The following is a 112886-nucleotide window of genomic DNA, read 5'->3' as shown; positions in this document are numbered from 1 at the left end:
ACCCATCTTGTCCAGGGCGGCCGCGGTGTCGGCGTCGTTGCCGATGGTGCAGGTCACGCCAGGGCCGTAGATTTTTGCCGCCAGGGCCGGCGAGATGCAGATCAGCCCCACGGGCTTGCCTGCTTCGGCAAAGGCTTCGGCCAGTGCCAGTACGTCCGGGTTGACGCTGCAACCGGCGCCTTCGATGGCAAAGTTCGACAGGTTCTTCGCCGCGCCAAAACCGCCGGGCACGACCAGCGCATCGAACTCTTCCACGCGGGCCTCGCGAATGTCTTTCACCTCGCCTCGGGCGATGCGCGCCGACTCCACCAATACATTGCGCGACTCGGGCATTTCTTCGCCCGTGAGGTGATTGATCACATGCAGCTGCGCGATGTCCGGGGCAAAGCACTGAACCTGAGCGCCGCGCTGATCCAGGCGCAGCAGCGTGATAACACTTTCATGGATTTCAGCGCCGTCGTACACGCCACAGCCGGAAAGGATCACTGCAATCTTTTTGCTCATGGGCATTTCTCCTGATTTATGGCGTTAAATGTCTACTTATTTGTCTCGCATTGCCATTGGGATATCCGGTCACTGGCCTAACCTTGATGTAACAATAATTGACCGGACTGGCCCATGGACTTCGTCCCTTACGCGGTACCGTTTTTCATTGCCTTGATTGTGGTCGAACTGTTGGCTGACCGTTGGCGCGGCGAGCGCAACTACCGGGTGGCTGACGCCATCAACAGCTTGAGCACCGGTGTATTGTCCACCACCACTGGGCTGCTGACCAAAGGCGTGGGCCTGCTGACCTACGCCTTCGCCCTCAAGCATTTGGCACTGTTCGAGCTGCCAACCCAGAGCGCCTGGACCTGGGTGTTCGCCTTTGTCCTCTACGACTTCTGCTACTACTGGCTGCATCGCTGCGGCCACGAGCGCAATATTCTGTGGGCGGCGCACTCGGTGCATCACCAGAGCGAGGACTATAACCTCACCACCGCCTTGCGCCAGACCAGCACGGGCTTTTTGCTGAGCTGGATCTTCTATCTGCCACTGGCTGTCGTCGGCGTGCCGCTGCTGGTGTTTATCAGCGTGGCGTCGCTCAACCTGTTGTATCAATTCTGGGTGCATACCCGCCATGTGCCCAAGCTCGGTTGGTTCGAGTGGTTTTTCGTCACCCCGTCCAATCATCGGGCCCACCATGCACAGAACGCTCTCTACATGGATCGCAACTACGGCGGGGTGTTCATTATTTGGGACCGTTTGTTTGGCTCGTTCCAGGAAGAAGACGAAAACGAGCCGGTGATCTTTGGTGTGACCACGCCTCTGGCCAGTTGGAATCCGCTGTGGGCCAACCTGCAGTTCTATGCCCAGCTGTGGAGTGATGCCCGGCGTACCGAAAGTGGGTGGGACAAACTGCGCATCTGGTTCATGCGCACCGGCTGGCGCCCGGCGGACGTCAAGGCCAAGTACCCACTGGCCAAGCCGGACTTGAGCCAGTTCCGTAAATTCGAGGTGCCCCTGGACGCGCGCCAGCAGATTTACATCGCCCTGCAATTTGCCGCGTATGTGGGTTTGGGCAGCTATCTGATGAATGTTGGCGAGGGCATGCCGACGGCTGCGCTTGTGCTGGGTTGGAGTGTGATGGCGCTGGGCCTGTTTACCCTGGGCGTGGCCCTGGAGAATCGCCCGTGGGTCTTGAAGGCCGAGCTGCTGCGGTTGGGGCTGAATGTGCCGCTGGTGTGGCTGGCGCCGCTGGTCGGGTTGTGGCCGGCCAGTGCGTTGGGCTGGCCGGGGCTGGCCAGCTATAGCCTGCTCAGTGTCATCGGCCTCTACTGTTGCAGGGGCCGGCTTACTCGATGGGTGTCGTAGGCTCGGGCTTTTTCGGCTCGGCCAGTTGCTCCTGCTCCAGCCGGGCTTTTTCGGCCGCGCAGTTTTCCCGGGTCAGGCGGGCGTTGCGGATGCGCCGGCGCAGCCACAAGCCCAGGCCGAGTACCAGCAAGGCACCCAGCACCCACAGCTCATATTTCTTGACGCTACCCAGCATACCTTCGAGCACGGCGCCGAAGTGGTAGGCCGCCGCGCCCAGTGCTGCTGCCCAGATCGCCGCGCCGATGCCGTTGAGCAACAGGTAGCGCCCCGGCGGGTAGCCGGACAAGCCAATGGCCACGGGCATGACCGTGCGCAGGCCATAGACGAAGCGGAAACTCAGAACCCAGATATCGGGGTGTCGGCGGATATGCTCCAGTGCCCGATCGCCCAGCAGTTGCCAGCGTGGCCTGCGCGCCAACAATTTGCGCCCATGCTTGCGGCCCATGAAGTACCAGAGCTGGTCGCCGGCGTAGCTGCCGAAGAACGCCACCACCACCACCACGTTGATATCCATGTATCCGCGGAACGCAAGGAAGCCTGCGAGAACCAGGATGGTCTCACCTTCAAAGAACGTCCCCAGGAAGAGGGCAAAGTAGCCAAAGTCATTCAGAAATTGTTGGAGCATTGTCTGGGTGCTGGCGAAATGAACGCGCAGCCTACGCCTTCGTGAACATTCATGAAAGTATCGAGATGTGTCACGAAGTGAACATTTCCTACGGAAAGCATGAATGCGACTACAGGTCACATGCCGGTCGTATGAGTAAGCACAACTGTCATTCCTTCGTCATAATGGCCGCTTATAACTGTCACGCTCGCCCGTCAAGCCGGGCTCAGGAGTCTGCCGTGAGCTTTACCCCCGCCCAACGCCTGTTTCCCGCTACCCGCCTGCGCCGCAACCGTCGTGATGATTTTTCCCGTCGTCTGGTGCGTGAAAACGTCCTGACGGTGAATGATCTGATCCTGCCGGTGTTTGTGCTCGACGGTGAAAATCGTCGGGAAGCGGTGGCGTCGATGCCGGGTGTCGAGCGTTTGACCATTGATCTGCTGCTGCAAGAGGCGGCGCAGTGGGTTGAACTGGGGATCCCGGCGCTGGCGCTGTTCCCGGTCACACCCGCCGGGCTCAAGTCCCTGGACGCCGCCGAGGCCTGGAACCCCGAAGGCATTGCCCAGCGTGCGACCCGCGCCCTGCGCGAGCGTTTCCCGGAGCTTGGGGTGATTACTGACGTGGCGCTGGACCCGTTTACCACCCACGGGCAGGATGGCATCCTGGATGAAGAAGGCTATGTGCAGAACGACATCACCGTCGACGCACTGGTCAAGCAGGCGCTGTCCCATGCCGCTGCAGGCGCCCAGGTGGTGGCCCCGTCAGACATGATGGACGGCCGGATCCAGGCGATCCGCGAGGCGTTGGAACTGGCCGGGCACGTCAATGTGCGGATCATGGCCTATTCAGCCAAGTACGCCAGCGCCTACTACGGCCCGTTCCGCGATGCGGTCGGCTCGGCGTTGAACCTGGGCAAGGCCAACAAGGCCTCGTACCAGATGGACCCGGCCAATAGCCACGAAGCCCTGCACGAAGTGGCGGCGGACCTGGCTGAAGGCGCTGATATGGTGATGGTCAAGCCCGGTATGCCGTACCTGGACATCCTTTATCGGGTCAAGGAGGAATTCAAGGTGCCGACCTTTGTCTATCAGGTCAGTGGTGAATACGCCATGCACATGGCTGCGATTCAAAATGGCTGGTTGAGTGAAGGCGTCATCCTGGAATCCCTTACCGCCTTTAAACGTGCGGGTGCCGATGGCATCCTGACTTACTTTGCCGCCCGTGCCGCCCAATTGCTTAGAGAGCAACAATAGCCCTCACAGGAACACTCGATGAATACCGAAGGACTCACAGAAGTTGCCGTAAAAGATGCGCACCCGGTAGTTGAACAGGTCGCCGAAACCCCGCCGGAGCTTGCGCCTGAGCAGCCTGCCGTGGTCGCGGAGCCGGTGGTGGCGGCACCGCCTATCGTGATTCCGAACCTGGATGACAGCAGCCTGTACATCCATCGCGAGCTGTCGCAACTGCAATTCAATATCCGCGTGTTGGAACAGGCGCTGGATGAGTCCTATCCGTTGCTGGAGCGTTTGAAGTTCCTGCTGATCTTCTCCAGCAACCTGGACGAGTTCTTCGAGATTCGTGTCGCCGGCCTCAAGAAACAGATCACCTTTGCCCGTGAGCAGGCCGGCGCCGACGGCTTGCAGCCGCACCAGGCCCTGGCGCGCATCAGCGAGCTGGTGCATGGCCATGTGGATCGCCAATACGCCATCCTCAACGACATCCTGCTGCCGGAGCTGGAAAAGCACCAAGTGCGCTTCATCCGTCGCCGCAACTGGACCGTCAAGCTCAAGACCTGGGTCCGTCGCTATTTCCGTGACGAGATCGCGCCGATCATCACCCCGATTGGCCTGGACCCGACGCACCCGTTCCCGCTGCTGGTGAACAAGAGCCTGAACTTTATCGTCGAGCTCGAAGGGATCGATGCCTTCGGCCGTGATTCGGGCCTGGCGATCATTCCCGCACCGCGCCTGTTGCCACGCATCATCAAGGTACCGGAAGAGGTCGGGGGGGCTGGCGATAACTATGTATTCCTTTCGTCGATGATCCACGCCCACGCCGATGACCTGTTCCAGGGCATGAAGGTCAAGGGTTGCTACCAGTTCCGCCTGACCCGAAACGCCGACCTGGCGGTAGACACCGAAGACGTCGAAGACCTGGCCCGCGCCCTGCGTGGCGAGCTGTTCTCGCGGCGCTACGGTGACGCGGTGCGCCTGGAAGTGGCGGATACCTGCCCCAAACATTTGTCGGACTACCTGCTCAAGCAATTCAACCTGGCCGAGACCGAGCTGTACCAGGTCAACGGCCCGGTGAACCTGACGCGCCTGTTCAGCATCACCAGCCTGGACAGCCATCCGGAGCTGCAATACACGCCGTTCACCCCGCAGATTCCGAAACTGCTGCAAAACAGCGAAAACATCTTCAGCGTGGTCAGCAAGCAAGACATTCTGCTGCTGCACCCGTTCGAGTCGTTCACCCCGGTGGTCGATCTGTTGCGCCAGGCCGCCAAGGACCCCCATGTCCTGGCCGTGCGCCAGACCCTCTACCGCAGCGGTGCCAACTCGGAAATCGTCGATGCGCTGGTGGACGCCGCGCGTAACGGCAAGGAAGTCACGGTGGTGATCGAGCTGCGTGCGCGGTTCGACGAAGAGTCCAACCTGCAACTGGCCAGCCGCCTGCAAGCGGCCGGTGCGGTAGTGATCTATGGCGTGGTGGGCTTCAAGACCCACGCCAAGATGATGCTGATCCTGCGCCGCGAGGCCGGTGAGATCGTGCGTTACGCGCACCTGGGCACCGGTAACTATCACGCCGGCAACGCCAAGCTCTACACCGACTACAGCTTGCTGACTTCCGACGACGCGCTGTGCGAAGACGTCGGCAAACTGTTCAGCCAGTTGATCGGTATGGGCAAGACCCTGCGCATGAAAAAGCTGCTGCATGCGCCGTTCACCCTGAAGAAGGGCATGCTCGACATGATTGCCCGCGAGACCCAGTTCGCCCTCGACGGCAAGCCGGCGCACATCATCGCCAAGTTCAACTCGCTGACCGATCCGAAGATCATCCGCGCGCTGTACAAGGCCAGCCAGTCCGGCGTGCGTATCGACCTGGTGGTGCGTGGCATGTGCTGCCTGCGCCCGGGCATTGCCGGGGTGTCCCACAATATCCATGTGCGTTCGATCATCGGCCGCTTCCTGGAGCACACGCGGGTGTTCTACTTCCTCAATGGCGGTGAAGAGCAGATGTTCCTCTCCAGCGCCGACTGGATGGAGCGCAACCTCGACAAGCGTGTGGAGACCTGCTTCCCGGTGGAAGGCAAGAAGCTGATCATGCGGGTCAAGAAAGAGTTGGAGAGTTATCTGACCGATAACACCCACAGCTGGAGCCTGCAGTCCGATGGGCGCTACGTGCGCAACACCCCGACGGGCAACCAGAACCCGCGCAGTGCCCAGGCTACGTTGCTGGAGCGGTTGGGCAGCCCGTTGCTGGCGGTTCGCTGATATCGACTAGACCTACATCCCTCACTGGGAAATCGGACAGGACCGTCAGATTTCCCAGGTTGGGGATCCCATGCTCCCGTTCCTAGACTGACCTTGGGCTATCAGACGATAGCCTGTACAGGGCAGTTAAGGAGTTTTCGATGGTGGGATCAGGCATAGGTATCGGGTTCGGAACTGCGGGGCTATTCGAGGCGCTGGCCTTGCCGCCGAAGGGCTACCGCAGTGCACAGGCCATGGCGTCCGATATGGCTGGGGCGGTAGTCACTTCAGAGTCCCTGGTGCGGGACTCATTAAAAAGTATTGCCAACATCGATCAGGGTCTGCAGGGCGGCAATGCCTTTGTGCAGGTTAACCCCGATGCGCGTGAACAGGCTCGGGCGCGTGACCAGGAGCGAGCCAGCGGTACCGTGCGCGGTTTTTTGCACGGCGTGCCGATTGCCCTGAAAGATGTCTTCGAAACCAGTGGGAAAATGCACACCAGTGCCGGTTCCCGTGCGCTGGTCGGCTCACCGACGAGCAAAAACGCCAAGGTTGTGGATAACTTGCTCAAGGCCGGGGCCGTGATCGTGGGCAAGACCAATATGAGCGAACTGTCCAACTTCCGCTCCAGCGTGCCGGTGGATGGCTGGAGCTCCCGTGGTGGGCAAACGCTTAACCCCCATCGGCTGGGAGGGCAGGTGGCAGGGTCCAGTTCGGGATCGGCGGTGGCGGTCGCCCAGGGGCTTGTGCCGCTGGCATTGGGCATCGAGACCAATGGCTCGGTGATTGCCCCGGCGGCCTACAACGGCGTGGTCGGTTTGAAAACCACGGCCGGGCTGGTGAGTACCGAAGGGGTGATGACCAGTTCAAAACTGGACGCGGTGGGCACCTTTACGCGCAACGTGCGCGATGCTGGCGAAGCGCTCAATGCCATGACCGAAACAACGGCCTACACCGCCGGGCTCACACCGGATGCCTTGCAGGGCAAGCGCATTGGCTACACGCCGCTGCCGGTGCTGTCGCCTGAAGACGCCAGGGACCCGGCCCTGCGTGCGGACCGGAAGCACTTCGAAGACGCGATCGCGATGCTCGGGGCCAAGGGGGCAGTCATGGTGCCGATAGGCAGGCTGGACGCGGGTGTCTCACGTGAGGCTTACGATCAATACAGTGACGCGCTGCTGGCCGGGATCAAGCAAAACCTGAACAGCTACCTGGCCGGCCGGGAAGGCCTGCCAGTGAAGTCGCTGGCTGAACTGATTGCCTTCAACGAGCGCGACAAGCAAGCCGGGGAACCGGACCAGGCGTTGCTGGAGCACATCAACAGCCTGGACGTGACGGATGAGCAGCGCGAGCAACTGTGGGCGGCCGTTCTGCCGATTTTCAAAGGCACCCTCGACAAGCCGCTGAGCGAACACCGCCTCGATGCCATCGTGTCGAACTTTCGCGCCGACAGTTACTACTTTGCCGCCGCCGCCGGTTACCCCGGCATCTCGGTGCCCTCGGGCATGGATGATGAGGGTATGCCGACCGCGCTGCACTTTTACGGTACGGGCAACAGTGAAGCCACACTGCTCGCGGTCGCCTATGGTTATGAACAGGCCACGCAGGCTATCCGTGAGCCGGCGTTCCTGCCGGGGGCGCCGGTGTCGTCCGAGAGCGTCTAGGGGTTAGCGCACATTCAGGCTGAAGCCCACTCGCGTCAGCCACTCGGCTTCCTGGGCGAAATCCGCCTGGGTCAGTTGGTTCTCGTCCAGCCAGCCTTTAGGGAACACCACATCCAGGCTGTCGCCGTTGGCGCGCAGGGTGACTTGCGGCATCTGCTGAGTGCCGCGAATGTGGTGGAACAGGATCGCAAAGCGCAGCAGGGCACACAGGCGAATCAGCTTGATGCCCTCGGCGCCGAACTCGGCGAACTTGTCCCTGGGGATGTTACGGCGATGGCCGCGCACCAGCAGCGCCAGCATCTGCTGATCCTCGCGGGAAAACCCTGCCAGGTCGGAGTGTTCGATCAGGTACGCGCCGTGTTTGTGGTAATGGTAGTGGGCGATATCCAGCCCTACTTCATGGACCTTGGCGGCCCAGCCCAGCAGTTCACGCCAGACCCCGTCTTCCAGTTCCCAATCTGCAGCGACCTGGTCGAAGGCATGCAACGCTTTGCGCTCGACCCGCGCCGCCTGTTCCAGGTCGACGTGGTAACGCTCCATTAGCGAGCCCAGGGTGCGTTCACGCACGTCTTCGTGGTGATGGCGACCCAGCAGGTCGTAGAGCACGCCTTCACGCAGGGCGCCATCGCAATGGTCCATGCGTTGCAGTTCGAGGGCGTCGAAGATGGCTTCGAGGATTGCCAGGCCTGCAGGGAAGATGGTCCGGCGGTCGGGCTTGATGCCGTCGAAGTCGATCTTCTCGGCATCCCCAAGTTTGAACAGCTTGCGCTTGAGCCAGGCCAGGCCTTCGGCATTCACCTCACCGGTGCCATGGCCGCCGGCCTTCAGGGCCAGGCCGATGGCGCGGATAGTGCCGGATGAGCCGATGGCTTCATCCCAGGTCAGGCGGTGCAGGGCGTGTTCGATGCTCATGATCTCCAGCCGCGCCGCCGTGTACGCCTGGGCGTAGCGGGCCGGGGTGATCTTGCCGTCCTTGAAATAGCGCTGGGTGTAGCTGACGCAACCCATTTGCAGGCTTTCGCGCAGCAACGGCTCGAAGCGCTGGCCGATGATGAACTCGGTGCTGCCGCCGCCAATGTCGGCCACCAGGCGCTTGCCGGGGGTGTCGGCCAGGGTGTGGGAGACGCCGAGGTAGATCAGGCGTGCTTCTTCACGGCCGGAAATCACTTCTACCGGGTGCCCGAGGATCTCCTCGGCACGGCGGATGAATTCGCCGCGGTTACGCGCTTCGCGCAACGCGTTGGTGCCGACGATGCGCACGGCGCCCTGGGGCATGCCGTTGATCAGTTGGGCAAAACGCTTGAGGCAATCGAGCCCGCGCTGCATGGATTCTTCGTTGAGCTTGCGCTCGTCGTCGATTCCGGCAGCCAGTTGTACCTTTTCGCCGAGCCGCTCAAGGATGCGGATCTCACCGTTCTGGGCCTTGGCCACGACCATGTGAAAGCTGTTGGAGCCCAGGTCGATGGCGGCGATCAGGGACAGATTCTTGGCTTGGGATTGCGGCATGGGTAGGGGATCTCGGTCGATAACCTCGCCATCGTGCCACGATCAAACGCTGACGCCAACGCGTAGTGCGCAGAGGAGTTCTCCTACGGAGGTTCGGGACGCAGGTTTGTAGGGAATGTAGGGGGGCTCCATTGGTTCCTTGTAATTATTCCGTAGGATCTATGGGAAACAGTAGAATTTCAAAATTTGGAAACTTCTCTTGATTTAACCTACATCTTAAGAACAGTTATACCCATTGGTTATTTTTTTGGTACTACTCTTAAGCTTGGTTAAGGCGACGATTGTTTTTTATTGTTCTGACAGTAATTAGGGTATTGTCTTATTCTTTAGTGGGGTGCATGCGGGAGAGACTGTCACTCGGCAATTCTGCCTTGGTGTTATTTATTTACAGCTCATTTGTCACGGATGGCGGGATGTTGGGCAATGCAATTGCCCGGGTAGGAATAAAGGCACCTGATAACTTCTAGTGACAGGTTCAGCATGAAAAAAATATCTGGTTTGGTAATGGGTGTTGTCTGTTTGGCCGCAAGCGTGGTTGCACACGCCGATACAAGTGGTTCGGGGAACTTGAGGGTCATTGGTACTATCAAGCCAGCGCCCTGCACGGTCAGTATCAGCAGCGGCGTCATTGATTATGGTCAGATCAGTGCAGCTTCTATCTCGCCAAATGCTTTCAACCCCTTGCAGGAGAAAACCCTGCCGCTGTCCGTGAACTGCGGCACCGCGGCTACGCAGATGGCGCTGTCGGTATCTGACACGCAGGCGGCCAGCACCGTTGCGGGTATCCTGGGAACCGGCTTCGCCGAATCCCAGAACTTTGGCCTGGGTGCGGTGGATGGCCGGCGTACCGGTGGCTATTCGGTCAGGCTTTCGAACCTGTCCAGCGGCGGTGCCAGCCTGCTACCGCTCAAAAGGACCAGTTCTGTCGCAGCCTGGATGTATAGCGCCGATGGCCGGGTCGACAAGTTCCCGTACCAGCACTCCTGGAGCCGCACCACCAGCCCGGTTCCAGCACTGGTCAACGTTGTCAGCGGCACGATCAACGTCAAGGCCGTCATCAACCGGGGCAGCGCCCTGGACCTGAGCAAGGATGTTCCTTTGAACGGCCTTGCCACCTTAGTCGTTACTCGTATCTAAACAGGTAGTAAATCCGCACTGCAGTCGTAACTAGCTGTTGCGACTGCGTGCGGGCTGCTTACAGTCCTGGATCTATTGACGGTCTCTTAAATTGTGTGTGGGTAGAACTTGATGAGTTTTCTTTTCAATACAGTTACTGCCCTGCTAGGGGGCGTAAGTCTTTCTCTGCTATTACATGGCAACGTACTGGCTGACGGTATGGAGCCTGAAACATCTGTTGTAATTCTTTATGAAGAAAATGGCGAAGCGACTATTAATGTCAAGAATACTGATGCCGGTCCGGCTTTATTACATTCGGTCATTCAAAATCTTGCTGAAGACCCGGAACCATTATTGATTGTTACGCCGCCGATTGCGCGCGTGGAACCTGGCGAAACACAACTAGTGCGCTTTATCGCAACCCTCAAGGAACCACTCAAGACTCAACGCTTGAAGCGGGTCACTTTTGAAGGGATTCCCCAGGCCAGGGCCGAAGGGCGTGCGACCATTGGTATCACCATTCGCCAGGACCTGCCGCTGATCCTGCACCCCCAGGGTTTGCCGCGGCTTGAAGAGCCCTGGAAGTTGCTCAAGTGGACCCTGCAAGGCAATCGCCTGGCCGTGCAGAACGACAGTGCCTACGTTGTCCGCCTGGGTTTACAGGTGCAGCTGCTGCCGGCCAAGCGCCCGGCAATATTGTCGCGCACCTATGTGCTGCCTGGCGAAACGCTGTGGACCACGGTCGAGGGCAATGTCGCAGGGGTCAATGCCGTCGAGATTCAACCGGCGACGGTCTACGGCTATTCGACCTCCGTCTACCAGGCTCCCGTTGCTGTCGAGGCGGGTTGATCGAGCTATGAGAACTGTCGATAAAGCCGGTTGTTTCAATCAGTCCGCATCGTTCTTCCGGGCCCCGGGCTCCCTGGCGTATGGCTCGGGCATTGTCATCGGGCTGGCCTCACTGTGCAGCGGGCCTGCCCATGCCTTGGAGCTGGGAGAGGGGTTTGATCTTGCCGTTCTCTCTGCGAACGGTATTGACCCGAAGGTTGCCCATTATTTTCGCAGTGCGGCGCGCTTTCGCGAGGGCGTCCATGTGGTCGGGTTGAGGGTCAACGGCAACCCACTGGGCTTGGTGGAAGCGCGTTTCGACTATGAAGGGCAGCTGTGTTTTACCCCCGGCCTGCTGGAAAAGGCCGGGCTGCGCGTCCCGGCGACGGTCACTCGGCAGGGCATCGCGCGCGATCAGGCGTGCCATGATTTTGTCGGTGAGTACCCGGCGACCCTTGTGCGGCTGAGCCCTGGCAGCGATGAAGTCTCCCTGGTGGTGCCCACCCAGTCGATGCGCGAGTTTGAATGGGGCGGGGGCAATGCTTCCCAAGGTGGCATGGCGGCCTTGTTCAACTACGACGTGCAGGGTTTTGAGGATCGTTTCAACAGTGGCTCTTCCCGCTCCGTCTCCGCCTATACCGAGGCGGGGTTCAACCTGGGCAACTGGATTGTGCGCAGTCGCCAGTTTTATATCTCCGATAATGGCAAGGCCAGCAGCGAGCATGTGAACGCCTACGCCCAGCGCGACTTCGCGGGCCTGCGCTCGACCTTCCAGGTGGGTCAGATCTCCAGCAACAACCCGGTGTTCGGCGGGCTGCAGCTCTCCGGCCTGCAACTGTTCCCAGATGGGCAGTCGCGCGCGGCCGGCGGCAGCGCGGTGGTGGTCGAAGGGCTGGCTCGCAGCCCGTCCAGGGTGGAGGTGCGCCAGTCAGGGGTGTTGATCCATACCACCCTGGTACCGGAAGGCCCTTTTTCCCTGACTGACCTGCCGTTACTCAATGGCACCAGCGACCTGGAGGTAAACGTGATTGGCACCCGTGGCGGTGGGCACAGCTTCAGGGTACCAGCGGCGTCCTTTGGCGCGAGTGTGCCGGTGGTGCCGGGCTACTTCTTTTCCATGGGCAAGGTGCGGGGCGCAACGCTGGGCGAGCGGGAGCCCCCGGTGGTGGCGATGGCCAGTGGTACCTGGGGCCTTGGGCGCAGTTCTTCACTGGGCTTTGGCCTATTGAGCACTGACGAGTACCAGGCTGCGGGCGGAACATGGAGCAGCGTTTTTTTCCAGCGGCTGGCAGTGGGCGGGCGTCACAACCTGTCTCGCGATGGTTCAGGCAATGTCAGCGGCGCTCGCAGCTCCATTTCATTGAGTAGCCCGCTGTCTGCCAGCCTTGAGGCCAACCTCAGTGCTACACGCCAGACACGGGGGTATCGCGAAGTCACGGAAGCCGGGCTGTCGAGCGCCCGCGACGACCTGGACGCGCGCTTCAAGAACCAATACACCCTGGGCCTGAGCTGGGCTGACCCGCTGTTGGGTGGCTTCTCCATCAGCTACTCGCACAGTGCGCAATTTGACGGGCAATCGGCTGAACATGTCTTTGCCTCCTGGAACCGAGACTTCAGTGGCACCCAGGTGTCGTTGATCGCCGACTCCCGGGTGGGTGGGGCTCGACCGCGCAAGGAGCGGAATATCCGCCGCCACGAGCGCAATGATGCTCTCGAGACAGGGCTGTCGCTGCGGTTGCAAGTCACCATGCCATTTGGCGGCGAACGTCGTGTCACTTCCTATGCCAGCCGGCGCGGGGGCGAGGTGGAGTTCGGCAGTGCGTTCAGTGATCGGGTGAACGACTATGTGAATTATGAGGTGGGTGTTTCCCGGGAGCAGGCGAGTGGTGATCAGTCGGTTCAAGGCCGGGTAAATGCCATACCGCGTTACACCCAGGTTGGCTTGGGCATGCGTCGCGACTCTTTCAGTACCAGCTACACCGGGCAATTGCAGGGTGGCGTGGTGGCCCATGAACGCGGTGTGACGTTCTCGCCCTACGCCGTCCAGGACACCTTTGGCATCGTCTCGGTGGGCGATGTTGGCGCGGTCAAGGTCGCGACCCCCCAGGGCCCGGTCTGGACCGATTATCGCGGGCAGGCGGTGATCGCCGGTTTGCCGGCCTACCTCAACAGTAACGTTGAGGTGCAGACCCACTCCCTGCCCAAGCGTGTCGACCTGAAAAACGGCACCAAGGCACTCACGGCGGGTCGTGGATCCTTCAATACCGTTGATTTCGAGGTGGTGAAAGTGCGCCGCCTGCTGCTGGAAGTGCGTGACGAGCAAGGGCGCCCCTTGCCTCAAGGGGCCTCGGTATTCGGCCCGGACAATGCCTTCCTGACCAGCGTGGTGGGTGAGGGCATGGTGTTCCTGAACAATCTGGACGAGTCGCCAACCCTGAGCGTCTCCCTGCCGGATTCAACCTCCTGTGTATTGCAATTCAACCCTGAGCCAGAAACCGATGACGACAAACTCTACGAAACAGGTTCGGCAGTCTGCCGTGCGCAGTGAGTCCCTGAACCGCCTTGGGCCTGGCCTCGCTCTGTGCAGCGTGCTCCTGTGGGCGGGGCTGATGCCGGGGGAAGCGCTGGCGGGTGAATGCCGTATGTCCTTGAGCCAGCCCCGGGTCGACTACGGTTTGATCCGCAGCGCGGAGCGGGCGGGAGACCAGTTGGCCCTGGGGAAACGCACGCTGCAACTGAACATTGCCTGTGCCGAGTCGGCACCCATGGCCCTGCGTTTCACGGGGGTGTCTGCCGGGTCGAAAGGCTTTCGGTTCGGCCGCCAAGGCTATTTCACCCTGAGCCTGCAGCATCCTCAGGTGGATGGGCAGGCGGTGGAGTTGCGGGTGTCGGGAGAGCCGCCAAGCGGACAGTTGTTGCCCGGCCAGACGCTGGTCGCACGGGCAGGCGGCGCCCCGATACACGGGCGCCGATTTACAGCGCTGGTGAACATCGAGACCTTTGTGCCAGCGGTCGGGCTGGCAGTGCGTGACGAAACGGCCTTCGAGGGGCAGGGCAGTTTCGAATGGGTACCCGGCGCCTGAAGCCTCAGCCTGGTTGTTCCACCGAGCCTATAAAGTTAGCCAATTCGGGCGTGCGCGGTTGGGCAAACAGGACGTTCGGGTCGCCGACTTCATGCACCTTGCCCTGATGCATGAACACCAGCTTGTCGCCGACCTCCCGGGCAAAGCGCATTTCATGGGTGACCATGATCAGGGTCATGCCGTCCTTGGCCAGTTGGCGCACCACGCTGAGCACTTCATTGACCAGTTCAGGGTCCAGCGCCGAGGTGATTTCATCGCACAGCAACACCTTGGGCGACATCGCCAGCGCGCGGGCGATCGCCACCCGTTGCTGCTGGCCGCCGGACAGGCGATCGGGGAATGCATCGAACTTTTCCCCCAGGCCGACCCGCTCCAGCATCTGCCGGGCCAGCTCCGCAGCCTTGGCCTTGGCGACTTTTTGCACGACCTGGGGCGCGAGCATGACGTTTTCACCCACGGTCAAATGGGGGAACAGGTTGAATTGCTGGAACACCATGCCGACTTTTTGCCGCAGGCTGCGCAGGTCGGCGCGGGCCGCGTCGAGGTATTCGCCGTCGACCTCAATCACCCCGTCGTTGATCGACTCCAGGCCGTTGAGGGTGCGCAGCAGCGTGGATTTTCCCGAGCCGCTGCGGCCGATGATTGCTACCACCTGGCCTTCCTCGATACTCAAGTCGATGCCCTTGAGCACATGGTGATCGCCGTAATACTTATGCAGCGCGGATATTCTAAGCAGAGGCATGCAGTCTCCTTTCCAGGTAGCGGGCACTGAGGGACAAGGGGTAGCAGAGCAGGAAGTAACCGAGCGCCACCAGGCCGTAGACCATGAAGGGCTCGAAGGTGGCATTGGCGAGCATGCCGCCGGTCTTGGTCAGTTCGGTGAAGCCGATGATCGAGGTCACCGCTGTGCCCTTGACCACCTGCACCGAGAACCCCACCGTCGGCGCCACGGCAATTCGCAGGGCCTGGGGCAATATCACGTAGCGCAGTTGCTCATAAGGGTTGAGGGCCAGGCTGGCGGAGGCTTCCCACTGCCCGTGGGCGATGGAGTCGACACAGCCGCGCCAGATCTCGGCCAGGTAGGCACTGGTAAACAGGGTCAGGGCAATCGCGGCGGCCAGCCACGGCGAGATATCAATCCCCAGCAAGGCGATGCCGAAAAACACCAGGAACAGTTGCATCAGCAGCGGTGTGCCCTGGAACAGTTCGATATAGGTCCGGGCAATATTGCGCGGTAGCGCCTTTTTGCTGATGCGCAGGGTCATCACCAGCAGGCCAATCAGCCCGCCGCCGACAAACGCCACCAGCGACAGCAGCAGGGTCCATTGCAGGCCGGTCAGCAGGTTGCGCACGATGTCCCAGAACGAAAAATCACTCATCGGCTGTTCCTCATCACATAGCGGCGACCGATCCAATTGAGCAACTGGCGGATCATCAACGCCATGCACAGGTACACCAGCGTGGTCAGGGCATAGGTTTCAAAGGCGCGGAAATTGCGCGATTGAATAAAGTTGGCGGCAAAACTCAACTCTTCAGTGGCGATCTGCGAGCACACCGCCGAGCCAAGCATCACGATGATGATCTGGCTGCTCAGGGCCGGCCAGACCTTGCCCAGCGCCGGCAGCAGCACCACATGGCGGAACGCTTCGAAGCGGGTCATCGCCAGCGCTGCCGCGGCCTCCAGTTGGCCACGAGGGATCGCCTGGATCCCGGCGCGGATGATCTCCGTGGAATAGGCCCCCAGGTTGATCACCATCGCCAGTACTGCGGCCTGCCATTCGGAAATCTGTACCCCCAGTGAAGGCAGGCCGAAGAAGATAAAGAACAACTGCACCAGAAACGGCGTGTTGCGAATCAACTCGACATACACCCCGAAGAGCCAGCAGAACGGCTGGATTTTCCATGCCCGCACCACGGCGCCGACGATGCCCAGGGCCACGCCGAGGAGGGCGCCGATGGCTGTCAGCTCCAGGGTGAACAGCGCGCCGCGCAACAACAGGTCGGTATTGGCCAGCACCGGCACAAAGTCGAATTGATAGGCCATCAATCAGCTCCGCTTCAGAGATCGGCAGGCAATGGTTCTTTGAGCCACTGCATCGCGTTCTTTTGCAGGCTGCCGTCAGCCTTGGCGGCGACCAGGATCTGGTTGACCTTCTCCAGCAGTGCCGGCTCGTTTTTGTTCACGCCGACATATACCGGCGAATCCTTGAGTTTGACTTTCAACGCCGGTACCCGCTTGGGGTTGCGCTCGCTGATCGCCACCATCACCACGTTGCCACTGGCGATCAGGTCCACCTGGCCGGCGAGGTAGGCGGCGATGGTCGAGTTGTTATCCTCGAAGCGCTTGATCGTGGCTTCCTTGGGTGCGACGGCGCTCAACTCGATATCTTCGATGGCACCGCGGGTCACGCTGATGGTCTTGCCCTTGAGATCGTCCAGGGTCGCAATCGCCGCGTCAGGCGGGCCGAACACGGCGAGATAGAACGGCGCGTAGGCCTTGGAGAAGTCGATGACCTTCTCGCGATCCGGGTTCTTGCCCAGGCTGGAAATCACCAGGTCCACTTTGCCGGTGGTCAGGAACGGGATGCGGTTGGTGCTGTTGACCGGGGTCAGTTCCAGTTTGACCTTGAGCTGCTCGGCCAGCAGTTTGGCGGTGTCGATGTCCAGGCCGCGCGGCTTCATATCGGGGCCGACCGAGCCGAAGGGCGGGAAGTCCTGAGGCACCGCGACCTTGAGGGTGCCACGGGCGACGATATCGTCCAGGCCATTGGCCTGGGCTGGCGTCTGGCTGAGCATCAGGCTGGCAAACAAGGCAGTGAGCAGGGCGCTGCAACGCTTGGTCATGGCAACTCTCCGAAAAGGGCGAAGGGATTTTCTGAGTCTTGCCAGTGCACAGCCCATGCCATGCCGCGCCAAAGCGGCTGCAAGGCAGGGTTTTACAGGTGTATAGCGGTCTTACTGGTCTGAACAGTCAGAAGCGATTGCGCACCCTTTTCGAGCGCCCGCAAAACCCGGCGAGCCCCTTTGGGGCGTGGCTTGCCGGCCAGCGAGAATAGATTTACAACTAGCCTCACTGTTGACCGAAATCTTGAGTTTTTTATGAATTCCATCGCCCAAGCCGTACCGGAAGCGGCTTTGCAAGCCATCCGCAAACTGATCAAGCAACGGGGCTTCGGGCCAGGTGATGCACTGCCTTCCCAGCGCGACCTGGCATTGCAGTTGGGGGTCAGTCGGGCCTCGTTGCGCGAGGCCTTGTCTTCGCTCAGTGCGCTTGGGCTGGTCAGCGTGCAGCCGGGCAAAGGCGTGTTTGTGCAAGCGCCACCGACGGTCGACATGAGCGGGGTGGCCTGGCCCTTTACGGCGCAGGCCAGCCCCCTGGATATCTTCCAATTGCGTTATGCCCTGGAGGGCTTTGCGGCGGGGCTGGCGGCCATGACCCTGACCACCGAGGAACTGGATGGGCTCGAAGACAATGTCCAGGCCATGCGCCGGGAACTCAAGGCCGGGGATTTCGAGGCCGCTGCGCGGCTGGACTTCGCGTTCCACCAGCGCATCCTGTTGGCCAGTGGCAATCAGGCGATGATGAGCATCCTCAGCGCCAGTGCCGAGGTGTTTCTGGAAAGTCAGAAGCTACCGTTCATCCGACCGGAACGGGCGATGGAAACCTGGCAGGAGCATCGCAAGATCCTCCGGGCCCTGGCCCGGCGCAGCAGCGCGGCGGCGCACAAAGCTATGCAGGAGCACGTGCGTAACGCTGCGTTGCGCACGGGAATAGCCTTTGTGACTCCGACGGCCTCTTGAACCCGCCATATCCAAAATGATGACGCTCCATAGCAAGAGTCAATCAGCAGCGGCTTCCTGAACGCAGGAAGGGCGGCTATGATGGGCAACGTTTTTTTTGCTTACAACCCGGAGACATCCATGAGCAACGATCTTATCAAGCACGTCACCGACGCGACCTTTGAGGCCGAAGTACTGCAGGCCCAGGGCCCGGTGCTGGTTGACTACTGGGCTGAGTGGTGCGGTCCTTGCAAAATGATCGCTCCGGTCCTGGACGACATCGCAACCACCTACGAAGGCAAACTGACCATTGCCAAGCTGAACATCGACGAGAACCAGGAAACCCCGGCCAAGCATGGCGTGCGTGGTATCCCGACGCTGATGCTGTTCAAGAACGGCAACGTCGAAGCGACCAAGGTCGGCGCACTGTCCAAGTCGCAATTGGCTGCATTCCTCGACGCCAACATCTAAGCGTCGTCAAAAAGCCCCGCAAATTGCGGGGCTTTTTCGTAAAGCAGGGCTAGACGCTCTGAAATTCAGGTGGTACATTCGGCCCCGCACTGGTTTCTCCACTGCCCCCTGCAAGCCGTCGCCGACGCATTCCTTTCGATTAGTACGCGATCCTGTCGCCTTCTCTGCGGCGCGGCCTCATTAAGCCAAAAGCTTAATTCCCCCCCTCTATAAATGATTACGTCATTCCTATATGAATCTGACTGAACTCAAGCAAAAGCCGATTACCGACCTGCTCCAACTGGCCGAAGAAATGGGCATAGAAAATATGGCCCGTTCGCGCAAGCAGGACGTGATTTTCTCCCTGCTGAAAAAGCACGCGAAAAGCGGCGAGGAAATCTCCGGTGATGGCGTGCTGGAGATTCTCCAGGACGGCTTCGGCTTCCTTCGCTCTGCAGACGCGTCCTATCTCGCCGGCCCAGACGATATCTATGTCTCGCCGAGCCAGATCCGTCGCTTCAACTTGCGCACCGGTGACACCATCGTTGGCAAGATCCGCCCTCCAAAGGAAGGCGAGCGTTACTTCGCCCTGCTCAAGGTCGACACGATCAACTTCGATCGTCCTGAGAACGCGAAGAACAAGATTCTCTTCGAGAACCTGACGCCGCTGTTCCCGACCGTGCGCATGAAGATGGAAGCCGGTAACGGTTCCACCGAAGACCTGACCGGTCGTGTGATCGACCTGTGCGCTCCGATCGGCAAAGGCCAGCGTGGCCTGATCGTCGCACCGCCGAAAGCCGGTAAGACCATCATGCTGCAGAACATTGCAGCGAACATCGCGCGTAACAATCCCGAAGTTCACCTGATCGTGCTGCTGATCGATGAGCGTCCGGAAGAAGTCACCGAAATGCAGCGCACCGTGCGCGGCGAAGTGGTTGCCTCGACGTTCGATGAGCCGCCAACCCGCCACGTGCAGGTTGCCGAAATGGTGATCGAGAAGGCCAAGCGCCTGGTCGAACACAAGAAGGACGTGGTGATCCTGCTCGACTCCATCACCCGTCTGGCCCGTGCCTACAACACCGTGATCCCGAGCTCCGGCAAGGTATTGACCGGTGGTGTCGATGCCCACGCCCTGGAGAAGCCGAAACGTTTCTTCGGCGCCGCGCGTAACATCGAAGAAGGCGGCTCGCTGACCATTATCGCCACCGCGCTGGTTGAAACCGGCTCGAAGATGGACGAAGTGATCTACGAAGAGTTCAAGGGTACCGGCAACATGGAACTGCCTTTGGACCGTCGCATCGCTGAAAAGCGTGTGTTCCCGGCCATCAACATCAACCGCTCCGGCACCCGCCGCGAAGAGTTGCTGACCGCTGACGACGAACTGCAGCGCATGTGGATCCTGCGCAAGCTGCTGCACCCGATGGACGAAGTGGCAGCCATCGAGTTCCTGATCGACAAGCTGAAAACCACCAAGACCAACGACGAGTTCTTCCTGTCGATGAAACGTAAGTAATACGACGTTTCAGGTCCGAAAGAATGGCGCCCCCAGGGGCGCCATTTTTTTGCCTGAAATCTTTAACCACAGCTGGTGGGCAATTGCGCCGTCGATAGGGCTGCCAGCCGCCCTCAGAGCAGGTACGATGTACGCCTATTTTACGGGTGGCATGGTTAATGAAATTCAAGGATCTTCGGGATTTCGTGCAGCAACTTGAGCAGCGCGGAGAGTTGAAACGTATTCAGGTGCCGGTTTCCCCGGTCCTGGAAATGACTGAGATTTGCGACCGCACCCTGCGTAACAAGGGGCCGGCGCTGCTGTTCGAAAACCCCACAGGCTTTGATATCCCCGTGCTGGGCAACCTGTTCGGCACGCCCGACCGGGTGGCGTTCGGCATGGGGGCCGAGTCGGTCAGCGAACTGCGCGAGATCGGCAAGCTGCTGGCCTTCCTCAAGGAGCCCGAGCCGCCCAAAGGCCTGAAGGACGCGTGGTCGAAGCTGCCGATCTTCCGCAAGATCATTGCCATGGCGCCCAAGGTGGTCAAGGACGCGGTCTGCCAGGAAGTGGTCATTGAAGGCGATGATGTCGACCTGGCGATGCTCCCGGTGCAGACCTGCTGGCCCGGCGACGTCGGCCCGCTGATCACCTGGGGCCTGACCGTCACCAAAGGCCCGAACAAGGACCGCCAGAACCTGGGGATCTACCGTCAGCAAGTGATTGGCCGCAACAAGGTGATCATGCGCTGGCTGAGTCACCGTGGCGGCGCCCTCGACTTCCGTGAGTGGTGCGAGAAGCACCCCGGCCAGCCGTTCCCGGTTTCCGTGGCCCTGGGGGCCGACCCGGCCACCATCCTCGGCGCCGTGACGCCGGTGCCCGACAGCCTGTCCGAATACGCCTTCGCCGGCCTGTTGCGCGGCAATCGCACCGAACTGGTGAAATGCCGTGGCAACGACCTGCAAGTGCCGGCCACCGCCGAAATCATCCTCGAAGGCGTGATTCATCCGGGCGAGATGGCCGATGAAGGCCCTTACGGCGATCACACCGGCTACTACAATGAAGTTGACAGCTTCCCGGTGTTCACCGTCGAGCGCATCACCCACCGGGTCAAACCGATCTACCACAGCACCTACACCGGCCGGCCGCCGGATGAGCCGGCGATTCTCGGCGTGGCGCTGAACGAGGTATTCGTACCGATCCTGCAGAAGCAGTTCCCGGAAATCACCGACTTCTACCTGCCGCCCGAGGGCTGCTCGTACCGCATGGCCATCGTGACCATGAAGAAGTCGTATCCGGGCCATGCCAAGCGCGTGATGCTCGGTGTGTGGTCGTTTTTGCGACAGTTCATGTACACCAAGTTCGTTATTGTCACCGACGACGACATCAACGCCCGGGACTGGAACGACGTGATCTGGGCGATTACCACGCGCATGGACCCCAAGCGCGATACGGTGATGATTGATAACACACCCATCGACTATCTCGACTTCGCCTCGCCGGTGTCGGGCCTGGGTTCGAAGATGGGCCTGGATGCCACCCATAAATGGCCGGGTGAAACCACCCGTGAGTGGGGCCGGGTGATCGTCAAGGATGAAGCCGTGACGGCGCGTGTCGATGCGATGTGGAAAGAATTGGGAATAGATTGATGCGTGTAACCCTGCAACCTTCCGGCGCGGTCCTCGACTTGCAGCCGGGCGAGCGGATTCTTGAAGGTGCGCGGCGCCTGGGCTACGACTGCCCGCAGGCGTGCCGTAACGGTGTGTGCCATGTGTGCGCGGCGCTGTTGGTCGAGGGCCGGGTGCAACAGGCCGGCGAGGTGCGTGACCATGGCGAGTTCTACACCTGCATCGCCGAGCCGCTGGAGGATTGCATCGTGCTGTGGGATGGCGTGCTGGCGCCGGGGGAGTTGCCGGTGCGCACGCTGGCCTGCCAGTTGAGCGAGTGCGTGGAGCTGGGTGGCGATGTGTGGCGCGTGCGCCTGCGGGCCCCGGCCGGCAAAGCGGTGCGTTACCACGCTGGCCAGTACCTGATGATTGAGCGCGAAAACGGCGAGAAGTCGGCGTTTTCCCTGGCCTCGGCGCCCCACGCCGGGCGCGAGCTGGAATTGCATGTGCTGGTACGCGAAGACAGCGCCCGCAGCCTGATCGAGCAGTTGCAGCGTAACCAGATGGCGCGGGTCGAGCTGCCGTTTGGCGATACCCACCTGGCCGAGCTACCCGACGGCCCGCTGGTACTGATCGCGGCCGGCACCGGCATGGCGCAGATGCACAGCCTGATCGAACATTGCCGGGCCACGGGGTTCAAGTATCCGGTGCACCTGTACTGGGGCGTGCGTCGTCCTGAGGATTTCTACCAGGTCGAACATTGGGAACAGTGGCAGCAATTGCCCAATCTGTTCCTGCACAAAGTGGTCAGCGACCTGTGTGGTTGGGAAGGGCGCTGTGGCTTGTTGCATGAGGCGGTGTGCGAAGACATAACCGACCTCAAGGCCGTGCATGTCTATGCCAGCGGATCGCCGGCGATGATCTACGGCACGCTGGACGCGCTGGTGAATGCCGGGATGGATGCGCACCAGATGCGCGCTGACGTATTTGCCTACGCCCCTCGCTCCTGACCGCTACGAAAACATTCTCGTAAGCCGATCAAACTGTGGGAGCGGGCTTGCCCGCGATAGCGGAGTGTCAGCCAACAAATCTGGCACTGATACACCGCCATCGCGGGCAAGCCCCGCTCCCACATTGAACTGTGTCTACTCAGGTGTGCGGCGTCAGAACCGCACGCCCGTGGTCACCATCGCCGCATTGAACCCCAGCAACACAAACTCCGCCGCCACCGGCCCGTAGTGCGCACCCACCGACGGAATGATCACCGGTGCCACGCCGTAGCGGTTCAGCGGGATCTTGTCGCGGTACTTGCCGCGATAGCCCTGGATCGCCCCGCCGGTCAGTTTCAGATACACCGGATAGTCGGCCATGTCGAAGCGCTTGCCGGCGTAGGCGTAGTACGAGCGTTGGCGAAACGAGTTGCGAAAGGTCGCACCGCCATACACCCACCCCGCAGCGTCATTGCGCTCCAGGCCGATCAGGTCTTGATGGTTATTGTGCTCGGGGTCCGGCGCAAAGTGCCGGGTGTAGACGCTGGTCTGGGCGTACCAGAAGCCTTTGTCGTCGTTGGCCGGCGCTTCGGCGGCCAGGGCGGTGGTGGCCTGCGCCAGGAGCAGCAGGCCGGAAAGTCGGTTTTTCATGGTGCGACCTCGATAGTCGGTGAATGCGCGGCTAAGTGGGTCGTGACGTGACGCTATTTTGAGGTCCCGTCGGGCATAAAGGCTGAACGGGCGCTGAAAATAGCGCGGTTTTGCGCGGCGAACCTGACGAATGGGGCCTATTGCTTATGCTTTTTCATATTTTTAAAAGGTATTGATTGCAAGGGGAGCGGTATGGGGAGCGGTCGACATATTGAAGTGCTGCGCGAGGGTGCGTCGGCCCGCTACGGGTCTGACGCGATGGCCGGGGTGATCAGCCGCCAGCAGTGGCGGCAACCTGGCCCATAGTACTTTTTCGCCTTACGGTTACAGCGGCGCGTTCTATTACGGTAAAGTCACCTATAACTGGTAGTACACAGGAGACCTAAGCGATCTGCCATGACCGTTCTCGAATCCGAACTTCTGCAATTGGCTTACCCGCCGCGGCTTGATCTGGGGCCGCAACTCACTCACGAACAATTGATGAGCTCGATGCAGGCCACCATGGGTCTGCACAAGGGTGGGCCGGTCTGGCTGTTTGCCTATGGCTCGCTGATCTGGCGCCCTGAGTGTTCGGCAACCCAGCGCCTGCGCGCCCGGGTCCATGGCTATCATCGAGGCCTGTACCTGTGGTCCCACGAGCACCGGGGTACGCCGGAGTTACCGGGGCTGGTGTTTGGCCTGGATCGCGGCGGCTCGTGCAGCGGCTTTGCTTACCGCCTGCCGGAAGATCAACTGGAGGCCTCGCTCTATGCCTTGTGGCAGCGCGAGATGCCTTACCCATCCTATCGGCCACACTGGCTCAGTTGCCGGCTTGAAGACGGCAATCAGGTGCAGGCATTGGGTTTTGTGCTGGAGCGACACCTGCCCAGCTATGCCGGTAACTTGCCCGACAGCGTGCTGAACCAGGTGTTTGCCAGCGCTTGCGGGCGTTACGGCACCACTCGCGATTATGTCGAGCAGACCGTCAACGCCCTGCGTAGCCACGCCATGCCAGACAAGAATCTGGAGGCGCGGCTCAAGCGATGTGCCAAAGGCATCGCGGCGATTAACGTGCCGAGCTGACGCTATTGGTGTGCCACAGGGTTGGGATCAGGAACGCGATGGCCAGCAGGCACGCGCCGATCAGCAGCACAAAGCCGCCGTCCCAGCCGAAGTGGTCCACGGTGTAGCCCATGGCTGCACTGGCTGCCACCGATCCACCCAGGTAACCGAACAGGCCGGTAAAACCTGCGGCTGTACCTGCGGCTTTCTTCGGCGCCAGTTCCAGGGCCTGCAGGCCGATCAGCATCACCGGGCCGTAGATCAAAAAGCCAATGGAGAACAGCGCGATCATGTCGACCATCGGGTTGCCTGGCGGGTTGAGCCAGTACACCAGGGTCGCCACGGTCACCAGAGCCATGAACACAATGCCGGTCAGGCCACGGTTGCCACGGAAGATCTTGTCCGACATCCAGCCGCACAGCAGCGTGCCGGGGATCCCTGCCCACTCGTAGAAGAAGTACGCCCAGGACGACTTGTCGACGGTGAAGTGCTTGGCTTCCTTGAGGTAGGTCGGTGCCCAGTCCAGCACGCCGTAGCGCAGCAGGTAGACGAACACGTTGGCGAAGGCGATGTACCACAGCATCTTGTTGCGCAGCACGTATTTGACGAAGATTTCCTTGGCGCTGAATTCGTCTTCGTGGCTGGCGTCGTAGCCTTCCGGGTAGTCGTTCTTGTACTTCTCGATCGGCGGCAGGCCCACCGATTGCGGGGTGTCGCGCATGGTGATGAAGGCAAACGCCGCCACTGCCAAGGCCACGGTGGCCGGGACGTAGAACGCTGCGTGCCAGTCGTTGAACCAGGCCATGCCCAGCAGGAACAGCGGGCCGATCAGACCGCCGCCGACGTTATGCGCCACGTTCCACACCGACACCACGCCGCCGCGTTCTTTCTGCGACCACCAGTGCACCATGGTCCGCCCACTTGGCGGCCAGCCCATGCCCTGGGCCCAGCCGTTGATGAACAGCAGAATGAACATCATGGTCACGCTGGAGGTTGCCCAAGGCGCGAAACCGAAAATGAACATCACCCCGGCCGATACCAGCAAGCCAAACGGCAGGAAGTAGCGCGGGTTGGAGCGGTCGGACACCAGGCCCATGAGGAACTTGGACAGGCCGTAGGCAATGGCGATTGCCGACATGGCCAGGCCCAGTTGACCACGGGTATAACCCTCGTCGATCAGGTACGGCATGGCCAGGGAGAAGTTTTTGCGCAGCAGGTAGTAACCCGCGTAGCCAAAGAAAATACCGGCGAAGATCTGCCAGCGCAGTCGTCGGTAGGTACTGTCGATCTTTTCTTCAGGCAGGGGTGCCTGGTGGGGGGCAGGACGAAAGAAAGCAAACATTCAAGAGCTCCAAATTTCTTGTTTTGACTGCGGATGCGAATGTTACAGTTTCGTTACCGAAAATAGCATCGCCTCTTATCTGCAAACACAGGAAACGGGAGTAATTGCATGTTCTTTTACGAACATGTCGCGAATAGATAAGTATAGGGCGTGATCAGATTCCTCACGGCACTTGAGATCAAATGTAGGAGCTGGCTTGCCTGCGATGGCGGTGGACCAGTTACCAAAGACGTAGCTGACCCACCGCCATCGCAGGCAAGCCAGCTCCTACACTAATTGCATTTCAAATCACTGGCGGACCTGCACGACCACCTTGCCCACTGCCTTGCGCTGCCCCAGGTCATTGATCGCCTGCGCCGCGTTGTCCAGCGGATACACCTGCGACACCATTGGCTTCAACTTCCCCTCGGCATACCAACCAAACAGCTGCTGGAAATTCGCCGCGTTATCCTGCGGCTGGCGCTGGGCAAACGAGCCCCAGAACACCCCGACCACCGCTGCGCCCTTGAGCAGCGCCAGGTTCACCGGCAGCTCGGGGATACGCCCGCTGGCAAACCCCACCACCAACAGACGGCCGTTCCAGGCAATGGCGCGGATGGCCTGGTCAAACAGATCGCCCCCTACCGGGTCGTAGATCACATCGGCACCGTTGCCATCGGTCAGGCGCTTGATCTCATCCTTGAGGTTGCTTTCGCTGTAGTTGATCAATTCATCGGCGCCCGCCGCCTTGGCCACGGCCAGCTTGTCGGCACTGCTGGCGGCGGCAATCACCCGGGCACCCATGGCCTTGCCGATCTCCACGGCAGCCAGGCCCACGCCACCGGACGCGCCCAGTACTAGCAGGGTCTCGCCAGCGGCCAGGTGGCCACGCTGCTTGAGGGCGTGCATCGAGGTGCCGTAGGTCATGCTGAAGGCGGCAGCGGTGTTGAAATCCATGCTCGGCGGAATCGGCAGCACGTTATAGCCCGGTACCGCGACCTGCTCGGCAAAGCTGCCCCAGCCGGTCAGCGCCATGACCCGGTCGCCGACCTTTAGGTGGCTGACCTTTTCCCCGACTTCGCTGACCACCCCAGCCGCTTCGCCGCCCGGCGAGAACGGGAAGGGCGGTTTGAACTGGTACTTGCCCTCGATGATCAGCGTGTCCGGGAAATTCACCCCAGCGGCATGGACGTCCAGCAGGATCTCGTTCTTCTCGATCGCCGGGCTTTCGACGTCTTCCAACACCAGGGTTTCGGCAGGGCCGAAGGCTTTGCACAGCACGGCTTTCATCGGACTATTCCTTTTGGCGTATTGGCCGATAAGTGTAGGTGGGTAAGGTCACGGGTCAACGAGCATGCCCCGGCCTGATAAGTCGCCATAAGCTTGTGCTCTGCCTTGCTAGCGTTATGCTACTGGCAACCGAATGTGAGGAATGAACTGTGAAAGCGTGGATCCTGTTGATGCTGGCCCTGACGTTGCCGATGGCAGCCCATGCCGAAGAAGCCAAGGAAGGCGAAGCGCCGAAGGTCAGCTATTACAGCCTGACGCCGCCTTTTGTGGGCAACTATGCCCTGGATGGCGGCCCGAAACTTCGGGTGTACAAAGCGGATGTGGCCCTGCGCGTGACCGGCCCCGAAGCGGCGGCGGCGATCAAGGCCAATGAGCCATTGATCCGCAACCAACTGGTGGCGTTGTTTACCCAGCAGACTGTCGAGAGCATGGGCAGTGTCGAGGGTAAGGAAAAGTTGCGTCAGGAAGCGTTGAAGCAGACGCAGCAAGTGATGAATGACGAGACGGGCAAGCCGGTGGTTGAAGATTTGTTGTTTAACAATCTGATTATCCAGTAACGCCCATCCTGTGGGCGTCGGCTTGTTGGCGATGGGGCCTTGAAGCTATCGACGCTCACAAGACCGTCACCGTCAGCAACCCGAACTTTGGCGCCAACCTCAGGAGGGGTAACGCCTCTGCACGATGATGATAAAGATTCAGAGGCTCGGTTGGTTTCTATTGTGGAGGTTTTTCTATCGCAAACGTTATGCTTTTGGAGACGGAAATTGTGGGGCCTCCGCCTGATCCAGGATTATCGAATATAAAAGTAAAACGATAAGTTGTTCCTTTTGAAATATGGGTATCCTCGGAGGATATCCAGCTGTGCCAATTACCGCCCTTTATAGGTACTCTTGCCAGTACCACCCCCACTGGGGCATATAACTTCAAATATCGGATTTCTGCTTTGGTTGAGTCCACTAAATTTATACTGGATCGTGGAGAAAAGTCCGGGTGGGCGGGAGTTCAATGAGTTTGGAAAACCAGCAACTAAGTTGCTGGTTATAATAGGGCTTATATATAGATTTTCACTCTTTTTCTATCCGTTCGCCATACCCCGTCGGGGGGCGCGTCGAAGACAAAGTAGAACTCGAATGTGTCTACTGTGTTAGATGTTGTGTATTTTGTTGACGACCCCCAAACGCGCCATTGGCCATCTTGTGGAGGGTGGACTGCTAGTATCGGGCCGCCGAAGGTAACAGAGTGAATCTCGAAACGCGGGTTTTTTCCCGTCACCGCACCTCGCTCAAACATATAGCGGAGCGCATGTATGATGTAAATGCCATTACTCCAAGTGGCTTCAACCTCGATGGCTCCTTTGTATCCATGTAATGAATATTCCCCTCTCACTGTTGTTACGCTGGTTGGGTTATTTCGGTCGACCTTAATCTCTATTGTTTCTGAGGGGGCTTCGTCGCTGGAGCCCTTCTTGTCCGAGTCTGATATGTCGCTCATTTTTTGCTCTCCCGAGAGTCTCGATGCAATGAATTTGCGGTCGATTGTTATAGTTAATAACGAGAGATAAACGCCGGCTACTGTCAGAATTGACAGTTTTTCATTTTGTTTTTTAATAAGCTCAGTGATTTTTATAAGTGAAAGTTTAAGAGGCCAGACTCTTCCTGAACCGCGCCAACGCCACCGCAAAAAACAACAAGCCAATCCCCGCCAGCGCTAGCAAATCCGGCCACACCACGCTCACCCCCGCATCGCGAAACAGAATCGCCGCACTCAAACTCACAAAATGTGTGGATGGCGAGCCCTGCATCACCCATTGCAACCATTCGGGCATGCTGTCCAGCGGCGTACTGCCGCCTGACAACAGCAGCATCGGAATAATCACCGGGATCGCCAGCAAGCCAAACTGCGGCGTCGAGCGGGCGAGGGTAGCGAGGAAGATGCCCAGGGCAGTGCTGGCAAACAGATACAGCGCGGTTACCAGCAGGAACAGACTCAATGAGCCGGCCAGCGGCACGCCGAGCATGCCCTTGACCACCACTTCCAGTGACAGCCAGGTACACAGCACCACCACCAGCATGTTGCTCCAGATTTTTGCCAGCATGATTTCCAGGGCGGTCAGCGGCAGCACCAGCAAATGGTCGAGGGTGCCATGTTCGCGTTCGCGCAGTAGCGCGGTGCCGGTCAGGACGATGGCGAGGATGGTGATGTTGTTGACGATCTGGATCACCGCCAGGAACCAGCCGCCTTCCAGGTTGGTGTTGAACAATGCCCGGGTGGTGAGGGTCGCCGGTGCGCGCTGGCTGGTGTCCGCCTGGCCGCTGTAGGTCAGCAATTCACGCTGGAAGATCCGCCCGATATAGCCCGCGCCCATAAAGGCCTGGCTCATCGCCGTGGCATCCACATTGACCTGAACGCTCGGCTGGCGGCCGGCCAGGAGGTCGGCCTGGAAATTGGCCGGCACGTTGATCACGAAAGTGTACTGGCCGCTGTCCATGACCTTATCCAACTGGTCGTAGGCCAGTGGCACGGCGGGCTGGAATTCTGGTGGTTGCAGGGCTTCGGCCAGTTGGCGTGACAATTGGCCATGGTCTTCATCGACAAAGGCCACGCTGGCGTTATGCACGCCAATCACTGAACCGGCCGCTGGCATATAAATGGCGACGGTGAAGGCGTAGAACAGAAACAGCAGCAACACGCTGTCGTGGCGCAAGCTGGTGAGCTCTTTGATTCCCAGGCGCAGGATATGGGCGAACTTATGCATCAGGCCTCCTGCTTCTTGAGCATCACCAGGCTCAGCCCGGTGAACCCCAGGAAAAACCCGAACAGCGCCAGGCACTGTGGCCACAGCTGGCGCAGGTCCAGGGCTTTGGTAAAGGTGCCGACGGCGACATCCAGGAAGTAGCCGGCGGGAAACAGCATGCCCATCAGCGCGGCCGCCCCTTCCAGGGACGAGCGCGGCACGATCAGCCCGGAGAACTGGATGGTCGGTAGGCTGGTGATGATCATGGTGCCGAGAATCGCTGCGATCTGGGTGCGGGTGAACGCAGAAATCAGCAGGCCCATGCTGGTGGTGGCCAGCACATACAGCAGGCCGCCAAACGCCAGGGTCACGCCACTGCCCTTGAACGGCACGCCGAACAGCCAGCGGTTCATCGCCACCAGCAGCGCCAGGTTGATCAGGCTGATAACCAGATACGGCGCCTGCTTGCCGAGGAGAAACTCCAGGCGGGTCAGCGGTGTGGCGTAGAAGTTAGTGATCGACCCCAGCTCCTTCTCGCGCACGATGCCCAGGGCGGTGAGCATGGCCGGGATAAACGCCAGGATCAGTGCCATCACGCCGGGGCCGATGGCATTTACGCTGACCACGTCCTGGTTATAGCGAAAGCGCGTCTCCAGTCTGGCGGCGGCGGGCTGGGCTCGCGGGGAGCTGTTGAGTTCCGCCAACTGCTGCAGATTGGCCTGGTGTACCGCTTCGACATAGTTGCGGCTGGTCTCGGCGCGAAACGGCATGCCGCCATCCAGCCAGGCGGCCACTGCCGGTTGGCGCCCGGCGTACAGGTCGCGGCCAAATCCGGGAGGAATCTCCAAGGCGAGTTTGATTTCCGAGCGTTGCAGGCGCCGGTGCAGCTCGGCCGAATCGCTGATCGGCGGCTGTTCGGCGAAGTAGCGCGAACTGCGAAAGGCCTCCAGATAGGAGCGGCTTTGTGGCGTCTGGTCCTGGTCATACACGGCGAAGGCGAGCTTCTCCACGTCCAGGGAAATGCCGTAGCCGAAGATCACCATCATGAAAATCGCCCCGAGCAGGGCAAAGGCCATGCGCACTTTGTCGCGCAACAATTCCTTGCCTTCGCGACTGGCCACTGCCAGCAGGCGGACCAGGCTGAAGCCGCGCTTGCTGACTGGCGGCGTGGTCGGTGTGCTGACGGTTGCGCTGGGCGCGGCGGCTTCTGGGGCTTCCTGGGCTTGTTCCAGACAGGTGACAAATGCGGCTTCCAGGGTCTCGCCGTGGAAGTGTTGCTGCAGGGCGTCCGGGGTGTCGCAGGCCAGCACCTTGCCGGCGTGCATCAACGAGATGCGGTCGCAGCGCTGGGCTTCGTTCATAAAGTGGGTGGAGAGAAAAATCGTCACCCCTTGCTCGCGGGACAACTCCACCAGCAAACGCCAGAAATCGTCGCGCGCGGCGGGGTCCACACCGGACGTGGGTTCGTCGAGGATCAGCACTTCCGGGCAATGCAACACCGCCACGGCCAGGGACAGGCGCTGGCGCAAACCCAGGGGCAGCTCGCCGGAGGGTTGTTCGGCGACACTGCCCAGGTCAAAACGCTGGATCAATTCTTCGATGCGCGGGCCGCTGTCGGCCTTGGGCAGGTCGAACAACTGTGCGTGCAGCACCAGGTTCTGGCGCACGCTGAGCTCACCGTACAGCGAGAAGCTCTGGGACATAAAGCCCACGCGCTTGCGGGTTGCCAGGTCCTTGGCATTTACCGGGTTGCCCAGCAGTGTGGCGCTGCCTTCACTGGCCGGCATCAGCCCGGTGAGGACTTTCATGGTGGTGGTCTTGCCGCAGCCGTTGGAGCCGAGAAAGCCGAAGATCTCGCCACGGCCAATAGCGAAGCTGACCTTGTTGACTGCCGTAAAGTCGCCAAAGCGCAGGGTCAGGTCGTGGGCTTCGATGGCGATGTCGGTGTTGTCGTTTGCCCGAGGAGGGATCACCAGCGGCTGGTTGTTGTGCGCGCTGTCACCCTGGAAATGGGTGAAGGCCTCATCCAGCTTGCCGCTGGGCGTGACCGCCGCCAGTTCGCGGCTCAGGCCATCGGCGATCAGCTTGCCGCGGTCGAGCATCAGGCAGTGCTCGAACTGCTCGGCTTCTTCCATGTAGGCCGTGGCCACCAGCAGCGTCAGTTGCGGGCGTTCGCTGCGTACGGTTTCTACCAGCTCCCAGAAGCGCCGGCGTGACAAAGGGTCGACGCCGGTGGTGGGTTCATCGAGGATCAGCAAGTCCGGGTCGTGGATCAGCGCGCAGCACAGCCCCAGTTTTTGCTTCATCCCGCCCGACAGTTTGCCCGCCGGCCTGTCGGCGAAGCGTGCCAGGTCGGTGGCCAGCAGCAGGTTGTGCATGCGCTGCTCGCAATCGGCTTTGGACAGGCCAAACAGGGTGGCGAAAAAACGGATGTTCTCGCTGATGGACAGTTCGGGGTAGAGGTTGCCGCCCAGGCCCTGGGGCATAAACGCGATCAACGGGTACAGGCTGTTGCGGTGGCGGCGGTCTTCGATGGAGCCGCCCAGCACCTGCAAGTCACCGTCCTGCAGTTTTTTCACCCCGGCGATCAAGCCCAACAGGCTCGACTTGCCCGCGCCATCCGGGCCGATCAACCCGCAGCGGGTACCGGCCGGCAGGCTGAAGGCGATGTCGATCAGCGCCTGTTGCTTGCCGTAGCGGTGGTTGATGCCCGTGGCCTGCAGCGCCAGCCCGGTCATTGCAGGTTGGCCGGCCAGTCCAGGTCAGCGGTGCGCACATAGCCGGCGCCGGGCATGCCGGGCTTGGCCTGGGGCACGGCGCTCGGTTGAGTCAGGCGCAGTTTGACGCGGAACACCAGTTTCTGGCGCTCGTCGCGGGTTTCCACTTCTTTGGGGGTGAACTGCGACTTGGCGGCGACAAAGCTGATTTTCGCCGGCAGGGGTTGATCCGGCAGGGCATCGAGCACGATCCGCGCTTCACTGCCCACGGTCAGGCGACCGGTGACGGAGGCGGGCAGGTAGAGGTTCATATACTGGTCATTCGGATCTATCAGCAGCAACACGCGCCCGCCGGCACCGAGCACTTCGCCAGGTTCGGCCAGGCGCAACTGGATGATGCCGTCGATGGGCGCGCGCAGGCTGCTGTCTTCGATCTCGCTGGTCAGTTGTGCCACCTGGGCCTGGGCCGCACCGATGGCGGCCTTGACCGCATTGACCTGGGCCTGGGCTGCCGTCACCGCCGCATTGCCGGTGTTCTGCCGTGCCTGTTGCTGGTCGATCAGCTGTGCGCTGGCGAAGCCGCGGCGGTACAGCTCCTGGGTGCGCTTGAGTTCCTGGCTGGCCAGCAGGTTTTCGCTCTGGCGCAATTGCACGTTGGCTTCGGCGGCGGCGAAGTTCTCCTTGGCGCGCAGCACTTCGGCCTCGGCCTGGGAACGCTGGGCTTCGAGGGTGCGGGTGTCGATACGCGCCAGCAGTTGGCCCTTGAGCACTTTGTCGCCTTCATCGACCCGCACTTCAGCCAGGCGGCCGGGGATCTTGGTGGCGATCTGCACTTCGGTGGATTCCAGCCGGCCATTGCCCATGTTCAAACCTTCCGGCAGGCGGTCCAGGGTGGACTTCCAGTAGCCGAAGCCACCGGCGGCCACCAGCAATAGAATCAGGAGAAAGGCAAAGAAGTGCGAACTGCGATGTGACGTCGACATGGGTGCATCCTGCGGTGTTAGCGTCCTAGTTTGCCGGGATCGTAACCGATAGCCGTTGATACCGGTCAAATGAATACCGTTAGGCGTTAACGCAAGGCCATTACCGCCGCCCATTGCTGGGCCGTCACCGGCATCACCGACAAACGACTGCCTTTTTGCACCAGCGGCAGTTCGGCCAGGGCCGTCTGTTGCTTGAGGTAGCCCAGCCCGAGAACGTTGGGGAAGGTCTCGACATGCGCCACTGTAATGGCGCTCCATGGATTTTTTTCCGGGGTGGCCTTGGCATCGAAGTAATGGCTGTCAGCTTCCAGCGCTGTCGGGTCCGGATAAGCCGCCTCAATGATTTTCCCTACACCAGCAATCCCCGGTTCGGGGCAACTGGAGTGGTAAAAGAAGAACGCGTCACCCACGGCCATGGCCCGCAGGAAGTTGCGTGCCTGGTAATTGCGCACGCCATCCCAGCGCGCCTCGCCGAGTTTCTCCAGGCCCTTGATGGACAGCTCATCGGGCTCGGACTTCATCAGCCAATAGGCCATGGTTTTGCTCCTTTGCAGGGGATTGGGCAGGTTGTCTGTCAATTTCATGACAAACCGACGGTCGGTTGACGTCAAGGTTTGCGTGTTGGTTCACGTTACCGCAGAATGCCGGGATTTTAAGCTTGACGCAGCTGGAACGGACTACTTTGGAACGTTGCTGTCATCGTGTGTGATAGGCCTGAAGGGGGGCAATCGATGAAACGCAAACCGGATTTACTATGGATTTTGGTTATTTTGTTCGGTCTGGGCGTCGTGACCACCGGGTATGCGCAAAGCCTGTGGTCGAACAAGACCGAAGCCCCGGTTGAATTTGCACAGCAGCAGCCACAAACCTTCAAGCGTTGATGCTATTTCGGCGCCGTTGATTCCAGCGGCGTCCCCTCTGCGATATACCACTTCTTATCGGTAACGGTGCCATTCAACGGCACGTCCCAGCTGGCCTGTGCCAGTCGTTCGACTTTCTGACATTCATGGGCCAGGCCCAGCAGCGTCGGCTTGCGCCACGACGAGCGGCGCGCCAGGTACGCCAGGCTGCGATCGTAAAAGCCGCCGCCCATGCCCAGCCGCCCGCCCGCATCATCGAAACCCACCAATGGCAGCAGCACCAGGTCCAGTGCCCAGACCTTGCGCTGGCGCCCGATATTGACCCGTGGCTCAAGAATGCCGAAGCGATTGGGCGCAAGTTTTTCCCGGGGACGTACCCGTTGGAACACCATCTTGGTCCGTGGCCAGGCGCTGAGCACCGGCAGGTAGGTGGCCTTGCCCCGGCGCTGGGCAGCGCGCAGCAGCAAGCGCGGATCGATTTCGCCATCCGTTGGTAGGTATAAAGCAATATGTTTGGCCCGGCGAAACAGCGGGTGCTGTGCCAGTTGCCGATACAGGCCAAGAGCTGCCTGGCGCTGCTCGCCCGGCGTCAGGGCGCGGCGGGCATTGCGCAACATGCGTCGAAGTTGCGGACGGGAAAGCGGCGCAGGTTCGGTCATGGTGTTCGGCTCATAAAACAATGCCAGTCCGGGGACTGGCATTGAGTTTGGGAATTCAGGCTCCCCGACAGAACCGCTGTCGACTAAGCCCTTGAACCCGAAAGTTCAAGGTGGAAGAAGCAGTAGGCTTTAAGGCTTTCCGTCTAGCGGACATGCACACCAGCCCAACGTGCAACTTCCAGGGTAGTGCGAATCGGCTCCGGGACATCGCCGACTGGCAAGCACGCCAGGGAGTGGGGCGAGTATACCCCAAACAGACTCGGCAATCAGCCCTTGGGTGCGTCTGAATCGCTGGAAAGCACCAGATCCACACGTTCCAGCAGGTCACGCACCTGCTCGCGTGTCGAGCCGCTGGCCTGTACGTCAGGGCGCTCCTGCTTATGCAGCAAATCGTGGGTAATGTTCAGGGCGGCCATCACGGCGATACGGTCGGCACCGATGACTTTGCCGCTGCTGCGGATTTCACGCATCTTGCCATCCAGGTAGCGGGCAGCGCTCACCAGGTTGCTGCGCTCTTCCTGGGGGCAGATGATCGAATACTCTTTGTCGAGAATCTGCACGGTGACGCTATTGCTTGAACTCATGAGTCTTGCTCCAGGGCCTTCAGGCGCGAAATCATCGACTCGACCTTACGCCGGGCGATTTCGTTTTTTTCAATGAGGTGAGCGCGTTCCTCGCGCCAGGTCTTTTCCTGAGCTAATAGGAGTCCGTTTTGACTCTTTAGTTGCTCGACCCGGGTAATTAGCAATTCGAGTCTGGCCATCAGCGCTTGCAAGTCGGCGTCTTCCATAGGGTTCCACTGGATTTGTCTGATGAATGGCAACTGCAGGATAAACGATCTGACGCCCTTGATAGTCGGGTGCGTCTGCCGGTGCTAGGATACAGCGCTTCATTCTAGACATCGCGCCGCCTGGCGCCTAGCTCATCATGCCTATTCAGAATTCCCCGTACGACGCTTTTTCCAAACTGCTGAGCTCCAGCGGTCACCCTTGCTCGCCTGCCGAACTGCATGGCGTGCTGCTGGGCCGTAGCTGCACCGGTGTCGGCTTTGACGCCGACAACTGGCTGGCCGACGTCGCCGAGCTGCTGGAAACCGAGCCTACCGAAAACGTGCGCAACGCGTTGATCGGCTTGCAAGAAATGGTTAAAGGCGAGCTGACCGGTGATGACGTCACCGTAGTCCTGCTGCTGCCAACCGATGATGCGCCGCTCACCGAGCGTGCTGCTGCACTGGGTCAATGGTGCCAGGGCTTCCTCCATGGCTTTGGCGTGAACGCCGGCGGCCTGGAGTTGAGCACCGACGCCAAGGAAGTGTTGCAGGACCTGGCAGCCATCTCCCAGGTGCAAGACGCCCTGGAAGAGTCCGAAGACGGCGAAGGCGACTATATGGAAGTCATGGAATACCTGCGCGTCGCGCCGCTGCTGCTGTTCACCGAGACCAAAAAGTCTGCTGAACCCGCAGCAGTCAAGCCGTCGCTGCACTAAGAGAGGGAACCCACCTGCCCATGATCCATATCCCCAAAGCGGAATACACCCGCCGCCGCAAGGCGCTCATGGCGCAGATGGAACCCAACAGCATCGCGATCCTGCCGGCCGCCGCCGTGGCGATCCGCAACCGCGATGTCGAACACGTCTACCGCCAGGACAGCGACTTCCAGTACCTGAGCGGCTTCCCCGAGCCCCAGGCAGTGATTGTGTTGATGCCTGGGCGCATTCACGGCGAGTACGTGCTGTTCTGCCGTGAACGCAATGCCGAGCGCGAATTGTGGGACGGCCTGCGCGCCGGTACCGAAGGCGCGATTCGCGAATACGGCGCCGACGATGCCTTCCCGATCACCGATATCGACGACATCCTGCCCGGCCTGATCGAAGGTCGCGACCGGGTGTATTCGGCCATGGGCAGCAATGCCGAGTTCGACCGGCACCTGATGGAGTGGATCAACGTGATCCGCTCCAAGGCGCACCTCGGTGCGCAGCCGCCGAACGAATTCGTTGCCCTGGATCATCTGCTGCACGACATGCGCCTGTATAAATCCGCCGCAGAAGTGAAGGTCATGCGCGAAGCCGCACGGATTTCCTGCGCGGCCCATATCCGGGCAATGCAGGCCAGCCGCCCGGGGTTGCATGAATTCAGCCTGGAAGCCGAGCTGGACTACGAGTTCCGCCGGGGCGGGGCGAAGATGCCGGCCTATGGCTCCATCGTCGCTTCGGGGCGCAACAGCTGCATCCTGCACTACCAGCAGAATGATGCGGTGCTCAAGGACGGTGACCTGGTGCTGATCGACGCCGGTTGTGAAATCGACTGCTATGCCAGCGATATCACCCGTACCTGGCCGGTCAACGGCAAGTTTTCCGCCGAGCAGAAGGCGATCTACGAAGTGGTGCTGGCCTCCCAGGAAGCCGCCTTTGCGCAGATCGCGCCGAACAAACACTGGAACCAGGCCCATGAGGCGACGGTGCACGTCATCACCGCCGGGCTGGTGAAGCTGGGCTTGTTGCAAGGTGAGGTGGACGAGTTGATCGCCAGCGAAGCCTACAAGGCGTTCTATATGCACCGCGCCGGGCACTGGCTGGGCATGGATGTGCATGATGTGGGCGAGTACAAGGTCGGCGGCGAGTGGCGGGTGCTGGAAGTGGGCATGGCCCTGACCGTGGAGCCGGGCATCTACATTGCCCCGGATAACCAGAATGTGGCAAAGAAATGGCGTGGCATAGGCGTGCGCATCGAGGATGACGTGGTGGTGACCAAGCAAGGCTGTGAAATTCTGACCGGTGGCGTGCCCAAGACCGTGGCCGAGATTGAAGCACTGATGGCGGCCGCCCGATGAGCCGGGTCAACCTGGCGATTATCGGTGGCGGCCTGGTGGGCGCCAGCTTGGCGCTGGCGTTGCAGGCCGGGGCCAAGGCTCGCGGTTGGAAGATCGTGCTGATCGAACCCTTTGCCCCCGGCGACAGCTACCAGCCGAGCTACGACGCACGTTCCTCGGCACTGTCCTTTGGCGCGCGACAGATCTACCAGCGCCTGGGTGTGTGGCAAGACATTTCCCGGCGCGCCGAGCCGATCAAGCAGATCCATGTTTCCGACCGTGGGCGCTTCTCTACCGCGCGCTTGTCGGCGCTCGAAGAGGGCGTACCGGCCCTGGGCTATGTGGTGGAAAACGCCTGGCTCGGGCAGTGCCTGTGGCAAGGCCTGGACAAGGACGTGATCAGTTGGCGTTGCCCTGCAGAAGTCAGCCGCATGGAACCGCTGGCCGACGGCTACCGCCTGACCCTCAACGATGAAACTGTCATCGAGTGCGATCTCGCGGTACTGGCCGATGGTGGCCGCTCCGGCCTGCGCGAGCAGTTGGGCATTGGCGTCAAGCAACGGCCTTACAACCAGAGCGCCCTGATCGCCAACATCACCCCCAGCGAAGCCCATAACGGCGAGGCTTTCGAGCGTTTCACCGACGAAGGCCCGATGGCCTTGCTGCCGCTGGCAGACAACCGTTGCGCACTGGTCTGGACCCGCGTCGGCATGGACGCCCAGCGCTTGGCGCAACTGGATGAACGCAGTTTTCTCAGCGAGTTGCAGGGCGTGTTTGGTTATCGCCTGGGCACCTTGAAACAGGTTGGCGCGCGCCACTTGTATCCGCTGACCCTGGTGGAGGCCGAGGAGCAAGTGCGCTCGCACCTGGTGATCCTCGGCAACGCGGCCCACAGCTTGCACCCGATTGCAGGCCAGGGTTTCAATCTGTCGCTGCGCGATGCCTATGCGCTGGCCGAGGCCCTGTTGGCCGGGCCGCAAGTGCCGGGTGACCTGGCGACCTTGCAGGCCTACCGCGAACGCCAGCGCCTGGACCAGCAGTTGACCGTGGGCTTTTCCGACCAGGTCACCCGCCTGTTTGGCAGCGGCCAGCCGCTGGTCGCCATGGGCCGCAACCTCGGCCTGCTGGGCCTGGACCTGTTGCCGCCGGCCAAGCGCTGGTTCGCCCGGCAGGCCATGGGCCTGGGCACGCGTCCCGATGCGTAAGTGGCTGACGGAGCGCCTGGGCAAGGCGCGGTTGTTGCGCTGGATCATGACCCTGTATCCGCCGTATCTGGGCGCAGGCGTCCGTGTGCAGCACATGAGCGCTGATTTTCGTCAGGTGAAGGTGCGCATGGGCCTGGGCTGGTACAACCGCAATTACGTCGGTACGCAATTTGGCGGCAGCCTGTACTCGATGGTCGACCCGTTCTACATGCTGATGCTGATGGAGAACCTGGGGCGCGACTACATCGTCTGGGACAAGGCCGCGACCATTGATTTCATCTCGCCGGGCAAAGGCCCGGTGTTTGCCGAATTCTCCATCGACCAGGCCTTGCTCGATGAGGTGCGACGGCAGACCGAGGGCGGCGAGAAATACTTGCCGCACCTCAAGGTGCAGATTCACGACGGCTCCGGCACCCTGGTGGCGCGAGTCGACAAAACCCTTTACGTGCGGCGCAAGCCGCCAGCGAGACAGGCATAAAGCATGGACATGCGCGCAGATGTGCTGATTGTCGGGGCCGGAATGGTCGGAAGCGCCCTGGCGCTGGCGTTGCAGGGCAGTGGCCTGCAGGTGCTGCTGCTCGACGGCAGCCCAATGAGCGTCAAGCCATTCGACGCCGATGCGCCGTTTGAACCGCGGGTGAGCGCCTTGTCGGCCGCCAGCCAGCGCATCCTCGACCGCCTGGGTGTGTGGGATGGCATCGCCAGCCGCCGCGCCAGCCCCTACGGCGAGATGCAGGTGTGGGATGGCAGCGGCACCGGGCAGATCCACTTTTCGGCGGCCAGTGTGCATGCCGAGGTGCTGGGGCATATCGTCGAAAACCGCGTGGTCCAGGACGCCCTGCTTGAGCGCCTGCACGACTGCGACCTGGGCCTGCTGGCCAATGCACGCCTGGAGCAGATGCGCCGCTCCGGCGATGACTGGCTGCTGACCCTGGCCGATGGCCGCACTTTGCGCGCGCCGCTGGTGATCGCCGCCGACGGCGCCAACTCGGCTGTGCGTCGCCTGACCGGCACCGCCACCCGCGAATGGGATTACCTGCACCACGCCATCGTCACCAGCGTACGCAGCAGCCAGCCGCACCAGCGTACCGCCTGGCAGCGCTTCACCGACCATGGTCCGCTGGCGTTCCTGCCGCTGGTACGAGATGGCCAGGAAGATTGGTGCTCGATCGTCTGGTCGACCACGCCAAGTGAGTCCGAACGCCTGATGGCCCTGGACGACGACAGCTTCTGCCGCGAACTGGAGCGCGCTTTTGAAGGGCGCCTCGGCAGCGTGGTCAGCGCCGACCCGCGTCTGTGCGTACCGCTGCGCCAGCGCCACGCCAAGCGCTACGTCGCCGAAGGCCTGGCGCTGATTGGTGATGCTGCCCACGTTATCCACCCATTGGCGGGGCAGGGGGTGAATCTGGGGTTCCTCGATGCCGCCGTGTTGGCCGAGGTGCTGCTAAAGGCGTGCGAGCGCGGTGAGCACTTGGCGGATGTGAAGGTGCTCAGTCGCTACGAGCGTCGACGCATGCCGCACAACCTGGCGCTGATGGCGGCGATGGAGGGCTTTGAACGGTTGTTCCAGGCTGACCAGTTGCCATTGCGCTGGTTGCGCAATGCGGGGCTGAAGATGGTCGACCAGATGCCCGAGGCCAAGGCGCTGTTTGTGCGCCAGGCATTGGGCTTGACCGGAGACCTGCCGGATCTGGCCAAGGCCTGAGGCCTTCTGTCGCACCTTAAATGGCATTCGTGCAACATCTCGTAACTCCTCCGGCCAGTGTTCGGTTGAGATGCTAAATGTGAGTCCTTATCATTTGCGCTCACTTTTCCTACGAGAGACCGCACCTATGTTGGCACCCAAGCGCCTCCTGACTGCCCTGGCACTCACCCTTATCGCCAGCACCACCGCCCAGGCGGCTGACGAAGTGGTGGTCTACTCCTCTCGTATCGACGAGTTGATCAAGCCGGTGTTCGACGCCTACACCAAGAAAACCGGGGTGCAGGTGAAGTTCATCACCGACAAGGAAGCGCCGCTGATGCAGCGCATCAAGGCCGAAGGCCAGAACGCCACCGCCGACCTGCTGCTGACCGTCGATGCTGGCAACCTCTGGCAAGCCGAGCAGATGGGCATCCTGCAGCCGTTCACCTCCAAGGTGATCGACGCCAACATCCCTGCGCAATATCGCGCTTCCAGCCACGCCTGGACCGGCTTGAGCCTGCGGGCGCGGACCATCGCGTACTCCACCGACCGCGTGAAACCGGCAGAGCTGACCACCTACGAAGCCCTGGCTGACAAGCAATGGGAAGGCCGCCTGTGCCTGCGCACCGCTAAAAAGGTCTACAACCAGTCGCTGACCGCCACCCTGATCGAGACCCATGGCGCAGAAAAGACCGAAGAACTCATTAAGGGCTGGGTCAATAACCTGTCCACCGATGTCTTCTCCGATGACGTCGCGGTATTGCAGGCAATCAACGCCGGGCAGTGCGACGTGGGGATCGTTAACACTTACTACTACGGCCGCCTGCACAAGCAGGACCCGAAGCTGGCAGTCAAATTGTTCTGGCCGAACCAGGGCGATCGTGGCGTGCACGTCAACCTGTCGGGCATTGGCCTGACCAAGTACGCCCCGCACCCGGAAGCCGCCAAGGCTCTGGTGGAGTGGATGACTACGCCTGAGGCGCAGAAGATCTTTGCCGACGTCAACCAGGAGTTCCCGGCCAACCCGGCGGTAGAACCCTCGGCTGAAGTGGCGAGCTGGGGCAAGTTCAAGGCTGACACCCTGCCGGTGGAAGTGGCGGGCAAGCGCCAGGCCGAGGCGATTCGCCTGATGGATCGTGCGGGCTGGAACTGAGTACAATTTGTAGGACGCCGCAGTTCTAGTGTGGGAGCGGCTTGTGTGGGAGCTGGCTTGCCTGCGATAGCATCACCCCGGTATCGCTGATAAACCGAGGTGTCTGCATCGCAGGCAAACCAGCTCCCACACAAGCCCGCTCCCACAGTGCTTTGTGCAGGTTTCCACATCATCCACTGCTTGAGAATTCCTTTTGGCCCACCCCGCCCAACGCCGCTGGTACCTGCCAGTCTTCACTGTCGCCGCCCTGGTGCTGCTGCCGTTGAGCGTGTTGTTGCTGTCCTGGCAAAGCATCGACACGCAAATCTGGTCGCACCTGTGGGACACCCAGATGCCGCGTCTGCTGGGCAACACCTTGACCCTGGTGCTGGGCGTCGGGGTCGGTGTAACGGTGCTGGGCGTGAGCCTGGCGTGGCTGACCAGCCTCTGTGAGTTCCCCGGCCGGCGTTGGCTGGACTGGGCGTTGATGCTGCCGTTTGCCATCCCGGCCTATGTCCTGGCGTTTGTCTTCGTCGGCCTGCTGGACTTCTCCGGGCCGGTACAAACCCTGCTGCGCGAGTGGTTCGGCACGGGCCTGCGCCTGCCGCGCGTGCGCTCCACCAGTGGCGTGATCATCGTGCTGGTGCTGGTGTTCTATCCCTACGTCTACCTGCTGGCGCGCACCGCCTTTCTGGCCCAGGGCAAGGGGTTGATGGAAGCGGCGCGGGTGTTGGGCCAATCACCCTGGCAGGCGTTCTGGCGGGTGGCCCTGCCCATGGCGCGCCCGGCTATCGGCGCCGGCGTGGCCCTGGCGTTGATGGAAACCCTGGCGGATTTCGGCGCGGTGTCGGTGTTCAATTTCGACACGTTCACCACCGCCATCTACAAGACCTGGTATGGCTTTTTCAGCCTGTCCAGCGCCGCGCAACTGGCGAGCCTGCTGCTGTTGGTGGTGATGCTGGTGCTCTACGGCGAGCGCCGGGCCCGTGGCGCCAGCCGCCCGAGCAACGAGCGACCGCGGGGCAAGGCGCTCTATCACCTGAGTGGCTTCAAGGCCGCCGCCGCCACTGGCTGGTGCGCCCTGGTGTTTGCCTGCGCCTTTGTCATCCCGATGCTTCAGCTGCTGGCCTGGTTCTGGCAGCGCGGGCGTTTCGACCTCGATGAGCGCTACGCCGGGCTGATCATGCATACCCTTTACCTGGGTGGCATGGCCGCGTTGATCACAGTGAGCGTGGCGTTGCTGCTGGCGTTTGCCAACCGCCTGGCGCCAACCCGCGCCATCCGCGCCGGGGTCAGCCTGGGCAACCTGGGCTACGCCTTGCCGGGTTCGGTATTGGCGGTGTCGATCATGCTGGCGTTCAGCTATTTGGATCGCGAGTTGGTGATCCCTGTGTCCAGTTGGCTGGGCGGTGCTGGCAAACCGTTGCTGTTGGGCAGCCTGTCGGCGCTGCTGATGGCCTATCTGGTGCGCTTCCTGGCCGTGGCCTACGGTCCACTGGAAAACAGCCTGGCGCGCATCCGCCCGTCCTTGCCGGAAGCAGCGCGCAGCCTGGGGGTCAGTGGGCCACGACTGTTTTGCAAAGTGTATCTGCCACTGTTGTTGCCCGGCACCTTGAGCGCCGCGCTGCTGGTGTTTGTCGATGTGCTCAAGGAAATGCCCGCGACCCTGCTGATGCGCCCGTTCGGCTGGGATACGCTGGCGGTACGCATCTTTGAGATGACCAGCGAAGGCGAGTGGGCGCGCGCCTCCTTGCCCGCCCTGACCCTGGTGTTGGTCGGCCTGTTGCCGGTCATCGGCTTGATCCGACGTTCGGCGCGACGAATCGGTTAGGTGTCAGTCCTACGGCTTGAGGCTACAATGCGCGGCATTCGGTGCGGCCCGTCTTTCGGGTTGGGTTGCTGATTGTGGCTGCAAGCCTTGTATTTCAAGGTGTGTAGCCCGAACAGCAACCGTCCGCACCTTCGCCACGCCCGGAAGGAGAAACCCATGGGACAGCGTACGCCTCTGTATGACCTGCATCTCGCCCTTGGCGCGAAAATGGTCGATTTTGGCGGTTGGGATATGCCTCTGCACTACGGCTCGCAAGTCGAGGAGCACCATCAGGTGCGCCGTGACTGCGGGGTGTTTGATGTTTCCCACATGACCGTGATCGATATCTCGGGCCTGCAGGCCAGGGAATGGCTGCAGTACCTGTTGGCCAATGATGTCGATCGTTTGCATGGCTGCGGCCATGCGTTGTACAGCGCCATGCTCAACGAGCAGGGCGGGGTGGTGGACGACATGATTGTCTACCGCACCGAAGAGGGTTACCGGCTGGTGGTCAATGCGGCCACCCGCGACCAGGATATCGCCTGGATGCAGAGCCAGTTGGGCAGCTACCAGGTGCAGATGCGCGAACGCCCGGACCTGGCCATGCTGGCGATCCAGGGTCCCCAGGCCCGGCACAAGATTGCCGAGTTGGTCACCCAGTCTCGCGGCGTGTTGATCCAACAGCTCAAGCCTTTCGAGGGGCGTGCCGACGGTGACTGGTTTATCGCGCGCACGGGCTATACCGGCGAAGATGGCCTGGAAATCGTCCTGCCTGCCGATCAGGCCCCGGGGTTTTTCAACGACCTGGTAGGCGCGGGCATCTCGCCCATCGGCCTCGGTGCTCGCGATACCCTGCGCCTGGAGGCCGGCATGAACCTCTACGGCCAGGATATCCACCTGAATGTGTCACCGTTGGCCGCCAACATGGCCTGGAGCATCGCCTGGGAACCCGTCAGCCGCGATTTCATCGGGCGCGCCGCCCTGGAAGCCGAGCGTGCGGCCGGGGTGCAGCTCAAACTGGTAGGCCTGGTGCTGGAAGAACGCGGGGTTTTGCGCGCTCATCAAGTGGTTCGTATCGCCAATGTTGGCGAAGGAGAGATCACCAGTGGTAGTTTCTCTCCTACGCTGAGCAAATCCATTGCCCTGGCGCGTGTACCGATGGCAACCGCCGACCGTGCCGAGGTAGAAATTCGCGGTAAGTGGTACCCGGTGCGAGTGGTCAAACCGACCTTCGTGCGCCATGGTAAAACCTTGATCTAATCTTTTCCGGGCCAATGGCCGCTGACATTTCTTTTTGAGGACACAGACTATGAGCGATATCCCTGCCGCACTACGTTTTGCCGAAAGCCACGAATGGGCACGCCTGGAAGCTGACGGCAGTGTGACCGTCGGGATCTCCGATCACGCCCAGGAAGCATTGGGTGATGTGGTTTTTGTTGAGTTGGCTGAGGTGGGCAAAGTGTTCGCTGCAGGCGACGCAGCAGGCGTTGTGGAGTCGGTGAAGGCTGCTTCGGATATTTATTCGCCAGTGTCGGGCGAAGTGATTGCGGTCAACGAGGCGTTGGCCGATGCCCCTGAGTCGCTCAATGACAAGCCGTACGAGGCCTGGATCTTCAAGGTCAAGCCAAGCAATGCCGCCGAACTGGACAAGCTGCTGGATGCCGCTGGCTATAAAGCCGCCATCGGCGAATAACACCGCCCCCTGCAGGAGCCGGCAAGCCGGCTCCTGCAAAGGTCAGGGCTTGAGCGCCTGCTTCACCGCTGCGACAGCACGCTCCACATCCGCCTTGGTCATCGCTGTAAACATCGGCAACGACACAATCAAACGCCCGACTTTTTCCGCTACCGGGAACATGCCTTCCCTGAATCCCTGTGCCCGATACAAACTCAGCAAGTGGATCGGTGGGTAGTGATAGCCGATGCCCACGCCCTGAGCCTGCATGCGCTCCATAAACGTGGCGCGGGCCGGCAGGCCATCCCCACGCTCAGGCAGTACCAGTTGGAACAGGTGCCAGTTGCTGTTTTCAAAGTCCGCAGGCGGTAATTGTGCGCCGTACGTTGTCTCGAAGTCGCTGCCAAAACACTCGAAATAATGCCGGGCCAGCGCTTGGCGATGGGCAGTTATCTGCTCGATATGGGCAAACTGGCCCAGGCCAATGGCGGCGGCGATATCGGTCATGTTGAACTTGCCGCCCAATACATCCACGTCCAGGCCATCAAACCCGCTGCGGGTCACGCCTTGCAGGCGGTACTTCTCTGCCAGGCGCGCCTCCTCAGCATTGTTCAATACCAGGCAACCGCCTTCGGAACAGGTGATGTTCTTGTTCGCCTGGAAACTGAACGAGACAAAATCCCCGGTGGCGCCAATGCGCTGGCCATCCCAACGGGAGCCCAGCGCCTGGGCGGCATCCTCGATGATCCGCAGACCGTACTTGTTGGCCAGCGCGTAAAGCATCGGCATGTCCAGCGGCAGGCCGGCCAGGTACACCGGGATGATCGCCTTGGTGCGCGGCGTAATAGCCGCTTCCAGTCGGGCCAGGTCGATATTGCGGGTCACCGGATCAATATCGGCAAACACCGGCGTGGCGCCCACCTCCAGAATCACATTGGCCGTTGCCACCCAGGAAATCGGCGTGGTGATCACTTCATCCCCCGGCCCGACACCGGCGATGCGCAAGGCAATCTCCATGGTGCAGGTGCCGGAGTTGAAGGTGCGTACCGGCCGGCCGCCAAAATATTCCGACAGCTGCGCTTCGAACGCCTGCACCTTGGGCCCGCTGGTGATCCAGCCGGAACGCAACACATCACCGACCGCCGCGATGGTGGCTTCATCAATGGTAGGTTTTGAAAACGGCAGGAAGGGCAGTTGGCTCATGACGTTGAAGGCATCCGTTTTAAGAAGAACTAAGAATAAAAGCTCATATCAACCCCGGCATCGTCGCACGGGGCAACTGAATATAGCCTGTCGTCCGTGAACGAATCGTCGAACGACGAGCGCAAAAAAGCCGCTTCATAAGCGGCTTTTTTGCGTGTCGTGTATTACTCGGCGGCGATGGCGTTCTTCGCCAGGATGGCGTTGGCCAGTTCCATGTCAGTGGCCTTCAGGCCGGGGTTGTCGGCACGCACTTTCTGCATGGCGGCTTCCAGGTAAGGGCCACGGATGCCGCCGTCGCTGGCGACGAAGCTACCGGCGTCGTCCTGGGCGGCGACTACCAGCTTGTGGTCCTTGAAGGTCAGGTACGTGGAGCCGGTGGTGGCGCCCGATGAGATGACATTACGCCAGAAGCTATCGGCCATGGCCGATCCAACTGGGAGAGAGAGCACGGCGAGGGTGGCGACAGCATATTTGAGACGCATGATGGGTGACTCCGACTGGGTTATCTGAACGGTTTGATTGTAGATAACCCAGCCTAGTTCCATGACTGACTAAACAGTTTCGATCCGTAAAATCACGCCGTCCTGACCAATCACCCGTACTTGAGCCCCTACAGGCGCATCGGGGCCGGTGACCATCCAGACGCCGTCACCGACCTTGATCTTGCCCCGACCGTCGATAATTGCCTGATGCACCACAAAGGTGCGGCCAACCAGCTCCGATCCGCGCATATTCAGCCCTGGCTGGTCGCTGGCCTTGGCACTGCTGCGCTGGCGCTTCCACCAGTACACCGCCGTCAGTATGGACAGCACGGCAAACAGCAGCAGTTGCAGTTCCAGCCCAAGCCCCGGAATCAGGAACTTGAGTACGCCAACGGCCGCCGCCGCGATCCCCATCCACAGCAGATAACCGCCGGCACCAAACACTTCAAGAATCAACAGCACCGTGCCCAGCGCCAGCCAATCCCAGAACGACAGGTGTTGCAGGAATTCCCACATGGTGCCGGCCTCAGGCTTTCTTGTTGTCGAAGGTAGCCTTGACGATTTCGCCGATGCCGCCCACTGCGCCGATGACCTGGCTGGCCTCCAGCGGCATCAGGATCACTTTGCTGTTGTTGGCCGAGGCCAGCTTGCCCAGGGCATCAATGTATTTCTGCGCGACAAAGTAGTTGATGGCCTGCACGTTACCGGTGGCAATCGCTTCCGACACGACCTGCGTAGCGCGGGCTTCCGCCTCGGCCTGACGTTCACGGGCTTCGGATTCGAGGAACGCGGCCTGACGCCCCCCTTCAGCCTCGAGGATCTGCGCCTGTTTCTTGCCTTCAGCGGTCAGGATTGCAGAAGCCCGCAGGCCTTCGGCTTCGAGGATCTGGGCACGCTTGATCCGCTCGGCTTTCATCTGACCGGACATGGCAGCCATCAAGTCGGCAGGCGGGCTGATGTCCTTGATCTCGATACGGGTGATCTTGATGCCCCAGGGAGCAGTGGCTTCATCGACCGTGCGCAGCAGCTTCTCGTTGATGCCGTCGCGCTGGCTGAGCATGGCGTCCAGTTCCATGGAGCCGAGCACCGTACGGATATTGGTTTGCAGCAGGTTGCGGATCGCATGTTCGAGGTTGTTCACCTCGTAGGCCGCCTGGGCGGTGTTCACCACCTGGAAGAAACACACTGCGTCGATCTGCACCGTGGCGTTATCGGCGGTAATCACTTCCTGGGGTGGAATATCCAGCACGCTTTCCATGACGTTGATCTTGCGACCGATGCGGTCCATCACCGGAATGATGATATTCAGGCCCGGCTTGAGCGTATTGGTGTAGCGGCCGAAGCGCTCCACTGTCCACTGGTAGCCCTGGGGTACGACCTTGAAGCCCATGAATAGGATGGCAATGGCCAAGCCTACGAAGAGAAGAAGCACTGTTCCGATCTGCATAACGATTCCTTGTCTGGTGGTGGCGGTAACGCGAGGTCTGTCGATTGTAACGGGCTTGTCGCAGATAAGAACGGTTTACTCGTTCGCAGGCGTGACCCTTAACACTTCTTCCAGGGTGGTCAGCCCCGCCGCAACCTTGTGGGCGCCCGACAATCGCAGGCTGTGCATGCCGCCCTTGAGCGCCTCGCGACGCAATGCCTGCAGATCGGTATCGGCGCTGACCAGGGCCTTCGCCGCGTCATTCATCAGCATGATCTCGTAGACCCCGATGCGTCCACGATAGCCACTTTCCCGACACTCTGCGCATCCGTTGGCCCGGTATACGCTGGCGGGGGGCGGCGTGCAGGACTGGGTGACGCTGCGCCAATCGTCCTGGTTCAGTGCCACCGGGCCTTTACAGTGCGGGCACAACCGGCGCACCAGACGCTGGGCCATGACCCCAATTAATGTGGCCTTGATCAAGTAATGGGGGATGCCCAGTTCCAGCAGGCGACTGATCGCGCTGGGGGCGTCGTTGGTGTGCAGGGTCGACAGCACCAGGTGGCCGGTCAATGCCGCCTGGATCGCCATTTCAGCGGTTTCCAGGTCGCGGATCTCGCCGATCATGATGATGTCCGGATCCTGGCGCATCAGCGCGCGGATGCCGCTGGCAAAGGTCAGGTCGATATTGTGCTGGACCTGCATCTGGTTGAAGGCGGGCTCCACCATCTCGATCGGATCTTCCACCGTACACAGGTTGACCGTGCGGGTCGCCAGCTGTCGCAGGGTGGTATAGAGCGTGCTGGTCTTGCCTGATCCGGTGGGGCCTGTGACCAGGATGATACCGTTGGCCTGGCCGGTCATATGTTGCCAGCGCTGCAGGTCATCGGCCGACAGTCCCAACTGCGGGAAGTCCTGAAGCAGCACCTGGGGATCGAAAATCCGCATCACCAGCTTCTCGCCGAAGGCCGTGGGCAGGGTCGCAAGGCGCAGTTCCACTTCGATACCCGTGGGCGTCTTGGTCTTGACCCGGCCGTCCTGGGGTTTGCGCTTCTCGGCGACATTCATCCGGCCGAGGCTTTTCAGGCGGCTGACCACGGCGGTCGTGACCTGGGGCGGAAACTGATAGACATCGTGCAGCAACCCATCAATACGGAAGCGCACGCGGCCCTGGTCGCCGCCGGGTTCGATATGGATATCGCTGGCGCGCTGGCCAAAGGCAAATTGCAGCAACCAGTCGACAATGTTGACGATGTGCGCATCGTTGGCATCGGGCTCCTGGTCGCCGGCACCCAGGTGCAGCAGTTGTTCGGCAGGGACCGCCGTGGGGGTGGTCTGGTCGGCCCCGCTGACCGACCGGGCCAGCCGGAAGAACTCCTGGGTACAACTGCGGATCGTCTGGGGGTTGGCCAGTACGCGCTTGATCGAGCGTTTCAACACGTGGGCCAGGCCGGCCTCCCACTCTCGCAGGTACGGTTCGGCACTGGCCACCGTCACGCTGTCGCGATCAAGGGCGACGGCAAGGATATGGTGGCGCTGGGCGAAGGCGTGGGACATCAGGGGCACCATGCTTGCTACGTCGATTTTCAGCGGGTCGATGCGCAGATAGGGTTGCCCCACATGACTGGCGAGCCATTGCGTCAGTTGCTCCAGGGACAGCGCCATGCCGGGCCGGGCGGGATCGGGCAGTGACTGGTTGGCAAGCAATTCCAGCGGGTGCAAGCCATTGCCCGGGGTGCGCCGCAAGCGCTCGGCCAGGGCGTTGTCGAGCATGCCGTGGGCGGTGAGGGCGGGCAGCAGTTCGTCGAGGCAAAGCCTGCGATCCTGAAGTTCTGGCGCAGCGGGCATGGTGGTTTCCTGGGCGGTTTCAAGTGGTAGCGCCAAGGCTAGTCCGGTCCTGGTTGCTGTCGCCCCGAGGGTTGTTGCCGCTTTTTACTGCGCCACTGCCTGTACGGTTTGCAGCCTCGTGGATTCAACGGGTTGCAGTTCGAGCGAGCACACGCTGATCAGGTTACGAAGTTTTTCGCCGATCACCTGGGCGCGGTGCCAGCTCAGGCCATCCATCACCACGTCGATGTTCAGCAGGTCTTCGTCGCGTGTCACGCTCACCTGTTGTGGCACCAAAAACTGCAAGGCGAAGTAATTGAGGATCCGACACAGCACATCGGGTTCAGCCTCGGCGAGGATCTGATAGCGCGCCTGGCAATGGCTGTTGCTGACTGCCCAGGCGTCGAGGCGCGTGGCTGGGCTGGCGGGGACTGAATGCATGGCCGTTCTCCGAGTTTGACTGGAGAAATTTTTACATGGGCTGTGGGGTATTTCTTATCTATGTTGGAGTGATATGCCTTATAAATGAATCAGGCAATTCGCAGAATATGGATTGAAAGGTATTTTTATGCACAGTGAGTTGGATATCTACGACCGCCGGATTCTGGCGCTGCTCCAGGAAGACGCATCGCTCTCCAGCGCGCAGATTGCCGAACAGGTCGGCCTGTCGCAGTCGCCCTGCTGGCGACGGATCCAGCGGCTCAAGGAGGAGGGGGTGATTCGAGGCCAGGTGACGTTGCTCGACCGCAAGAAAATCGGCCTTAACACGCAGATCTTTGCCGAGGTCAAACTCAACGCCCACGGGCGTTCCAACTTCACGGAATTCACCGAGGCGATTCGCGGGTTCCCGCAAGTGCTGGAGTGTTATGTGCTGATGGGGTCGGTGGATTTTCTACTGCGCATTGTCACCTCGGATATCGAGGCATATGAGCGTTTCTTCTTCGAGAAACTGTCGATGGTGCCGGGGATACAGGAGGTCAACTCGATTGTGGCACTGTCGGAGATCAAGTCTACTACCAGTCTGCCAGTGTTGCGGTGAGAGGGCGGGTGTCATCGCGGGCAAGCCCACCTTCAAACCGGTCTACTTTAGAAAGCTCGGTCAAATGTGTGTGGGCTTGCCCGCGAAAGCAATCTTACATGCGCAACAAGGTCTTCCAGGCACGGTTCTGATACACCGCAATCACCTGATGCATCCGCGCATCCAGCGACTCATCGGTGATCGGCTGGTTGGCCAGTGCCGCCAACTTGTTCAGTTCACCGTACAAGCGATCCAGTTCTGGAACCTCCAGCAGGTGACGGGCATGGTGCAGCCAGGCCTGCAGACGCTCGATGCGCGGCAGTTGCTCGGCCAGGTCTTCCGGCTGTTGCTGGTAGCGCGGCAGGCGCAGGGCGACGGCTTCGTCGGCCAGCAGGCGTGGCAGCCAGTTGGCGACCTGGGCCGCACCTTGGCGGTTGCCGCGCACATTGCGCTCCAGGGTCCAGGTGCGGGCCAGCAGCCAGCGGGACGTGTTCAGTGAGAACAGGCCCCAGCGCACGTCGGTCAATTCTTCGAGGAACTGTTCCGGCGCGGCCTTGCGCACGTCTTCATCGTCTTCACCGGCCTGGACCAGCGGGCGCCAGTCTTCCAGCAGGGCGTCGAGGGCGCTGCGCAGTTCGCTGGTGGATTGGCGTGGCGCGGCCTGGCCAAGGCTGCCGATCAGGGCGCGCATTTCGGCGAGGTTGTCTACCCAGTCCTGCAACAGGCGCCAGTGACCGTTGAAACGGTACTGTTCGGCCAGGCGCTGGCTGCTGCCCAGCAAATGCCAGGTCAGTGCGGCGAAGGCGTCGTCCAGGGGCATTTCTGGTTGCAGTTGCGGGGCCGGCAGGCTCAGGGAATAGCTGTTGGCGTCGAACAGGCGATAACCGCGCTCGGCCTTGCTGATATCGCAGGGCATCAGTGCCAGGGTCTGGGCCAGTTCGGCAGCCAGTTCCAGCAGGGCGGCAGGTTCGCCTTCGCGCAGTTCCAGCTCCAGCTCGCAGATTTCTTCCTTCTGCTTGCCGGCAATCACATGGCCCAGGTCCAGGGCGGCTTCGATCACCACCTTGGCCTTGCCACGGCCCCAGGCGATCTCGGCACGTTCACGCACGAAGTCGGTGGTGAAGATCGGCTTGAGGGTCTTTTTGTCCAGCTCGGCCAGTTGCTCGGGCCAGCATTCGCCGTCGAGTTTTTTCACGTCGAGCTTGGCCTTGGCCAGTTTCCAGTCGTATTCATTACGCTCCGACAAGCCGGCAACGCTGTGGCCGCGGGTCTTGAGGGTCTGGATCACTTCGTCGCCATCCTTGCGCAGGCGCAGGGCAACCTTGGCCTGGGCCAGGTCGCGCTCGGGGGTGTCGAAGTACTGGTTCATCAACTCACGGCGTTCCCAGCCACTTTTGTTGCGTTTTTTCAGGAGCGGGTGCTCACGCAGCGCGGCGAGGGTCTCGCGGCTGACGCGGAGCTTGATTTCGGTTTCTTTTTGCATGGCCGGAACATCCAGGATCGGGAGTGCAGCCGGGAGAATAGGTGGCTGCCAAGGTCGTGCAGTGTACAGGACTGAGCCGGGCAACGTGCCGCAACGGGTTTATTGTGCAGCGCAGATGGTTCTATGATGGGTTTCATCTGTGGAAGTTGAGAGACAGCGCATGCCTTTACCGTCCATGAAAGAACAATTTGCCGCCCTGATTGCCGCGCCCTCTGTCAGTTGTACCCAAGCGTCTCTCGACCAGACCAACCGCCCGGTGATCGACTTGCTTGCCACCTGGCTCGGCGACCTGGGTTTTGCCTGCGATATCCAGCAAGTCAGCCCCGGCAAATTCAATCTGTTGGCCAGCTTCGGCAGCGGCCCCGGTGGCCTGGTGCTGGCGGGGCACAGCGATACGGTGCCGTACGACGAAGCGCTGTGGCAGACCGATCCGCTGGAGCTGACGGAAGTCGACGGCCGTTGGGTAGGGCTGGGTAGTTGCGACATGAAGGGGTTTTTCGCGCTGGCCATCGAAGCGGTCCTGCCGCTGTTGGATCAACCGTTCAAGCAGCCGCTGCTGATTCTCGCCACCTGTGATGAAGAAAGCTCCATGGCCGGCGCCCGCGCCCTGGCTGCAGCCGGACGCCCGCTGGGGCGTGCCGCGGTGATTGGCGAGCCCACAGGCCTCAAGCCGATCCGCCTGCACAAAGGCGTGATGATGGAACGCATTGATATCCTCGGCCGCAGCGGCCATTCGTCGGACCCGAGCCTGGGCCACAGCGCCCTCGAAGCCATGCATGACGCCATGGGCGAGCTGCGCGGCCTGCGCCTGGCCTGGCAACGGGAGTACCGCAACCCACAGTTCAGTGTGCCCCAGCCGACCTTGAATTTCGGCTGCATCCACGGTGGCGATAACCCCAATCGCATTTGCGGCCAGTGCTCCCTGGAGTTCGACCTGCGGCCCTTGCCCGGCATGGATCCCCAGGTGTTGCGCGAGGCCATCCGCCAGAAACTGCGGCCCATCGCCGAGCGCCATCAGGTGCAGATCGACTACGCGCCGCTGTTCCCCGAAGTGCCGCCCTTCGAGCAGCCTGAAGACGCCGAACTGGTGCGGGTCGCGGAACGATTGACCGGTCATCGTGCCGAAGCAGTAGCGTTCGGCACTGAAGCGCCTTATCTTCAGCGCCTTGGTTGTGAAACCCTGGTACTCGGCCCTGGGGACATCGCCTGCGCCCACCAGCCGGGCGAGTACCTTGAAATGTCACGCTTGACGCCTACAGTGCGTCTATTGCGGGAATTGATTGAACATTACTGTCTCAAGCCTGCATAAATTAACCCCATTGCATCCCGTACTTAAAAGGAGAGCGAGCGTGTCGCCAAGCCTGTTCCGACGATAACCATCAGCCCGCTGTGCGTTTAGCGATTCATCCTTTTTTGGCTGCTTTTTATTACAGGCCCAGGTTTTATGCCCGAATACGTCAATTGGCTTCGTCACGCTTCGCCCTACATCAATGCCCACCGTGACTGCACCTTTGTGGTCATGCTGCCGGGTGATGGTGTGGATCACCCCAACTTCGGCAATATCGTCCATGACCTGGTGCTGCTGCACAGCCTCGGCGTGCGCCTGGTACTGGTGCATGGTTCGCGCCCGCAAATCGAAACCCGCCTCGCCGCTCGCGGCCTGACCCCGCATTACCACGATGGGATGCGCATCACCGATGCCGCGACCCTGGAGTGCGTGATCGACGCGGTCGGCCACCTGCGTATCGCTATCGAAGCGCGGCTGTCCATGGACATGGCGTCCTCGCCGATGCAGGGCTCGCGCCTGCGGGTGGCCAGCGGCAACCTGGTGACCGCGCGGCCTATCGGCGTGCTGGACGGCATCGACTACCACCATACCGGCGAAGTGCGCCGGGTCGACCGCAAGGGTATCAATCGCCTGCTCGACGAACGCTCCATCGTCGTCCTGTCGCCCCTGGGCTATTCGCCGACCGGGGAGATTTTCAACCTGGCCTGTGAAGATGTGGCCACCCGCGCCGCCATCGACCTGGGCGCCGACAAGCTGCTGCTGTTCGGTGCCGACCTGGGCCTGATCGACGAAAATGGCCGGCTGGTGCGCGAACTGCGTCCGCAACAAGTACCGGCGCACCTGCAGCGTCTGGGCAACAATTACCAGGCCGAACTGCTGGATGCGGCGGCCGAGGCCTGTCGTGGGGGCGTGGGGCGCAGCCATATCGTCAGTTATGTCGAGGACGGTGCGCTGTTGACCGAGCTTTTTACCCGCGACGGCGGCGGTACCCTGGTGGCCCAGGAGCAGTTCGAGCTGGTGCGTGAGGCGGCGATTGAAGACGTCGGCGGCTTGCTGGACCTGATCAGCCCGCTGGAAGAACAGGGCATTCTGGTACGCCGCTCCCGGGAAGTGCTGGAGCGGGAAATCGAGCAATTCAGCGTAGTGGAACGCGAAGGCATGATCATCGCCTGCGCTGCGCTGTACCCGATTGCCGACTCGGATGCTGGCGAACTGGCGTGCCTGGCGGTCAATCCGGAGTATCGCCATGGCGGCCGTGGCGATGAGCTGTTGGAGCGCATCGAAACCCGCGCCCGCACCCAAGGCTTGAAGACCTTGTTCGTGCTGACGACCCGCACCGCCCACTGGTTCCGCGAGCGCGGCTTTGTGCCGAGCAGCGTGGATCGCCTGCCGTCGGCGCGGGCCTCGTTGTACAACTTCCAGCGTAACTCGAAGATCTTCGAAAAGACCCTGTAAACACGGTATTCGGTACACCCAATACCTAATGTGGGAGCGGGCAAGCCCGCTCCCACATTCTTTGTCCGGGTTTATTCTTTGATGAATTTTCCGGTCACATAGGCCGAATAGTCCGGTAACACGGTCTCTACTTTCCCTTGTTCCTTAAGAAATTTCGCCGTCTCCCCAATGGCCTTGGCTGTCCCACCATTGAGCAAGGCGTCGGTTCGCTGCGCCTGTGCATCGGGGAAGGTGCTGCCTTCCAGCAGTTCCGGGATATCCGCAGCATTTGCACCTGTCAACCGAGCGATCTTTTGCACCGGGGCGGAATCCACCGTCCAGCTGCTTTTATTGGCGGCATAGTCGGCAAACGAATCCAGGGTGATCTTGGCAAACTTGGCCACGACCTCCGGATGTTTCTCGGCAAAGTCCTTGCGCACTACCCACACCTCGAACGTCGGCGCGCCCCATTGGCCCACCTCGGTGGCGTCGGTCAACGTCTTGCCGGTCTTGCGGATTTCTCCCAGGGCCGGCGACCAGACAAAGGCGCCGTCGATATCCCCGCGTTTCCAGGCTGCGGCAATTTGCGCCGGTTGCAGGTTCACCACTTTCACCTGGCGGGTGTCCAGGCCCCAGTGTTTCAAGGCCCCGAGCAGGCTGTAGTGGGATGTGGAGACAAAAGGAGTGGCAATGGTTTTGCCGATCAGGTCCTTGGGTGCGTCAATTTGGCTACCGTTACGCACTACCAAAGCTTCAGAACTATTGATTTGAGCCGATACGATGAACGCCACAATGGGTAGATTACGGGATGCGGCGGCCGCCAACGGGCTGGAGCCGAGATTGCCGATCTGCACATCGCCTGAGGCAATCGCGGTGATGACTTGCGGGCCACTGTTGAAGCGGCGCCAGTCGATTTTCTCGCCAATGGCTTGTTCGTAAAGACCATCGGCCTGGGGCACTTTGCTCGGATCAATGCCGGTCTGGTAGCCGATGGTGAGGTTGGCTGCCTGCACGCCAATAGAAAGTGTAAGCGATAGTAAAACTGTAACAAATTGACTAGAGGATGCGCGTTTGGCCATGATGGCGTCGCCTTTTTGATCGTGAGTGACGTGTGCAAGATTCTGCTCACACTAAACGATCTAAAAAATGGCCAACAAATACCCTTTGGGAATTAGCTTATGGAGCGATACCCCACTGCGGGCTAGTTGCTCCATGGAAAGTGTTATTCCTGAATAGTATGAAAAAGGATGAAATAATTCTTTTTGGGTGTATGAAAAACTCATTACCCTGCAAGGACCAAATCAACTGCGGTTAGACGAAAGTAGTAGACACACAAGGTTACGATTGACTTGTCAGTCACTATCTGGCGCTAATCGCGCATCTGTGGATCGAGGGCGTCAGACCCGAGACCAAAGAACTACAAAAATTAGAAACGAGAGGAGCGGTACATGAAGAAGTCCACATTGGCGTTCGCCATCGCGGCTGGGGTTTTGGCTCAGCAAGCAGGCGCCGCTGGTTTTGTTGAAGACACCAAGGCATCCGTCAGTTCTCGGACCCTGTATTTTGATAACGATCAACGCGAAGGCGGTGCTGACCAGCGCGAAACGGCCACTGGCCTGAAGTTCAACGTCCAGTCTGGTTTCACTGAGGGCACCGTTGGTTTTGGTATTGATGCCCAGGCATTGGTCGGCATTCACCTGGACGGTGGCCGTGGTCATCACCCAGACAACAACTCTTTCGTTCCAAGCGACACCGACGGTTCGGCTGTGAGCAATTGGAGCAGCGCGAGCGCCAACGTCAAAGCCCGCTTCTCCAAGACCGAAGCCCACCTGGGTGGCGCTCTGGCGCCAAACCTGCCGATTCTGATTGCAAGCGACGGCCGTCTGCTGCCACAGACCTTTGAAGGCGGCACTGTCACTTCCAAAGAAATCGACAATGTGACGTTTAACGCCGGTCAACTTGAGCACGCCACCGGCCGTGCTTCGACCAACAGCACGGGCCTGTCTATCGCGGGCGCTACTCAGGAAAGTAACCAGTTCCGCTTTGGCGGTGCTGATTGGAAGGTCACCAAAGACCTGACCTTGCAGTACTACTACGCCAACCTGGAAGACTTCTATAAGCAACACTTCCTGGGCCTGGTTCACGTCTACCCGATCACCGAAGGTCAGTCGTTCAAAACCGACGTGCGCTACTTCGATAGCAGCTCCGACGGCAAGAATGGCCAGGCTGGCTATCAGTTCAGCAACAACGGCGGTTACGCGAAGGACGCTGGCGAGGTTAATAACAAAACCTGGAGCGCCATGTTCACTTACACCTTGGGTGGCAGTGCGTTCCTGCTGGGTCACCAGCGCGTCAATGATGATGGCGGTTTTGTCTGGATGAACCAAGGCAACGTTGTCGACGGCAATGGTCGTAACGAAGGTGCCGGTGGTTCCAGCTTCTACCTCTTCACCGATAGCATGATCAACCCTTTCGTGCGTGCGGGTGAAAACACCACCTTCGGTCAGTACTCCTATGACTTCGCTGCGTTGGGCGTTCCAGGTCTGAAAACCTCGATTGTTTACCTGCGTGGCGACAACATCAAAGCCAAGAACGGTGGCAGCGACCAGTCCGAGTGGGAGCGCGATATGCGCATCGACTACACCATCCAGCAGGGTGCCCTGAAAGGCTTCGGCACCACGCTGCGTCACGGTGTCTATCGCGGTAGCGGTACCGGCGTTCAGGACCAGGATCAGACTCGTCTGATCTTTAACTACACTTACAGCTTCCTGTAAGCCAAGTTAAGAAAAAAACCTCGCGTTTATCGCGAGGTTTTTTTTTGCATGATGGCCCACGTGCAGACTCTTCATATTCATTTATCATCTAAACAAATCGATATTTATTCTTTTTAAATTACTCCAGGCACAGGCACAGTGGGTTCCATAAGCACCCATCAGGAGCCACACCATGAGCCTCAGACTGGGCGATATCGCCCCCGACTTTGAACAGGATTCCAGCGCCGGCAAGATTCGTTTCCACGAGTGGCTGGGCGACAGCTGGGGTGTGTTGTTTTCCCACCCGGCGGACTTCACCCCGGTGTGCACCACCGAGCTGGGTTTTACCGCCAAGCTCAAGGACGAGTTCGCCAACCGTGGGGTCAAGGCCATTGCCCTGTCGGTGGATCCGGTGGACTCTCACCACAAGTGGATCGAGGACATCAACGAGACCCAGCACACCGTCGTCAACTTCCCGATCCTGGCCGATGCCGACCGCAAGGTCTCGGACCTGTACGACCTGATCCATCCCAATGCCAATGACACGCTTACTGTGCGTTCGCTGTTCGTGATCGACCCGAACAAAAAGATTCGCCTGACCATCACCTACCCGGCCAGCACCGGGCGTAACTTCCATGAAATCCTGCGGGTCATTGACTCGCTGCAACTGACCGACAACTACAAGGTCGCGACGCCGGCCAACTGGCAGGACGGTGATGAGGTGGTGATCGTGCCTTCGCTCAAGGATGAGGACGAGATCAAGAAACGCTTTCCCAAGGGCTATCGTGCGGTTAAGCCCTATCTGCGGCTGACCCCGCAGCCCAACCGGTAACCCGAATCCAATGTGGGAGCGGGCTTGCTCGCGAATGCGGTGGTTCAGCAAGAAATGTGCTGACTGATACGCCGCAATCGCGAGCAAGCCCGCTCCCACAAGTTAATCGCATTTCAGGACTCACATAGCAGGGGTTTTCAGGCCGTTTCGACGGCCTTTTTTTTCGCCCGCCGAATGCTCTTTCTCATATGCAATTTAAGAATAAACAAATGAATAAATAAGATTTATAGATATATGAATCTGCTGATATGGTCTGTTCCATCTTGGCGCCATCGCTGCACTGCGAACCGCCGACACTTGCTCAAGGAAACTCCAGATGCTGGTCGTAACACTTGGTGGCAGTCCCAGTCAGCGTTCCCGCTCCGGGGTCTTGCTGGATCATTCCCGGCGCTGGTTGCAGCAGCAAGGCGTGGAAGTGGTGAGTTATCAGGTGCGGGACTTCCCGGCCGAAGATTTGCTGTATGCCCGCTTTGACAGCCCGAAGGTGCTCGACCTGCTGGCCCAAGTGGCCAATGCCGATGGTCTGGTGATTGCCACGCCGGTGTACAAGGCCTCGTTTTCCGGCGCGTTGAAAACCGTCCTCGACCTGCTGCCGGAACGGGCCCTGGCCCACAAAGTGGTGTTGCCCATGGCCACCGGCGGCAGCATTGCCCACATGCTGGCAGTGGATTACGCCTTGAAACCGGTGCTGTCGGCGCTGAAAGCCCAGGAGCTGCTGCATGGGATTTTTGCCGAAGACAGCCAAATTGCCTACGGCGAAGGCAGTGCCCAGGCGCAGTTGGTGCCGATCCTTGAGCAACGCTTGAGCGAAGCCCTGGAGCAGTTCTACAGCGCCATGGCTCGCCGCCCGCAACCGCTGGACCCCCATGTGTTGAATGAACGTTTGTTGAGTGCTCGCTGGAGCATCTAAGCCGAACCCGAATACCAGAAACCCTCACCTTACTCAGCCGCCAACGGCCAAGCAGGTGCAGCCACAACCCTCATCGTCAATTTGGAGAGCGCCATGCGCACTGTCATCTTGCGTCGGGGCCTGGTCGCACTGTTTGCTGCGGCTGTGTCCTTCGGCGCCACTGTTCAAGCCCAAGCCGCAGAAACCCTGCGGATCGGTTATCAGAAGTACGGCACCCTGGTGCTGCTCAAAGCCAAGGGCACCCTGGAAAAACGCCTGGCTGACCAGGGCGTGAACGTGCAGTGGACCGAATTTCCCGGCGGCCCGCAGTTGCTGGAAGGGCTGAATGTGGGCTCCATCGACTTTGGCGTCACCGGCGAGACTCCGCCGGTGTTCGCCCAGGCCGCCGGTGCCGATCTGCTCTATGTGGCCTACGAACCGCCAGCGCCGACCAGCGAAGCCATCCTGGTACACAAGGACTCGCCGATCACATCGGTGGCCGAGCTCAAGGGCAAGAAAGTCGTGCTCAATAAGGGCTCCAACGTGCATTACCTGCTGGTGCGCGCCCTGGAAGACGCAGGCCTGAAATACACCGACGTACAGACCGTGTTCCTGCCGCCCGCCGACGCCCGTGCCGCCTTCGAGCGTGGCAGTGTCGACGCCTGGGTCATCTGGGACCCGTACCAGGCGGCTGCCGAGAAGCAACTGCAAGCCCGCACCCTGCGTGACGCCACCGGCATTGCCGATAACCACCAGTTCTACCTGGCCACCAAGCCTTACACCGAAAAACACCCCGAGGTGATCAAGGCGCTGATTGAGGAAGTGCGCGCCGTGGGCGAATGGTCCAAGGCCAACCCCAAGGAAGTCACTGAGCAAGTCGCACCGCTGCTCGGCCTGCCGGCGGACATCACCCTGACTTCGGTGAAGCGCCAAGGCTACGGCGCGCTGTTCCTGACCCCGGCAGTGGTCGCCGCCCAGCAGAAAATCGCCGACAGCTTCTACCAACTCAAATTGATTCCCAAGCCCTTGAGCATCAAGGACGTGATCTGGACGCCACCTGCGAGCGTTGCCAAAGCGCCGTAATCCGATTTCTTCAGGAGACAACTCCATGAGCCTCACTATTTTCTGGTTCCTGCCTACCCATGGCGACGGCCATTATCTGGGCACCGCTGAAGGCGCTCGTGCCGTGGATCACGGCTATCTGCAACAGGTGGCCCAGGCCGCTGATCGCCTGGGCTTTGGCGGGGTGTTGATCCCTACCGGACGCTCCTGCGAAGACTCGTGGCTGGTGGCCGCCTCGTTGATCCCGGTGACCCAGCGTTTGAAGTTTCTTGTCGCTCTGCGCCCCGGGATCATTTCCCCGACAGTGGCGGCGCGGCAGGCGGCGACCCTGGACCGGCTGTCCGGTGGCCGGGCGCTGTTCAACCTGGTGACCGGCGGTGATCCGGAGGAGTTGGCCGGCGACGGTCTGTTCCTCAGCCATGAGGAGCGTTACCAGGCCTCGGTGGAATTCACCCGCATCTGGCGTCGCGTGCTGGAAGGCGAAACCGTGGACTACGACGGCCAGCACATCAGCGTCAAAGGCGCCAAGCTGCTGTACCCGCCGATCCAGCAACCTCGGCCGCCGCTGTATTTCGGCGGCTCTTCCGAAGCGGCCCAGGACCTGGCAGCCGAACAAGTGGAAATGGTCCTGACCTGGGGCGAACCGCCGGCTGCGGTGGCGGAAAAAATCGAACAGGTGCGGGCCAAGGCGGCCAAGCTCGGGCGCACCGTGCGCTTCGGTATTCGCTTGCATGTGATCGTGCGTGAAACCAACGAGGAGGCATGGAAAGCCGCCGACAAACTGATCTCCCATCTGGACGACGACACCATTGCGCGGGCCCAGGCATCCCTGGCGCGCTTTGATTCGGTGGGCCAGCAACGCATGGCCGCCCTGCATGGTGGCAGTCGCGACAACCTCGAAGTCAGCCCCAACCTGTGGGCCGGCGTCGGCCTGGTACGCGGCGGGGCCGGCACGGCGCTGGTGGGCGACGGGCCGACCGTGGCGGCGCGGGTCAAGGAGTACGCGGACCTGGGCATCGACACCTTTATCTTCTCTGGCTATCCCCATCTGGAAGAGTCGTACCGGGTCGCGGAGCTGCTGTTCCCGCACCTGGATATCGAACGTCCCGAGCTGCCGAAAAGCGCCGGCTACGTCAGCCCGTTTGGCGAAATGGTGGCCAACGACATTCTTCCCAAAGCCGCGTCGCAGAGCTGAGGCGCCGTCATGAACAGTCAACGGATTTTGCATCGACTGGCACCGTGGGCGCTGCCGATCCTGTTGCTGGCGGTGTGGCAGTTGTCGGTGTCGGCGGGCTGGTTGTCGACACGGATTCTGCCGGCCCCCAGCGCGGTGATTGCAGCCGGGGTGCACCTGGTCAGCAGCGGTGAAATCTGGACGCACCTGGCCATCAGCGGCTGGCGCGCCGGCCTCGGTTTTGTGATCGGCGGCGGCATCGGCCTGGCCCTGGGGTTTATCACCGGCCTGTCGAAATGGGGTGAGCGCCTGCTGGACAGCTCGGTGCAGATGATTCGCAACGTGCCGCACCTGGCGCTGATCCCGCTGGTGATTCTGTGGTTTGGCATTGATGAAACGGCGAAGATTTTCCTGGTCGCCCTCGGCACGCTGTTCCCGATCTACCTCAACACCTATCACGGTATCCGCAACGTCGACCCGGCGCTGGTGGAGATGGCACGCAGTTATGGTTTGTCGGGCTTCAGCCTGTTTCGCCAGGTGATCCTGCCCGGGGCCTTGCCCTCGATCCTGGTGGGGGTGCGTTTTGCCCTGGGCTTTATGTGGCTGACGCTGATCGTTGCGGAAACCATCTCTGCCAGTTCCGGTATTGGCTACCTGGCGATGAATGCCCGGGAGTTCCTGCAAACCGACGTGGTGGTGCTGGCGATTGTGCTGTACGCGGTACTCGGCAAGTTGGCGGACCTTGCCGCGCGTGGCCTGGAGCGGGTTTGGCTGCGCTGGCATCCGGCCTATCAAGTGCATAAAGGAGGTGCGGCATGACCGCCCAACAACCTCCACGTCTGCTGCGGGGCATCCCGCTGGCAGTGCGCACGTTGCGCAAGGCATTTGGCGCGCGGGAAGTGCTCAAGGGCATCGACCTGCATATTCCGGCGGGTCAATTTGTCGCCGTGGTCGGGCGCAGTGGCTGCGGCAAAAGTACCTTGCTGCGCCTGCTGGCCGGCCTGGATGAAGCCAGCAGCGGCGAGTTGCTGGCCGGCTCTGCAGCGTTGAGCGAAGCCCTGGAAGACACGCGGCTGATGTTCCAGGAAGCGCGCCTGCTGCCGTGGAAAAAGATCATTGATAACGTCGGCCTGGGCCTTAAGGGCAACTGGCGACCCCAGGCCCTGGAGGCGTTGGAAGCGGTCGGCCTGGCCGAGCGTGCCGATGAATGGCCAGCGGCGTTGTCCGGTGGCCAGAAACAACGGGTGGCCCTGGCCCGCGCCTTGATTCACCAACCGCGCTTGTTGCTGCTGGATGAACCCTTGGGCGCGCTGGATGCCCTGACCCGGATCGAGATGCAGCAACTGATCGAGAACCTGTGGCGCAAACACGGGTTTACCGTGTTGCTGGTGACCCATGACGTCAGCGAAGCCGTGGCCATTGCCGATCGGGTGATCCTGATCGAAGACGGCGAAATCGGCCTCGACCTGCACGTCGAACTACCGCGCCCGCGGGTCCGTGGCTCCCATCGCCTGGCGGCCCTGGAAACCGAAGTGCTTAACCGTGTGTTGTCACTGCCCGGCACGCCGCCTGAGCCGGAACCTGTTTCACCGTTGCCTACGCAGTTGCGTTGGGCGCACTAACTCACTTGTCCCTTGAGGAATAACACCATGACTATCAAAGCGATCAACGTGCGTAACCAGTTCAAAGGCACCATCAAGGAAATCGTCGAAGGCGACGTACTGTCGGAAATCGACGTGCAGACCGCGTCCGGCATCGTCACGTCGGTGATCACCACCCGCTCGGTGAAAGAGCTGGAGCTGGTGATTGGCAGTGAAGTGATTGCTTTTGTGAAATCCACCGAGGTGTCGATCGCTAAACTGTGATGATCGCTCCCACGCTCCGCGTGGGAATGCACCCCGTGACGCTCTGCTTCACAAGAGCGGGCGCAGAACGTCCTATGAGGCGTTCCCACGCAGAGCGTGGGAACGATCATTGAGGGCGCTTGGGCAAAAACACCGGCAAATAAAGCCCCACATACGCATCAAACACCCGCATCCCTTCCTCCGCCATGCGCGGGGTGATCTGCCCATGCTGATGCACCGAGCGTGCATACACGCGGTCGCTCAGCTCCAGCGCCAGGGCAAACACGTCCACATCCGCCGGCAGCACCGGCACTTCAAAGTGGCGGTTGAACACTTGCTGCATCAAGTCCCCCAACTCCAGGTCATGCTGGCGGTCGGCCTGGGTCACTTCGGTGAGGCCGTGCTGGGCGAGGATCAGTTGGCGGGCGGCGGCGTCCTTGCTGTAGATCGCCAGCATGCGCAACTCCACCAGGCGCGACAGGTCGCGCCAGTGGTGCAGGCTGTCGTGGTCGATCGGCGCTTGCAGCGCGGCGCGGAAGGCGGCGTGAATGTCAGCGGTTAGGGCTTCGAGCAAGGCCGGGACGCTGGCGAAAAAGTGATACACCGATGACGGCGGAATCTGCGCCCGTTCGGCCACGCTGTAGATCGACAGACTGGCCACGCCTTCGGCGGCCAGCAAGGTGCGGGCAGCATCGAGGATCGCGTCGATCCGGGCCTGGCTGCGGGCGCGGGGTTTGCGAGGGGCGGCGGGGCGGGTCATGGATGTCTCCTACAGGGCAGCGGGCATTGTACGCGACCTTGATCGTTCCCACGCTCTGCGTGGGCACGCCTCTTAGGACGCTCTGCGTCCGCTGTTGTGACGCAGAGCATCACGGGCTGCATTCCCACGCAGAGCGTAGGAACGAGATAGCAGGCCATAAAAAACGCCGCAGGCCATAAGCCTGCAGCGTTCATTTATTGCAGCATCCGCTTACACGGTATGCAGGTACCAGTTGTACTCAAGGTCGGAGATGGAGTGTTCAAACTCCTCCAGCTCACTTTCCTTACAGGCGACGAAGATATCGATGTATTTCGGGTCGATGTACTTGGCCATCACCTCGCTGTCGTCCAACTCGCGCAGGGCATCGCGCAGGTTGTTCGGCAGGCTTTGCTCGTTCTGCTCGTAGCTGTTGCCTTCCACCGGTGCGCCAGGTTCGATCTTGTTGGTCAGACCGTGGTGCACGCCCGCCAGGACCGAAGCCATCAGCAGGTAAGGGTTGGCATCGGCGCCGGCCACGCGGTGTTCGATACGGACGGCGTCGGACGAGCCGGTCGGTACGCGAATCGCCACGGTGCGGTTGTCCAGGCCCCAGCACGGCGAGTTCGGCACGTAGAACTGTGCGCCGAAACGACGGTAGGAGTTGACGTTGGGGCACAGGAAGGCCATTTGTGCAGGCAGGGTCTCCAGCACACCGCCGATCGCGTGACGCAATGCGGCGTTCTGCTCGGGATCCTCGCTGGCAAAGATGTTCTTGCCGTCTTTGTCCAGGATCGAAATATGCACGTGCAAACCATTGCCGGCCTGGCCTGGGTAAGGCTTGGCCATGAAGGTGGTGTCCATCTCATGGTCGTAGGCAATGTTCTTGATCAAACGCTTGAGCAGTACCGCGTAGTCGCACGCCTTGATCGGGTCGGCGACGTGGTGCAGGTTCACTTCGAACTGCGCCGGGGCACTTTCCTTGACGATGGCGTCAGCCGGGATGCCTTGCTCTTTGGCACCTTCCAGAATGTCCTGGAGGCAGTCGACGTATTCGTCGAGGTCGTCGATCAGGTAGACCTGTGTCGAGTGCGGGCGTTTGCCGGAAATCGGCGAGCGGGGAGGTTGTGGCCGGCCGTTCACGTTCTCCTGGTCGATCAGGTAGAACTCAAGCTCGAAGGCGGCGCAGATGGTCAGGCCCATGTCGTCAAACTTGGTTACAACTTGGCGGAGCACTTCGCGCGGATCGGCGAAGAAAGGTTCACCTTCAAGTTCGTGCATGGTCATCAGCAGTTGCGCGGTAGGGCGCTTTTGCCAGGGTTCATTGCACAGGGTGTCGGGGATTGGATAACAGATTCGGTCAGCATCACCGATGTCCAGACCCAGGCCGGTGCTTTCCACCGTTGAGCCATTGATATCCAGGGCAAATAAAGAGGCCGGCAAGTTGATGCCTTTCTCGTAAACCTTGTGGAGGCTGGTGCGTTCGATGCGCTTACCGCGCACCACACCATTCATATCCGCAATTAGAAGGTCTACGTACAGAACCTCAGGATGATCCTTAAGGAACGCGTTCGCTTCGTTAAGCTGAACGGCACGCGGGGGTACCGACATGATGCAACACCTTTGTTGTTAAAAATATCAATCATTGATCTTTTCTGGTTTCAGTCAACCCGAACGGCTTGCCGAAGTCAAGCGAGGCCTTTTTTGCCCTAAAAAAGCGCCTTGAGGGGTTTTTTGCGGCTTTTTTGGGCAGTTTTGCCAGTTTGACCGGCTTGGGACTAGCAGGCTTGAGCGGGCCGTGTTGTATTTTTTACGGGGGTGTTGTGTAAAAAAATGAACAAGGCTAAGCTCGATTCAAACCCATAACAGCAATAATACCGGGGTGCTTCATGTCTGGCCTGCCGTTAATCGGCGTCACCGCCTGCTCCAAACAGGTTGGTCTGCATGCTTATCACATCAGTGGCGACAAATACGTCCGCGCCGTGGCAGTCGCTGCCAAGGGCCTGCCATTGATTATTCCGTCCCTGGCGGAGCTGTTCGAACCGGCCAATATTCTTGACGGTCTGGATGGCATTCTCTTTACCGGCTCCCCTTCCAATATCGAACCCTATCATTACGACGGTCCGGCCAGCGCGCCCGGGACTGCTCATGATCCTGCACGGGACCAGAGCACCCTGCCGCTGATTCGTGCTGCGATTGCCGCAGGTGTGCCGGTGCTGGGGATCTGCCGGGGCTTCCAGGAAATGAACGTGGCCCTGGGCGGCAGCCTGCACCAGAAGGTTCATGAGTTGCCGGGTATGCTTGATCATCGCGAAGACGATACCCAGCCGCTGGACATCCAGTACGGCCCGGCGCACGCCGTGGCGATCACGCCGGGCGGGGTATTGGCGGGCCTGGGCTTGCCGGCCACGATCCAGGTCAATTCGATCCACAGCCAGGGCGTTGAGCGCCTGGCGCCGGGCCTGCAGGTCGAAGCGACCGCGCCGGATGGCCTGGTCGAGGCTTTTTCGCTCAAACAGGGCAAGGCATTTGCAGACGCTTTTGCATTAGGAGTGCAATGGCACCCCGAATGGCAGGTAAGCTCCAACCCGTACTACCTCGCGATCTTCCAGGCATTTGGCGATGCCTGCCGAACGCGGGCGAAACAAAGAGACGCACACGCGTCAAACAACGCCTGACCTTTAATGGATGTCAGGAAACCCAGCCCAGAGGCATTTATGAGTAACAACCTCGACCAGCTCACCGATTGGTTGAAAGACCACAAGATCACAGAAGTCGAATGCATGATTGGCGACCTCACGGGGATCACCCGGGGCAAGATCTCGCCGACCAACAAGTTCATTGCCGAAAAAGGCATGCGCCTGCCCGAGAGCGTTCTGTTGCAGACCGTGACCGGCGACTATGTCGAAGACGACATCTATTACGAATTGCTCGACCCGGCCGACATCGACATGATCTGCCGTCCCGACCAGAACGCGGTGTTCCTGGTGCCCTGGGCCATCGAGCCCACCGCCCAGGTGATCCACGACACCTACGACAAGCAAGGCAACCCGATCGAGCTGTCGCCGCGCAACGTGCTCAAGAAAGTCCTCAAGCTCTACGCCGACAAAGGCTGGCAGCCCATCGTGGCGCCGGAGATGGAGTTCTACCTGACCAAGCGCTGCGAAGACCCGGACTTCCCGTTGCAACCGCCGATTGGCCGTTCCGGCCGCCCGGAAACCGGTCGCCAGTCCTTCTCTATAGAAGCGGCCAACGAATTCGACCCACTGTTCGAAGACGTCTACGACTGGTGCGAGCTGCAGGAGCTGGACCTGGACACCCTGATCCACGAGGACGGCACGGCGCAGATGGAAATCAACTTCCGTCACGGCGATGCCCTGTCCCTGGCCGACCAGATCCTGGTGTTCAAGCGCACCATGCGTGAAGCCGCGCTCAAGCACAACGTGGCCGCCACCTTTATGGCCAAGCCGATGACCGGCGAGCCCGGCAGTGCCATGCACCTGCACCAGAGCATCATTGATATCGCCACCGGCAAAAATGTGTTCTCCAATGAGGACGGCTCCAAGAGCGAGCTGTTCCTGCACCACATCGGTGGCCTGCAGAAGTTCATCCCCGAGCTGTTGCCGCTGTTTGCGCCCAACGTCAACTCGTTCCGCCGCTTCCTGCCCGACACCTCGGCGCCGGTGAACGTGGAGTGGGGTGAAGAGAACCGCACCGTGGGCCTGCGCGTGCCGGATGCCGGCCCGCAGAACCGCCGCGTGGAAAACCGCCTGCCGGGCGCCGATGCCAACCCGTACCTGGCCATCGCCGCCAGCCTGCTGTGCGGTTATATCGGCATGGTCGAAGGCATCAGCCCGAGCGCCCCGGTGGTCGGTCGTGGCTACGAGCGACGCAACCTGCGCCTGCCGTTGACCATCGAAGATGCACTGGAACGCATGGAAAACAGCAAGACCATCGAGAAATACCTGGGTCACAAATTCATCACTGGCTACGTCGCGGTCAAGCGGGCCGAGCATGAAAACTTCAAGCGCGTGATCAGTTCGTGGGAGCGGGAATTCCTGCTCTTCGCCGTCTGATGCGCCGGGTGCGGCCAGGATGGGCCGCACCTTCACCTACTTTTTGGAGATTGGTATGTCCAGCAACAACCCGCAAACCCGTGAATGGCAAGCCCTGAGCAACGATCATCACCTGGCGCCGTTCAGCGACTTCAAGCAGTTGAAAGAGAAAGGCCCACGCATCATCACCAACGCCAAGGGCGTTTACCTGTGGGACAGCGAAGGCAACAAGATCCTCGACGGCATGGCCGGCCTGTGGTGTGTGGCCATCGGTTATGGCCGCGATGAGCTGGCTGACGCCGCCGCCAAGCAGATGAAACAACTGCCTTACTACAACCTGTTCTTCCAGACTGCCCACCCGCCGGTGCTGGAACTGGCCAAGGCCATCGCCGATATCGCCCCGGCCGGCATGAACCACGTGTTCTTCACCGGCTCCGGCTCCGAAGGCAACGACACCATGTTGCGCATGGTCCGCCACTACTGGGCGATCAAGGGCCAGCCGAACAAGAAAACCATCATCAGCCGCAAGAATGGCTACCACGGTTCCACCGTGGCCGGCGCCAGCCTGGGCGGCATGACTTATATGCATGAGCAGGGCGACTTGCCGATCCCGGGCATCGTGCATATCGCCCAGCCGTACTGGTTCGGCGAAGGCGGCGACATGAGCCCTGAAGAGTTCGGGGTGTGGGCCGCCAACCAACTGGAAGAGAAAATTCTGGAACTGGGCGTGGACAACGTCGGAGCCTTTATTGCCGAGCCGATCCAGGGCGCCGGCGGTGTGATCGTGCCGCCAGCCAGCTACTGGCCGCGCATCAAGGAAATCCTCGCCAAGTACGACATCCTGTTTGTCGCCGACGAAGTGATCTGTGGCTTTGGCCGCACCGGTGAGTGGTTCGGTAGCGATTTCTACGATCTCAAGCCGGACATGATGACCATCGCCAAGGGCCTGACCTCGGGCTATATCCCCATGGGCGGCCTGATTGTGCGCGACGAAGTGGTGGCGGTGCTCAACGAAGGCGGCGATTTCAACCACGGCTTCACCTATTCCGGGCACCCGGTGGCTGCTGCGGTGGCCCTGGAAAACATCCGCATCATGCGCGATGAAAAAATTGTCAGCCGCGTCCATGACGAAACGGCACCGTATTTGCAGAAGCGTCTACGCGAGTTGGCGGATCATCCGCTGGTGGGCGAAGTGCGCGGTGTCGGCATGTTGGGTGCGATCGAGCTGGTCCAGGACAAGGCCACGCGCAAGCGTTATGAAGGAAAGGGCGTGGGTATGATCTGCCGCACCTTCTGCTTCGAAAATGGCCTGATCATGCGCGCCGTGGGCGACACCATGATCATTTCGCCGCCGCTGGTGATCAGCAAGGCCGAGATTGACGAGCTGGTGACCAAGGCTCGCCATTGCCTGGACCTGACTTTGGCGGCATTGCAGGGCTAAGTGCTAGGCTCAGGATGCAGCGGCTGCGGCTGTTGCATTCGGGTAATGATAAATGCGGGGCTTTGGTTGAAAGCCGGCCCCTGAACTTGCCAGACTGTCGCCCTGTTTTGTCGCCCTTCGACGGGCCATGAAACGTAGAAAAATGTGGCCCAAAAAAGAAAAATTGGAGCATGACCGAATGAAGGCATTAGGTTTGAAGAACGCCGGCAAGACCCTCCTGGCCTTGTCCCTGATGGGCGCAATGGCCGGCACGGCCCAGGCTGCCGACAAAGTGCTGCACGTCTACAACTGGTCCGACTACATTGCACCGGACACCGTAGCCAACTTTGAGAAAGAGTCCGGCATCAAGGTGGTGTACGACGTTTTCGACAGCAACGAAACCCTGGAAGCCAAGCTGCTGGCGGGCAAGTCCGGCTACGACATCGTCGTACCGTCGAACAACTTCCTGGCCAAGCAGATCAAGGCCGGTGTGTATCAGGAGCTGGACAAGTCCAAGCTGCCAAACTGGAAGAACCTCGACATCGACCTGCTCAAGGCCGTGGGTGATGCCAGCGACAAAGGCAACCTGCACGCATTCCCGTACATGTGGGGCACCATCGGCATCGGCTACAACCCGGACAAGGTCAAGGCTGCGCTGGGCGTCGACAAGATCGATTCGTGGGATGTGCTGTTCAAGCCCGAGAACATCGAAAAACTCAAAAGCTGTGGCGTGAGCTTCCTCGACTCGCCAACCGAAATGATCCCGGTGGCCCTGCACTACCTGGGCTACCCGACCGACAGCCAGGACAAGAAGCAACTGGCTGAAGCCGAAGCGCTGTTCCTCAAGATCCGTCCTTCGGTGGGTTACTTCCACTCCTCCAAGTACATCTCGGACCTGGCCAACGGCAACATCTGCGTGGCCGTGGGTTACTCGGGTGACCTGGAACAGTCCAAATCCCGCGCGGCTGAAGCCGGTGGCAAGGTTAAAGTTTCCTACGCCATTCCCAAGGAAGGCGCAGGCAGCTTCTACGACATGGTCGCCATCCCCAAAGATGCCGAGAACCTGGACGCCGCCTATCAGTTCATGAACTACCTGCTCAAGCCTGAAGTCATGGCTGAAATCACCAACAGCGTACGTTTCCCGAACGGTAACAAGGCTGCCACGCCGCTGGTGAGCAAGGATATCTCGGGTGACCCGAGCATCTATCCGACGGATGCAGTGAAAGCCAAGCTGTATGCAATCAGCGATCTGCCGGCCGCTACCCAGCGCTTGCTGACGCGCAGCTGGACCAAGATCAAGTCGGGTAAATAAGCCTTGATAGGTGTGGGAGGGGGGTTGGATGGGAGCGGGCTTGCTCGCGAAAGCGGCGTGTCAGTAGAGGCATATGCAGGCTGACACGCCGCCTTCGCGAGCAAGCTCGCTCCCCCACAAGCCCGCTCCCACCCATTAAATGACAGAAAGCTTTGCCGGATCGGTTTATCGAGGGTAAGTTGCGCGCCGGTTTTGTTGTCGGGCAACAACTTTGGGCCCAACTATTTAAGAGGACCTCCACTTGCCAATTTCTTTATTTCGCAAAGCCTTGCTGGTAGGGGCGGGTCTCACGTTGGCAGTCAGCGTGCAGGCGGCTTCGACTGTGCATGTTTATAACTGGTCGGACTATATCGGCCCCGACACTCTGGCCAACTTTGAAAAGGCCACCGGCATCAAGCCCGTCTATGACGTGTTCGATTCCAACGAAACCCTGGAAGGCAAATTGCTGGCCGGGCGCACCGGGTATGACGTGGTGGTGCCGTCCAACCACTTCCTGGGCAAGCAGATCAAGGCGGGCGCGTTCCAGAAAATCGATAAGGCGCAGTTGAGCAACTACGCCAACCTCGACCCGGCGCTGCTCAAGCGCCTGGAGAAGAACGACCCGGGTAACCAATACGCCGTGCCTTACCTGTGGGGCACCAACGGCATTGGCTACAACGTCGACAAAGTCAAAGAAGTGCTGGGTGTCGACAAAATCGACTCCTGGGCCGTGCTGTTCGAGCCGGAAAACATGAAGAAGCTGGCCAGTTGCGGCGTGTCCTTTATGGACTCGGCGGATGAAATGCTGCCAGCGGTGCTCAACTACATGGGCCTGGACCCCAACAGCACCAACCCGGCCGACTACAAGAAGGCTGAGGAAAAACTCCTGAAAGTGCGTCCCTACGTGACCTACTTCCACTCATCCAAATACATCTCGGACCTGGCCAACGGCAATATCTGCGTGGCCGCCGGGTTCTCCGGCGATGTGTTCCAGGCCAAGGCCCGCGCCAGCGAGGCAGGCAAGGGCGTAAACATCGCCTACGCGATTCCGAAAGAAGGCGGCAACCTGTGGTTTGACGTGCTGGCGATCCCCAAGGACTCGACCAACGTCAAGGAGGCCCACGCCTTCATCAACTATTTACTGCAACCTGAAGTGATCGCTCAGGTCAGTGATTACGTCGGCTACGCCAACCCTAACCCTGGGTCGGATACGTTGATGGAGCAATCAATACGCACCGACGAAGCGGTTTACCCACCGCAGGCGGTTCTCGACCGGACGTTTGTCAACTTCGAGCTACCCCCGAAAGTGCAACGCTTGATGACCCGTAGCTGGACCAAGGTCAAGACGGGCAAGTAAGGCTCACACTATCTAAGGTTCGTCTGTATTGGACGTTCTGCACTCTTTTTTTCTGGGAGTTTCGTAAATGGCAGTTGCCTCCGGCGCCTATAAGAAAGCCCTCGAGGGCGACCAGACACCGAAAAAGGTGTTGGTCAAAATCGACCGGGTCACGAAGAAGTTCGACGAGACGATTGCCGTGGACGATGTGTCCCTGGAAATCAAGAAAGGCGAGATCTTCGCCTTGCTCGGCGGATCGGGTTCGGGCAAATCCACCTTGCTGCGCATGCTCGCAGGTTTCGAGCGCCCGACCGAAGGGCGGATTTTCCTCGACGGTGTTGATATTACCGATATGCCGCCCTACGAGCGGCCGATCAACATGATGTTCCAGTCCTACGCCTTGTTCCCCCACATGACCGTGGCGCAGAACATCGCCTTCGGCCTGCAACAGGACAAGATCCCAAAGGCCGAAGTCGAGGCCCGCGTAGCCGAGATGCTCAAGCTGGTACAGATGAGCCAGTACGCCAAGCGCAAGCCGCACCAGTTGTCTGGCGGCCAGCGTCAGCGGGTGGCCCTGGCCCGTTCCCTGGCCAAACGCCCGAAACTGCTGCTGCTCGATGAGCCGATGGGCGCCCTGGACAAGAAGCTGCGTTCGCAGATGCAGCTTGAACTCGTCGAAATCATCGAGCGCGTCGGCGTGACCTGCGTAATGGTGACCCACGACCAGGAAGAGGCCATGACCATGGCCGAGCGCATCGCGATCATGCACCTGGGCTGGATCGCGCAGATCGGCAGCCCGATCGACATCTACGAAACCCCCACCAGCCGCCTGGTGTGCGAGTTCATCGGCAACGTCAACATCTTCGACACCGTGGTGGTGGATGACGCCGAAGGCCACGCAGTGCTCAAGTGCGCCGACCTGGACCGCGATATCTACGTGGGTTATGGCATCGCCACGTCGGTGGAAGACAAATCGGTGACCTACGCTATCCGCCCGGAAAAGCTGCTGGTCACCACCGAGATGCCGACCTGCGAGCACAACTGGTCCAGCGGCAAGGTGCATGACATCGCCTACCTGGGCGGCCATTCGGTGTTCTACGTCGAGCTGCCGAGCGGCAAGCTGGTGCAGTCCTTCGTCGCCAACGCCGAACGCCGTGGCGCGCGGCCGACCTGGGGTGACCAGGTCTACGTGTGGTGGGAAGACGACAGCGGCGTGGTACTTCGCTCATGAACATGAAGAAATTCAAACGGCGATTGCACCGAATAATTCCCAGCGGCAAGCAGGTGGTCATCGGGATTCCGTTCCTGTGGCTGTTCCTGTTCTTCATGCTGCCGTTCTTCATCGTCCTGAAGATCAGCTTTGCCGAAGCGGACGTGGCGATCCCGCCCTACACCGAGATCTACACCTACATCGAGCAGAAGCTGGAGGTGGTGCTCAACCTGGCCAACTACAGCCTGCTGGCCGGCGACGAGCTGTACATCGCCGCCTACCTGGGCTCGTTGAAGATGGCGTTTTTCAGCACGGCCTTGTGCCTGCTGATCGGCTACCCGATGGCCTACGCCATCGCCAGTGCGCGCAAAGAGATGCAGACCGTGCTGGTGCTGCTGATCATGATGCCGACCTGGACCGCGATCCTGATCCGCGTGTATGCGTGGATGGGCATCCTCAGCAACAACGGCTTGCTCAATGGCTTCCTGATGTCCATCGGCCTGATCAACGAGCCGTTGCAGATCCTCAACACCAATATCGCGGTGTATATCGGCGTGGTCTATTCGTACCTGCCGTTTATGATCCTGCCGCTGTACGCCAACCTGGTGAAGCACGACCAGAGCCTGCTGGAGGCCGCGTCGGACCTGGGTTCGAGCACCTTCAACAGCTTCTGGAAAATCACCGTGCCGCTGTCCAAGAACGGCATCATCGCCGGCTGCATGCTGGTATTCATCCCGGTGGTGGGCGAGTTCGTGATCCCGGAACTGCTGGGCGGCCCGGAAACCCTGATGATCGGTAAAGTGTTGTGGCAAGAGTTCTTCAACAACCGTGACTGGCCGGTGGCTTCTGCGCTGGCGGTGGTGATGTTGGCGATCCTGATCGTGCCGATCATTCTGTTTAACCGCAGCCAAGCCAAAGAGATGGAGGGCAAGGTATGAAGCGCTTCAGTTTCTCCAGCTTCATGCTGGTCGTAGGGCTGCTGTTCATCTACCTGCCGATGCTGATCCTGGTGATCTATTCGTTCAACGAATCGAAGCTGGTGACGGTGTGGGGCGGTTGGTCGATCAAGTGGTACGTGGGTCTGTTGGACAACTCCCAGTTGATGGGCTCGGTGGCGCGCTCCCTGGAAATCGCCTGCTACACGGCGGTGGCCGCGGTGGCGCTGGGTACGTTGGCAGCGTTCGTGCTGACCCGTATCAGCCAGTTCAAGGGCCGCACGCTGTTTGGCGGCCTGGTGACCGCGCCGCTGGTGATGCCGGAAGTGATCACCGGTCTGTCGCTGTTGCTGCTGTTCGTGGCCATGGCGCAGATGATCGGCTGGCCCCAGGAGCGTGGCATCGTCACCATCTGGATCGCCCACACCACGTTCTGTGCGGCGTATGTGGCGGTGGTGGTGTCGGCGCGCTTGCGTGAGTTGGACCTGTCGATCGAAGAGGCGGCCATGGACCTCGGTGCGCGGCCGTGGAAGGTGTTCTTCCTGATCACCATCCCGATGATCGCGCCGTCGCTGGCGGCGGGCGGCATGATGTCCTTCGCGTTGTCCCTGGATGACCTGGTACTGGCCAGCTTCGTCTCGGGCCCGGGTTCGACCACCTTGCCGATGGAAGTGTTCTCGGCGGTGCGCCTTGGGGTCAAACCCGAGATCAACGCCGTGGCCAGCCTGATTTTGCTGGCGGTGTCGCTGGTGACGTTCCTGGTGTGGTTCTTCAGCCGCCGTGCTGAAGAGCGGCGCAAGAAGGCCATCCAGCAAGCCATCGAAGAAGCGGCAGCGGATGGCTGGAAACAGCCGGATGTACGCCGGGCGCCAGCACCGGTCTAAACGCCGGAATAGGCTCAAAATGTGGGAGCTGGCTTGCCTGCGATAGCAGAGTGTCAGTCACTGAAGATGTGACTGAACCACCGCTATCGCAGGCAAGCCAGCTCCCACATTTGATTGCATTTCAAGTTGATTAAGCCGTCCACGGCGACTGGCGAATCACTTCGACAAAGTTCATCGGCTTGAACCCCGGTTCCTGATCCACCAGCACATCGGTCTTCACGTTGCCAAACGTGGTCTGCGGGCGATGGCGCAAACCGTCGGCAAACGCGCAGATGATGCACTCCTTGAACCCTTCACCCCGTGGATGCGCATGCACCACCGCCTCGCGCTGCACGTGGGTAAACGCGGCGTAGTCCATGCCCAGCACGTCCATCTCCACGCCAGCGGTCACCAGGGCAACGGTAGGGCGCAGGTGCTTGGGCACGCCTGGCGTGGTGTGCAGGGCGATGGACAGCCATACTTGCTCGATATCGTCATCGCTCAAGCCATAGGGCTTGAGAAAGGCGGCGGCCGCGTTGGCGCCGTCCACTTCAAAACGCTCGTCATCGCTGCGGTGCCCGTCCATCAGGCCCAGGTCATGGAACATCGCGCCGACGTACAGCAGTTCCGGGTTATAGGCCATCTGCTTGCGCTCGCCGCTCAAGGCACCAAACAGGAACACCCGGCGGGAGTGGTGGTAGAGCAGGTCGGATTCAATGTCGCGGATGTATTCGGTGGTGGCCTTGGCCAGGGCGCTGTCGGGGATTTGGATGCCGGCGATGGTGGTGCTCATGGTCATGATCCTCAAGAAAGCGCGGGGTTGGCGCTGATGAGTGCAGTCTGATCGCCCAGTTGCCAGGCAACCACCGCCGCAGGGGCGCGATCCCGGCCAATGTGCCTTCATATCGCGCCATGGTTGTACACGATCCAATGTGGGAGCTGGCCTGCCTGCGATAGCATCGCCTCGGTACATCAGGTATACCCAGGTGATGCCATCGCAGACAAGCCAGCTCCCACAGGGTTTTGCGACAGTCCGGAGGAAGGTTTACCCATGCACAAGACCGTCTCGATCCTGATCTTTCCCGGCGTCCAGTCACTGGATGTGACCGGTCCCATGGATGTGTTCTGCGAGGCCAATCGCTTCCTGGCGCCGGAGGATCATTACCAGCTCGAAGTCATCGGCCAGGTCCAGGGTCAGATCGCCTGTTCCAACGGTCTGTCCTTGCAGGCCCACACCCATTACAGCGAAGCCCTGCAAGCCTATGACCTGCTGTTGGTCGCTGGCGGCCCGCAGTTGCCCTTCGAGGATTTCGGCCTGGCGTTCAATCAATGGCTGCAGGACGCCAGCGCCAGGGCCCGGCGCTTCGGTTCGATCTGTAACGGCGCCTTCATGCTGGCCCGGGCCGGATTGCTGGATGGCAAAACCGTTACCACCCACTGGAGCGACGCGGCTGATCTGGCGCGCCTATGCCCCTCGACTCAGGTCGACGCCGACCGCCTCTACGTGCAGGACGGCAACCTCTACACGTCGGCCGGGGTCACGGCGGGTATCGACCTGTCGTTGTACCTGCTGGCCCAGGACCACGGCCCGCAAGTGGCCCTGAGCGTGGCCAAGCGCCTGGTGGTGTTTACCCAGCGCAGCGGCGGCCAATCGCAGTTCAGCCCGTTTCTCACGCCCCACGCCGAAGCCTCCTCAGCCGTGGCACAGGTGCAGTTGTATGTGCTGGCGAACCTGACCGGCGACCTGGGCATTGCTGACCTGGCCCGCGCGGCCAATATGAGTGCGCGCAATTTCTCGCGGGTATTTGCCCGTGAAGCGCAGATCACCCCGGCGGAGTTTGTCGAGCGGGCGCGGGTGGATGCGGCGCGGGTGCTACTGGAAAGCAGCACGGCGCCGCTGAAGACCGTGGCCTACCAATGCGGCTTTCGCGACGCCCAGCACCTGCGCAGTGTGTTCAATCGCCGGCTGGGGGTGACGCCGCAGCAGTTCCGACTCAACTTTGCGGCGCTGGTTTGAGCTCCCACATGTTTAGTGTGTTTCTTCAGGGCTGTTGTGGGGGGCGGGAGGGCAACAGTTTGAGGGTGCCACGGGTATTGGCCTGGACCTCTTCTTCATCAAAATGCGCCTGTTCGTACCCGCCTTCGATATAGGTCTCGGCCTGATCGGCATAGTGCTTGTCGAATGGCACGCCGCTTTGGCCCACCGGGTTGATGGTCAGGGCGTGAGCGGCGTCGGCGAAGTCCACCAGGCGTCGGGTGGACGGGCCGTAAGTCACCGGCCACGGTGCCGGGCCAATGATTGCCGACAGGTTGTTCGGCACTTCGTGGCTGCCCGGTGCGGCAAACGGCCCGACATTGACGATCTGGTCCAGCGGCTGCTTGACCCCCAGCGGATGGCCGTGGGTCAGGGTATGGGCCTTGCCCCACTGCCATTGTGCCGGGTCGTCGCCGAAGGTGCTTTTCAGATGGGCCAGGCTGTTGTCCCAGGCGCGCTTGACGGTCGCGGCGCGCTGCCCGTTCCACCACGGCGAATCGGCAGTAGCGGCCAGGCGCGGCAAGGCGGCGTCGACCACACGGGTGGTGATCAGGGTCTTGAACATCTCGTCACCCAGCTTGGGACGAAAGGCCGCGTCGGTCAGGTCGTATAACAGTTGGTTGAACAGCGTGGCGGGGATCGACTCCACCGGGTAATCACCTTTCCAGGCGGCCAACTGTTCCAGCAACTTGAGTTCGGCGGGATCCTTGACCACCTCGCGCAGCACCGGCAACAGCGGCGCCAGCAGGCGTGGCCCGTAGGCGGTGGTGGTGCCCAGTTGCAGGGCCTGGCTGTTGTCCAGGTCCCATTTGACCTGGTTGTCGCTCAATTGCGCGTTCAACTGTTGGCCACGGTCCGCCAGGTTGTAGTAGCCGGGGATCTGCACGCCAGTAGGCGACACCGGCTGGGCATTGGCCGAGACCACGTAGCCACGGGCCGGGTTTTCTTCCTGGGGGTTGGCGCTGAAAGGGTAGAAGCCCAGCTTGTCGGCCTGGGCCGTGCTGCCATCGAGGATGAATCCGGCGTTGGCCCCGGCCGGGCGGATCGGCAACTGCGCTGCAGCCCACCAGCCAATATCGCCCTTGGCATTGGCCCACACGATATTCAGCCCGGGCGCATGCACCTTGGCCACTGCCATGCGGGCCTTGGCCAGGGTGTCGGCGCGGTTGAGCTGGTAGAAACCATCGAGGATCGGGTTTTCGGTATCGAGGAACGCCCACCACATGGCAATCGGCGTGGTGCCGGCATTGGCGCCGAGCACGTCGTTGATGATCGGGCCGTGGGGCGACTGGCGCAGGGTCAGCGTCACCGGGGCCTGGCCCTTGACCGCGATCTGTTGCTCGCTGGTCGTCATGTCGACCCACTGGTCGTGGTAGCGCACCTGGTTGGGGTTGTCCGGGTTGACCTGCTCGGCGATCAGGTCGAGGTCATCGTTCTGGAACATCGTCAGGCTCCAGCCGAACGCTTTGTTGTGGCCCAGGAACGCCACCGGCACCAGGGCGTTGTGATAACCGTAGAGTTCAAAGCCGGGCGCCGACAGGTGCGCCTCGTACCACACCGACGGCACCGAGAAACGGATATGCGGGTCGCCCGCCAGCAACGGCTTGCCGCTCTTGGTGCGGTTGCCATTGATGGCCCAGGCGTTGCTGCCTTCGAACTGCGGCAGGCCATTGTCGGCCAGGGCCTGTTCGCTGAGGCGGGCGATGGCACTCAAGCCCTGCCAGTCGGCGGCGGCCAGGCTCAGGTCGCCCTTGGGTTTCCAGTCGAGGTCAAACACCTTCAGGTAGTCGCTGCCCAGTTGGTCGCGCACGTAGGTCAGCAAGGGCTCTGTGCGAAAAGCCGCAGCAAAGCTGTAGGCCAGGTAACCGGCGATGCTGATGGTGTCTTCGGCGGTGAACGGCCGCTTGGGGATGCCCAGCACGTCAAACTCCATGGGGCTGGCGTGGCGGTCCTGATATTGGTTGATCCCGTCCAGATAGGCTTGCAGGGCCTTCCAGTGCGGTGACTGGCGGTCCATCTGCGCCGCGTAGGTGGTGGCGCGCTCGCGGATGCGCAGGCTGCGGAATAGCTTGTCGGTGTCGAGCAACTTGGCGCCGAGCACCTCGGCCAGCTCACCGCGCGCCAGGCGGCGCATGATTTCCATCTGGAACAGGCGGTCCTGGGCATGCACATACCCCAGGGCACGATACAGGTCGGCCTCGTTCTCGGCGCGGATATGCGGCACCCCACGGTCGTCGTAGCGCACCGTCACCGAGCCTTGCAGGTTGGCCAGCTCCACCGTGCCCTGGCGGGTCGGTTGCTTGCTGTAGACGTACCAGCCAGCCCCGAGGGCGATCAACACCAGCAGGGCCGCGAGACCCGACAAGACGCGCTTCATGAACGATCCTTATTATTAGAAGTTGGGCTAGGAGCCTTTTGGCCAGGAACAATAGCAGCCCACCGCCAGGGTGTGGGTCGCATTCACCGCGCGGCCGCCGTTGAGCGCCTGCAGGATCGGTTCGATAAAGCTGTTGCTCGAATTACAGGTCAGGCCCTCGCTGTACGGGCCGAAATACGCCAGTTTGCCGTTGCGGTCCCAGATGCCTACCGCTGGGCTGGCGGGTACCTGGTCGGCGCCGGGCAGGGCGGTGATGATTTTCATCGCGCCGAGGTTCTCGGGCAGTTGGCCGTGGCTGCCGGCTTTTTGCAGGGCATAGAACTCCACGCCCTGGGGTGCGTATTGCTCGATCAGTTCGCTCAGGTGCTGCTGGTTGCCGACATTGCACGGGCAGGCCGGGTCCCAGAAGTGCACCAGGCGGATCGGGCCGGGCCCGGCGAGGTCGTCGGGCAGGCGCAGCAGGTCGCCGGAGAACACCGCCGTATGCTCGCTGAATGCCCGCAGGTAGCGGCCCTGGAACCAGTCATACGCGGCCCACAGCACGGCGGCGCAGATCAGCAGGATCAGGCTGGCGAGCAGGGCAGAGCGGTAGGGTTTTCGCATTCAGAACAATCCTCGACGGTGGCGTAGCTTGCCATGCTTGCCCTGACAGATGAATATCGCGACTCGATATTCATCTGTTCACTGCTGTGAAGCCCTAGTCTGGAAGTACTTATGCCCGTTACCTTTGACCCCGATCATCTGCGCGAAAGCTTGCGGCCCCTGGTGGACGCGCAGCCGCTTTCGGCTGAGGCCAGGGTCTACCAGCGCTTCTACGGGCTGGACCTGGCCGCGCGCAAAACCCTGGTGGCCAGCCGCCTGGGGCGCTTCGAAGTGGATGGGTTCGAGGTAGTCAGCCAGGTCTGGTGGCCGGCGCAACCTGTGGCAACACTGTTTATGTTCCACGGTTTCTACGACCACATGGGGTTGTACCGCAGCGTGGTGGAATGGGGTCTGGACCAGAGCTTCGTGGTGATTGCCTGCGATTTGCCGGGCCATGGCCTGTCCAGCGGTGAGCGCGCCAGTATCGACGACTTCGCGGTGTACCAGCATGTGGTGCAGGGCTTGTTCGCACAGGCCGACGCGCTGCAGCTGCCCAAGCCCTGGCATCTGTTCGGGCAAAGCACTGGCGGGGCGATTGTAGTGGACCATCTGCTCAACCAGGGCGCCAGCAGCCCGGCGCAAGGCCAGACCTTCCTGTTGTCGCCACTGGTGCGGCCGCGTGCCTGGGGTTGGTCGCAACTGAGCTATTACCTGCTCAAGCCGTTCGTCAAAGGCATCGCCCGACGTTTCAGCGATAACAGCAATGACCCGGCGTTCCGTCCGTTCCTCGAAGCCGATCCGCTACAGCCCCGGCAGTTGCCGACCGCCTGGGTGGGCGCGCTGGCGCGCTGGATCAAACGCATCGAGGCCGCGCCGCGCAGCACGCGGCGGCCCCTGATCGTGCAGGGCGAGGAGGATATGACGGTGGATTGGCAGCACAACCTGCAGGTGCTGCGCGGCAAGTTTGATCAGCCGCAGATCCTGATGTTGCCCAAGGGCCGGCATCATCTGGCCAATGAACTGCCGCAAATTCGCGAGGAATACTTCAAGTTCCTCAGCGACCATCTGACCTGACGCAATCAAATCTGGGAGCAGGCAAACCCGCTCGCAGATTGTTACGGGGCCGGGCTTGAAGTGCTTTGCCCCACCGCCAGCCCGGCGCGGATCGCCGCCAGTGCCGCCTGGTAGTAAGCCTTGCCTTCTGGCGATTCGGCAAAGGTGGCGAACTCTTCCAGCTCCGGGTCCGACAGATCCCGATAGACGTACAGCAAAGTGTTGTTCAGGTCATTGCCGATCTGCTGCATCAAGCGCTCGCGCTGGCCGTTGAGCATGCTTTGCGCCTGACCGCCGCCCAACAGGCCGGGGATCATCTGGCTCAGGCTATCTGCGGCCACGCCGGCAATCGCCAGGCTGACCTCGGCCCCGGCTTCGCGGGCGGGCAGGGCCTGGGCCAGGTGGCCGATGATCAGGCTGCGGGTGGCGTCGGCCTGGATCTGCGGCAAACCCTGGGCGTTCTTGGCCAGCTGGTCACGGCGGGTCGCCAGCAACTCGGCGGCGACAATCTTGCGCCCCAGCGGCGATTGGAAAAACGCCAGCGCCGGTTTGGGGTCCGCCAGGTTCTGGCGCAACTGGGCTTCGGCGCGCTGATCCATGGCCTTGGGGGCGAAGCGTTTATTGCTGTTGTCCACCAGCGCCTGGTACACCGCCGGCGGCAAGCTGTTGCGGTAGCGCTGCTGGGCAGCACTCAAGGCGTCATTAAAATGCGCGCGTTGTTCCGGCCAGCCGGCGACCGCATACAACTGGTCATGGCTGTCTGCCCAGGCGGGCAATACGCAGAACATCAGCAAGGATAAAAACAAACGACGCATAGGGACTCCTGTCAGTCGGCCACTATTGTCCGTGTCGGGCGTAGGATTTGTCGAGAAGTCCTATCAGTCACCTGACTAAAGTGTGTTTAGGCGCTAGGCGGCGCTGTCGGTTTGCCAGGCGTATGGATACTATGCGCGCCATGCAAATATCCCCTGATGACCCGCTGCTGCTACGCATTGTCGACGACCTGGCCGTGAAGGGCTGGTCGCAGCAGAACATCTTCCTGCCAGAGGCTCTGACCCTGGAACTGGCGGCTGAGTGCCATAAACGTGCCGCTGAAGGTGAATTGGCACCGGCCGCTGTCGGACGCGGCCCGGCCCAGGAGATTCGCGAGGGGATCCGTGGCGACCATATCCAGTGGCTGGAGCCCGGCCAGGCAGCTATCTGCGACCGCTATCTGGCGTTGATGGACAGCCTGCGGCTGGCGATGAACCGTGGGCTGTTCCTCGGCCTGGAAGAGTTCGAATGCCACTTCGCCATGTACCCGCCGGGGGCGTTTTACCTCAAGCACCTCGACCGTTTTCGCGACGATGACCGGCGCATGGTCTCGGCGGTGGTCTACCTGAACCAGGACTGGCTGCCCGAGCACGGCGGCCAGTTACGCATGTACCTCAAGGACGGCGTTGAGCACGATGTGGACCCCGCCGGCGGTTGCCTGGTGGTGTTCCTGTCGGGGGAAGTGCCCCATGAAGTCCTGCCTGCCCACCGCGAACGCTTGTCCCTGACCGGCTGGTTTCGCCGGCGGGGCAACGAGCCGTTTTGAGCATGCAAAAGATTCTGGTCAGCCGCTGCCTGCTGGGGCATCGCGTACGTTACGACGGTGGGGCCAGCGGGCCGTTTGACCAACTTGCGACCTGGCAAGCCGAGGGCCGAGTGGTCGCGGTGTGTCCGGAAGTGGCCGGTGGCCTGCCTACCCCACGGCCATCTGCCGAGATTCCGGGCGGGCAGGGCATGGATGTGTGGGAAGGCCGCGCCCAAGTGTTGACCGCCAATGGCGAGGACTTCAGCGAAGCCTTCCTTGACGGCGCGCGCCAGGCCCTGGCTTTGGTGCAGCTTCATGGCATCCGCATCGCCGTACTCAAGGCCAACAGCCCGTCATGCGGCAACCTGCTGACGTATGACGGCACCTTCAGTGGGGTGAAAGTCACGGGCGAAGGCGTGACGGCGGCGTTGCTCAAGCGCCATGGGGTACTGGTGTTCAGCGAGCTGGAGCTGGTTGAGGCGGCTGCCGCACTGGACCAGCTCTCAAACCCCGCTTAAATCCCATGTAGGACCAGCCTTTTGTGGGAGCGGGCTTGCTCGCGAATGCGGTTTATCAGTGCCAGATTTGTTGACTGACACACCGCTTTCGCGAGCAAGCCCGCTCCCACACAAGCCCGCTCTCACACAAACCTGGCCCCACATTGGTTATTTGGCGGGTTTGCTGGTATCTGCCTCAAACCACTTTTCCGACAGCGCCGTCAGCCGCCCATCGGCCTTGATCCGCTCCAGTGCCTTGTCCAGGCTCGATTTGAACGCCGGGTTGCCCTTCTGGAAGGGGATGGCCAGGGTCAACGTGGCCTTGGCATCGACACGGCTGCGCAAATCCACGCCCGCGGTGGGCTTGGCGGCAAATTGACTGCTGGTGAGTGTATTCAGGCCGCTCAACAGGGGTTTTTGCTGCTTGTTAGCAAGCATCTGGGCATTGGCATAGCTATACGGCGCGCTGAAATCGAAACGATCCTGCAGTTCAGGAGTCACAGCGATGTGGTTGATCGCCACGTCGTACTTGCCGCTTTCCACGCCGGGCAGCAAGTCGCTGTCGTCGGTGGTGATAAAGGAGGCGCGTACGTCCATTTCCCGAGCCAGTAACTCACCCAGTTCCACTTCAAAACCGGTGAGTTTGTCGCCTTCCTTGAAGTTGAAGGGCGGCGTGTCCGCTTCCAGGGCAATGCGCAGCTCCCCACGGTCAAACACGTCGTCGAACAGTTCGGCGTGAGCCAGGGGGCTCAGCAAAGGCAGCACAAGTAACAGGCCAGGCAGAAAACGCATGGTCACTCCTAAAGAATTCGAAGGTGCGAGACGCGGTTAAGGCTCGCTTTGCTATGGTGTCGAGTGCCTTGGACAACGTTTCGTCACTAAGTTGTCATAACCCTACAGATTTCACAGAAAAACTGGAGAAGTTAATGAAAGCCATTTTGTCTCGTGCAACCCTGGCCAGCCTGCTGCTGGGGGCTTCAATGCTGGCGTCTGCCGCAGATATCCCACGTACACCGGCGCCAAAGGGTGCTGAAGTGTTCATTGTTTCACCCAAGGATGGTGCTACGGTCGATAAGACCTTCACCGTCGAGTTCGGCATCAAAGGCATGGACCTGGAACCCATCGACAAACAGGTGCCAGGCGCAGGCCATCACCACCTGCTGGTCGACCAGACCCAATTGCCTGACCCAAGCCAGCCGATTCCGGCCACCGATACCGTGATCCACTTCGGCAAGGCGCAAACCAAGACCGAGCTGACCCTGGCCCCAGGCAAGCACACCCTGCAACTGGTGGCGGGCGATAACCTGCATCGTCAGTTCGAGCCTACTGTAGCCTCAAAAGTGATCACCGTTACCGTCAAGTAAGATTTGTTCAGACGAAAAAAAGGGAGCCTCGAGGGGCTCCCTTTTTCGTACACGCTTGAAACCTTAGAACAACACGCGGCTACGAATAGTGCCGCTGATGTGCTGCAGCTTCTCTTGCGCCAGGTCCGAGTACTCGGCGTCGACGTCGATCACCACGTAGCCGACCTTCTCGTTGGTCTGCAGGAACTGACCGGAGATGTTGATGCCGTTTTCCGCGAAAACCTTGTTGATCTCCATCATCACACCCGGGATGTTCTGGTGGATGTGCAGCAGGCGGTGCTTGCCAGGGTGAGCCGGCAGGGCCACTTCCGGGAAGTTGACCGAGGACACCGACGTACCGTTGTCGCTGTACTTGACCAGCTTCTCTGCCACTTCCAGGCCGATGTTGGCCTGGGCTTCAGCGGTGGAGCCGCCGATGTGCGGGGTCAGGATCACGTTGTCCAGGCCGCGCAGCGGGCTTTCGAAGATGTCGTCGTTGGAGCGTGGCTCCACCGGGAACACGTCGATGGCGGCGCCGATCAGGTGCTTGTCCTTGATCGCGTCGGCCAGGGCATCCAGCTCGACCACGGTGCCGCGCGCGGCGTTGATCAGGATCCCGCCCTTCTTGATGGCGCGGATTTCTTTCTCGCCGATCATCCACTGGGTCTCAGCGGTTTCCGGCACGTGCAGGGTAACGATGTCGGACATGCCCAGCAGTTCGGTCAGGCTCGACACCTGGGTGGCGTTGCCCAACGGCAGCTTGGTCAGGGTGTCGTAGAAGAACACCTGCATGCCCAGGCCTTCAGCCAGTACCGACAGTTGGGTACCAATGGAGCCGTAACCGACGATACCCAGCTTCTTGCCGCGGATTTCGAAGGAGTTGGCCGCGCTCTTGATCCAGCCGCCACGGTGGCAGGAAGCGTTCTTCTCAGGGATACCGCGCAACAGCAGGATGGCTTCCGCCAACACCAGCTCCGCCACGGAACGGGTGTTCGAGTACGGGGCGTTGAACACCGCGATACCGCGCTCGCGCGCTGCATTGAGGTCGACCTGGTTGGTGCCGATGCAGAAACAGCCGACCGCCACCAACTTCTTGGCGTGGTCGAAGATCTCTTCGGTCAACTGGGTGCGGGAGCGAATGCCGATAAAGTGCGCGTCGGCGATCTTTTCCTTGAGCTGGGATTCCGGCAGAGAACTGGTGATGTACTCAATGCTGGTGTACCCGGCGGCCTTTAGGACGTCGACGGCCGATGGGTGGACGCCTTCCAGAAGAAGGAACTTGATCTTGCTCTTATCGAGAGAAGTCTTGCTCATCTGCGTAAACCTGTATCCCGGAGAAAAATGGCAGGGAATCGGATCGCTTAAGCTGACCCGGACGGCAGGAAAGCCGTCACCGCAGAAACGCCCTTGGGCTCTGTCCTGCGGGGGCGGTATGCTAGCATACGCGCCCCGCTAAACACTCATTCCTGCGACGTGAAGCGTTCTCAGGATGACCATGAATTGTTCGAGAGTTCTGTCGATGACCCATCCTGCCCTGATTGATGAGCTAAAGACCCTGGTTGAGCCCGGCAAAGTGCTGACCGATGCCGACTCCCTGGAGGCTTACGGCAAGGATTGGACCAAGCACTTCGCCCCCGCGCCGACCGCTATCGTCTTCCCCAAGACCATTGAACAGGTGCAGGCCATTGTCCGCTGGGCCAACACGCACAAGGTGGCGCTGGTGCCATCCGGTGGGCGTACCGGTCTGTCGGCGGCCGCCGTGGCGGCCAATGGCGAAGTGGTGGTGTCGTTCGACTATATGAACCAGATCCTCGACGTGAACCTCACCGATCGCACCGCCGTGTGCCAGCCGGGTGTGGTCACCAAGCAGTTGCAGAACGTCGCCGAAGAAAACGGCCTGTACTACCCGGTGGACTTCGCCTCGTCCGGTTCCAGCCAGATTGGCGGCAATATCGGCACCAATGCCGGCGGGATCAAGGTCATTCGCTACGGCATGACCCGCAACTGGGTGGCGGGCATGAAGGTCGTCACCGGCAAGGGCGATGTGCTGGAACTGAACCGCGACTTGATCAAGAACGCCACCGGCTATGACATGCGCCAGCTGTTTATCGGCGCCGAAGGCACCCTGGGCTTTGTGGTCGAAGCCACCATGCGCCTGGACCGGGCGCCGAAAAACCTCACCGCCATGGTGTTGGGCACTGCTGACTTCGACTCGATCATGCCGGTACTGCACGCGTTCCAGAGCAAGCTGGACCTGACCGCCTTTGAGTTCTTTTCCGACAAGGCCCTGGCCAAAGTCCTCGGCCGTGGCGATGTGCCGGCTCCGTTCGACACCGAGTGCCCGTTCTACGCCCTGCTGGAATTCGAAGCCACCACCGAAGAAGTGGCCAACCACGCCCTGGAAACCTTCGAACACTGCGTCGAGCAGGGCTGGGTGCTGGATGGCGTGATGAGCCAGAGCGAAACCCAGTTGCACAACCTGTGGAAGCTGCGCGAGTACATCTCCGAGACCATCTCCCACTGGACGCCGTACAAGAACGACATCTCGGTCACCGTGTCGAAAGTGCCGGCATTTCTCAAGGAAATCGACGCGATCGTCGGCGAACACTACCCAGACTTCGAAATTGTCTGGTTCGGCCATATCGGTGATGGCAACTTGCACTTGAACATCCTCAAGCCGCAAAACCTGTCCAAGGACGAGTTCTTCGCCAAGTGCGCCACCGTCAACAAGTGGGTGTTCGAGACCGTCGAGAAGTACAACGGCTCGATCTCCGCCGAGCATGGCGTGGGCATGACCAAGCGCGACTACCTGACGTACAGCCGTTCCCCGGTTGAAATCGAATATATGAAGGCAGTGAAAGCGGTGTTCGACCCGAACGGGATCATGAACCCGGGCAAGATCTTCGCTGTTTAACCATCACGAAAGAGGAAGCGGGCCATGAGCTATCAGCACAAGTACGTCGACGGCACCAACATCCACTTTCCACTGGGTAAAGTGGTCTGCATCGGGCGCAACTACGCCGAACACGCGAAGGAACTGGATAACCCGGTGCCGACCGAGCCTCTGCTGTTTATCAAACCGGGCAGTTGCGTGGTGCCGTTGGAAGGCGGCTTTGCCATTCCAGCCGAGCGCGGTTCGGTGCATTACGAAGCGGAAATCGCGGTGCTGATCGGCAAGCCCCTGTCGAAAACCCCGAGCCGTGAAGAAGTGCTGGACGCCATCTCCGGCTTCGCCCCGGCCCTGGACCTGACCTTGCGCGACAAGCAGGCCGAACTCAAGGCCAAGGGCCTGCCGTGGGAAATCGCCAAGTCCTTCGACGGCGCGGCGGTCATTGCCCCGTTCGTGGTGGGCAGCACCTTCCCGGACTTTACCGATATCGGCATTCGCCTGACCATCAATGGCCAGGTGCGCCAGGACGGTAACAGCGCGCAGATGCTCAACCCGATCGTGCCGATGATCCAGCACATGGCCGGTTGCTTCTCGCTGCAGGCCGGGGATGTGATCCTGACCGGCACCCCTGTGGGCGTGGGCCCGCTGGAAGTAGGTGACGAACTGGTGCTGGAACTGCCGGGTGTCAGTCGCTTCGAAAGCGCCGTACGCTAACCCCATCTCTCTGTAGGAGCCGGCTTGTGTGGGAGCTGGCTTGCCTGCGATAGCATCACTGCGGTGTGCCTGATACACCACGGTGCTTGCATCGCGGGCAAGCCCGGCTCCCACACAAGCCCGTACACAGATTATTTGTGCGTACTGCGCACATCGGGGTTTTGCATTTTTTTCACACGCCATCCGGATAATCCTCGGCCATATGGCACCCAGGCGCTCTGAGCCCTGGGCCATCACCGACAGCCGATTATCTGGAATGCCTCCATGGCCGTACCCCTTTCTTCTGCGAATCCCACCCCGCGCCCGCGCCTGAATATGCGCTGGTACTCCTGGCTGTTGCTGGCCGGGGTGATCATGTATGGGGTTTCCTGGTTGATGCACTGGGATGACCGGGGCGCGTTATGGGTGTTGGAGCGCTTTGAAAGCCCGGTCGAACGCCGAGAAAGCGTCTGGCTTCCGGATTACCAGGCGGTGATCGACGCCAAGCCATTGCCCGGCATGGAAAAGGACGAAGCGTCGGACCTGGCCTACAACCCGCAGACCAAAACCTTATTCGCAGTGATGGGTCGCAACCCGTTCCTGGTGGAACTCAGCCTGCAGGGCGATGTGCTGCGCAAGATTCCCCTGGTGGGCTGGAGCAACCCGGAAGGCGTGACGGTCATGGAAAACGGCGTGCTGGGCATCGTGGATGAGCGCAGGCACAACGTGACGCTGGTCAAGGTGGATGCCGACACGCGCCAACTGGCTTTCTCCGACTTCCCAAGCTACGACCTGGGCCCCTCCGAGAACCAGAACAAGGCATTCGAGGCCATCACCTGGGACAAACGCAATCAACAGCTGGTGCTGGGTATCGAGCGTCCGGCGCAGTTGTTTACCTGGGCCAGCGACGGCGGCCAGGTCCTGGCGGGCGACAAGCAGAAGTTGCCCAGCTCCGAACTGGATATCCGCAACCTCTCGGCCTTGAGTGTCGATCCGCGTACCGGCCACCTGTTGGTGCTGTCCGCCGACTCTCATCTGCTGCTGGAGCTGGACGAAAAGGGTCAGCAGGTCAGCTTCATGACCGTACTGGGCGGCTTCAATGGCCTGAAAAACACGATCCCCCGCGCCGAAGGCGTGACCATGGACGAAAACGGCACGTTGTACATGGTCAGCGAGCCCAATCTGTTTTATCGGTTCGATAAGCAGAAATAGCCGACTAATACGTCGGACTCTTCTCTATGCGCGGCATTCCCCAGACATTGAGCTGCGTTTAAGTTTAAATTCAGACGGCTGTGATATTCATTTGCCAGTTTTGACTTTGAGCCAGCCCCCATGCGCCGATTTGCCCGCCCTAAACCTGCCCTTCTTATTCTGTTGCTGATCGCCCTGGTTGCCGTGGGCGTGGTCGCCCAGCAGTTTCGATTATTCGAGCGCGCCTGGTTCAACTGGCAGACCTGGCGCCAGCCGCTGGATGAACGCTCCATTGGCCTGGCGGACTATGAGGTGGTGCTGGAAGCCCAGGTGATTGAGGGCCTGGATGATGATGTCTCGGCGTTGACCTACGACCCGGTGCGCAAGAGCCTGTTTACCGTGACCAATCAAAACGCCGAACTGGTTGAACTGTCCCTGGACGGCAAGATCCTGCGGCGTATCAACCTGGTGGGGTTTGGCGATGCCGAAGCGGTGGAGTTCATCAGCGAGAACACCTATGTGGTCAGCGATGAGCGCCAGCAGCGGCTGATCAAGATTCACCTGGAGGACGACACGCAGTTCCTCGACGCGGCCGAGGCCGAGCAGATGACCCTGGGTGTGCACCTGAAGGGCAATAAAGGCTTTGAAGGGCTGGCCTATGACTCGGTGGGCAAGCGCCTGTTTGTCGCCAAGGAGCGGGACCCGATGCTGATCTACGAAGTGCACGGCTTTCCCCATTTCAAACCGGAAAAAACCTACTCGGTCCACGTAGTCAACAACCCCCGACGCGATGCCGGGCTGTTTGTACGCGACCTGTCCAGCCTGCAATACGACGAGCGCAGCGGCCATTTACTGGCGCTGTCCGATGAGTCGTACCTGGTGCTGGAACTGGATATCGACGGTCGCCCCTTGAGCAGCTTGTCGCTGCTCAAGGGGCGCAATGGCCTGAAGAAACGTGTGCCCCAAGCCGAGGGTATCGCCATGGATGACGATGGCACGTTGTACCTGGTGAGTGAGCCGAACCTGTTCTATGTCTTCAAGAAAAAGCCCGAGCAGCGGTAGGCGCGGATCAGAACATCCATTGCACACCCAGCGAATAGCCGGTCTGGCCGCCTTCGGCATGGCCCAGGCGGCCGTTCACTTCGGCGTACACCCCAAGCTGCGGGGTGATCGCCAATTGGCTGCCGACCTGCGCGCGGCCGAAACTCTTGTCCACTGAACCCAGGCGTGCGGTGCGGGCCTGGCCGTCGGCGCGGGCGGTCAGCTCGAGATCGTCGAGGCGGCCGTCGGCCAATTCCTTGACCCAGGCGATGTCGCCGTAGGGCATCAGACTCAGGCCGTAAGGCAGGGCCACGGCACCGCGCACACGCCAGCCGAGGCTGGCTTCCAGGGAGTCGAAGGATTGCTCTTCATATTCGAGGGCGGTGCGCAGGTTCTGCTTCTCGTGGAACTTGTCGATGCGCGAGTGGCTGTAATCGAGCCCGGCAAACGGTCCGGTCTTGATCGCGCCCAGATCGAAGTCATAACCGCCGAGCACTCGGGCACCCAGGGACAGGGCGTCGGTCTCGCCAGTCAGTTGCTGGTTAAGCAGCACGGGGCCACCATTGGCCTGGATCAGCAGGTTGCGTTTTGAGTCGAAGCTGCTGTGGCCCACGCTCAGGTCACCGGCCAGCCAGGTCGGGCCGCCATCGTTCAACAGGGCGTAGACCGCAGCTTGCCAGGTGTCGCTTTGCAGCTTGCCACGGTGTTCCAGCTTGTCGCGGCCGTTGAGGTAGCTGAGGCTGGCGCCGATGTTCAGGCTGCTGCTCAGTTGATAGTCGCCCAGGGCATGCAGGCCCAGGCGCCGGGCCTCGGGGTTGGGGGCGGTGTCGAAGCCGCTGTCCGGGTTGTATTCGCCGTCCACGCCGATCTCGCCATCGAAACTGCCCACTTCACGGCTGGCCGATTGCAGGGTCAGCCAGCGCCGGTCATGCAGGCGCACCATGGCCTGGTGCTGGCGCTGCAGGTTGTCCTGCATATTGCGCGCAACTGCGCCGCCCGAGGTGGTGGAAGCCATCAAGTCGGCATTGGTCAGCTCCAGCACCAGGCGGCTGAGCAGGCGCGAATAGTCGCGCAGGCGCTGGTCGATGCGTTCCTGGCCGAAGGCGTTGGTCAGGACCGTCTTGTTGTCTTCATCGGGGTCGTGCCAGGTCGAGCCGCCGGGGATCGCCGGGTTGTCGGTCTGGGTGTAGCCGTCCAGGGCACCCAGTTCCCAGTTGGTGGCTTCCACATACAGGATTGGGATATTGAGCCCCTCGAAGGCTTCGCCGTCACTGCAACAGCCGGTGCCGGCGGGGTATTGCGCGTCCAGGCCGGGGTTGGTGAACAGGTTGATGTTCAGCTCCTTGGCGATCTGGAAGGTGTGCTCGCGCAATGAGGCGAGGGCCGGGTTGGCGGTGCTGTTCTGGCCGGCGTGGGCGTACATCATGTCGCCGGTGATCAGGCTGTCGAGGTTGATCATGGCCAGCATATTGGCGCGCTGGCTGGCGCTCAACGAATCGACAAAGGCCCTGGAGCCACGCAAGCCTTCCTCTTCGGCGCCGAAGCCGACGATCTGCAAGCCGTTTTCCAGTTGCAGGCCGCCGAGGTTCTTCGCCACTTCGGTCAGCACGCTGGCGCCTGAACCGTTGTCGTCCAGGCCTTGCAGGGCCGGGCGGCCGAAGTAGGTATCGAAGTGCGCGCCAATCACCACGTACTGCGGTTTGGTGCCGGCGGCGTAGGCCACCACGTTCTGCGAGGCGCGGCTGCCGCCATTCCAGGTGAAATCCTGGCGGCTGATGTCATAGGCGCTGCCCATCTGGCTCTGCATCCAGTCGGCGGCCCCGGCGAAGTTGGCCGTGCCGCGATAGCGGCCGGGGTAGTCGGTGATCAGCTTTTCCAGGGTGACATTGGCGTGCTCGCCATAGTCGTAGGCATGGGATTGAGTCGACAGCAGGGCACAGGCAACGCTGACAGCGAGGGCTAGGGGCTTGATCACAAGGTCTTCCTTGAGGTGGTTGAGAGAGTGGCTCGGCGGGACCGATTGCACAATGCGCGCCTCATTCCATGGGGCAAGCGCGAATTGGCGCGTTGTTGGAAGTGGGGGTCGCCTGGCTATAAGTTGTAACGGATTTGATACCAGATGCGGCGGGGGCTGCCGTGACCTGGCGCACAGATTGGGGCAGGCGGGGGAGGGGATGCTGCGAAAAGTAGCGGTTTTGTTACATGTCCATCGGATGGAGCGCGGTCAAAAATGTGGGAGCGGGCTTGCTCGCGAATGCGGTGTGTCAGCTAGCAAAATCGGTGACTGGCACACCGTATTCGCGAGCAAGCCCGCTCCCACAGGGGTTCTGTGTGTACTTAGGCCTTGAGGGTCTTCACGCCTTCACGGGTCCCCAGCAGCAGCACATCAGCAGGCCGTGCCGCAAACAAGCCATTGGTCACCACACCGACGATGGCATTGATCTGGGTCTCCAGCTCCACCGGGTTGGTGATCTGCATGTTGAACACGTCGAGGATGATGTTGCCGTTATCGGTCAGCACACCTTCGCGGTACACCGGGTCGCCGCCCAGTTTCACCAGCTCGCGAGCCACGTGGCTGCGGGCCATGGGGATCACTTCGACGGGCAGCGGGAAGTTGCCCAAGACCGGGACCAGCTTGCTGGCGTCGGCGATGCAGATAAAGGTCTTGGCCACGGCCGCGACGATCTTCTCGCGGGTCAGGGCTGCGCCGCCGCCCTTGATCAGGTTCAGGTGCTCGTCGCTTTCATCGGCGCCGTCGACGTAGAACTCCAGGTCGCTCACGGTATTGAGCTCGTACACCGGAATGCCATGGCCCTTGAGGCGCGCGGCGGTGGCTTCGGAGCTGGCCACGGCGCCGTCGAATGCGCCCTTGTGCAAGGCCAGCGCGTCAATGAAGCAATTGGCGGTGGAGCCGGTGCCGACGCCGACGATGCTTTTATCGTCGAGTTTAGGAAGGATTAAATCGACGGCGGCCTGGGCCACTGCCTGTTTGAGTTGATCCTGGGTCATGCGGGCTCCGGAACGGGCGGGGAGTAAAGAGGGGCGCGAGTATAACCCAACAAAACCTCTGGATTCGTGTGGTCGTCCGGCCAAAAGGCGGGTTAGACTCCTCGGCCCTGCCCAACCCGCCCAGTGATGCTTTCCGATGCTCGAACAGTACGTCAAAAAGATCCTCACCTCGCGCGTTTACGACGTTGCCGTGGAAACCCCGTTGCAGACCGCCCGCCAGCTCTCCGAGCGCCTGGGCAACAAGGTCTGGCTCAAGCGCGAAGACTTGCAGCCGGTGTTTTCCTTCAAGATTCGCGGCGCCTACAACAAGTTGACCCAACTGACGGCCGAAGAACGCGCCCGTGGCGTGGTCACCGCCTCGGCGGGTAACCATGCCCAGGGCCTGGCCCTGGCGGCCAAGGTGCTGGGGGTCAAGGCCACGATCGTGATGCCCAAGACCACCCCGGAAATCAAAGTCGAAGGCGTACGCTCCCGTGGCGGCAAAGTGGTGCTGCATGGCGACTCCTTTCCGGAAGCGCTGGCGTATTCGCTGAAGCTGGTCGACGAAAAAGGCTACGTCTACATTCACCCTTACGATGATCCGCACACCATTGCCGGGCAGGGCACCGTGGCGATGGAGATCCTGCGCCAGCACCCGGGGCCGCTGGACGCGATTTTCGTCCCGGTGGGCGGTGGTGGCCTGATTGCCGGTATCGCGGCGTATGTGAAGTACCTGCGCCCGGAGATCAAGATCATCGGTGTCGAGCCGGACGACTCCAATTGCCTGCAGGCTGCCATGGCCGCGGGCGAGCGCGTGGTGCTGCCGGCCGTGGGGATCTTTGCCGATGGCGTGGCGGTGGCGCAGATCGGCCAGCACACCTTCGATATCTGCAAGGACTACGTGGATGAAGTGATCACCGTCAGCACCGATGAAATCTGCGCGGCGATCAAGGATATCTACGACGACACCCGCTCCATCACCGAGCCTGCAGGGGCATTGGGCGTGGCGGGGATCAAGAAGTATGTAGAAACCCGTGGTGTCAGCGGCCAGACCTTTGTCGCCATTGATTCCGGGGCCAACGTCAACTTCGACCGCCTGCGCCATGTGGCCGAGCGCGCCGAGTTGGGTGAAGGTCGCGAGGCGATCATTGCCGTGACCATTCCCGAGCGCCCGGGCAGCTTCAAGGCCTTCTGCGAGGCTGTGGGCAAGCGCCAGATCACCGAATTCAACTACCGCTACCATTCCGGCAGCGAAGCGCACATTTTTGTCGGGGTGCAGACCCACCCGGAAACCGACCCGCGCAGCGCGCTGATTGCCAGCCTGAGCGAGCAGGGTTTCCCGGTGCTGGACCTGACCGAGAACGAACTGGCCAAGTTGCACATTCGCCATATGGTCGGCGGCCACGCGGCGCACGTCAGCAATGAACTGGTGTTCCGCTTCGAGTTCCCGGAGCGTCCGGGGGCCTTGTTCAACTTTCTTAACAAATTGGGCGGGCGCTGGAACATCTCGATGTTCCACTATCGCAACCACGGCGCGGCCGACGGCCGTGTGGTCGCCGGGCTGCAAGTGCCGGCCAACGAGCGCCATCTGGTGCCGGCGGCGTTGGCAGCGATTGGTTACCCGTATTGGGATGAAAGCGACAACCCGGCCTATCAGCTGTTCCTCGGTTGAGCGACTACGCTGATTGGGCGGCCTTTAAGGAATCGAGAGCATGGAATATCTGACAACCCTCAAGACGATCCACATGGTGGCAACGGTGCTGCTGTTGGCCAGTGGCCTGGCCCTGGCCGTGCTGAGCTGGCGCAAGCGCGCCGCTGGCCCGGCGGTTACGTTGCATCGGCCATGGCTGTTTGTCTGGTTGTTGATGGGCGTAAGCCTGGTGAGCATGCCGTTTACCGGCTGGTGGCTGGTGCACCTGGTCGGCTGGCCGTTGGGGCAGACGTGGATCCTGGGTTCCAGCGTGATCTACAGCGTCGCGGCGCTGGCCTGGTTCTGGCTGGTGGTGCGCCTCAATCGCCTGCGGCTGGGCGGTACGGGCAGTGCGAAGTTCACCCTGGCCCTGGCGATTGTCAGCCTGGTGGGGTTTGTGGCGATTGCCGGGTTGATGGGCGCCAAACCCGTTTAAGGCTGGAAACCGGGTCGCCTTCATTCGCGAGCAAGCCCGCTCCCACATTCGACTGCATTCCAAAGGTGGAACCCGATCAAATGTGGGAGCGGGCTTGCTCGCGAAAGCTTTATCAGCCGCGTAGGCTAATCACCGGCCAACCACGCTTCTGGGCCTCGGCCCGCAGATTTGCATCCGGATCCACTGCCACCGGGTGAGTCACCTGCTCCAGCAGCGGCAGGTCATTCATCGAATCGCTGTAAAAATAGCTGTCTTGCAGGCTAGAGCCGGTTTCTTCCAGCCACCGATTCAAGCGCGTCACCTTGCCCTCACGGAAGCACGGTACATCGGTGCTGCGCCCGGTGTAGCGGCCATCGGCCATCTCGCATTCGGTGGCGATCAGGGTTTCAACCCCCAAACGTGCGGCAATCGGCGCGGTGACAAAGCGGTTGGTGGCGGTGATGATCACCAGCGTGTCACCGGCGGCGCGGTGTTTGGCCAGCAGTTCCACGGCCTGGGGCAGGATGATCGGCTCGATGCAGTCGCGCATGAAGTCGCGGTGCCATTCGTCGAGCTGGGCCATCTCGGTGCTGCCGAGGATTTCCAGGCTGAAGTTCAGGTACGCGGCGTTATCCAGCTTGCCGGCCAGGTAATCCTGGTAGAACTCGTCGTTGCGGGTCTTGTAGGCAACGGCATCGAGGATGCCGCGTTCACACAGGTAATCACCCCAGGCGTGGTCACTGTCGCCGCCCAAAAGCGTGTTGTCCAAGTCGAATAAAGCCAGGCGCATTGCGGTTACTCGCTGAAAAGTCTGTAAAAAGGCGTCCAGAATACGGTCTTTTCACAAGAGTGCACATAAGGTAAGCAGCCTCGTTGCCGCTGCAACAAGCTTTGTGGAACAATGCGGCGACATGCGTTTGCGAGGTTGTTGCCGTGATCGACCCCGATGGTTTCCGTCCAAATGTCGGGATTATTCTTACGAATGATGCCGGACAGGTGCTATGGGCTCGCCGAATCAACCAAGATGCCTGGCAGTTTCCCCAGGGTGGGATCAACCCCGACGAAACCCCTGAAGACGCCCTGTACCGTGAGTTGAACGAAGAAGTCGGCCTGGAGCGCGAAGATGTGCAAATTCTGGCCTGTACCCGAGGCTGGTTGCGCTATCGTTTGCCGCAACGCCTGGTGCGTACCCACAGCCAACCGCTGTGCATCGGCCAGAAGCAAAAGTGGTTTCTCCTGCGCCTGATCTCCAACGAGCAGCGGGTGCGGATGGATTTGACCGGTAAACCGGAGTTCGATGGCTGGCGCTGGGTCAGTTATTGGTATCCGTTGGGCCAGGTGGTGACATTCAAGCGCGAGGTTTATCGTCGCGCTCTCAAAGAGCTTGCCCCGCGCCTTTTATCGCGCGACTGACGACGGAGTTCGACCCCGAGCCATGCTCAATACGCTGCGCAAGATCGTCCAGGAAGTTAACTCCGCCAAGGATCTCAAGGCGGCGTTGGGGATTATTGTGTTGCGCGTCAAGGAAGCCATGGGCAGCCAGGTCTGCTCGGTTTACCTGCTGGACCCCGAGACCAACCGTTTTGTGCTGATGGCCACGGAGGGCTTGAACAAGCGCTCCATCGGCAAGGTCAGCATGGCGCCCAATGAAGGTCTGGTGGGCCTGGTGGGGACGCGTGAAGAACCCCTGAACCTTGAAAACGCGGCCGATCACCCGCGTTATCGCTACTTTGCCGAAACCGGTGAAGAGCGCTACGCCTCATTCCTCGGCGCACCGATCATCCACCACCGCCGCGTTGTCGGCGTATTGGTCATCCAGCAGAAAGAGCGCCGCCAGTTCGATGAAGGTGAAGAAGCCTTCCTCGTGACCATGAGTGCGCAGTTGGCCGGGGTGATCGCCCATGCCGAAGCCACCGGCTCGATTCGCGGCCTGGGGCGCCAGGGCAAGGGGATCCAGGAAGCCAAGTTCGTCGGCGTGCCGGGTTCACCGGGCGCGGCGGTCGGTACTGCGGTGGTCATGCTGCCCCCGGCCGACCTGGACGTGGTGCCGGACAAGTCCGTCGACGACATCGACGCAGAAATCAAACTGTTCAAGACCGCCCTGGAAGGCGTGCGCGCCGACATGCGCAACCTGTCGACCAAGCTGGCCACCCAGCTGCGCCCCGAAGAACGGGCGCTGTTCGACGTGTACCAGATGATGCTCGACGACGCGTCCCTGGGTAACGAAGTCAAGACCGTGATCAAGACCGGCCAGTGGGCCCAGGGCGCGCTGCGCCAGGTGGTCACCGATCACGTCAACCGCTTTGAACTGATGGACGACGCCTACCTGCGCGAGCGCGCCTCGGATGTGCGCGACCTCGGTCGGCGCCTGCTGGCCTACCTGCAGGAAGACCGCACCACCAACCTGGTCTACCCCGACAACACCATCCTGATCAGTGAAGAACTGACTGCCACCATGCTCGGCGAAGTGCCGGAAGGCAAACTGGTGGGCCTGGTCTCGGTGTTGGGCTCGGGCAACTCCCACGTGGCGATCCTGGCCCGGGCCATGGGCATCCCGACGGTGATGGGCCTGGTGGACCTGCCGTATTCCAAGGTCGACGGCATCTCGATGATCGTCGACGGGCACCGTGGTGAGGTGTATACCAACCCCAGCGAAGTGCTGCGCAAGCAATACGCCGAAATCGTCGAGGAGGAGCGCCAGCTGTCCCAGGGGCTCGATGCCCTGCGCGAACTGCCCTGCGTGACCCTCGACGGCCACCGTGTACCGCTGCTGGTCAATACGGGCCTGCTGGCGGACGTGGCGCGTGCGCAACAACGTGGCGCTGAAGGGGTGGGCCTGTACCGCACCGAAGTGCCGTTCATGATCAACCAACGTTTCCCGAGCGAGAAGGAGCAGCTGGCGATTTATCGCGAGCAACTGTCCGCCTTCCATCCGTTACCGGTGACGATGCGCAGCCTGGATATCGGCGGCGACAAGTCACTGTCTTATTTCCCCATCAAGGAAGACAACCCCTTCCTTGGCTGGCGCGGCATCCGCGTTACCCTCGACCACCCCGAAATCTTCCTCGTCCAGACCCGCGCCATGCTCAAGGCCAGCGAAGGCCTGAACAACCTGCGCATTCTCCTTCCGATGATCTCCGGCACCCACGAGCTGGAAGAAGCCCTGCACCTGATCCACCGGGCCTGGGGCGAAGTGCGCGACGAAGGCGCCGACGTGCCGATGCCGCCGGTTGGCGTGATGATCGAAATCCCGGCAGCGGTGTACCAGGCCAAGGAATTGGCACGGCAGGTGGACTTCCTGTCGGTGGGCTCCAACGACCTGACCCAATACCTGCTGGCCGTGGACCGCAACAACCCACGGGTGGCCGACCTCTACGACTACCTGCACCCGGCGGTGCTGCAAGCCTTGCAGAACGTGGTGCGCGACGCCCATGCCGAAGGCAAGCCGGTGAGTATCTGTGGGGAAATGGCCGGTGATCCGGCGGCGGCGGTGCTGTTGATGGCCATGGGCTTTGACAGCCTGTCGATGAACGCCACCAACCTGCCGAAGGTCAAGTGGATGCTGCGCCAGATCAACCTGAGCAAGGCCAAGGATCTGCTGGCGGAATTGATGACCATCGACAACCCGCAAGTTATCCACAGCTCGCTGCAGCTGGCCCTGAAAAGCTTGGGGTTGGCGCGGATGATCAATCCGTCTGCGACAAAAACCCTCTAGACCGAGGGGGGCCATCGCAGGCAAGCCAGCTCCCACACTTGGAATGCATTTCAAACTGTGGGAGCTGGCTTGCCTGCGATGACGGTCGCCCAGTCTCCACTAAATCCTCAGTTCCACCTCGCCCAGCCGCCCGCCATGGGGGCCAAAGCTGCGCTCGACCATGTGCCGCAGCCCATCGGCATGCACAATCAGCGCGGTACTCGCCCGCGTCCCGTAACTGGGGCTGGCGATAAACACACTCGATAACAGACTCTCCGTGGCCAACCCGACACCGGTATCCGGCAGTTCGGCAAAGGGTGCGGTCTGCGGGTCGCTCAAAATCCCCAGCAAGGCTTCAGGCTGCGGATCATCCAGCACTTGGGCCAGTGCTGCCTTGGCCTTGAGCAGCTTTGGCCAGGGCGTATCCAGCCCGGCATTGGATAAGCCATAGATCCCGGCCGTCAGTTGGGTAGGCGTCGACTCATTGGCGTTGTAGTGCCACAGCTCTTGAGGCGTGCCAATCAGCAGGTTGAAGCCGGCATATTCAATTGATCTGCCGTTAACATCGGCTAAATAGTGGTCAATCGGCAGGGAACCGTGGAGAAAACGCGCCACCAACTCGCCCCGGGACTTGCGCGCCGGTGGCTGGTGCGGGTCACGGATATTGGTCAGCGCGGCAAACCGTCCGTCGGCGCCGATCCCCAGCCAGGTGCCCCCGGCTTCCTGGTCGCGACCGGCATACACCTGCGGTGTATCGGGCCACTGGGCCAAGGGCAGGCTGGGCCGGGCGTAGAATTCGTCACGGTTGGCCGCGACGATCAGGGGCTGGGCATGTCCCGGCCGCCAGGCGAAAACAATCAGGCACATAAGGCGATCCTTTTGTGTTTTGCTCACTCTACCCATAGATCCGCCGGCTATCCATCGTATCCAAGTTGGGCCAGATGCCTCCCATCCGTTAACATGCCAGGCTGCTTGGCGCGGGTGCGAACTTCTTCATTTGATCGAGCCGCTGTAACGCAGGCTTAATCGTCCACCGGCAAGGTCCGTGCGCAATAACGAATGATTTAACGAGGAGTCGCAATGCTGCCTTACCCGCAGATCGACCCGGTGGCCCTGGCCATCGGTCCGCTGAAAATCCACTGGTACGGGTTGATGTACCTGATCGGCATCGGCGGCGCCTGGCTGTTGGCTTCCCGACGCCTGAACCGCTTTGATCCGACCTGGACCAAGGAGAAGCTCTCCGACATGGTGTTCTGGATGTCGATGGGCGTGATTGTCGGCGGGCGCCTGGGTTATGTGTTGTTCTACGACCTGAGCGCGTACCTGGCCAACCCGACCCTGATTTTCGAGGTGTGGAAGGGCGGCATGGCGTTCCACGGCGGTTTTATCGGCGTGATGCTCGCGGCCTGGTGGTTTGGCCGACGTAATGGCAAGTCATTCTTCCAACTGATGGACTTTATCGCGCCGATGGTGCCGATTGGCCTGGGTGCCGGGCGTATCGGTAACTTCATCAACGCCGAATTGTGGGGCAAACCGACCGACGTGCCGTGGGCCATGGTGTTCCCGCCGTTCAGCGACCCGGCGCAGTTGGCGCGCCATCCGTCGCAGTTGTACCAGTTCGCCCTGGAAGGCGTGGCGCTGTTCCTGATCCTCTACATCTACTCGCGCAAACCCCGCCCAACCATGGCGGTTTCGGGGATGTTCGCCCTGTTCTACGGGATTTTCCGTTTCATCGTCGAGTTCGTGCGGGTGCCGGATGCGCAGTTGGGCTACCTGGCGTTCGGCTGGCTGACCATGGGCCAGGTTCTCAGCATTCCGATGATTCTTGCTGGCCTGGGCCTGCTCTGGTGGGCTTACAACCGCCCGCAGGCGATCAAGACCAGCGCGCTATAAATTCGAACGCCGGGGCCTGAGGGCCTCGGCTTCACCGATACAGGTAATGTCATGAAGCAATATCTCGAGCTGGTTTCCCACGTCATCAACAACGGCACCAAGCAGGCCAACCGCACTGGCGTGAACACCATCAGCTTCCCCGGTGCGATGTTGCGCTTTGATCTGCAGGAAGGTTTCCCAGCCATCACCACCCGCAAAATGGCCTTCAAGTCGGCGATTGGCGAGATGTGTGGCTTTTTGCGTGGGGTGAATAACGCCGCCGAATTCCGCGCCCTGGGCTGCAAGGTGTGGGACCAGAACGCTAACGAAAACGCGCAGTGGCTGGCCAACCCGTTCCGCCAGGGCGAGGACGACCTGGGCGAGATCTACGGTGTGCAATGGCGCAAATGGCCGGCGTACAAGCAGATCCCGTTGAGCAACCAGGCCGCTATCGAGCAGACCCTGGCCCAGGGCTATCGCCAGATCGCCGAAGGCGAGGAAGACGGTCAGGCCTACGTGGTGCTGTACAAGGCCATTGACCAGATTCGCCAGTGCGTCGACACCATCATCAAGGACCCGGGCAGCCGGCGCATCCTGTTCCACGGCTGGAACTGCGCCCAGCTCGATGAAATGGCCTTGCCGCCGTGCCACCTGCTGTACCAGTTCCACCCGAATGTCGAGACCAGGGAGATTTCCCTGACCCTCTACATCCGCTCCAACGACCTGGGCCTGGGCACGCCGTTCAACCTCACCGAAGGCGCCGCACTGCTGAGCCTGATCGGCCGCCTGACTGGCTACACGCCGCGCTGGTTCACCTATTTCATCGGTGACGCGCACGTCTACGAAAACCACCTGGACATGCTCAACGAACAGCTCAAGCGCGAGCCTTTCGCCGCGCCGAAACTGGTGATCAGCGAGCGCGTGCCGGAGTTTGCCAAGACCGGGGTGTACCAGCCAGAGTGGCTGGAGCTGATCGAGCCGAGCGATTTCTCGCTGGAAGGCTATGAGCACCATGCGCCGATGACGGCGCCGATGGCGGTCTAGTCGAGACCGCATCGTCTGCATCGCAGGCAAGCCAGCTCCCACAAGTGACCGAGTACTCAGGCACATGTGGGAGCTGGCTTGCCTGCGATGGCGTCAACTCAGTCACCCCATTATCTAATGCCCGTGACTACGACCCACATGTGAATGCTCCGCCTCACTGGCCGCCACACTCCCACTGACCTCCAGCCGCTGCAAAATCCCACACTGGTCGATCTCCGGCCCTTCGCCACAGCGCTGGCGCAGGTCGATCAACTGTTTCTGCAAGGCCAGCAACCCATCAATCCGCGCCTTGACGTGATGGATATGCTCGTCGATCAGCGCATTTACATTTTCACACTGGTCCTGGGGGCTGTCGCGCAGGCCCAGCAGGCTGCGGATTTCCTCCAGGGTCATGTCCAGGCTGCGGCAGTTGCGGATAAACGTCAGGCGCTCGGTGTGGGCCTGGGTGTACAGGCGGTAGTTGCCCTCACTGCGCGCCGGTGGCGGCAGCAGGCCTTCCTTCTCGTAATAACGGATGGTCTCCACCGGACAGTCGGTCAGTTTGGCCAATTCACCGATCTTCATCGCAGCAATCTCCAAAAGGGTGCTTGACCCTATAGTGGCTACAGGGTCTTTACTTGGCAACAGGCACCTTCATGGACGCGACACAATGAGCGAATCCCTGCGCACCCCGCACAAGCACGACCACAGCCACGATCATGATCACGACCATGATCATAGCCATCACGACCACGGCCATGATCATGACCACAGCCATCATGATCACGTGCAAAAGCTTGCCCCTGTGAAAGAGCATGATCATGGCGGCGGCTCCTGCTGTTCCGGCGCGGCAGCCCCCTCGTTGGTGACATTGACGCAAACAACCAGCGCCAACGCGCGCCTGAGCACTTTCCGCATCGAGGCCATGGACTGCCCCACCGAGCAAACGCTGATCCAGAACAAACTGGGCAAGATGGCCGGTGTGCAGCAGTTGGAATTCAACCTGATCAACCGCATCCTCGGTGTCACCCACGACCTGCCGAGCACCGCGCCGATCGTCGAGGCCATCAAGTCCCTGGGCATGCAGGCCGATCCGATCGAGGAGGGCGTGCCGGCCGCCGCACCACCGGCCAAGAAGCACTGGTGGCCGCTGGCCCTGTCCGGCTTTTGCGCCCTGGCGGCGGAGGTGATCCATTTCACCGACGCGGCTCCGACCTGGGTGGTGGCGCTGGTGGCGCTGGTGTCGATCCTCAGTGGCGGCCTCACCACCTATAAAAAGGGCTGGATTGCCCTGAAAAACCTCAACCTGAACATCAACGCGCTGATGAGCATCGCCGTGACCGGTGCGATCCTGATCGGCCAGTGGCCGGAAGCGGCGATGGTGATGTTCCTGTTTACCGTGGCCGAGTTGATCGAGGCCAAGTCCCTGGACCGTGCGCGCAATGCCATCAGTGGCTTGATGCAGATGACCCCGGAGCAGGCCACGGTGCGCCAGGCTGACGGTAGCTGGGTCGAACAAGAGGTCAAGACCATTGAACTGGGTGCCATCGTGCGGGTACGCCCCGGCGAGCGCATTGGTCTGGATGGTGAAGTCACCGCCGGCCAGTCCACCATCGACCAGGCGCCGATCACCGGCGAAAGCCTGCCGATCGAGAAAACCGTGGGCGATAAAGTCTTCGCCGGCACCATCAACCAGGCCGGTTCCCTGGAATACCGGGTGACCGCTGCCGCCAATAACTCGACCCTGGCGCGCATCATCCACGCAGTGGAACAGGCCCAGGGCTCGCGGGCGCCGACCCAGCGCTTTGTGGACAGCTTCTCGAAAATCTACACCCCGGCGGTGTTCCTGTTTGCCCTCGGCGTGGCCGTGATCCCGCCGCTGTTCATGGGCGCGGTGTGGTTCGACTGGATCTACCGCGCCCTGGTGCTGTTGGTGGTCGCGTGCCCTTGTGCCCTGGTGATTTCCACCCCGGTGACCATCGTCAGCGGCCTGGCGGCGGCTGCGCGCAAAGGCATCCTGATCAAGGGCGGCGTGTACCTGGAGGCCGGCTACAAGCTCGACTACCTGGCCCTGGACAAGACCGGCACCATCACCCACGGCAAGCCGGTGCAGACCGACTACCTGGCGTTGTTCCCCAATGTAGAAGACAACGCGCCGGCCCTGGCCGCCAGCCTGGCCGCGCGTTCCGACCACCCAGTGTCGCTGGCGATCGCCAATGCGGCTGTGGATAAAAAACTCCCGCTGCAGGTTGTGGATAACTTCGAGGCCCTAGCCGGGCGCGGGGTCCGTGGCGAGATCAACGGTGAGGTCTATCACCTGGGCAACCACCGCCTGGTGGAAGAGCTGGGCCTGTGCTCGCCGGCCCTTGAAGAAAAACTCTTCGCCCTGGAAAAACAAGGCAAGTCCGTGGTGCTGCTGCTCGACAAATCCGGCCCGCTGGCGCTGTTCGCCGTGGCCGATACGGTCAAGGACAGCAGTCGCGAAGCCATCCAGCAGTTGCACGACCTGGGCATCAAGACCCTGATGCTCACCGGCGACAACACCCACACCGCCCAGGCAATTGCCGCCCAGGTGGGCATCGACCAGGCCCAGGGCGATCTGTTGCCCACCGACAAGCTCAAGGCTATCGAGGACCTGTACGGGAAAAACCACCGGGTCGGCATGGTCGGCGACGGCATCAACGACGCCCCGGCCCTGGCCCGCGCCGAGATTGGCTTTGCCATGGCGGCAGCAGGCACCGACACGGCCATCGAGACCGCCGACGTGGCGCTGATGGACGATGATTTGCGCAAGATTCCGGCATTCATACGCTTGTCGCGACAAACGTCGAGTATCCTCAAGCAGAACATCGCCCTGGCGCTGGTGATCAAGGCGATCTTCCTGGCCGTCACCTTCATGGGCATGGCCACCATGTGGATGGCGGTGTTTGCTGACATGGGCGTGAGCCTGCTGGTGGTATTCAATGGTCTGCGCCTGTTGCGCAAATAGTCGATGAGAGGGTGGTGTGCTGAGTGCCGAGTTGAAGGCGTTTTACATGGTCGCCCGCCTGGGCAGCATTACCCAGGCGGCGAAAAAACTCGGCCTGAGCCAACCCACGGTGACCACCCAGATCCGCCATCTGGAAAGCCAGTACTCGGTTGAGCTGTTCTATCGCGGTGGCCGCCGCCTCACCGTCAGCGACGAAGGGGCGCGGCTGTTGCCGATGGTCAAGGCGCTGTTGCAGCAGGAGGCGGATATCGAGTTTTTCCTGCGCAACAGCGGCCAGGTCCAGGGCACGTTGCGCATCGCCGCGACCGCGCCCTATTACATCCTTGATCTGGTGAAAACCTTCCGCGAACGCTTGCCCCACGTGGAAGTGGCAGTGGAAATCGGCAACTCCCAGCAGGTCCTCGAAGCGCTGGATGATTACCGGGTGGACGTCGCCGCCTCCTCGCAATTGCTGGAAGACCCGCGCCTGATCCGCCGGGTGTTGGGCACCGACCCGCTGGTGCTGGCGGTGCATCGCAATCATCCGCTGGCCGTGCTGGAGCATGTGCCGCTCAGTGCGCTGGCGGGGCATACCCTGTTGATGCGCGAGGCAGGTTCGACCACCCGGCGCTTGACCGAAGAGATGCTCAAAGGCGCTGGCGTGGGTTATGGGCCGCTGCTGGAAATCGGCAGCCGTGAGTCGATCCGCGAGGCGGTGCTGCGCAATATCGGCATCAGCATCATCGCCCGCCAGGAAGTGCCCCATGACCCGCAACTGCGGGTGCTGACCATCGAGAATGCGCCGCAGATTCCTGAATACCTGTACTGCCTCAAGGAGCGTAAAGGTGCGCGGTTGCCGGCGGCGTTTCTGGGGTTGGCGCAGGAAATGTCGCCGCTCTGAAAGATTTTGGGTGGTTTTGAGATCGCCATCGCAGGCAAGCCAGCTCCCACATGTGAAGGTATTCACAGCTCCAAATGTGGGAGCCGGCTTGCCTGCGATAGCGGTAGACCCAACACCCCATGGCTCTACCCCTACCCAAATCCACCAATACCACTATCACCCGCTTTTGCCTTCCTGCCACACCAGGGACGCATTTGCTGCCTAGCATGGCCTTCATCAGTTTGATGAGGTGCCACCATGAACACAGCCCAGCTCAACCCCGGCGCGCCGATGACGGTGCGTGGTATCCAGAAGCGCTTTGGCGCCTTTACTGCCCTGGACCATGTGTCCCTGGACGTCGCCGCCGGTGAACTGGTGTGCCTGCTCGGCCCCTCGGGCTGCGGCAAGACCACCTTGCTGCGCTGCATCGCCGGCCTGGAGCGCCAGGACAGCGGCGAGTTGTACCTGGGTGATCGTGACGTTTCCCTACTGGCACCCCAGGCGCGGGACTACGGCATTCTGTTCCAGTCCTACGCGCTGTTCCCCAACCTCAGCGTCGAGGCCAATATCGGCTACGGCCTGGCCGGCAGCGGTCGCGATGAAGTGCGCAAACGCGTGGCGCAGATGCTGGAACTGGTGGGCCTGACCGGCAGCGAAAAGAAATACCCCGGCCAACTGTCCGGCGGCCAGCAGCAACGGGTCGCCCTGGCCCGTGCCCTGGCGCCGGCCCCGTCGCTGTTGCTGCTGGATGAGCCGATGTCGGCCCTCGATGCCCGGGTGCGCGAGCACCTGTGCACCGAGTTGCGCCAGTTGCAACGCCGCCTGGGCATTACCACCCTGATGGTCACCCACAATCAGGACGAGGCCATGCTGATGGCCGACCGTATCGCCGTGATGAACAACGGCAAGGTCGAGCAGTACGCCACCCCTCAAGAGATCTATGACCGCCCGGCCACCCCGTTCGTGGCCGAGTTTGTCGGCCAGGGCAACTGGCTGCCCTTCAGCCGCAACAGCGCCAGCCACGCCCAGGTTGGCGGGATGAATGTGCGCCTGGCCGAAGACAGCGGCAAGGCCGCGTCGGGCCGCCTGTTCTGCCGGCCGGAAGCGATCAGCGTCAACCCGCCCGTACACGAGGAAAACCTGTTCCCGGCCAAGGTCCGCGAGATCACCTTCCTCGGCAACCGTTGCCGCATGAGCTTTGAACTGGACCAGTTGCCCGGCCATCCGCTGCTGGCCGAACTGGCGCCGGAAGCCATGCCACGCCTGGGCGCCCAGGATATCTGGGTGGCGCTGCCGCCGCGCAGCCTGCAGGTGTTTGCCTGAGATGGCCACTGATATGACCCTGCCAGTACCCGGCCGTGTGGCGCGTCAGGCTGCCCGTGCGCAAATCGGCGACCGTATCTTCGTACTGGGCGGCAAGTTACTGCTGCTGTGCCTGTTGGGCCTCGCCGTACTGCTGCCGTTGCTGGCGATCTTCTGGCGCGGTTTCAGCGCCGAAGACGGCCAGGGCGGCGGCCTGGTGGCGGCGCGTGAGCTGCTGACCAGCGCCAACTTCCACTGGCTGCTGGGCAACAGCCTGAAGGTTTCCCTGAGCGTCGCGATCATTGTCGTACCCCTGGCCTACCTGTTTGCCTACGCCTTGCAACGCACACTGATCCCCGGCAAGACCCTCTGGCGCGGCCTTTCGTTGCTGCCGCTGATGGCGCCGTCGATGCTGCCGGGCATCGCCCTGGTGTACCTGTTCGGCAACCAGGGCATGTTGCGTGGCCTGCTGTCCGACAACATCTACGGCTTCTGGGGGATTGTCCTCGGTGAAGTGATCTACACCTTTCCCCATGCGCTGATGATCCTGCTGTCGGCGCTGTCCCTAGCGGATGCGCGGTTGTTCGATGCCGCCTCGAGCATGGGCGCCAGCCCGGCCCGGGCGTTTCGCAGCATCACCTGGCCGGCGACGCGCCAGGCCGTGTTCGCCGCGTTCTGCCTGGTGTTCACCCTGACCATCACGGACTTCGGCGTACCGGTGGTGGTGGGTGGTGACTATCAAGTGCTGGCGCTGGAGGCCTACAAGGCCGTGGTTGGCCAACAGCAGTTCGGTCGCGGCGCCTTGATCGGCATGGTGCTGCTGCTGCCGGCGTTGCTCAGTTTCGCGGTGGATACCTGGCTGCGCCGGCGCCACGGCGACTCCATGAGCGGCCGCGCCCAGGTGTTCCAGCCGGCGCCATCGCGTCTGCGTGATGGCTGCTACCTGGCGATTGTGCTGCTGATCTGCGCGGTGCTGCTGTTGGTGTTCGGCATGGCGGTGTACTCGTCGCTGGTGAAGTTCTGGCCGTACAACCTGTCGCTGTCGCTCAACCACTACCAGTTCAACGACACCGCTGGCGGCGGCTGGCTGGCCTATCGCAACAGCCTGACCATGGCGATCTGCATCGCACTGATTGGCAGCGTGCTGATCTTCACCGGCGCTTACCTGATGGAAAAGACCAAGGGGCAGAAGGGCTTGAACCTGGCGCTGCGCATGCTCAGCTTTGTGCCGATGGCGGTGCCTGGCCTGGTGCTGGGCCTGGGCTACGTGTTCTTTTTCAACCTCAACGGCAACCCGCTGCATGTGCTCTACGGGACCATGACGCTGCTGGTGGTGTGCACCATTGCTCACTATTTGACCACCGCGCAAATGACCGCCACCACCGCCCTGCGCCAACTCGACGCCGAGTTCGAAGCCGCCGCGCTGTCGCTCAAGGCGCCGCTGTACCGCCACTTTATGCGGGTCACCGTGCCGATCTGCCTGCCGGCGCTGTTGGACATCCTGCGCTACCTGTTTGTCTCGGCGATGACCACCGTATCGGCCGCGATCTTTCTCTACAGCCCCGACACCATCCTTGCGGCGGTGGCGGTGCTGAACATGGACGACGCCGGCAACGTGGGCGGCGCGGCGGCCATGTCGACCCTGATTCTGTTCACCTCAGCCGGCGTCTCGCTGCTGCTGGCGTGGGCCTCACGCGGCTTGTTGCGCCGCTCCCAGGCCTGGCGCCAAACCGCGCCCGGTCAATAACTCTGCCCCACACAAGGAAACGCACCATGTTCAAGCCCCTGGCCCTCGCCGCTGCTGTGCTCACCGCGTTCAGCCTGAATGCCTTTGCTGCCAAGACCGAGTTGACCGTGTACACGGCCCTTGAAGCCGAGCAGTTGAAGACCTACAAGAAAGCCTTCGAAGCGGCCAACCCGGACGTCGAGATCAAGTGGGTGCGCGACTCCACCGGCATCATCACCGCCAAGCTGCTGGCAGAAAAAGCCCGCCCACAAGCCGATGCGGTGTGGGGCCTGGCGGCCTCCAGCCTGGCGATCCTCGATCAGCAAGGCATGCTGCAAAGCTATGCGCCGAAGGATCTGGACAAAATTGGCAAGAACTACCGCGACGCCGCCAACCCACCGGCCTGGGTCGGCATGGACGTGTGGGCTGCGACCATTTGCTTCAACACTGTCGAAGCCGAGAAACAGGGCCTGAGCAAGCCGATCAGCTGGCAAGACCTGACCAAGCCTGAGTACAAGGGCAAGATCGTCATGCCTAACCCGGCGTCGTCCGGCACCGGTTTTCTCGACGTCAGCGCCTGGTTGCAGACCTTCGGCGAGAAGCAGGGCTGGCAGTACATGGATGACCTGCACCAGAACATCGGCCAGTACGTGCACTCCGGTTCCAAGCCGTGCAAGTTGGCGGCTTCCGGTGAGTTCCCAATCGGCATTTCCTTCGAATACCCAGCGGTGCAGCTCAAGCGCCAGGGCGCGCCGCTGGATATCGTATTGCCCAAGGAAGGCCTGGGCTGGGACATCGAAGCCACTGCGGTGATCAAGGGCACGGCCCACCCGGAAGCGGCACAGAAGCTCGCCGATTTCTCTGCAAGCCCCGCAGCGATGGAGCTGTACAAGGAAAACTTCGCCGTGCTGGCCCAGCCGGGCATTGCCAAGCCGCAGACAGAATTGCCGGCGGACTATGAGCAGCGCCTGATCAAGAATGACTTTGCCTGGGCCTCGAAAAACCGCGATAACATCCTGGCTGAATGGCGTAAGCGCTATGACGGCAAGTCGGAGAAAGTGGCAGGTCAATAATATTCGTTGGGGCTGATGGCCTCGTCGCCGGCAAGCCAGCTCCCACATTTGAAGGTGTTCACAATTCACCCTGTGGGAGCTGGCTTGCCGGCGATGAGGCCTCAAATTCAGGACATCACTTAATGACACACCACAGCGATCTGCTGATCATCGGCGCCGGCATCCTCGGCCTGTCCCATGCCTACGCCGCCGCCAAACGCGGCCTCAAGGTCACGGTGTTCGAGCGCACGGCCACGCCCCTGGGCGCCTCGGTGCGCAACTTCGGCCAGGCCCTGGTCACCGGCCAACCGCCGGGGCAGATGCTCGACCTGGCCCGGCAAAGCCGCGAGATCTGGGGCCAGTGGGCGCAACAGGCGAACCTGCAACTCAAGCGCAATGGCTCTTACCTGTTTGCCCGCACCGAAGCCGAAGAGCACCTGCTGGAGGCTTTTTGCGCCGGGCGCGCCAAGGCGCATGGCTACCGCGTCAACCTGTTGCAAGGCGCAGCGCTGAACGACTTGTATGGCGGCCAGTTCCGCCATCACCGCGCCGCGCTGCACGGCCTGGACGATCAGCAACTGTATTCCCGTGAGGCGCTGCCGGCACTGATCGAGTACCTGCGCTGCGACCTCAAGGTGGAGTTCCACTTCTCCACCCTGGTACGTGACATCGAACCGGGCCAGGTGCACAGCACCGCCGGCAGCTTTCGTGGCAAGCAGATCATCGTGTGCTCCGGCCACGACTACCAAACCCTGCTGGCCGAACAGATCGCCGCACTCCAGCCGCAAATCTGCCAACTGCAAATGCTGCGCGCCCGGCCCAAGGAGGAGCTGAACCTGCAACACGCGCTGCTGACCGGCCTGAGCTGCGTGCACTACGGCGCCTTTGCCGACTTGCCGGAAGCGGCGCCGGTGCAGGCGCAGATCCTGCGTGACACACCGCACCTGCATGAACATGGCATCCACCTGCTGATCAGCCCGACGCCCCATGGCGAGTTGATCATCGGGGATTCCCACCATTACGGCAGTGATCCTTCGCCATTCAACGCCGAACAGGTGGACAACTGGATGATCGAACTGGCCGAGCAGACCCTGGGCTGTCAGATTCAGGTCGTCGAGCGCTGGCAAGGCGTTTATGGCTCCCGTGGGCCGGGGCCGTTTTCGTTCCTGCGCGCCGCCGAGGGGGTCAGCGTGGCGTTGATGCACACCGGCGTGGGCATGAGCGTGGGGCCGGCGCTGGCCGAGCGCAATATCACTGAACTGTGGGGGCAGGCGTGATGAACGCTGAACAGGTGGTCGCTGAAGTCTTTGGCCTGTACGAGCAGCATGGCGCTGCCGATTACATTGGCGAGCCGGTGTCGCAGATCGAGCATATGTCCCAGGCCGCGCAACTGGCCATGGCTGAAGGCTTTGACGATGAAGTGGTGCTGGCGGCGTTCTTCCACGATATCGGGCACATCTGCGGCCAGGGTGAGGAGAACATGGGCGGCTACGGCGTGGTCAGCCACGAACGCCTGGGTGCCGATTACTTGCGGCGTGCCGGGTTTAGCGAGCGCCTGGCGAAACTGGTGGAGTATCACGTGCAGGCCAAGCGTTACCTGACCTTCAGCCAGCCGGACTACTATGCGCGCTTGAGCGAGGCCAGCCGCCGCACCCTGGGTTACCAGGGCGGGGTGATGACGGCCGACGAGGCCCGTGTGTTTGAGCAGGACCCGCTGTGTGCGGTGAGCCTGCGCATGCGCCACTGGGATGAGCAGGCCAAGGTAATGCACGTGCCGGTGCTCGACCTTGAGGTGTTGAAGGCCAAGGCCCGGCACCTGCTGGCGGCTTAAGCCTCGTCCAGGCGCTGGGCCAGGGCTTCGATCTGTTCCTGGCGCTCGGCCTGGCTCAACCGTGCATGGGGGTTGAGCGATGACCATTGCGGATGGGCACGCGCCTTGTGCAGGGCCTCGGGCAGTTTGCCTTCGCGCCAGCTCTTGTCCTGCGGGGTGTCGACCTTGATGCTGTGCATCGCCGCATGCCCCCGCAGGTTCAGGGCCTTGAGCAACTGGCGCTGGCGCAGGGCCAACAGGCGCAACACGCTGTCATCCACGGTCAGCTCGCGCTGGCCCTTGATCTTGCCCAGCAAACGGCTGCCGTAGCTGCGCGCAGTTTGCAGGGCGCCCCCGGCAATCGCCCCGGCCAGGGCGGCGGCGCCCAGGGTCAGGCCGCCGACCAGCAAGTCCACGCCGGCACCGGCCGCAGCTCCCGCGGCAATCCCGCCGCCGACCCGCACCCCCAGTTGCTTGAGGGTTTCGGGGTTGAACAAATCATCGCCCCAACGTCCGTCCAGCAGCGGCAAGTCGCTGGCAGCGGCGTCTTGCGCACGGAAGCCGTAGAGTTTGAGCAGGGCCTCGACGCAACGTTGTTCGCGCTGGCGCACGGCTTTGCGCAGATCGCTGACGGCT

105 protein-coding genes and 1 other RNA gene (2 of these 106 only partly in view) are annotated in these 112886 nt (G+C 61.1%); 66 read left to right on the top strand and 40 right to left on the bottom strand.

Annotated features, from left to right (window positions below; translation table 11 throughout):
* On the bottom strand, window positions 1–504 hold the 5' portion of the coding sequence (elbB, locus tag K1X80_RS27775; protein WP_057440464.1) for an isoprenoid biosynthesis glyoxalase ElbB. Its footprint begins 162 nt before the window's first position; only the first 504 of its 666 coding nucleotides appear in the window; the start codon lies at window positions 502–504; its stop codon lies beyond the left edge, outside the window.
* Window positions 505–618: 114 nt separating this feature from the next.
* On the opposite strand from elbB, the gene K1X80_RS27770 reads away from it, so the two are divergent.
* Entirely contained in the window at window positions 619–1854 is a 1236-nt protein-coding gene (locus K1X80_RS27770; RefSeq protein WP_198791880.1) for a sterol desaturase family protein, read from the top strand.
* Here the strand turns inward: K1X80_RS27770 and K1X80_RS27765 are convergent.
* Window positions 1835–2479 (bottom strand): DedA family protein, encoded by a 645-nt coding sequence (locus tag K1X80_RS27765; RefSeq protein ID WP_057960959.1) that lies wholly within the window; start codon window positions 2477–2479, stop codon window positions 1835–1837. The genes K1X80_RS27770 and K1X80_RS27765 overlap by 20 nt on opposite strands.
* 218 nt (window positions 2480–2697) lie before the next feature.
* Between K1X80_RS27765 and hemB the strand changes: the two genes are divergently transcribed.
* The 3 genes from hemB to K1X80_RS27750 all read left to right on the top strand — a co-directional run bounded on the left by hemB (window position 2698) and on the right by K1X80_RS27750 (window position 7595).
* Window positions 2698–3711 carry a porphobilinogen synthase gene (hemB, locus tag K1X80_RS27760; RefSeq protein WP_057960958.1) on the top strand — a complete coding sequence of 338 codons (1014 nt, stop codon included), beginning with the start codon at window positions 2698–2700 and terminating at the stop codon, window positions 3709–3711.
* Window positions 3712–3729: 18 nt separating this feature from the next.
* Entirely contained in the window at window positions 3730–5952 is a 2223-nt protein-coding gene (gene ppk1 / locus K1X80_RS27755; RefSeq protein ID WP_057960957.1) for a polyphosphate kinase 1, read from the top strand.
* Window positions 5953–6185: 233 nt separating this feature from the next.
* Entirely contained in the window at window positions 6186–7595 is a 1410-nt protein-coding gene (locus tag K1X80_RS27750) for an amidase family protein (protein ID WP_128593637.1), read from the top strand.
* A 3-nt stretch (window positions 7596–7598) separates the two neighbouring features.
* Here K1X80_RS27750 and ppx read toward each other — a convergent pair whose 3' ends face one another.
* Entirely contained in the window at window positions 7599–9101 is a 1503-nt protein-coding gene (ppx, locus tag K1X80_RS27745; RefSeq protein WP_057960956.1) for an exopolyphosphatase, read from the bottom strand.
* 480 nt (window positions 9102–9581) lie between these two features.
* Here ppx and K1X80_RS27740 point away from each other — a divergent pair, with 480 nt between their 5' ends.
* The 4 genes from K1X80_RS27740 to K1X80_RS27725 all read left to right on the top strand — a co-directional run bounded on the left by K1X80_RS27740 (window position 9582) and on the right by K1X80_RS27725 (window position 14128).
* On the top strand, window positions 9582–10238 hold the full coding sequence (locus K1X80_RS27740) for a DUF1120 domain-containing protein (RefSeq protein ID WP_169989464.1): 657 nt from the start codon (window positions 9582–9584) through the stop codon (window positions 10236–10238).
* A gap of 111 nt (window positions 10239–10349) precedes the next feature.
* Window positions 10350–11066, top strand: coding sequence for a fimbria/pilus chaperone family protein (locus tag K1X80_RS27735; RefSeq protein ID WP_081044323.1), 717 nt, complete (start codon window positions 10350–10352; stop codon window positions 11064–11066).
* A gap of 7 nt (window positions 11067–11073) precedes the next feature.
* Window positions 11074–13593 (top strand): fimbria/pilus outer membrane usher protein, encoded by a 2520-nt coding sequence (locus K1X80_RS27730; protein ID WP_169989463.1) that lies wholly within the window; start codon window positions 11074–11076, stop codon window positions 13591–13593.
* A gap of 94 nt (window positions 13594–13687) precedes the next feature.
* Entirely contained in the window at window positions 13688–14128 is a 441-nt protein-coding gene (locus K1X80_RS27725) for a hypothetical protein (RefSeq protein WP_309500955.1), read from the top strand.
* A 4-nt stretch (window positions 14129–14132) separates the two neighbouring features.
* On the opposite strand, the gene K1X80_RS27720 is transcribed toward K1X80_RS27725, so the two are convergent.
* Genes K1X80_RS27720 through K1X80_RS27705 form a run of 4 tightly spaced genes read right to left on the bottom strand, consistent with a single transcriptional unit; the run spans window position 14133 to window position 16972 of the window.
* Complete coding sequence (locus K1X80_RS27720) at window positions 14133–14870, bottom strand: amino acid ABC transporter ATP-binding protein (RefSeq protein WP_057440457.1); 738 nt, start codon at window positions 14868–14870, stop codon at window positions 14133–14135.
* On the bottom strand, window positions 14857–15507 hold the full coding sequence (locus K1X80_RS27715; RefSeq protein WP_057960952.1) for an amino acid ABC transporter permease: 651 nt from the start codon (window positions 15505–15507) through the stop codon (window positions 14857–14859). Before K1X80_RS27715 ends, K1X80_RS27720 begins: the two co-directional genes overlap by 14 nt.
* Window positions 15504–16172, bottom strand: coding sequence for an amino acid ABC transporter permease (locus tag K1X80_RS27710; RefSeq protein WP_057960951.1), 669 nt, complete (start codon window positions 16170–16172; stop codon window positions 15504–15506). Before K1X80_RS27710 ends, K1X80_RS27715 begins: the two co-directional genes overlap by 4 nt.
* Window positions 16173–16186: 14 nt before the next feature.
* Complete coding sequence (locus K1X80_RS27705; RefSeq protein ID WP_057960950.1) at window positions 16187–16972, bottom strand: transporter substrate-binding domain-containing protein; 786 nt, start codon at window positions 16970–16972, stop codon at window positions 16187–16189.
* 255 nt (window positions 16973–17227) lie between these two features.
* On the opposite strand from K1X80_RS27705, the gene K1X80_RS27700 reads away from it, so the two are divergent.
* From K1X80_RS27700 to K1X80_RS27680, 5 genes are all read left to right on the top strand, one after another.
* Window positions 17228–17929: a FadR/GntR family transcriptional regulator gene (locus K1X80_RS27700; protein ID WP_057960949.1), complete on the top strand. Its 702-nt coding sequence runs from the start codon at window positions 17228–17230 to the stop codon at window positions 17927–17929.
* Window positions 17930–18049: 120 nt separating this feature from the next.
* Window positions 18050–18379 carry a thioredoxin TrxA gene (gene trxA, locus K1X80_RS27695; protein WP_029289563.1) on the top strand — a complete coding sequence of 110 codons (330 nt, stop codon included), beginning with the start codon at window positions 18050–18052 and terminating at the stop codon, window positions 18377–18379.
* Window positions 18380–18611: 232 nt separating this feature from the next.
* Window positions 18612–19871, top strand: coding sequence for a transcription termination factor Rho (gene rho / locus K1X80_RS27690; protein ID WP_003176825.1), 1260 nt, complete (start codon window positions 18612–18614; stop codon window positions 19869–19871).
* 158 nt (window positions 19872–20029) lie between these two features.
* The gene (gene ubiD / locus K1X80_RS27685; RefSeq protein ID WP_029289556.1) at window positions 20030–21496 is read left to right on the top strand and encodes a 4-hydroxy-3-polyprenylbenzoate decarboxylase; all 1467 of its coding nucleotides are present in this window, start codon (window positions 20030–20032) and stop codon (window positions 21494–21496) included.
* The gene (locus K1X80_RS27680) at window positions 21496–22464 is read left to right on the top strand and encodes a CDP-6-deoxy-delta-3,4-glucoseen reductase (RefSeq protein ID WP_057960948.1); all 969 of its coding nucleotides are present in this window, start codon (window positions 21496–21498) and stop codon (window positions 22462–22464) included. The genes ubiD and K1X80_RS27680 overlap by 1 nt, the downstream gene beginning before the upstream one ends.
* A gap of 153 nt (window positions 22465–22617) precedes the next feature.
* Here the strand turns inward: K1X80_RS27680 and K1X80_RS27675 are convergent, their stop codons facing one another.
* On the bottom strand, window positions 22618–23094 hold the full coding sequence (locus K1X80_RS27675) for a hypothetical protein (RefSeq protein ID WP_057440452.1): 477 nt from the start codon (window positions 23092–23094) through the stop codon (window positions 22618–22620).
* 396 nt (window positions 23095–23490) lie between these two features.
* On the opposite strand from K1X80_RS27675, the gene K1X80_RS27670 reads away from it, so the two are divergent.
* Window positions 23491–24156, top strand: a complete 666-nt coding sequence (locus K1X80_RS27670; RefSeq protein WP_057440451.1) for a gamma-glutamylcyclotransferase — start codon at window positions 23491–23493, stop codon at window positions 24154–24156.
* Here the strand turns inward: K1X80_RS27670 and glpT are convergent.
* Together glpT and K1X80_RS27660 are read right to left on the bottom strand one after the other, a co-directional pair.
* A complete protein-coding gene (gene glpT / locus K1X80_RS27665; RefSeq protein ID WP_057440450.1) occupies window positions 24140–25477 on the bottom strand; it encodes a glycerol-3-phosphate transporter in 1338 nt (445 codons plus the stop codon). The two genes, K1X80_RS27670 and glpT, sit on opposite strands and share 17 nt — an antisense overlap.
* Before the next feature lie 288 nt (window positions 25478–25765).
* Window positions 25766–26746, bottom strand: a complete 981-nt coding sequence (locus K1X80_RS27660; RefSeq protein ID WP_220172598.1) for an NADPH:quinone oxidoreductase family protein — start codon at window positions 26744–26746, stop codon at window positions 25766–25768.
* A gap of 149 nt (window positions 26747–26895) precedes the next feature.
* Here K1X80_RS27660 and K1X80_RS27655 point away from each other — a divergent pair, with 149 nt between their 5' ends.
* Window positions 26896–27303, top strand: a complete 408-nt coding sequence (locus K1X80_RS27655) for a flagellar basal body-associated protein FliL (RefSeq protein WP_029289542.1) — start codon at window positions 26896–26898, stop codon at window positions 27301–27303.
* A 1079-nt stretch (window positions 27304–28382) separates the two neighbouring features.
* Here the strand turns inward: K1X80_RS27655 and K1X80_RS27650 are convergent.
* From K1X80_RS27650 to K1X80_RS27635, 4 genes are all read right to left on the bottom strand, one after another.
* On the bottom strand, window positions 28383–29501 hold the full coding sequence (locus K1X80_RS27650) for an ABC transporter permease (protein ID WP_057960944.1): 1119 nt from the start codon (window positions 29499–29501) through the stop codon (window positions 28383–28385).
* Window positions 29501–32218, bottom strand: a complete 2718-nt coding sequence (rbbA, locus tag K1X80_RS27645; RefSeq protein ID WP_057960943.1) for a ribosome-associated ATPase/putative transporter RbbA — start codon at window positions 32216–32218, stop codon at window positions 29501–29503. Before rbbA ends, K1X80_RS27650 begins: the two co-directional genes overlap by 1 nt.
* Complete coding sequence (locus K1X80_RS27640) at window positions 32215–33180, bottom strand: HlyD family secretion protein (protein ID WP_057440447.1); 966 nt, start codon at window positions 33178–33180, stop codon at window positions 32215–32217. Before K1X80_RS27640 ends, rbbA begins: the two co-directional genes overlap by 4 nt.
* Window positions 33181–33266: 86 nt before the next feature.
* The gene (locus K1X80_RS27635; protein WP_057960942.1) at window positions 33267–33716 is read right to left on the bottom strand and encodes an EVE domain-containing protein; all 450 of its coding nucleotides are present in this window, start codon (window positions 33714–33716) and stop codon (window positions 33267–33269) included.
* A 195-nt stretch (window positions 33717–33911) separates the two neighbouring features.
* Here K1X80_RS27635 and K1X80_RS27630 point away from each other — a divergent pair, with 195 nt between their 5' ends.
* On the top strand, window positions 33912–34061 hold the full coding sequence (locus K1X80_RS27630; RefSeq protein WP_143110453.1) for a hypothetical protein: 150 nt from the start codon (window positions 33912–33914) through the stop codon (window positions 34059–34061).
* Window positions 34062–34063: 2 nt separating this feature from the next.
* Here K1X80_RS27630 and K1X80_RS27625 read toward each other — a convergent pair whose 3' ends face one another.
* The 4 genes from K1X80_RS27625 to K1X80_RS27610 form a co-directional block, all read right to left on the bottom strand.
* The gene (locus K1X80_RS27625) at window positions 34064–34699 is read right to left on the bottom strand and encodes a 5-formyltetrahydrofolate cyclo-ligase (protein WP_128593635.1); all 636 of its coding nucleotides are present in this window, start codon (window positions 34697–34699) and stop codon (window positions 34064–34066) included.
* Between the two features lie 57 nt (window positions 34700–34756).
* A non-coding RNA gene (ssrS, locus tag K1X80_RS27620) (6S RNA) lies at window positions 34757–34935 on the bottom strand.
* Between the two features lie 30 nt (window positions 34936–34965).
* Complete coding sequence (locus K1X80_RS27615; RefSeq protein ID WP_010207385.1) at window positions 34966–35283, bottom strand: cell division protein ZapA; 318 nt, start codon at window positions 35281–35283, stop codon at window positions 34966–34968.
* Window positions 35280–35489: a TIGR02449 family protein gene (locus tag K1X80_RS27610; RefSeq protein WP_057440444.1), complete on the bottom strand. Its 210-nt coding sequence runs from the start codon at window positions 35487–35489 to the stop codon at window positions 35280–35282. Before K1X80_RS27610 ends, K1X80_RS27615 begins: the two co-directional genes overlap by 4 nt.
* A 137-nt stretch (window positions 35490–35626) precedes the next feature.
* Between K1X80_RS27610 and K1X80_RS27605 the strand changes: the two genes are divergently transcribed.
* From K1X80_RS27605 to gcvH, 9 genes are all read left to right on the top strand, one after another.
* Window positions 35627–36184, top strand: coding sequence for a YecA family protein (locus K1X80_RS27605; RefSeq protein ID WP_057440443.1), 558 nt, complete (start codon window positions 35627–35629; stop codon window positions 36182–36184).
* A 20-nt stretch (window positions 36185–36204) separates the two neighbouring features.
* Entirely contained in the window at window positions 36205–37527 is a 1323-nt protein-coding gene (gene pepP, locus K1X80_RS27600) for a Xaa-Pro aminopeptidase (RefSeq protein ID WP_057960940.1), read from the top strand.
* Window positions 37524–38711 (top strand): 2-octaprenyl-6-methoxyphenyl hydroxylase, encoded by a 1188-nt coding sequence (ubiH, locus tag K1X80_RS27595; protein ID WP_057960939.1) that lies wholly within the window; start codon window positions 37524–37526, stop codon window positions 38709–38711. The genes pepP and ubiH overlap by 4 nt, the downstream gene beginning before the upstream one ends.
* Window positions 38704–39189 carry a DUF4442 domain-containing protein gene (locus tag K1X80_RS27590; RefSeq protein ID WP_057444198.1) on the top strand — a complete coding sequence of 162 codons (486 nt, stop codon included), beginning with the start codon at window positions 38704–38706 and terminating at the stop codon, window positions 39187–39189. The genes ubiH and K1X80_RS27590 overlap by 8 nt, the downstream gene beginning before the upstream one ends.
* 9 nt (window positions 39190–39198) lie before the next feature.
* Window positions 39199–40416, top strand: coding sequence for a 2-octaprenyl-3-methyl-6-methoxy-1,4-benzoquinol hydroxylase (locus K1X80_RS27585; RefSeq protein ID WP_164844859.1), 1218 nt, complete (start codon window positions 39199–39201; stop codon window positions 40414–40416).
* 127 nt (window positions 40417–40543) lie between these two features.
* On the top strand, window positions 40544–41548 hold the full coding sequence (locus K1X80_RS27580; protein WP_057440441.1) for an extracellular solute-binding protein: 1005 nt from the start codon (window positions 40544–40546) through the stop codon (window positions 41546–41548).
* Between the two features lie 193 nt (window positions 41549–41741).
* Window positions 41742–43358: an iron ABC transporter permease gene (locus K1X80_RS27575; protein ID WP_186624979.1), complete on the top strand. Its 1617-nt coding sequence runs from the start codon at window positions 41742–41744 to the stop codon at window positions 43356–43358.
* A 156-nt stretch (window positions 43359–43514) separates the two neighbouring features.
* Complete coding sequence (gene gcvT / locus K1X80_RS27570) at window positions 43515–44597, top strand: glycine cleavage system aminomethyltransferase GcvT (RefSeq protein WP_120734314.1); 1083 nt, start codon at window positions 43515–43517, stop codon at window positions 44595–44597.
* Window positions 44598–44646: 49 nt separating this feature from the next.
* On the top strand, window positions 44647–45030 hold the full coding sequence (gcvH, locus tag K1X80_RS27565; RefSeq protein ID WP_057440440.1) for a glycine cleavage system protein GcvH: 384 nt from the start codon (window positions 44647–44649) through the stop codon (window positions 45028–45030).
* Window positions 45031–45072: 42 nt separating this feature from the next.
* On the opposite strand, the gene K1X80_RS27560 is transcribed toward gcvH, so the two are convergent.
* The 6 genes from K1X80_RS27560 to K1X80_RS27535 form a co-directional block, all read right to left on the bottom strand.
* Window positions 45073–46212, bottom strand: a complete 1140-nt coding sequence (locus K1X80_RS27560) for a DegT/DnrJ/EryC1/StrS aminotransferase family protein (RefSeq protein WP_057960935.1) — start codon at window positions 46210–46212, stop codon at window positions 45073–45075.
* Window positions 46213–46376: 164 nt separating this feature from the next.
* Window positions 46377–46694 carry a DUF2388 domain-containing protein gene (locus tag K1X80_RS27555; RefSeq protein WP_057440438.1) on the bottom strand — a complete coding sequence of 106 codons (318 nt, stop codon included), beginning with the start codon at window positions 46692–46694 and terminating at the stop codon, window positions 46377–46379.
* A gap of 69 nt (window positions 46695–46763) precedes the next feature.
* Window positions 46764–47210: an NfeD family protein gene (locus K1X80_RS27550; RefSeq protein ID WP_057440437.1), complete on the bottom strand. Its 447-nt coding sequence runs from the start codon at window positions 47208–47210 to the stop codon at window positions 46764–46766.
* A gap of 10 nt (window positions 47211–47220) precedes the next feature.
* Entirely contained in the window at window positions 47221–48141 is a 921-nt protein-coding gene (locus K1X80_RS27545) for an SPFH domain-containing protein (protein WP_027608388.1), read from the bottom strand.
* Between the two features lie 75 nt (window positions 48142–48216).
* Entirely contained in the window at window positions 48217–49968 is a 1752-nt protein-coding gene (locus K1X80_RS27540; RefSeq protein ID WP_169960087.1) for a GspE/PulE family protein, read from the bottom strand.
* An 84-nt stretch (window positions 49969–50052) separates the two neighbouring features.
* Window positions 50053–50388: a hypothetical protein gene (locus K1X80_RS27535; protein WP_057960933.1), complete on the bottom strand. Its 336-nt coding sequence runs from the start codon at window positions 50386–50388 to the stop codon at window positions 50053–50055.
* A gap of 127 nt (window positions 50389–50515) precedes the next feature.
* On the opposite strand from K1X80_RS27535, the gene K1X80_RS27530 reads away from it, so the two are divergent.
* Window positions 50516–50986: an Lrp/AsnC family transcriptional regulator gene (locus tag K1X80_RS27530; RefSeq protein WP_057440435.1), complete on the top strand. Its 471-nt coding sequence runs from the start codon at window positions 50516–50518 to the stop codon at window positions 50984–50986.
* 94 nt (window positions 50987–51080) lie between these two features.
* On the opposite strand, the gene K1X80_RS27525 is transcribed toward K1X80_RS27530, so the two are convergent.
* Entirely contained in the window at window positions 51081–52448 is a 1368-nt protein-coding gene (locus K1X80_RS27525) for an inorganic triphosphatase (protein WP_057960932.1), read from the bottom strand.
* 160 nt (window positions 52449–52608) lie between these two features.
* Here K1X80_RS27525 and argE point away from each other — a divergent pair, with 160 nt between their 5' ends.
* A complete protein-coding gene (argE, locus tag K1X80_RS27520) occupies window positions 52609–53757 on the top strand; it encodes an acetylornithine deacetylase (RefSeq protein ID WP_115129237.1) in 1149 nt (382 codons plus the stop codon).
* A 135-nt stretch (window positions 53758–53892) separates the two neighbouring features.
* Window positions 53893–55191, top strand: coding sequence for an amino-acid N-acetyltransferase (gene argA, locus K1X80_RS27515; protein ID WP_032858930.1), 1299 nt, complete (start codon window positions 53893–53895; stop codon window positions 55189–55191).
* Between the two features lie 71 nt (window positions 55192–55262).
* On the opposite strand, the gene tauA is transcribed toward argA, so the two are convergent.
* A complete protein-coding gene (tauA, locus tag K1X80_RS27510; protein ID WP_120734310.1) occupies window positions 55263–56249 on the bottom strand; it encodes a taurine ABC transporter substrate-binding protein in 987 nt (328 codons plus the stop codon).
* Window positions 56250–56618: 369 nt separating this feature from the next.
* On the opposite strand from tauA, the gene K1X80_RS27505 reads away from it, so the two are divergent.
* The 8 genes from K1X80_RS27505 (at window position 56619) to K1X80_RS27470 (ending at window position 63745) form a co-directional block, all read left to right on the top strand.
* Entirely contained in the window at window positions 56619–57944 is a 1326-nt protein-coding gene (locus K1X80_RS27505) for an OprD family porin (RefSeq protein WP_198791885.1), read from the top strand.
* 172 nt (window positions 57945–58116) lie between these two features.
* The gene (locus K1X80_RS27500; protein WP_057960929.1) at window positions 58117–58755 is read left to right on the top strand and encodes a peroxiredoxin; all 639 of its coding nucleotides are present in this window, start codon (window positions 58117–58119) and stop codon (window positions 58753–58755) included.
* Between the two features lie 316 nt (window positions 58756–59071).
* Window positions 59072–59665 carry an NADPH-dependent FMN reductase gene (gene ssuE, locus K1X80_RS27495; RefSeq protein WP_057440432.1) on the top strand — a complete coding sequence of 198 codons (594 nt, stop codon included), beginning with the start codon at window positions 59072–59074 and terminating at the stop codon, window positions 59663–59665.
* 93 nt (window positions 59666–59758) lie between these two features.
* Complete coding sequence (locus K1X80_RS27490) at window positions 59759–60727, top strand: sulfonate ABC transporter substrate-binding protein (RefSeq protein WP_057960928.1); 969 nt, start codon at window positions 59759–59761, stop codon at window positions 60725–60727.
* 25 nt (window positions 60728–60752) lie between these two features.
* Complete coding sequence (gene ssuD / locus K1X80_RS27485) at window positions 60753–61901, top strand: FMNH2-dependent alkanesulfonate monooxygenase (protein WP_057960927.1); 1149 nt, start codon at window positions 60753–60755, stop codon at window positions 61899–61901.
* Window positions 61902–61910: 9 nt separating this feature from the next.
* Complete coding sequence (gene ssuC, locus K1X80_RS27480; protein ID WP_029289469.1) at window positions 61911–62699, top strand: aliphatic sulfonate ABC transporter permease SsuC; 789 nt, start codon at window positions 61911–61913, stop codon at window positions 62697–62699.
* Window positions 62696–63502: an aliphatic sulfonates ABC transporter ATP-binding protein gene (gene ssuB, locus K1X80_RS27475; RefSeq protein ID WP_115129236.1), complete on the top strand. Its 807-nt coding sequence runs from the start codon at window positions 62696–62698 to the stop codon at window positions 63500–63502. The genes ssuC and ssuB overlap by 4 nt, the downstream gene beginning before the upstream one ends.
* 27 nt (window positions 63503–63529) lie before the next feature.
* Window positions 63530–63745 carry a molybdopterin-binding protein gene (locus K1X80_RS27470; RefSeq protein WP_003213899.1) on the top strand — a complete coding sequence of 72 codons (216 nt, stop codon included), beginning with the start codon at window positions 63530–63532 and terminating at the stop codon, window positions 63743–63745.
* 106 nt (window positions 63746–63851) lie between these two features.
* On the opposite strand, the gene K1X80_RS27465 is transcribed toward K1X80_RS27470, so the two are convergent.
* Both K1X80_RS27465 and K1X80_RS27460 read right to left on the bottom strand, forming a co-directional pair.
* The gene (locus K1X80_RS27465) at window positions 63852–64484 is read right to left on the bottom strand and encodes a TetR/AcrR family transcriptional regulator (RefSeq protein WP_057440428.1); all 633 of its coding nucleotides are present in this window, start codon (window positions 64482–64484) and stop codon (window positions 63852–63854) included.
* Window positions 64485–64694: 210 nt separating this feature from the next.
* Window positions 64695–66071 (bottom strand): glutamine synthetase family protein, encoded by a 1377-nt coding sequence (locus tag K1X80_RS27460; protein WP_057440427.1) that lies wholly within the window; start codon window positions 66069–66071, stop codon window positions 64695–64697.
* Between the two features lie 278 nt (window positions 66072–66349).
* Here K1X80_RS27460 and K1X80_RS27455 point away from each other — a divergent pair, with 278 nt between their 5' ends.
* The 8 genes from K1X80_RS27455 to K1X80_RS27420 all read left to right on the top strand — a co-directional run bounded on the left by K1X80_RS27455 (window position 66350) and on the right by K1X80_RS27420 (window position 75591).
* Window positions 66350–67138 carry a gamma-glutamyl-gamma-aminobutyrate hydrolase family protein gene (locus tag K1X80_RS27455; RefSeq protein WP_220172597.1) on the top strand — a complete coding sequence of 263 codons (789 nt, stop codon included), beginning with the start codon at window positions 66350–66352 and terminating at the stop codon, window positions 67136–67138.
* A 39-nt stretch (window positions 67139–67177) separates the two neighbouring features.
* Window positions 67178–68536: a glutamine synthetase family protein gene (locus K1X80_RS27450; RefSeq protein ID WP_029289457.1), complete on the top strand. Its 1359-nt coding sequence runs from the start codon at window positions 67178–67180 to the stop codon at window positions 68534–68536.
* Window positions 68537–68591: 55 nt separating this feature from the next.
* Window positions 68592–69956, top strand: a complete 1365-nt coding sequence (locus K1X80_RS27445; protein WP_057960974.1) for an aspartate aminotransferase family protein — start codon at window positions 68592–68594, stop codon at window positions 69954–69956.
* A 178-nt stretch (window positions 69957–70134) separates the two neighbouring features.
* The gene (locus K1X80_RS27440; RefSeq protein WP_220172596.1) at window positions 70135–71247 is read left to right on the top strand and encodes a polyamine ABC transporter substrate-binding protein; all 1113 of its coding nucleotides are present in this window, start codon (window positions 70135–70137) and stop codon (window positions 71245–71247) included.
* 241 nt (window positions 71248–71488) lie between these two features.
* The gene (locus tag K1X80_RS27435; RefSeq protein ID WP_057440426.1) at window positions 71489–72583 is read left to right on the top strand and encodes a polyamine ABC transporter substrate-binding protein; all 1095 of its coding nucleotides are present in this window, start codon (window positions 71489–71491) and stop codon (window positions 72581–72583) included.
* A gap of 67 nt (window positions 72584–72650) precedes the next feature.
* A complete protein-coding gene (locus tag K1X80_RS27430; protein ID WP_029289449.1) occupies window positions 72651–73793 on the top strand; it encodes an ABC transporter ATP-binding protein in 1143 nt (380 codons plus the stop codon).
* Window positions 73790–74710 carry an ABC transporter permease subunit gene (locus K1X80_RS27425; RefSeq protein ID WP_057960924.1) on the top strand — a complete coding sequence of 307 codons (921 nt, stop codon included), beginning with the start codon at window positions 73790–73792 and terminating at the stop codon, window positions 74708–74710. Before K1X80_RS27430 ends, K1X80_RS27425 begins: the two co-directional genes overlap by 4 nt.
* Window positions 74707–75591, top strand: a complete 885-nt coding sequence (locus K1X80_RS27420; protein WP_057960923.1) for an ABC transporter permease subunit — start codon at window positions 74707–74709, stop codon at window positions 75589–75591. Before K1X80_RS27425 ends, K1X80_RS27420 begins: the two co-directional genes overlap by 4 nt.
* A gap of 130 nt (window positions 75592–75721) precedes the next feature.
* Here the strand turns inward: K1X80_RS27420 and K1X80_RS27415 are convergent, their stop codons facing one another.
* Complete coding sequence (locus K1X80_RS27415; protein ID WP_057960922.1) at window positions 75722–76363, bottom strand: HD domain-containing protein; 642 nt, start codon at window positions 76361–76363, stop codon at window positions 75722–75724.
* 258 nt (window positions 76364–76621) lie between these two features.
* Between K1X80_RS27415 and K1X80_RS27410 the strand changes: the two genes are divergently transcribed.
* The gene (locus tag K1X80_RS27410) at window positions 76622–77587 is read left to right on the top strand and encodes a GlxA family transcriptional regulator (RefSeq protein WP_220172595.1); all 966 of its coding nucleotides are present in this window, start codon (window positions 76622–76624) and stop codon (window positions 77585–77587) included.
* Window positions 77588–77612: 25 nt separating this feature from the next.
* On the opposite strand, the gene K1X80_RS27405 is transcribed toward K1X80_RS27410, so the two are convergent.
* On the bottom strand, window positions 77613–79982 hold the full coding sequence (locus tag K1X80_RS27405; protein WP_198817229.1) for a penicillin acylase family protein: 2370 nt from the start codon (window positions 79980–79982) through the stop codon (window positions 77613–77615).
* A 27-nt stretch (window positions 79983–80009) separates the two neighbouring features.
* Complete coding sequence (locus K1X80_RS27400) at window positions 80010–80585, bottom strand: DUF6436 domain-containing protein (RefSeq protein WP_057440424.1); 576 nt, start codon at window positions 80583–80585, stop codon at window positions 80010–80012.
* Between the two features lie 111 nt (window positions 80586–80696).
* Between K1X80_RS27400 and K1X80_RS27395 the strand changes: the two genes are divergently transcribed.
* Window positions 80697–81638, top strand: coding sequence for an alpha/beta hydrolase (locus K1X80_RS27395; RefSeq protein WP_057960918.1), 942 nt, complete (start codon window positions 80697–80699; stop codon window positions 81636–81638).
* Between the two features lie 41 nt (window positions 81639–81679).
* On the opposite strand, the gene K1X80_RS27390 is transcribed toward K1X80_RS27395, so the two are convergent.
* Entirely contained in the window at window positions 81680–82432 is a 753-nt protein-coding gene (locus K1X80_RS27390; protein ID WP_220172594.1) for a DUF2059 domain-containing protein, read from the bottom strand.
* 131 nt (window positions 82433–82563) lie between these two features.
* On the opposite strand from K1X80_RS27390, the gene K1X80_RS27385 reads away from it, so the two are divergent.
* Both K1X80_RS27385 and K1X80_RS27380 read left to right on the top strand, forming a co-directional pair.
* Window positions 82564–83196 carry a 2OG-Fe(II) oxygenase gene (locus K1X80_RS27385; protein ID WP_057440421.1) on the top strand — a complete coding sequence of 211 codons (633 nt, stop codon included), beginning with the start codon at window positions 82564–82566 and terminating at the stop codon, window positions 83194–83196.
* A gap of 2 nt (window positions 83197–83198) precedes the next feature.
* A complete protein-coding gene (locus K1X80_RS27380) occupies window positions 83199–83693 on the top strand; it encodes a DUF523 domain-containing protein (RefSeq protein WP_198849129.1) in 495 nt (164 codons plus the stop codon).
* A gap of 147 nt (window positions 83694–83840) precedes the next feature.
* On the opposite strand, the gene K1X80_RS27375 is transcribed toward K1X80_RS27380, so the two are convergent.
* Window positions 83841–84464, bottom strand: a complete 624-nt coding sequence (locus K1X80_RS27375; protein ID WP_115129227.1) for a transporter substrate-binding domain-containing protein — start codon at window positions 84462–84464, stop codon at window positions 83841–83843.
* A 134-nt stretch (window positions 84465–84598) separates the two neighbouring features.
* Here K1X80_RS27375 and K1X80_RS27370 point away from each other — a divergent pair, with 134 nt between their 5' ends.
* The gene (locus K1X80_RS27370) at window positions 84599–85036 is read left to right on the top strand and encodes a DUF4399 domain-containing protein (protein WP_057440418.1); all 438 of its coding nucleotides are present in this window, start codon (window positions 84599–84601) and stop codon (window positions 85034–85036) included.
* Between the two features lie 63 nt (window positions 85037–85099).
* Here K1X80_RS27370 and serA read toward each other — a convergent pair whose 3' ends face one another.
* Window positions 85100–86329, bottom strand: a complete 1230-nt coding sequence (serA, locus tag K1X80_RS27365; protein ID WP_029289418.1) for a phosphoglycerate dehydrogenase — start codon at window positions 86327–86329, stop codon at window positions 85100–85102.
* Window positions 86330–86534: 205 nt separating this feature from the next.
* Between serA and K1X80_RS27360 the strand changes: the two genes are divergently transcribed.
* From K1X80_RS27360 to K1X80_RS27345, 4 genes are all read left to right on the top strand, one after another.
* A complete protein-coding gene (locus K1X80_RS27360) occupies window positions 86535–87929 on the top strand; it encodes an FAD-binding oxidoreductase (protein ID WP_057960917.1) in 1395 nt (464 codons plus the stop codon).
* Between the two features lie 24 nt (window positions 87930–87953).
* Window positions 87954–88619 carry a fumarylacetoacetate hydrolase family protein gene (locus K1X80_RS27355; protein WP_115129225.1) on the top strand — a complete coding sequence of 222 codons (666 nt, stop codon included), beginning with the start codon at window positions 87954–87956 and terminating at the stop codon, window positions 88617–88619.
* 264 nt (window positions 88620–88883) lie between these two features.
* Window positions 88884–89810: an SdiA-regulated domain-containing protein gene (locus K1X80_RS27350; protein ID WP_220172593.1), complete on the top strand. Its 927-nt coding sequence runs from the start codon at window positions 88884–88886 to the stop codon at window positions 89808–89810.
* 120 nt (window positions 89811–89930) lie between these two features.
* Window positions 89931–90851 (top strand): SdiA-regulated domain-containing protein, encoded by a 921-nt coding sequence (locus K1X80_RS27345; RefSeq protein ID WP_057960915.1) that lies wholly within the window; start codon window positions 89931–89933, stop codon window positions 90849–90851.
* Between the two features lie 7 nt (window positions 90852–90858).
* On the opposite strand, the gene K1X80_RS27340 is transcribed toward K1X80_RS27345, so the two are convergent.
* Both K1X80_RS27340 and rpiA read right to left on the bottom strand, forming a co-directional pair.
* Window positions 90859–92805: an autotransporter domain-containing protein gene (locus K1X80_RS27340; protein ID WP_220172592.1), complete on the bottom strand. Its 1947-nt coding sequence runs from the start codon at window positions 92803–92805 to the stop codon at window positions 90859–90861.
* Between the two features lie 362 nt (window positions 92806–93167).
* Complete coding sequence (gene rpiA / locus K1X80_RS27335; protein WP_057960913.1) at window positions 93168–93839, bottom strand: ribose-5-phosphate isomerase RpiA; 672 nt, start codon at window positions 93837–93839, stop codon at window positions 93168–93170.
* Window positions 93840–93975: 136 nt separating this feature from the next.
* On the opposite strand from rpiA, the gene ilvA reads away from it, so the two are divergent.
* Both ilvA and K1X80_RS27325 read left to right on the top strand, forming a co-directional pair.
* Window positions 93976–95490, top strand: coding sequence for a threonine ammonia-lyase, biosynthetic (gene ilvA / locus K1X80_RS27330; RefSeq protein ID WP_057440412.1), 1515 nt, complete (start codon window positions 93976–93978; stop codon window positions 95488–95490).
* Window positions 95491–95530: 40 nt separating this feature from the next.
* Window positions 95531–95944, top strand: a complete 414-nt coding sequence (locus K1X80_RS27325) for a DUF2269 family protein (RefSeq protein WP_057960912.1) — start codon at window positions 95531–95533, stop codon at window positions 95942–95944.
* 112 nt (window positions 95945–96056) lie between these two features.
* On the opposite strand, the gene K1X80_RS27320 is transcribed toward K1X80_RS27325, so the two are convergent.
* Entirely contained in the window at window positions 96057–96713 is a 657-nt protein-coding gene (locus K1X80_RS27320; RefSeq protein WP_057960911.1) for an HAD family phosphatase, read from the bottom strand.
* Window positions 96714–96856: 143 nt separating this feature from the next.
* On the opposite strand from K1X80_RS27320, the gene K1X80_RS27315 reads away from it, so the two are divergent.
* Both K1X80_RS27315 and ptsP read left to right on the top strand, forming a co-directional pair.
* Entirely contained in the window at window positions 96857–97336 is a 480-nt protein-coding gene (locus K1X80_RS27315; RefSeq protein ID WP_053128161.1) for an RNA pyrophosphohydrolase, read from the top strand.
* Between the two features lie 22 nt (window positions 97337–97358).
* Complete coding sequence (gene ptsP, locus K1X80_RS27310) at window positions 97359–99638, top strand: phosphoenolpyruvate--protein phosphotransferase (protein ID WP_057960910.1); 2280 nt, start codon at window positions 97359–97361, stop codon at window positions 99636–99638.
* 99 nt (window positions 99639–99737) lie between these two features.
* Here ptsP and K1X80_RS27305 read toward each other — a convergent pair whose 3' ends face one another.
* A complete protein-coding gene (locus K1X80_RS27305; protein ID WP_057440409.1) occupies window positions 99738–100484 on the bottom strand; it encodes an NRDE family protein in 747 nt (248 codons plus the stop codon).
* 213 nt (window positions 100485–100697) lie between these two features.
* Here K1X80_RS27305 and lgt point away from each other — a divergent pair, with 213 nt between their 5' ends.
* The gene (lgt, locus tag K1X80_RS27300) at window positions 100698–101510 is read left to right on the top strand and encodes a prolipoprotein diacylglyceryl transferase (RefSeq protein ID WP_057440408.1); all 813 of its coding nucleotides are present in this window, start codon (window positions 100698–100700) and stop codon (window positions 101508–101510) included.
* Between the two features lie 51 nt (window positions 101511–101561).
* Window positions 101562–102533 carry a thymidylate synthase gene (locus K1X80_RS27295; protein WP_057960909.1) on the top strand — a complete coding sequence of 324 codons (972 nt, stop codon included), beginning with the start codon at window positions 101562–101564 and terminating at the stop codon, window positions 102531–102533.
* Between the two features lie 114 nt (window positions 102534–102647).
* Here K1X80_RS27295 and cadR read toward each other — a convergent pair whose 3' ends face one another.
* Window positions 102648–103097: a Cd(II)/Pb(II)-responsive transcriptional regulator gene (cadR, locus tag K1X80_RS27290; RefSeq protein WP_057440406.1), complete on the bottom strand. Its 450-nt coding sequence runs from the start codon at window positions 103095–103097 to the stop codon at window positions 102648–102650.
* An 85-nt stretch (window positions 103098–103182) separates the two neighbouring features.
* On the opposite strand from cadR, the gene K1X80_RS27285 reads away from it, so the two are divergent.
* From K1X80_RS27285 to K1X80_RS27255, 7 genes are all read left to right on the top strand, one after another.
* Window positions 103183–105501, top strand: coding sequence for a heavy metal translocating P-type ATPase (locus K1X80_RS27285; protein WP_057960908.1), 2319 nt, complete (start codon window positions 103183–103185; stop codon window positions 105499–105501).
* Window positions 105502–105517: 16 nt separating this feature from the next.
* Window positions 105518–106381, top strand: a complete 864-nt coding sequence (locus tag K1X80_RS27280; RefSeq protein WP_057960907.1) for a LysR family transcriptional regulator — start codon at window positions 105518–105520, stop codon at window positions 106379–106381.
* 237 nt (window positions 106382–106618) lie between these two features.
* Window positions 106619–107683, top strand: a complete 1065-nt coding sequence (locus K1X80_RS27275) for a putative 2-aminoethylphosphonate ABC transporter ATP-binding protein (protein WP_057440403.1) — start codon at window positions 106619–106621, stop codon at window positions 107681–107683.
* Between the two features lies 1 nt (window position 107684).
* Window positions 107685–109409, top strand: coding sequence for a putative 2-aminoethylphosphonate ABC transporter permease subunit (locus tag K1X80_RS27270; RefSeq protein ID WP_220172591.1), 1725 nt, complete (start codon window positions 107685–107687; stop codon window positions 109407–109409).
* A gap of 26 nt (window positions 109410–109435) precedes the next feature.
* On the top strand, window positions 109436–110461 hold the full coding sequence (locus K1X80_RS27265; RefSeq protein WP_057440401.1) for a putative 2-aminoethylphosphonate ABC transporter substrate-binding protein: 1026 nt from the start codon (window positions 109436–109438) through the stop codon (window positions 110459–110461).
* A 122-nt stretch (window positions 110462–110583) separates the two neighbouring features.
* Entirely contained in the window at window positions 110584–111717 is a 1134-nt protein-coding gene (locus K1X80_RS27260) for a TIGR03364 family FAD-dependent oxidoreductase (protein WP_169989455.1), read from the top strand.
* A complete protein-coding gene (locus K1X80_RS27255) occupies window positions 111717–112271 on the top strand; it encodes a phosphonate degradation HD-domain oxygenase (protein ID WP_220172590.1) in 555 nt (184 codons plus the stop codon). Before K1X80_RS27260 ends, K1X80_RS27255 begins: the two co-directional genes overlap by 1 nt.
* Here K1X80_RS27255 and K1X80_RS27250 read toward each other — a convergent pair.
* Window positions 112268–112886, bottom strand: partial view of a DUF3482 domain-containing protein gene (locus tag K1X80_RS27250; protein WP_057440398.1) — the 3' portion only. 749 nt of this gene lie beyond the right edge of the window; only the last 619 of its 1368 coding nucleotides appear in the window; its start codon lies beyond the right edge, outside the window — the gene reads right to left on this strand; it ends in the stop codon at window positions 112268–112270. The genes K1X80_RS27255 and K1X80_RS27250 overlap by 4 nt on opposite strands.

Source organism: Pseudomonas sp. So3.2b (genome assembly GCF_019464415.1).
GTDB classification, from domain to species: domain Bacteria; phylum Pseudomonadota; class Gammaproteobacteria; order Pseudomonadales; family Pseudomonadaceae; genus Aquipseudomonas; species Aquipseudomonas shahriarae.
The sequence above is the reverse complement of the archived record's forward strand: the minus strand, read 5'-3'. Positions and strand labels throughout refer to the sequence as shown.

Excerpts from the sequence above, each read along its gene's own strand:
- K1X80_RS27770 (WP_198791880.1), top strand. The coding sequence starts at position 619 with ATGGACTTCGTCCCTTACGCGGTACCGTTTTTCATTGCCTTGATTGTG.
- K1X80_RS27765 (WP_057960959.1), bottom strand. The coding sequence starts at position 2,479 with ATGCTCCAACAATTTCTGAATGACTTTGGCTACTTTGCCCTCTTCCTG.
- ppk1 (WP_057960957.1), top strand. The coding sequence starts at position 3,730 with ATGAATACCGAAGGACTCACAGAAGTTGCCGTAAAAGATGCGCACCCG.
- K1X80_RS27750 (WP_128593637.1), top strand. The coding sequence starts at position 6,186 with ATGGCGTCCGATATGGCTGGGGCGGTAGTCACTTCAGAGTCCCTGGTG.
- ppx (WP_057960956.1), bottom strand. The coding sequence starts at position 9,101 with ATGCCGCAATCCCAAGCCAAGAATCTGTCCCTGATCGCCGCCATCGAC.
- K1X80_RS27740 (WP_169989464.1), top strand. The coding sequence starts at position 9,582 with ATGAAAAAAATATCTGGTTTGGTAATGGGTGTTGTCTGTTTGGCCGCA.
- K1X80_RS27735 (WP_081044323.1), top strand. The coding sequence starts at position 10,350 with ATGAGTTTTCTTTTCAATACAGTTACTGCCCTGCTAGGGGGCGTAAGT.
- K1X80_RS27730 (WP_169989463.1), top strand. The coding sequence starts at position 11,074 with ATGAGAACTGTCGATAAAGCCGGTTGTTTCAATCAGTCCGCATCGTTC.
- K1X80_RS27725 (WP_309500955.1), top strand. The coding sequence starts at position 13,688 with ATGTCCTTGAGCCAGCCCCGGGTCGACTACGGTTTGATCCGCAGCGCG.
- K1X80_RS27720 (WP_057440457.1), bottom strand. The coding sequence starts at position 14,870 with ATGCCTCTGCTTAGAATATCCGCGCTGCATAAGTATTACGGCGATCAC.
- K1X80_RS27715 (WP_057960952.1), bottom strand. The coding sequence starts at position 15,507 with ATGAGTGATTTTTCGTTCTGGGACATCGTGCGCAACCTGCTGACCGGC.
- K1X80_RS27710 (WP_057960951.1), bottom strand. The coding sequence starts at position 16,172 with ATGGCCTATCAATTCGACTTTGTGCCGGTGCTGGCCAATACCGACCTG.
- K1X80_RS27705 (WP_057960950.1), bottom strand. The coding sequence starts at position 16,972 with ATGACCAAGCGTTGCAGCGCCCTGCTCACTGCCTTGTTTGCCAGCCTG.
- K1X80_RS27700 (WP_057960949.1), top strand. The coding sequence starts at position 17,228 with ATGAATTCCATCGCCCAAGCCGTACCGGAAGCGGCTTTGCAAGCCATC.
- trxA (WP_029289563.1), top strand. The coding sequence starts at position 18,050 with ATGAGCAACGATCTTATCAAGCACGTCACCGACGCGACCTTTGAGGCC.
- rho (WP_003176825.1), top strand. The coding sequence starts at position 18,612 with ATGAATCTGACTGAACTCAAGCAAAAGCCGATTACCGACCTGCTCCAA.
- ubiD (WP_029289556.1), top strand. The coding sequence starts at position 20,030 with ATGAAATTCAAGGATCTTCGGGATTTCGTGCAGCAACTTGAGCAGCGC.
- K1X80_RS27680 (WP_057960948.1), top strand. The coding sequence starts at position 21,496 with ATGCGTGTAACCCTGCAACCTTCCGGCGCGGTCCTCGACTTGCAGCCG.
- K1X80_RS27675 (WP_057440452.1), bottom strand. The coding sequence starts at position 23,094 with ATGAAAAACCGACTTTCCGGCCTGCTGCTCCTGGCGCAGGCCACCACC.
- K1X80_RS27670 (WP_057440451.1), top strand. The coding sequence starts at position 23,491 with ATGACCGTTCTCGAATCCGAACTTCTGCAATTGGCTTACCCGCCGCGG.
- glpT (WP_057440450.1), bottom strand. The coding sequence starts at position 25,477 with ATGTTTGCTTTCTTTCGTCCTGCCCCCCACCAGGCACCCCTGCCTGAA.
- K1X80_RS27660 (WP_220172598.1), bottom strand. The coding sequence starts at position 26,746 with ATGAAAGCCGTGCTGTGCAAAGCCTTCGGCCCTGCCGAAACCCTGGTG.
- K1X80_RS27650 (WP_057960944.1), bottom strand. The coding sequence starts at position 29,501 with ATGCATAAGTTCGCCCATATCCTGCGCCTGGGAATCAAAGAGCTCACC.
- rbbA (WP_057960943.1), bottom strand. The coding sequence starts at position 32,218 with ATGACCGGGCTGGCGCTGCAGGCCACGGGCATCAACCACCGCTACGGC.
- K1X80_RS27640 (WP_057440447.1), bottom strand. The coding sequence starts at position 33,180 with ATGTCGACGTCACATCGCAGTTCGCACTTCTTTGCCTTTCTCCTGATT.
- K1X80_RS27635 (WP_057960942.1), bottom strand. The coding sequence starts at position 33,716 with ATGGCCTATTGGCTGATGAAGTCCGAGCCCGATGAGCTGTCCATCAAG.
- K1X80_RS27630 (WP_143110453.1), top strand. The coding sequence starts at position 33,912 with ATGAAACGCAAACCGGATTTACTATGGATTTTGGTTATTTTGTTCGGT.
- K1X80_RS27625 (WP_128593635.1), bottom strand. The coding sequence starts at position 34,699 with ATGACCGAACCTGCGCCGCTTTCCCGTCCGCAACTTCGACGCATGTTG.
- K1X80_RS27615 (WP_010207385.1), bottom strand. The coding sequence starts at position 35,283 with ATGAGTTCAAGCAATAGCGTCACCGTGCAGATTCTCGACAAAGAGTAT.
- K1X80_RS27610 (WP_057440444.1), bottom strand. The coding sequence starts at position 35,489 with ATGGAAGACGCCGACTTGCAAGCGCTGATGGCCAGACTCGAATTGCTA.
- K1X80_RS27605 (WP_057440443.1), top strand. The coding sequence starts at position 35,627 with ATGCCTATTCAGAATTCCCCGTACGACGCTTTTTCCAAACTGCTGAGC.
- pepP (WP_057960940.1), top strand. The coding sequence starts at position 36,205 with ATGATCCATATCCCCAAAGCGGAATACACCCGCCGCCGCAAGGCGCTC.
- ubiH (WP_057960939.1), top strand. The coding sequence starts at position 37,524 with ATGAGCCGGGTCAACCTGGCGATTATCGGTGGCGGCCTGGTGGGCGCC.
- K1X80_RS27590 (WP_057444198.1), top strand. The coding sequence starts at position 38,704 with ATGCGTAAGTGGCTGACGGAGCGCCTGGGCAAGGCGCGGTTGTTGCGC.
- K1X80_RS27585 (WP_164844859.1), top strand. The coding sequence starts at position 39,199 with ATGCGCGCAGATGTGCTGATTGTCGGGGCCGGAATGGTCGGAAGCGCC.
- K1X80_RS27580 (WP_057440441.1), top strand. The coding sequence starts at position 40,544 with ATGTTGGCACCCAAGCGCCTCCTGACTGCCCTGGCACTCACCCTTATC.
- gcvT (WP_120734314.1), top strand. The coding sequence starts at position 43,515 with ATGGGACAGCGTACGCCTCTGTATGACCTGCATCTCGCCCTTGGCGCG.
- gcvH (WP_057440440.1), top strand. The coding sequence starts at position 44,647 with ATGAGCGATATCCCTGCCGCACTACGTTTTGCCGAAAGCCACGAATGG.
- K1X80_RS27560 (WP_057960935.1), bottom strand. The coding sequence starts at position 46,212 with ATGAGCCAACTGCCCTTCCTGCCGTTTTCAAAACCTACCATTGATGAA.
- K1X80_RS27555 (WP_057440438.1), bottom strand. The coding sequence starts at position 46,694 with ATGCGTCTCAAATATGCTGTCGCCACCCTCGCCGTGCTCTCTCTCCCA.
- K1X80_RS27550 (WP_057440437.1), bottom strand. The coding sequence starts at position 47,210 with ATGTGGGAATTCCTGCAACACCTGTCGTTCTGGGATTGGCTGGCGCTG.
- K1X80_RS27545 (WP_027608388.1), bottom strand. The coding sequence starts at position 48,141 with ATGCAGATCGGAACAGTGCTTCTTCTCTTCGTAGGCTTGGCCATTGCC.
- K1X80_RS27540 (WP_169960087.1), bottom strand. The coding sequence starts at position 49,968 with ATGCCCGCTGCGCCAGAACTTCAGGATCGCAGGCTTTGCCTCGACGAA.
- K1X80_RS27535 (WP_057960933.1), bottom strand. The coding sequence starts at position 50,388 with ATGCATTCAGTCCCCGCCAGCCCAGCCACGCGCCTCGACGCCTGGGCA.
- K1X80_RS27530 (WP_057440435.1), top strand. The coding sequence starts at position 50,516 with ATGCACAGTGAGTTGGATATCTACGACCGCCGGATTCTGGCGCTGCTC.
- K1X80_RS27525 (WP_057960932.1), bottom strand. The coding sequence starts at position 52,448 with ATGCAAAAAGAAACCGAAATCAAGCTCCGCGTCAGCCGCGAGACCCTC.
- argE (WP_115129237.1), top strand. The coding sequence starts at position 52,609 with ATGCCTTTACCGTCCATGAAAGAACAATTTGCCGCCCTGATTGCCGCG.
- argA (WP_032858930.1), top strand. The coding sequence starts at position 53,893 with ATGCCCGAATACGTCAATTGGCTTCGTCACGCTTCGCCCTACATCAAT.
- tauA (WP_120734310.1), bottom strand. The coding sequence starts at position 56,249 with ATGGCCAAACGCGCATCCTCTAGTCAATTTGTTACAGTTTTACTATCG.
- K1X80_RS27505 (WP_198791885.1), top strand. The coding sequence starts at position 56,619 with ATGAAGAAGTCCACATTGGCGTTCGCCATCGCGGCTGGGGTTTTGGCT.
- K1X80_RS27500 (WP_057960929.1), top strand. The coding sequence starts at position 58,117 with ATGAGCCTCAGACTGGGCGATATCGCCCCCGACTTTGAACAGGATTCC.
- ssuE (WP_057440432.1), top strand. The coding sequence starts at position 59,072 with ATGCTGGTCGTAACACTTGGTGGCAGTCCCAGTCAGCGTTCCCGCTCC.
- K1X80_RS27490 (WP_057960928.1), top strand. The coding sequence starts at position 59,759 with ATGCGCACTGTCATCTTGCGTCGGGGCCTGGTCGCACTGTTTGCTGCG.
- ssuD (WP_057960927.1), top strand. The coding sequence starts at position 60,753 with ATGAGCCTCACTATTTTCTGGTTCCTGCCTACCCATGGCGACGGCCAT.
- ssuC (WP_029289469.1), top strand. The coding sequence starts at position 61,911 with ATGAACAGTCAACGGATTTTGCATCGACTGGCACCGTGGGCGCTGCCG.
- ssuB (WP_115129236.1), top strand. The coding sequence starts at position 62,696 with ATGACCGCCCAACAACCTCCACGTCTGCTGCGGGGCATCCCGCTGGCA.
- K1X80_RS27470 (WP_003213899.1), top strand. The coding sequence starts at position 63,530 with ATGACTATCAAAGCGATCAACGTGCGTAACCAGTTCAAAGGCACCATC.
- K1X80_RS27465 (WP_057440428.1), bottom strand. The coding sequence starts at position 64,484 with ATGACCCGCCCCGCCGCCCCTCGCAAACCCCGCGCCCGCAGCCAGGCC.
- K1X80_RS27460 (WP_057440427.1), bottom strand. The coding sequence starts at position 66,071 with ATGTCGGTACCCCCGCGTGCCGTTCAGCTTAACGAAGCGAACGCGTTC.
- K1X80_RS27455 (WP_220172597.1), top strand. The coding sequence starts at position 66,350 with ATGTCTGGCCTGCCGTTAATCGGCGTCACCGCCTGCTCCAAACAGGTT.
- K1X80_RS27450 (WP_029289457.1), top strand. The coding sequence starts at position 67,178 with ATGAGTAACAACCTCGACCAGCTCACCGATTGGTTGAAAGACCACAAG.
- K1X80_RS27445 (WP_057960974.1), top strand. The coding sequence starts at position 68,592 with ATGTCCAGCAACAACCCGCAAACCCGTGAATGGCAAGCCCTGAGCAAC.
- K1X80_RS27440 (WP_220172596.1), top strand. The coding sequence starts at position 70,135 with ATGAAGGCATTAGGTTTGAAGAACGCCGGCAAGACCCTCCTGGCCTTG.
- K1X80_RS27430 (WP_029289449.1), top strand. The coding sequence starts at position 72,651 with ATGGCAGTTGCCTCCGGCGCCTATAAGAAAGCCCTCGAGGGCGACCAG.
- K1X80_RS27425 (WP_057960924.1), top strand. The coding sequence starts at position 73,790 with ATGAACATGAAGAAATTCAAACGGCGATTGCACCGAATAATTCCCAGC.
- K1X80_RS27420 (WP_057960923.1), top strand. The coding sequence starts at position 74,707 with ATGAAGCGCTTCAGTTTCTCCAGCTTCATGCTGGTCGTAGGGCTGCTG.
- K1X80_RS27415 (WP_057960922.1), bottom strand. The coding sequence starts at position 76,363 with ATGAGCACCACCATCGCCGGCATCCAAATCCCCGACAGCGCCCTGGCC.
- K1X80_RS27410 (WP_220172595.1), top strand. The coding sequence starts at position 76,622 with ATGCACAAGACCGTCTCGATCCTGATCTTTCCCGGCGTCCAGTCACTG.
- K1X80_RS27405 (WP_198817229.1), bottom strand. The coding sequence starts at position 79,982 with ATGAAGCGCGTCTTGTCGGGTCTCGCGGCCCTGCTGGTGTTGATCGCC.
- K1X80_RS27400 (WP_057440424.1), bottom strand. The coding sequence starts at position 80,585 with ATGCGAAAACCCTACCGCTCTGCCCTGCTCGCCAGCCTGATCCTGCTG.
- K1X80_RS27395 (WP_057960918.1), top strand. The coding sequence starts at position 80,697 with ATGCCCGTTACCTTTGACCCCGATCATCTGCGCGAAAGCTTGCGGCCC.
- K1X80_RS27390 (WP_220172594.1), bottom strand. The coding sequence starts at position 82,432 with ATGCGTCGTTTGTTTTTATCCTTGCTGATGTTCTGCGTATTGCCCGCC.
- K1X80_RS27385 (WP_057440421.1), top strand. The coding sequence starts at position 82,564 with ATGCGCGCCATGCAAATATCCCCTGATGACCCGCTGCTGCTACGCATT.
- K1X80_RS27380 (WP_198849129.1), top strand. The coding sequence starts at position 83,199 with ATGCAAAAGATTCTGGTCAGCCGCTGCCTGCTGGGGCATCGCGTACGT.
- K1X80_RS27375 (WP_115129227.1), bottom strand. The coding sequence starts at position 84,464 with ATGCGTTTTCTGCCTGGCCTGTTACTTGTGCTGCCTTTGCTGAGCCCC.
- K1X80_RS27370 (WP_057440418.1), top strand. The coding sequence starts at position 84,599 with ATGAAAGCCATTTTGTCTCGTGCAACCCTGGCCAGCCTGCTGCTGGGG.
- serA (WP_029289418.1), bottom strand. The coding sequence starts at position 86,329 with ATGAGCAAGACTTCTCTCGATAAGAGCAAGATCAAGTTCCTTCTTCTG.
- K1X80_RS27360 (WP_057960917.1), top strand. The coding sequence starts at position 86,535 with ATGACCCATCCTGCCCTGATTGATGAGCTAAAGACCCTGGTTGAGCCC.
- K1X80_RS27355 (WP_115129225.1), top strand. The coding sequence starts at position 87,954 with ATGAGCTATCAGCACAAGTACGTCGACGGCACCAACATCCACTTTCCA.
- K1X80_RS27350 (WP_220172593.1), top strand. The coding sequence starts at position 88,884 with ATGGCCGTACCCCTTTCTTCTGCGAATCCCACCCCGCGCCCGCGCCTG.
- K1X80_RS27345 (WP_057960915.1), top strand. The coding sequence starts at position 89,931 with ATGCGCCGATTTGCCCGCCCTAAACCTGCCCTTCTTATTCTGTTGCTG.
- rpiA (WP_057960913.1), bottom strand. The coding sequence starts at position 93,839 with ATGACCCAGGATCAACTCAAACAGGCAGTGGCCCAGGCCGCCGTCGAT.
- ilvA (WP_057440412.1), top strand. The coding sequence starts at position 93,976 with ATGCTCGAACAGTACGTCAAAAAGATCCTCACCTCGCGCGTTTACGAC.
- K1X80_RS27325 (WP_057960912.1), top strand. The coding sequence starts at position 95,531 with ATGGAATATCTGACAACCCTCAAGACGATCCACATGGTGGCAACGGTG.
- K1X80_RS27320 (WP_057960911.1), bottom strand. The coding sequence starts at position 96,713 with ATGCGCCTGGCTTTATTCGACTTGGACAACACGCTTTTGGGCGGCGAC.
- ptsP (WP_057960910.1), top strand. The coding sequence starts at position 97,359 with ATGCTCAATACGCTGCGCAAGATCGTCCAGGAAGTTAACTCCGCCAAG.
- K1X80_RS27305 (WP_057440409.1), bottom strand. The coding sequence starts at position 100,484 with ATGTGCCTGATTGTTTTCGCCTGGCGGCCGGGACATGCCCAGCCCCTG.
- lgt (WP_057440408.1), top strand. The coding sequence starts at position 100,698 with ATGCTGCCTTACCCGCAGATCGACCCGGTGGCCCTGGCCATCGGTCCG.
- K1X80_RS27295 (WP_057960909.1), top strand. The coding sequence starts at position 101,562 with ATGAAGCAATATCTCGAGCTGGTTTCCCACGTCATCAACAACGGCACC.
- cadR (WP_057440406.1), bottom strand. The coding sequence starts at position 103,097 with ATGAAGATCGGTGAATTGGCCAAACTGACCGACTGTCCGGTGGAGACC.
- K1X80_RS27285 (WP_057960908.1), top strand. The coding sequence starts at position 103,183 with ATGAGCGAATCCCTGCGCACCCCGCACAAGCACGACCACAGCCACGAT.
- K1X80_RS27275 (WP_057440403.1), top strand. The coding sequence starts at position 106,619 with ATGAACACAGCCCAGCTCAACCCCGGCGCGCCGATGACGGTGCGTGGT.
- K1X80_RS27270 (WP_220172591.1), top strand. The coding sequence starts at position 107,685 with ATGGCCACTGATATGACCCTGCCAGTACCCGGCCGTGTGGCGCGTCAG.
- K1X80_RS27265 (WP_057440401.1), top strand. The coding sequence starts at position 109,436 with ATGTTCAAGCCCCTGGCCCTCGCCGCTGCTGTGCTCACCGCGTTCAGC.
- K1X80_RS27260 (WP_169989455.1), top strand. The coding sequence starts at position 110,584 with ATGACACACCACAGCGATCTGCTGATCATCGGCGCCGGCATCCTCGGC.
- K1X80_RS27255 (WP_220172590.1), top strand. The coding sequence starts at position 111,717 with ATGAACGCTGAACAGGTGGTCGCTGAAGTCTTTGGCCTGTACGAGCAG.